Genomic DNA, 106,895 nt, shown 5'->3' with positions numbered 1-106,895 from the left:
ACAACGAGCTCTACACCGACCCGAAGACCGGGATGTTCTTCACCGACGCGAAGCAGGGACTGGCCGAACTCAAGGCGGCCGTCGGCGAGTTCGTCCGCTGACCCGGTGCGCCTCCGCCACTCACGTCGGCAGGCGCGGGGTGCCGACCGGTGGCTGCGCGAGGTGAGTCGCGAACCAGTCGCGGGCCAGGTCCGCGACCGCGGACAGGGTGCCGGGCTCCTCGAAGAGGTGGGTGGCGCCCGGGACGACGGCGATCCGGTGCTCGCAGCGCATCCAGTCGGCGGCCAGCCGGTTCAGGCTCAGGACGCGGGGGTCGAGCGAGCCCACCACGAGGAGGGTGGGCGCCCGCACCACGGCCAGCGCGGCGGGCCGGGCCAGGTCGGGCCGGCCACCGCGGGAGACGACCGCGCGGATGCCGGGGTCCTCGGCGGCGGCCTCCAGGGCGGCGGCCGCGCCGGTGCTCGCCCCGAAGTAGGCCACCGGCAGCCCGCTCTCGCGGCGCAGCCACTGTGCGGCGGTGCGCAGCCGCCGGGCGAGCAGCACGATGTCGAAGACGTTGTGCCGGTCGTGTTCCTCGTCCTCGACGAGCAGGTCCAGCAGCAGCGTGCCCAGTCCCGCCCGGCCCAGGACGTCGGCGACGTACCGGTTGCGGGGACTGTGCCGACTGCTGCCGCTGCCGTGCGCGAACGCCACGACGGCTTGCGCGCCCTCGGGCAGCACGAACCGCGCGGCCAGCCGGACGCGTCCCGCGGGCACCTCGACCTCCCCGTTCGGCGCGGGCGGGGCGGCCCGCACCAGCAGGTCGGTCACCTCCGCGTCGCCGACCTGGTCGAAGCGCAGGTACCAGACGCCGACCGAGCCGAAGACGACCGGGGTCTGCAGACAGACCACCTCGTCGGCCCATCGCCGAAGACGGCGAACGCTCCGCTCCGGACCGACCGGGACGGCGAGCACCACCCGGTCGGCGCCCTGGCCGCGTACGACCCGGCACGCGGCCTCGGCGGTGGCGCCGGTGGCCAGACCGTCGTCGACGACCACGACCGTCCGCCCGGCCACCGCGGCCGGGTCACGGTCGTGCCGATAGCGTCTCGACCGCCGTTCCAGTTCCGCCCGTTCGGCCTGCTCCACCGTCCGCCGCTCGTCCGGCCCCAGCCGGGTCTGCGCGATCACGTCGTCGTTGAGCACGCGCACCCCGCCCTCCCCGACGGCGCCGAAGGCCAGCTCGGGCTGCCGCGGCACGCCCAGCTTGCGCACCACCAGCACGTCCAGGGGAGCACCCAGTTCCCGCGCCACCTCGTGGGCCACGGGGACCCCTCCCCGTGGCAGTCCCAGCACCACCAGGTCCCGGCCGCGCAGGTGCTCCAGCCGCCGGGCCAGCCGACACCCGGCATCCGTACGGTCCTCGAAAATCATGGGCCGCACCTCCTCGTGCGCACTCCGCCCTGCGGCGGCGAACCTGCCGTGTCCCTCCTTCCATCGTGGCCCCGATCCGTCCCTCGCGGAGGTCCGGGACGTCAGCGGCGCAGGCGGTGCTCACCGGCCTCGGGCTGCTCCACGTACCCCGATGCCCCGGCCATGATCGCGTCCAGCAGCGCGTCCTCGTCGTCGAGGGACGTCAGCATCAGCACCGCCCGCTCCGGCATCCGGCTGGGCAGGTCACGGAGACGGAGATGCCGTCGCCGTCCGGCAGACGCACGTCCAGGACGGCCCCGTGGGGGCGCACGGCGGGAGCGCGGACGGGCCCGTCACCGCATGCTTCCGCTGCCGTAGGGGGCGTACAGGTCCAGCAGGCGGGTGCGGGCGGCGCGCAGCCGGTGTGCCACGACCTCGCCCACCCAGTGGGCGACGCTCTCGCCGAACGCCGGGTCCTCCTTGCACATCTCGCGCACGGCCACGGCGTCGAACTCGAACGCCCGTACGGGCGTCGCCGCCTCCGCGCCCAGGTGCCAGGTGTGCGGGGTGAACAGCCAGGACCACCCGACGAGGTCGTTGTGGCGGAGGGACTCGATGACGGCGGCCCGGCGGCCGGGCACCCGCATGTCGAGCTCGACCGTGCCGGTACGGATGATCCAGAAGCGGTCGGCGTGGCCACCCTCGTGGAAGAGACGCGTGCCCTGGGGGAACGACACTTCACGGGCCACCCTCATCAGCCTCTCCCGGTGCTCCGCGGGCAGCGCCCGCGGAGCACCGGTCGTGACAGGAGCGTTCATGGCGGGCCTCCCGAAGCGCGTACGAACTTGCCGGTTCCAGCATGTGCGCCCCGAAGGCCAGGGGCCATGGGCCACCCGGCCCAAGGACGGGACCCTCCGGCTATACGGCGTCGCACCACTTCCGGTAGGCCGCCACGGCCGTCGGCAGCGTGGGGAAGATCAGGTCCTCGCCGACCGAGTCGACCAGCCCGTACGCCACCAGGTCGTCCAGCAGGTCCTGCTTCACCCGGGCGAGGGCGAACACGACGCCCCGCCGGGCCAGTTCGCGGCGCACTTCGTCCACCGCGTCCAGGGCGGTGATGTCGACCTCGACGTTGGCCTCGGTGTTGAGCACGAACCAGCGCACCGGCTCGGTCTGTTCATCGACGGCGGCCAGCGCGCGCCGCCGGAAGTCCTCCGCGTTGGCGAAGAAGAGCGGGGAGTCGTAGCGGTAGACGAGCAGTCCCGGGATGGTGCGGGCGGTCGGGTAGTCGTCGACGTCGTGCATGCCGGCCACCCCGGGCACCAGCCCCTCCACGGCGTCGTGCGGGCGGGCGACCCGGGTGAGCAGCTCGGCCACCGACAGACCGACGGCGACCAGCACCCCGTACAGGATGTCCAGGGCGAGCACCCCGGCCAGGCAGCCGAGCGCGAGGAGGAGTTCGCGGCGCCGGAAGGAGGCCAGGCGGCGGAAGCCGGCCAGGTCGATCATGCGGGTGGCCGCGTACACGACGAGTGCGCCGAGCACCGCCGAGGGCGTGCGGGTGAGCAGAGGGCTCAGGAACAGCAGGACGGCGAGGACCAGCGCCCCGGCCACGAGTGAGTACGCCTGGCTGCGGGCGCCCGCCGAGGTCGCGAGCGCGGTGCGGCTGGCGCTGCTGCTCACCGGGAACCCGTGCACGACGCTCGCGCCCAGGTTGGCCGCGCCCAGGGCGAGGAACTCCTGGTTGGCGTTCAGGTCCGCCCCGGGGCCGCCGCCCGTGAAGGCGCGGGCGGTGAGGATGAAGTCCGTGTAGGCGACGAGCAGAACCCCCAGCGCGGGCAGCACGAGGTGCGGGACGTACGGCAGATCCGGTACGGCGAGGGACGGCATGCCCGCCGGGACCCTGCCGATCACCTTGATGCCGTGCCGGTCGTCGAGGTCCAGGGCGGTCACGGCGACCGTGCCGAGCACCACGACCAGCAGGGGCCCCGGAAACGCCGGGAACCAGCGGGCCACCGCGAACAGCAACGCCAGGGCCGCCGCGGAGAACAGCAGCGTGGGCGAGTGCGCTTGCCCCAAGTTCCTCACGAAGGACCACAGTTGGGCGAAGAAGGTCGATCCGGAGATCGGCACCCCGGTCAGTTTGGTGAGCTGGTCCACCATCATGATCAGGGCCACGCCCGCCAGATAACCGATCAGCACCGGGCGGGAGAGCAGGTCGGCCACGAAGCCCAGGCGCAGCAGCCGGGCCGCCAGGCACAGCAGCCCGACCGTCGCGGCGAGGGTGGCGGCCAGCACGGCGTACCGGTGCGGATCGGATCCGGCGAGGGGCGCCACCACGGTCGCCGTCATGAGCGCGGTCGTCGACTCGGGCCCCACCGACAGCAGCCGTGAGGAGCCGAACAAGGCGTAGAGGGCGAAGGCGGGCAGGATCGCCCAGAGGCCGGCGACCGGCGCCAGCCCGGCGACACCCGCGTACGCCATCACCTGCGGCACCAGATAGGCGGCGACGGTGGCGCCGGCCAACAGGTCGCCGCGCAGCCAGGACCAGCGGTATCCGGACAGCGCGACGACGCCGGGCAGCAGGCGGCGCCACCCGGGAAGGGGCTCGCCCGGACCGTGGACCATGGAACTCCCTCCGCAGGCTGCGATCAGCATCCACCGCATGACCCGCTGGGGGCGAGGATCAGCCGAAGAACACCCCGAACTCGTCGTACAGCGACGGGTCCACCACCTTCGTCTTCGGGCCGGTGCCGATGAGGGGCACCCGGACGATGCGGGTGCCGCGCAGGGCGACCATGGTGCCGTAGTGGCCGTCCCGCACCGCGTCGATGGCGTGCAGGCCGAAGCGGGTGGCCAGCCAGCGGTCGAAGGCGCTCGGGGTGCCGCCGCGCTGGACGTGGCCGAGGACGGTCGTGCGAGCCTCCGTGCCCGTGCGGGTCTCGATCTCCCGGGCCAGCCACTCGCCGATGCCGGACAGCCGCACATGGCCGTACTCGTCCAGTTGCCGGTCCTTGAGGATTAGGTGTCCGTCTTTGGGGACGGCTCCTTCGGCGGCGACGACGATCGGCGCGTACTGGGTCCTGAAGCGGTTGCGCACCCAGCCGCAGACCTGGTCGATGTCGAACGGCTGCTCCGGAATGAGGATCACGTTGGCGCCGCCCGCCACCCCGGCGTGCAGGGCGATCCACCCCGAGTGCCGGCCCATCACCTCCACCACCAGGGTCCGCATGTGCGACTCGGCGGTGGTGTGGAGCCGGTCGATGGCCTCCGTGGCGATGCCGACGGCGGTGTCGAAGCCGAAGGTGTAGTCGGTGCCGGGCACGTCGTTGTCGATGGTCTTGGGCACGCCGACCATGGCGATGCCCTGGCGGCTCAGCTCCCTGGCCGCGCCGAGCGTGTCCTCCCCGCCGATGACGACGAGGGCGTCGACCCGGTGCGCGGCCAGGGTGTCCCGGACCCGGCGGAAACCGTCCTCGTGCTGGAAGGGATTGGTGCGGGAGGAGCCGAGGATGGTTCCGCCGCGGGGGAGGATCCCGCGGACGGTCGAGATGTCCAGCGGAGTCATCCTGCCCTGCAGTGCCCCGAGCCAGCCGTCGCGCACCCCGACGAACTCGATGCCGTACTCCTGGACGCCCTTGCGGACGACGCTGCGGATCACGGCGTTGAGACCGGGGCAGTCGCCGCCGCCGGTCAGTACTCCGACCTTCATGGCTGTCTCCCCTCTGACTCTCCTTCCAGTGTGTGCCGGTCGGGGCCCGGCCGGGTCACAGGCTCGCGGCGTGGTCCGGAACGTAGGTCTGCAGGTCGCGCGGCTGGCGCACATAGCCCGTCGACGCCGGCCGCTCGGGAAGTTCGAGGACCGGGGGCGGCACCTCGCGGTAGGGCACGGAGCCCAGCAGGTGGGCGATCATGTTCAGCCGGGCCCGGCGCTTGTCGTCGCTCTCCACGACGAACCAGGGCGCCTCCGAGATGTCGGTGTGCACCAGCATCTCGTCCTTCGCCCTCGAGTACGCCTCCCAGTGGGTGATCGACTCCAGGTCCATCGGCGAGAGCTTCCAGCGCCGCAGCGGGTCCTCCAGCCGCTTGCGGAACCGCTCCTGCTGCTCGGTGTCGCTCACCGAGAACCAGTACTTGCGCAGCACGATCCCGGCCTCGACCAGCATCCGCTCGAAGATCGGGCACTGGCGCAGGAAGAGCTGGTACTCCTCCTTCGTGCAGAAGCCCATCACGTGCTCGACACCGGCCCGGTTGTACCAGGACCGGTCGAACAGCACGATCTCGCCGGCCGCCGGCAGATGCTCGACGTACCGCTGGAAGTACCACTGGGTGCGCTCGCGCTCGGTCGGTTTCGGCAGCGCCGCGATGCGCGCGACGCGCGGATTGAGGTGCTCGGCGACCCGCTTGATGGTCCCGCCCTTGCCCGCCGCGTCCCGCCCCTCGAAGACGACGACCACCCGGGCGCGCTCCGCACGCACCCACTCCTGGAGCTTCACCAGCTCCGTCTGCAGGCGCAGCAGCTCCTTCTCGTACACCTTGCGCGGCAGAGCCGTCTCCGCCTTCTTGCCGGCCATGCCGCCACTCCCGTCGCCGACGTGCGGACACCAGGGCCGACCGGCCACCTGTCACCGCCGGTCGGTCCATGGGACCCGGTCCCGATCCGCTGGACGCTCGAAGTGTAAGGACACCCGGAACCCGGAGCGGCGCGGCGTGCCCGACGTCGCGCAGGATCTGGCGGGAGGCGAAACGTCGTGACCGGCAAGGTGCTGGTCGCCTGCGGGACGACGAACGGATCCACCGCACAGATCGCCGAGACCGTGGCGAACGTCCTGCGCAAGGACGGCTTCGAGGCGTAGGCGGCCCCGGCCGCGTCGGTCGGCGACGTGTCGGAGGCCGCCTGCTGGAGGGAGCGAAGGGGCACGCGGATACGAGGTACCGGCCGACGGGGTACGGCAGCCCCGCCGCCCCGCGCCGGTGTCTGCGCACCGGCACGGGAGGGTCGGCGAAGCCGCCGTGTGTTCTACGCCGTCGTCGTCAGGAGCGGCGTGCGCGGCGGGCCGTGTAGAGAGCGCCGCCTCCGAGGGCGATGACCAGGGCGGCACCGCCGGCTATGAGTCCGACCGGCGCGTTCGAACCGGTCTCGGCCAGCGGCGGGGTGCTGCCGCTCGGCGAGGGGGCCGGAGTCGCGGGCGGGGTCGACTTCAGCGGAGGGACCTTCGGAGTGGTGGGCGGGGTGGAGGTGGACGGCTTGGGGCTGCTCGGCGGGGTCGTGTGCCCGGAGGGTGGCCGGCCGGCCGGAGGCGTGGCCGGCTTCGACTCCGAGGGCGTGGGGGAGGGGGACTGCGGCTGCTCGGGGGTGCACGCCTTGTCGCCGCCGTTCCACGCGGCGATGAGGTGGTACGGGGTGACGACGTTGCCGGGCTGGTAGGGGGCGGGGCCGTGACCGGCCTCCGACTTGCCGTCGTAGACGATGTCGTCGCCGTACAGGTCGATCTGCCCGTAGCAGTCGGGAGCCTTGACCGACAGCTTCTGCCAGGTCCGCTTGCCGCTGTCGGCGCCGGCCAGGTCGGCGGCCGTGAGGTAGACCGTCGCGTGGTCGACCAGCGTCTGGTGGCCGGAGGTGTACCAGTTGGAGCCCTCGGTGGTGTACTCGGCCAGGGAGACCGGGTACTTGCAGCCGTCGCCGACCGTCTGCCCCGGGGCCAGACGCACCTCGACGGTGCCGGGGGCGGCGTTCCACTGGTGGAAGCCGCCCTGTGAGGTCCAGTCGGCGCCGACCGGGTTCCCGGCGGAGTCGACGATGCGGTACTGCACGGTGGCGGACTGGCAGTCGCCGGTCGTCGTCGCGCTCGCGGCGGTCGCCCCGAGCAGAGGCGCGGCACCCGCGAGGAAAGCGGTTGCGGCAAGGGTGGTCAGCGTTCTGGATGGAGAGCGAGTCAAGACCTGTTCCTGTGGCATGGGGGCGGGAGGTGGCCGACGCGAGCGGCCGGCTGGAGGGGGACAAGGCAGAGTTGTCCCAGGCCAGGCCACTCGCGTCGCATCACTCACTGCTGAAACAGTGAAGTGGAGTGAATTCTTGTCACTCCAAGCAACCCCCGTCAATCCTTCACCACTTGGGCACAAGCTTCACTCGGTGCAAGATCGCCGACCGATGCCGGGCATGTCCTGAACCGGGCGTCTTACCTGCCGGAAACACGGGTGCCGGACGCAGTGGCGGCGGGAGTCCCGCCCAGCGCCGTCAACGCCGCGTTGTAGGCGGGCTTCTTGTTGCCGGCCGCGTCGAACAGCAGCGGGTTCAGTCCGGTGCGCCAGGAGTCGCTGTCCCTGATGCCCCACACGGTGATGCCCTTGCAGCGGGCGACGTTCATGCAGGCTTTGACGGTGTTGGCGTACGCGGTGGCCGACGCCTGCGCGATGTCCAGTTCGGTGATCTGGACGTCCACGCCGAGCGCGGCGAAGTTCGCCAGCGTGGTCGGGAAGCTGGCGGGCGGTCCGCCGGCGCCGAAGTGGGACTGGAAGCCGACGCAGTCGATGGGCACGCCTCGCGCCTTGAAGTCGCGGACCATGGCGTAGACGCCCTGGGTCTTGGCGTCCGACCAGTTCTCGATGCTGTAGTCGTTGTAGCAGAGTTTGGCCGCCGGGTCGGCCGCCCGTGCGGTGCGGAAGGCCTCCTCGATGAAGCCGTTGCCGAGCACGTTCTGGAAGACCGAACCGCGGTGCCGGCCGCTGCCGTCGTCGGCGAAGGCCTCGTTGACCACGTCCCAGGCGTAGATCCTGCCCTTGAAGTGGTTCATCTCGGTGGTGATGTGGTTGTCCATCACCCTGCGCAGGGTGGTCGCGTCGCCGATGGAGCCGACCCAGCCGGGCAGTTGGGAGTGCCAGACGAGGGTGTGGCCGCGCATCCGCTGCCCGTGTGCGGTGGCGTGGTTCACGATCTGGTCGGCGGGCCCGAAGTTGAAGTTGCCGCGGGACGGCTCGGTGGTGTCCCACTTCATCTCGTTCTCCGGGGTGATCATGTTGAACTCCCGGTCCAGGATCCTCGAGTAGGTCGTGTCACCGAGCTTTCCCGCGGCCACCGCCGTGCCGAAGTACCGCCCGGACTGGGCCGCCTGGGCGCCGAGGGTGGAGGCCCTGACGGTCGCGTCGGGTGCCGAGGCCGCCGCGGAGGTGGCCGGCAGCGCGGTGGCGGCCGTCAGACTCAGCACCGCGAGGAGTTGCCGTCGTGTACACCGGGGACGTTTCATGAACCCTCCTTGGATTGTCCTGCGCATGACATTTCGATATGTCGAACATCGCCCGATCCAGCGGACAACTTGGATGATAGGAGGCCCGAAAGATGCGTCAATCCTCCTCGCATGATTCGGGATTCACTTCGAAATCTTTCGAAGAGCCCTGTGAGTGAGCACGCGACGCCCGGGTACCCGGCGGCGCATGGCGGTGGACAGGAGGACCGCGCGGCCGCACCGGGCGCCGGTACGGCCGCGCACGCGCTCGTCGCTGGGGCGGGCGCTGCTGCGCTGGGCGACCACGACCGACCACAAGGTGATCGGCAACCTCTACATCACGACCGCGTTCTCGTTCTTTCTCTTCGGCGGGATCCTCGCCCTGCTGATGCGGGCCGAACTCGCCCGCCCGGGGCTGCAGATCGTCAGCCAGCAGCAGTACAACCAGCTGTTCACCATCCACGGCACGGTGATGATGCTGCTGTTCGCGACCCCGATGTTCGCCGGGTTCGCCAACGCGGTGATGCCGCTGCAGATCGGCGCCCCGGACGTCGCGTTCCCGAGACTCAACGCGCTGTCCTACTGGCTGTACCTGTTCGGCGGGCTGACGGTGGTGTCGGGTTTCCTGGTGCCCGGGGGAGCGGCGGCCTTCGGCTGGTTCGCCTACGCGCCGCTCAACAGCGCCGTGCACAGCCCCGGCGCCGGCGGTGACCTGTGGGTGATGGGGCTGGTGGTGACCGGTGTCAGCACCACGCTCGGCGCGGTCAACTTCATCACCACGATCCTGTGCCTGCGCGCCCCCGGCATGACCATGTTCCGGATGCCGATCTTCACCTGGAACGTGCTGTTCACCTCGATCCTGGTGCTGCCCGCGTTCCCGGTGCTGACCGCCGCTCTGCTCGCGCTCGAGGCCGACCGGAAGTTCGGTGCGCAGGTCTTCGAGGCGGCCAGCGGCGGGGCACTGCTGTGGCAGCATCTGTTCTGGTTCTTCGGCCACCCCGAGGTCTACATCGTCGCGCTGCCGTTCTTCGGGATCGTCTCCGAGATCATCCCCGTGTTCAGCCGCAAACCGATCTTCGGCTATGTGACGCTGGTCGGCGCCACCATCGCCATCACCATGCTGTCCGCGGTGGTGTGGGCCCACCACATGTTCGCCACGGGCGCCGTCCTGCTGCCGTTCTTCTCGTTGATGTCGTTCCTGATCGCGGTACCGACGGGGGTGAAGTTCTTCAACTGGATCGGCACCATGATGAGGGGCTCCTTGTCCTTCGAGACGCCCATGCTGTGGTCGTGCGGCTTCATGGTGACCTTCCTGCTGGGCGGTATGAGCGGGGTCCTGATCGCCTCGCCGCCGCTCGACTTCCACCTCACCGACAGCTACTTCATCGTCGCCCACCTGCACTACGTGCTGTTCGGGACCGTGGTCTTCGCGATGTTCGCGGGCTTCTACTTCTGGTGGCCGAAACTCACCGGCAGGATGCTCGACGAACGCCTCGGGAAGATCCACTTCTGGACCCTGTTCGTCGGCTTCCAGACCACCTTCCTCGTCCAGCACTGGCTCGGCGAGCAGGGCATGCCCCGCCGCTACGCCGACTACCTGCCCGCCGACGGTTTCACCCTGCTCAACACCGTCAGCTCCATCGGAGCGTTCCTGCTGGGCCTGTCCACCCTGCCGTTCCTCTACAACGTGTGGAAGACCGCGAGACACGGCAAGAAGGTCGAGGGCGACGACCCCTGGGGCTACGGGCGGTCCCTCGAGTGGGCCACCTCCTGCCCGCCCCCGCGCCACAACTTCACCGCCCTGCCCAGGATCCGCTCCGAGTCCCCGGCGTTCGACCTGCACCATCCGGAAGCGGCGGCACAGCTGGAGAGCAAACAGGAGAGCTGATGCGCACCGAGTCCCGACTGTTCGCGGGCGTGGCCGTCTTCTTCGCCGTCACCGCCGCCGGCTACTGGTGGCGCTCCCGGGAGCCCGCCGGCACCGCGGCCCTGGGGATCGCCTTCCTGATGGCCGCGCTGGTCGCGTTCTTCCTGCACGTGCAGTACCGCAGGGCGGGGCTGCGCGCCCAGGACCGCCCCGACGCCGAGATCATCGAGACGGCGGGCCCGCTGGAGTTCTTCTCCCCGCACAGTCCCTGGCCCATCGTCATCGCCCTCGGCGCCGTCCTCCTCGCCCTCGGCATCGTCTTCGGACTGTGGCTGGCCCTGCTGGGGCTGGGCGTCCTGGGGCTGGGGGTGGTGGGGATGGTCTTCCAGTACGCCGACCGTCCCGACCCGGCCTCCGAGCCGTCCGGCCCGGGTGCAGGACCGGGTCAGCGCTCCAACTCGCCTTCCGGCTGAGCGAGTTCACTGTTCTCCGGCTCGCGGGACGGGGATTCGCCGTTGCCGGGCTCCTGGACCCGGTCGCCGTAGTACCAGTTGCTCAGGGTGGCCCGCAGCCGGGCCAGCTGGGAGGTGTCCCCGCCCGGTTCCGGAGCCGGCAGCGGCTCGGGCTGCCGGCGGGCGCGGAGCACGTACTGCTTCTGCTCGTCGACCGGCTCGTGACCCTCGGTGTAGCCGCCCGCGATCGTCTGGCGCACCGCGCCCGTCTCCTCGCCCTCGGCGAGCCGTTCCACTTCCGCCTCCTGCAGGGCCAGGCACACGCGCTTGGTGACCATCAGGGCGAGCGGCGGGAGCACCACCACGGCGATCCGGAAGACCCAGGTCAGCGTGTTCAGGGAGATCCTGAACGTGTGCGCGATGATGTCGTTGCCGCCGGCCAGGAGCAGCACGCCGTAGAAGCAGATCCCGGCGACACCGAGCCCCGTGCGGGCGGGGTTGTCACGGGGACGGTCGCACAGGTGGTGCTCCCTGTCGTCCCCGGTGACCCACCGCTCCAGGAACGGGTAGGCGTACAGCACCGCGAACAGGGCGAGCGGCAGTACCACGGCGGGCAGCAGCACGTTCCACATCACCGTGTGTCCCGCCACCGCCGTCTCCCACGGCGGTATCAGCCGCAGCGAGCCCTCGAGGAACCCGACGTACCAGTCCGGCTGTGAGCCCGTCGAGACCATGTCCGGCCGATAGGGGCCGTACACCCACACCGGGTTGATCTGCGCGATCCCGGCGAGCACCGTCAGCAGGCCGAAGACCATGAAGAAGAGCCCGCCCGAACTCGCCGAGAACTGCGGGACCATGGGCTTGCCGACGGCGTTGCGGTTGGTCCGGCCCGGGCCCGCCCACTGGGTGTGCTTCAGGTAGAAGACCAGCATCAGGTGGACGGCGACCAGCGCCAGCAGGACGCCTGGGATCAGCAGGATGTGGACCGAGTACAGCCGCGGGATCAGCTCGTGCCCCGGGAACTCGCCGCCGAAGACGAACATGCTGATGTACGTCCCGACCACCGGGATCGACAGCATGATGCCCTGCGCGATCCTCAGGCCCGTCCCCGACAGCAGGTCGTCCGGCAGCGAGTAGCCTGCGAAGCCCTCCGCCAGCGCCAGCACGAACAGTGTCACGCCGATCAGCCAGTTGACCTCGCGGGGCCGGCGGAAGGCGCCGGTGAAGAAGATCCGCAGCAGGTGCACGCCGATCGCCGCGAGGAACACCAGCGCCGCCCAGTGGTGCAGTTGGCGGATCAACAGCCCGCCGCGGATGTCGAAGCTGATGTGCAGCGTCGACTGGTAGGCCTCCGACATGCGCACCCCGTCGAGCGGCCGGTACGAGCCGTTGTAGACCACCTCGCCCATCGAGGGGTGGAAGAAGAGGGTCAGCCAGACCCCCGTCAGCAACAGGACGACGAAGCTGTACAGGGCGATCTCGCCGAGCAGGAAGGACCAGTGGTCGGGAAAGGCCTTCCGCAGCATCTTGCCGCCGTCGTACACCGGGAGCCGGGCGTCGAGCGCGTCGGCGGCACGCTCCGCCGCGGGCCGGGTCCGGACCGTCGTTCTCCTCCTGCGCAGCACGGCGCACGAGTGCCCGTGCGCCGTGGACGGAAACAGGCCGGTGGCGGGCGTGCCGGGCGGCCTACTTGGACTCGATCCGCCCGAGCGGGTCAGGGGCGGACGCCAGTTCCTGACTCGCCGTCTGCCAGGCGGGGTCCCCGGGGCGGAGCCGGCTGCGGAGGTAGGCCGAGGTGAGCCGCCGCACGACGGCCAGGCGCTCGGGGCTCGCATCCGTGGTCTCGGCCGCGTCGTAGGCGGACACTCCGCCGAGCCCGTGCTCGGCGTCGAACAGGGTGAGCAGCGACTTGGGGCCGGGGGAGAGGAAGTAGGGGTCGGTGTGCCACTCCGGGCCGATCACCGTGAGGTGGGTGGAGGTGTCCTTGTCGCCGGCGACCACGAGCGCGGGCGTCGTCATCCGGGAGAAGTCCGTGGTCAGGAAGAAGGAGTAGTTCTCGGCCGCGAAGGGGGTGATGGCGTCGCCGCCCCTGCCGGGCGCGGCCAGCAGCACGCCGGCCTTGATCCGCGGCTCGTGCAGGTCCACTTCGGTGCCGTCCGCGGGGTCGAGGAGCCGCGCGCCCAGCAGCAGGCTCGCGGTGTGGCCGCCCATGGAGTGCCCGGCCACGGCGACACCGTCCCGGTCCAGGCGTCCACGCAGCTGCGGGACGGCGGCCTCGATCGCGTCGAACCCGTCGAGGATCCGCTTCATGTCCTCGGCCCGGGAACGCCAGTACAGGGGCGCCTCCGGGTGGCCGGGATCCAGATTCAGCAAGCGGGAGCTGAGATGGGTCGGCTGGATCACGACGAACCCGTGCGCCGCCCAGTAGTCGGCCAGCGGGGCGTAGCCGTGCAGGGAGGACAGGTAGTGGGAGGGGCCGTGACCGTGCGACAGCAGGATGACCGGCAGCTCGTCCCCGGTCACGGGCGCGGAGACCCGCACCCGCAGCTCCACGGCTCGGCCGGGGGCCGGCACGACCACGGGACTGACGGAGACGACGGGAGTGGATGAACTCATGACGCATGCCCTTCGAGACGCAACGAAAGCGGAACGACGTTCCGATTAATATACGGAACGCCGTTCCGCTTCGTCAACGACCCGAAGGGAAGGGAACTGCCCCGGTCGTCGCGCGCGGCCAGGGCTCTAGGTGCGGTCGCCCTTCGGCTTGCCCCGCTGGTCCGGCGTGCCGTGCGGCGGTGCGCTGGAGGGCTGGGGCGAGGTCTTCGGCGAGACATGGGAGCCCGAGCGGTGGCCGTGCTGTTCGGGCCGCAGTGCACCGGGGTGGCCCGACGTGGGCTCGGCACCCGACTTCAGCTGGTCCAGGCGAGCCGAGAGCAGCTCGGTCACCGGCAGCCGGTCGCCGTGCGAGCGCTCGTAGGTCAGCAGATCCCCGACCTGCTCGGCGGTCAGCGACCGCACGCGGCTCTCGAGGCCGCCGATCGGCAGGTGGTCGTAGTCCGGCAACGGCAGGATGCTGCGGGCGGAGTCGGTCATGGGGTTTCCCTTCCTCCCTCGTACGGCGTGCGCGGTCCCGGCGTCAGCGTCCGCCCGGTCCGCCGCTGCCGAACGAGCCGCTGCTGCCCTCGCTCCAGCGCGGCCTGCCCTTCGCGGGGGCGGACCGGCTCGGCGAGTTGCCGTGGTTCGGCAGCTCGTGCGGGGTCAGGCGGCGGTCGCTGTGCGGCACCTCGTCGGCCTCGCGCTGCTCCCGCACCTCGCGGACCGGACCCTCGGCCGGCAGGTGGGGCTGCTCGTGCGGACGCGGCGGCGCGGACTCGCGGCGGCGGACCCGGGCGCCCAGGATGAAGGCGCCGATCAGTACCAGCACGATCACCACACCGGCACCGATGAGCCCCAGGGCGGAGGTGCTGCTCGCGGCGGTGTCCATCCATGCGTTGGTCATGGCCCGCGGGTACCCCTCGGCTCCGGTGTGAACCGGCCGACCTGGATCGCGGCTTTCGGCCCGGGTTTGGCCCCAGGGGCAGCGGCTACCCGCACGGTGTGACAACGACGACCCAGCAGGAGCTCTTCCGCTTCCTGGAGGACCGCTTCGCCTGCGCGCAGGCGTGCACCGAGTGCGCACGCGCCTGCGCCCTGCGCGCGAGCCTGGTGGACCCGGACGGGACGGAGCAGCAGGAGCTCGTACGACGTAAAGGCATCATGTGCGCGGAGGTGTGCGACGCGACCTGCCGTGTGCTGTCGGAGCAGAACCGGCTCGACGAGACCGGCATGCGCATCCAGGTGGAGTGGTGCCGCACCGTGTGCCTGGAAGCCGCGCACGTCTTCGACGGGTACCCCGGCGGCGAGGACGGCGCGAAGGCCTGCCGGGAGTGCGCGCAGGCCTGCACGGACTTCCTCGCCACGCTGAACTGACCGACGGCCACCCGGACGGGCCCGCCGTCACCGGCCCCGTCTTCGGCATTCCCAATTTCTGGAACACGTTCTACGGTGTGCGCCGTCAGGACCGGACTGGGAGGCCTGGAGGCGCCGTGCACCTCGAATACACGCCCGAGCAGCAGCGGCTGCGCACCGAACTGCGCTCGTACTTCGCCGGGTTGGTGCCGGACAACGCCTACGCCCGGCACGGCGACCCGGCCGCCCAGAAGCGCTTCTACCGCGAGACCATCCGGCGCCTGGGCGCCGACGGCTGGCTCGGCGTGGGCTGGCCCGAGGAGTACGGCGGCCGCGGCCTCACGGCGATGGAGCAGTTCATCTTCTTCGACGAGGCCGCCCAGGCGGGCGTGCCGCTGCCGCTGATGGCGCTGAACACCGTCGGGCCGACGATCATGCAGTTCGGCACGGACGAGCAGAAGGCGTACTTCCTGCCCAAGGTTCTCTCCGGCGAGATCGACTTCGCCATCGGCTACAGCGAACCCGACGCGGGCACCGACCTCGCCTCGCTCAAGACGCGCGCGGTGCGCGAGGGCGACGAGTACGTGGTCAACGGGCAGAAGATCTGGACGACGAACGGCGACACCGCCGACTGGGTGTGGCTGGCCACCCGTACCGACCCGGACGCCCCGCCGCACAAGGGCATCACCATGCTCCTCGTCCCCACCACCGACCCCGGCTACTCCTGCACGCTCATCACCACCCTCGCCTCGCACGACACCACCGCCAGCTACTACGAGAACGTCCGCGTCCCCGTCTCCCGCCGGGTCGGCGCCGAGAACCAGGGCTGGCGGCTGATCACCAACCAGCTCAACCACGAACGTGTCACCCTCGCCGCCCACGGCACCATGGCCATCCGCGCCCTGCACGACGTGCAGCGCTGGGCGATGGAGACCAAGCTGGCCGACGGCCGTCGCGTCGTCGACCTGCCCTGGGTGCGCCGCCGCCTCGCCCAGACCCACACGAGGCTCGACGCGATGAAGCTCCTCAACTGGCAGATGGTCAACGCGGTCCAGAACGGCACCCTCACCCCGCAGGACGCCTCCGCGGTCAAGGTCTACGGCTCCGAGGCCCGCCGCGACGCCTATGCCTGGCTGATGGAGATCGTCGCAGCGGCCGGCGAACTGAAAGAGGGCTCGGTGGGCGCGGTGCTGCACGGTGAACTCGAGCGCGGCTACCGCTCCGCCGTCATCTTCACCTTCGGCGGCGGCAACAACGAGATCCAGCGCGAGATCATCTCGTGGATCGGTCTGGGGATGCCGCGCGTCCGGCGTTAGCGTCTCTGATCAGCTAAGCGATCCCATGCGAACCCAAGGTTCGGCTTGGGTTCTGCCCACCTGGGCGGGGTAGCGGGTGGGGGTGCTGATCGCGGTCATGCCCTGGTGCCGGTGGGCTGCGCGGGGCAGCCGGGTCCGGTCCGTTGGCGCGTGTCCCTCCGGATGCTTTCAGGCCGGGCCCGAGGGCCGGGCCGGGACCAAGGGCGGTGATCATCGTGCCGTCCGGGTGGAGCCGGGCCGCACCGGCGGACAGCAGGGTGTTCAGTCCCCAGTCCACACCCAACGCCACGGTGTGGCCAAAGCGCTGGGCCTTGGGCACGGGGTGGGTGTAGGCGAGATCGGCTCGCACCTTCCCGCCGACGATGCGCAAGGTCGGCAAGTGCAGGACGGCGCTCGCGGGAACAGTCGGGGGCAGCTTGATCGTGCAGGCGCCCACGACCGGTCCGCGTACTTCTGGGGGCCGGGCCGGGTGGGAGGCTGCATCCGCAGCAGTACCTTCGTCGGCTCGGTCACGGACCGCTCGATCGACGCTTGCTGTCCGTCACAAGCGGAGAGAAGAAGCATCCGCGCCCCGCGGGTTCCAGCTCGAACACGTCCACCGGGAGACGCCCGTTCTTCCGCAGAGACGCAGCGATCTGACGGGTGGGAACGGATCACGCTGGACAGCAGGAACTCACCTCCGGGTATCGCGGCCCGCACCGCTTCCCACTCACCCTCGGTACGCTTCTTCGGATCGACCGGCCAGGTGGCCAGAATTCCGGCGACTACATCGGCGCGCCACTTCACCGACCGCAGAGCGCGTCCGGCCTGTTCCTGAGCGACACGGACGATCCGGTCATTGACCTTCACGCCCTCGGGCGCGGCAGTGGTCCAGCCCAGGCGGCGCAGTGCCGGTGACCGGGCGGGAGACCATGCCCAGGACGGCCTGGGCGAGTACGACCGGACCAACGAGCAGCCAAGCAACCCGGTCCCGCCGTATGACGGCGCCCGAGGCGGCGGGGAGACTGCTTGCCGCTGCAGGAGGCGAGGCGCTCCCCGTGGCCGACTTCGTCACCCACCCTGGTGCGCGGGCCCTGATCCGTTACCTTCCGCAGCCAGGGTCGCCCGCACCCGCTGCTCCTCGCGAGCAGAGCCGACGTCCCGTTCCAGGGGTGTGCGGCTCACGGCTGTCGCGAGGTCTTCCAAGGCCCGTTTTTGCAGTTCCGCCTCGCGCAGCACGACCGGGCTCCCATGGCCGGCGGCGTCCTCCCACGCGTGGAGCGCCTCCTCCACGCGTCCCCAGTCCGGATTCCTGTGCTCGCGCACGGCGACTGCTGCCTTCGCGGTGTCCGTCTCCAGGGCCTCGGCGAACCGCTCCGCCTCGGGGACGAAACGGCCGTCGGCCCGCGGGACGTGGCTCTCCACGAGCATCGCTGCCCGGCCGAACCCCTTGACCGCCTCCTGCGCCTCCTGCGCCTCGCGCGACGTCAGACCCCTGGGGCGGACCGGTTCCCGCCTTGCCTGGTCGTACGCCTCCTGCCAGGCGGCACGTGCCTCCCTGCTTTCCAGCAGTGCCCTGCGCATGTCGGCGTGATGCTCCCGGGTCGGTTCGGCGTAGTCGCGCAGCACCGCGGCCGCGTAGCGGCCGTTGGCGGCGAGCCAGTCGGCGAGCCGGCCCGGCAGCCGGGGAGTCTCCCATGCGGGGAACACCACGTACGCCAGCATCGCCAGGGCTCCGCCGAGCAGGGTGAGCACCACCCGCTCCGGGACCGTCTGCTCCCATGCCTGGCCGCCCATGCCGAGCAGGAAGACGACGTACGCGGCGGTGAAGCACTGGGAGTAGGCGTAGCCGGTACGGTTCAGCATGTACGACAGGCCCGCCGAGACCACCGCCAGCGCGCCGGACACATGAGCGTTCGGGCCCAGGGCCCGCACCACGCCGGTGGCGAGCGCGACCCCCGCCAGGGTCCCGGCGAGACGGGCCACCGCACGCGCGTACGTCCGGTGGAAGTCCGGCCGCATCACCATCACCGAGGCGATGGGCGCCCAGTAGCCGTGGCCCAGGGGTAGCCGGGCGGCGATCAGATAGCCGAGCGTGGCCACCGCCGCCAAGCGGACGGCGTGCCGGAACACGGGTGAGTCCCGCCGGAGCTCGCGTCGGACCGCCCGTACGACGACCGGGACCAGCCGGAGCATTGTCGGGCGCACCAGGAACCGGGCGCCGGCGAGGCCTGGCGGCGTGGGCGTCCTCCCGCGTGCGCAGCCGCACTGGGCGATCTCCAACGCCTCGCCGAGCAGTTCCACGAGCCGCTCGGCGGCTTGCCGCGCGGGGCCCTCCAGCACCTCGTGCTCCTCGTCGACGCTCAGGACGTCCATGCTCTCGGGCCGAACCTCGGCGGGAGTGCCGCGGCGGATCGAACGGGCGGCCGCATCCAGGACGTCGGCGGCCGCGTCGAGCAACTCCCGCGCGCGGTCCCGCTCGGGTCCCTCCGCCGGGGCGCCCACGTCCGGGTCGGCGAGCGCCGCGACCACCGGCCGAATGCGCTCGGCGAGTCCCCGGGGGCCGTGCAGGACGGGGGGACGTGTGCGGGCCTGTGACGGCGTCACGGCAGCCGCGTCCCGGGCCGTCATCAACGGCTCCGGGTCGAACGGGGCGGTCGGGTCGTGCCGCAACCGGCGGGCGTAATCCGCCACGGCGGCCAGGGCGTCGGCGAGCGCGTCACGATGCGCTCCCCAACGCCGGATCGGGAACAGCAAGATCAGCACGGCCTGCGTCACGCCCCCGAGCGCGATGACCCCGGCGTGCTCCAGGGCTCGCCCGACGCTCGTGGGCAAGGTGATGGTCACCAGCATGCTGCCCACGGTCGTCGCTGCGACGATCCCAGCGGTCGATCCGACGGCCCACGCCATTCCCGCGGCAAAGGCCCATACGGCCAGCAGCGGCAGGAACGTCGCGAGTCGCCCCGCCGCCAGGTAGCCCACGAAGGTGCTGAGCGCCAGACCCGCGCCCGCGCCGAGCGCGACCACCTTGCGTGGACGCCAGCTGCGCTGGAAGGTGGCTCCACCCGCGGAGTAGGCACCGAGGGCGGCGGACGCGGCATACGCAGGGGAGACCAGCCACAGCGCCGGCCCGACGACGATCGCCACCCCAGCGGCCGCGCGCAGCGCGAGCAGGGGCTCCAGCCGTGTCTCCTCGATCTTGAGTCCGGATCGCACGACCTCCCCGAACGCCCGCAGCCACGTCACGGGTGTCCGCCTGGCCGGAACGCCCCGCCGCGTCGCGTCGGCCTGGTCGAGGTGCGGCAACCGTCGGGCAAGGAAGCCTCCCACACGACCCGCTGGCCGGCCGGCGGCCGCAGCCGCTGGAGGGAGTGCTGCCACTGCGGACACCGCTGAACGTCCGCCGTCAGTCCTCCGGGCCGGAGCGCGGGCGACCGTTGTTGGTTCAGGTCGGGCCGTAGCGCGCCGACTGCCCCCAGCCCCGTCCGGCGGACGGGCGGATCGCCACCCGCCCCCCGGACCGGTCCAGGAGGAACAGGGGGCACGGCGGCCCCGGGTCTCCTACCGCTTGTGGCCGTTGCCGCGTCCGTTGGGATGCAGGACCACTTTGGTCCAGCCCTCGTCACGGGCGTCGAAGTGCTCGTAGGCGGTGGGGGCCTCGTCCAGGCCGAGTTCGTGGGAGACGACGAAGCTCGGCTTCGCCTTCCCGCCGGCGATCAGGTCCCGCAGTGCCCGGTTGTACTTCTTCACGGGCGCCTGTCCGGTGCCCATGTGCTGGCCCTTGAACCACATCATGCCGAAGTCGATCGGAACCTTGCCCTGTGCCTCCAGTTCCCCCTGGGCCTCCTCGCCGCCGGGGTCCTGGGGCAGGAACACGCCCACCACGCCGATGTCGCCCGTGAACCTGACCGTGTCGATGAGGCCGTTGAGGGTGAGGGCGGCGTCCTCGTGTCCCTGGGGGTCGTGTGCCTGGTAGCCGACGCATTCGCAGCCGTTGTCGGCGCCCAGACCGAGGGTGGCTTCCTTGACGACCTCCGCCGGGTTCTGCTCGGCGGTGTCGATGGGGATGGCCCCGATCTCCTGCGCCTTGCGCAGCCGGTCGGGCTGGTGGTCGGCCACCCAGACGCGGCCGGCGCCCTTGAGGAGGGCGGAGTAGGCCGCCATCAGCCCGACGGGACCGGCTCCGAAGACGATGGTCTGGTCGCCGGGTTTGACGTTGGCCATCTCGGTGGCGTGATAGCCGGTGGGGAAGATGTCGGCGAGCATCACATAGTCGGTCTGCCGCTCGGCGGCGTCCTCGCCCAGGCGCAGCGCGTTGAAGTCGCCGTAGGGCACGCGCAGCAGTTCCGCCTGTCCGCCCTGGTAGGGGCCCATGTCGGCGAATCCGTAGGCGGCTCCCGCGAGGGCCGGTTCCGGCTGCATGGTCAGGCAGTAGTTGGTCAGACCCCGCTCGCACTGCTTGCAGAAGCCGCAGGCGATGTTGAAGGGCAGGACCACGTACTCACCGACCTGGACCTTGCGGACGGCCGAGCCGACCTCCACGACCTGGCCCATGTTCTCGTGTCCCAGCGTGCGGCCGGTCTCGAACGAGGTGCGGCCCTCGTACATGTGCAGGTCCGAACCGCAGATGTTGGTAGCGGTGATCTTGACGATGATGTCGCAGGGATGTTCGATCTTCGCGTCCGGTACGTCCTTCACCGTGACCTTTCGCGGTCCCTCGTATACAGCTGCTTTCATGATGACTTCCCTGAACGTCGCGACATGTGGGTGATGGAGAGGGCGCAAAGAGCCTGACTCTCGGAAGTTCTGTGACGGGGTGCGTGGCTCCGCCCCGCCTCTGCGGGTCGCTCCACCTGGATCAGGTGGACGGGCGTTCCGGGCGGGTCCCCCTCGCCCCCGAGGCAAAACAACCACGCACCGACCGATCAGCGGAGTCTCCGGTCCCGCACGACCGCCAACCGAGTCACATCTGGCGATCGGGCCACACGCTAGTCACCGGGGTCGTCCTGCAGCAGGCTGCGGCGTTCCTGTTCGCGCTTGGAGTAGGCGGCCGCCCGGATCGCCTCGTCGCTCTCCAGGCCCGATCCCAGCGCGCCGCCCACCGTGGCGACCGAAGCGACGAACCAGGCCAGCGTCCAGTACTCCGTGGCGTGCAGCGGGGTCCTTGTCATGGAGGCGAACAACCGGTCGTTGAGGATGAAGAGCGCCCAGACCAGGTTGATGACCGCCAGGCCCGCGTAGCACACGACGACTCCCATACCCACGGTCACGACCGTCGAGGCGTTGTAGAGAACCGCCTTCTTCCTCGCCTCCGGCGACATCTCATCCGTTCGATGCCACAGGTTCGCGTCCACGATCAGCCACCCGATCATCAGCGCGACCGACCCGACCATGGCGATCACCAGGCGTGGCGTGCTCAGGGAGGTGGCAAGGCTCCAGACGGTGGAGTTCACGGTGGCGACCGCTCCCGTGGCGAGTGCGGCCGCCAGGGCCTTCGACAAGCCAGGCACCAAGCGCCAGGGCCGGTTCGCGCGGACCATACCGCCGAGCACCCTCAGGTAACCGCGCAGCCCACTGATGACGTACCGCAGATCGGCGATCTCCTCCTCAGCGACCCGGCCCGGATGGATGGGCGCGAGACGACCGGTGAAGGGTCCCCGCAGCGGCTGACTTCCCGGCGACTCCTCAGCCCCCGTGGTCCATGGGCCCGCCAGGCTGAGCACCGCTTCTTCCACTGCCTGCCGGGCCCTCGTCTGCAGCCGGAAGCCCCCCAGCGTGGGAAGGGACAGCAGCGCCAAGCCGTGTTCGTGACTCATATCCACCACGAGCTTGAGCCCCTGTGAGTGCAGCGGAAGGTCGGTGAGAGCCACGACGATGTCCCAGTTCTCGTCACTTCCGCGGTCCATGATCCGGTGCATCAAGGTGAGCGGGTCCTCGGCCCCTGCGGTGAAGGGCTCGCTGACCACCGCGACGTCGAACCGTCGTCCCTCGTCCGACCTGTCGGCGAGCCGATCAGGAAGCATCCGGGCCATACGCTGCGCGATCTCCGTCGGCGTATCGGGATCCGCCAGAAGAACCACGACCAGAACGTCTTGTGACGACACCCGCATGGCTCCTTCTCGTCGGATGCCCCCGCGAGTGCCCACGGTATGCCCCGAGGTAACGGCAACGCCCCCTGACGTGTGAGCGGGGCCGGTGACGACGCCTGTCGCGCGGTTCGCGGCGCGATCCGGTAATCAGGAATGGTGGACACGGACGCGACCGACCCCTTCGTGGTGTCTGGGGCGCCGGTGAGGACAACCTGCGGAACGTCGACGTCGACGTTCCGAGGGACGCGATGGTCGCCTTCACCGGCGTCTCCGGTTCGGGCAAGTCCTCGCTCGCGTTCGGCACGCTCTACGCGGAGGCCCAGCGGCGCTCCTCCGAGTCCGTGGCGCCGTGCGCCCGAAGGCTGTTGCAACAGGTCGGCGCACCGCACGTGCAGGAGATCACCGGACTGCCACCGGCCGTGGCCCTGCAGCAGCGACGCGGGTCGCCCGGCTCGCGCTCGACGGTCGGCACCCTCACCATGCCGTCCAATCTGCTGCGCATGCCGTACTCCCGCGCCGGCACCTACCCGCCCGGAGCCGCACGGCTGGAAGCCGAGTCGTTCTCACCCAACACCGCGGCCGGCGCCTGCCCCCAGTGCCACGGACTGGGCGTCGTGCACGACGCCGCCGAGGACCTGCTCGTCCCGGACCCCTCGCTGAGCATCCGCGAGGGAGCGATCGCCGCCTGGCCGGGCGCCAACCTGCGCAGTGTCGTGAACTGCCTGGGGATCGACACCGACCCCGGACGTCGAGCACGACCTGGACACCGTAGCCACCGCCGACTGGGTCATCGACCTCGGTCCGGGCGGCGGTGACGCGGGCGGGCGGGTGGTCGCGGCGGGTCCGCCGGCCAAGGTGGGGAGGGCCCGCCGCAGCGCCACGGCGCCCTGTCTCGCGGCCCGCCTCGCGCGGTCCTGACGACAGAATCGCCATCGCGAATTCTCGGGCATCTGCGGCGCGACCCGGTGGCAGGGTGGTCTCGTGCACCAGCGCGGTGCGCGAGTACGCCGACTGCGCGGCAACCGTGGGACCGACCCGCCGCGGCAGTCCCCCAGCCCGGCCGTGAGCGGTCGCGTGTGGCAAGAATGACCCCATGCACATCGTGATCGCTGGTGGACACGGAAAGATCGCGCGCCGGCTGACCCGGCTGCTCTCGGCGCGCGGCGACAACGTCACAGGGCTGATCCGCAACCCGGACCACGCCGACGACCTGCGCGCGGACGGCGCGGAACCGGTGGTGTGCGACCTGGAGCACGCCTCGGTGGACGAGGTGGCCGGCCACCTCGGCGGCGCCGACGCGGCACTGTTCGCCGCGGGCGCCGGACCGGGCAGCGGCGCGGCCCGCAAGCAGACGGTGGACCGGAACGCGGCCATCCTCCTCGCCGACGCGGCCGAGCGCGCCGGGATGCGCCGATTCCTGGTGATCTCTGCGAAGGGCGTGGACAGCCCGCCGCCGCCCGGCACCGACCCGGTGTTCGCCGCCTACCTGAAGGCCAAGGGCGAGGCGGACGCCGACATCGCCTCCCGACCGGGACTGGACTGGACGATTCTGCGCCCGGGGATGCTGACCGACGACCCGGGCAGCGGCCGCGTCACGCTCGCGGAGCACACCGACCGCGGCCAAGTGCCGCGCGATGACGTGGCCGCGGTGCTCGCCGCCCTGCTCCACGAGCCCAGGACCGCCGGGCGCATCCTCGAGCTGATCAGCGGGTCCACACCGGTCGAGGAGGCCGTGCGCGCCGTGGCCGGTGGCTGAGGCCGCACTCACACCTGAGCGCTTTCGATGGCGCTGCGCAGCGAGGCCGACGGGGTGGTCCGCAAGCTTGAGGGACATCGCCGCGCGAGCGGTACACCCTGTTGGAGAAGGGGCACCTCGCGGAGGTCCGGGACAAGCTGGGAGGATGGACGTGAGCCACGAAGGAGGCCCGTCATGAAATCCGGAGCCCCTGATCACAACACCTGGTACTCGCGCACACCCTCGCAGGCCGAGGGCGAACGGGACGAGACGGGCGAGCGTACCGCAACGGAACAGCACCCGGACGTCCCCCGGAGCGAGCCGTCCCAGGCGGAGGGCGAGCGGGGCGACGACGCCTAGCGCCACTGGGCGACCCGTCGCCGGGGGCAGGGTGCGGGTGCGCTTTTCCCGCGCTGTCACCGGTTCCCGGTCCGCCCGCCCTCCAACAGTCCCCACCGGTGCGGACGGAGAGTCTCCAGCACTCCCATGGATGACGAACCTGCGTCTGGCGAGTCAGGAACGCACAGGGGCGGTCGCCCCACGAGTACGAAGGAAGGAATCCACACAGCTCGGGTAGGCCGGCCCGGAGAGGGTACCCCTGTGGCGCGAGGACCGCGGCGACATGCCGTTCGGCTCCTGAAGGCTTCGGGGGACGGAGTGATCCCATGGTGGGCAGTCGGGTGCACAGCCTGTACAACCGCTACTCCGAGCGGAAGGGCAGCCTTTCGCGAGGCAGCGCCGGGCGGCACAGCACCGCCGCGCGCACAGGACCCCGCCTGCCCGCTCGCACCCCGGCCGACCATGCCCTCCACGAACTGGTCGCGCTTTCCCACGCCCTGTTCGACACTCCGGACGAAGGCCAGATCCTGCGCCTGGCCATGGACCACATAGCCGCCGCGGGGCCGTACAGCGCCGAGGCCGGATACCTCAAGGTGGGCGACGGCCTGGTCCCCAGCCCGAGGAACGGGCAGATGCATGCCTTGTCCGTGGGCCGGAGGGTGCGTGAGCTGGCCGGGCAGGACGGCAACGTGACCGTACCCGGCAGGCCCTGGGGGCGGGCCCTGGGGCTACGCGGACCCGAGGGACTCCACGGCTACCTCGTGGTGACGTCCCGCTCCCGGCCCACCAAGGCCGAGCGATCTCTGCTCGCCGCGCTGGTCCGCTACACCGCTGCTGCACTGTCGGTCGCCTTCGCACACCGCCGCAGGCGCGAGGACGCGCTGGAACTGCGCCGGCTGAGGGAGGAACGCACATCCCTCCAGCGGCAACTGATCTCCGTGGTGGCTGAGCTGGGCTACGAGCGAGCCGTTCACGCCCTCATGGCCGACGTTGCTGCCTCGGGTGGCGGCGAGGAGGCCGTCACCCGCGCCCTGCACAGGCTCACCGGGCTTCCCGCGCTGGTCGAGGACCGCTTCGGTCGGCTGAGGTTCTGGATCGGCCCCGGCCGCCCCGATCCCTATCCCGAACCGGACCCCGTCCGCCAGGACGAAATGCTGCGTGCCGTCGGCAAAGAGGCGGGGCCGGTACGGATAAAGGACCGGCTGACCACCCTCGTCCGGCCGCACGGCGAGATCCTGGGCGTGCTGGCGCTGGTCGATACCCGGGCCGAGTCCGACGAGCACACCGTACTCGCGCTCGGACACGCCGCCACGGCGCTCGCCCTGGAGCTGGTGCACCTGCGCGATCTGGCCGAAGTGGAGCTGAGGCTGCACCGTGAGCTGGCCGACGACCTCCTGGCAGGGACGGACGAGGCGAGCGCCTACGCCCGGTCCGAGGCACTCGGACACGACCTGCGCCGAAGCCAGTACATCGTCGTGGTGCAGTGGTCGAACCGGACTGCGGACGACTCCTTCGCGCAGACGGTGGGTCGGGCGGCCTCCGCGGTGGGCATGCGCTCGCTGCTGACCTGCCGCTCCGACCACGTCGTCCTCGTCGCCGGCGACAGGCCGCATGCCCGCGCGTTGTACGAGGCGCTCGCCCGGGAGACCGGAACACGGTCCGGGACGATCGGGGTGAGCGCCCCCTGCGACTCCGTGACCGACATCCCCCACCGCTACCAGGAGGCGCAGCGCGCCCTGGAAGTGCGCCGCCATTCCCGCGAGCGCTACGGCACGTCGTTCTTCGACGAGCTCGGCCTCTATCGCATCCTGGGACCCGGCAGCGGCCACCGGGAACTGGAGACGTTCGTCCAGGAGTGGCTCGGGCAGCTCATCGACTACGACTCCCGGCACCACGCGACCATGGTGGAGACCCTGTCCCGGTACTTCGACTGCGGCGGCAACTACGACGAGACCGCGGAATCCCTCGCGATCCACCGCAGCACGCTGCGCTATCGGCTCCAGCGCATCCGCGACATCAGCGGCAACGACCTCGCGAACGTCGAGGACCGGCTGAACCTCCAGGTGGCGACCCGAGTGTGGAAGATCGTGCTGGGCGGACCCTGACGCCTCGCTGGAACTCATGTGGGAGTGGTGTCAGCAGCGCTGCAGGGGGTGGCCCGGGCGGCGGAGGAGCATCTGGGCCGCGCTCCGGCTGCCGGGACGGCCGGCCCACGATCTTCTTGGCCGCGTCCGTGCTCTGGCTGGCGGAGGGAACGCTGGTGGAGGTCTTCAAGTCCGTGCTCGAGCTCATGTGTTGGCACCTCCTGCCGGGCAGGGTCCTCCCGGCCCAGGTGGGCGAACAGGGGGGAAACCCGGCGGGTGAAGGAGGTGAGTGAACGGCCCCCGCCGGTTACCCGGGTGGCCCCGGATTCCGGATTCCAATGAGATAGGAGGGGCCATGACTCACGCTACGAGCGCCCGGGACGTGGTGGAGGCCATCACGGATGTCGACTTCCCCGCCGGCAAGGACAGGCTGATCGAAGCGGCGAGCCGGTCGGGCGCCGCGCCGGATGTCGTCAAGGCGCTGCGCGGCATCCCGGCCGAGCAGTACGCCAACCGTGAGGAGGTGGCCCGGTCGGTCCGCGTGGACCCCGACTCCGACCTCGGGCTGAGCCCGGCACAGCGAGCCGAGCAGGCCCGGGAGGGCGGCAGGCCGGGACAGTCCCAGCATCTGCGCGAGGTGCCGAAACCGCCACTCGAGGAGGAGCTGGACAGCTGACGTCGGCGCCGAGCGGCCCGGCCGGAGCGAGCTCCTCCTCGTCCAGTCGTCGGGGATGGGGAGTGGCTCAGTACCCGTAACCGCCTGGGCACCCACCTGACGATTCAACAGGCGGCGGCTCCGACGGCCACCTTGTGGGTGCTGATCTTGGTGTCCTGCGTCGCGGATGTTCTGATCGGACCCTCGCCCGGCGCGCGCGGCGGCGTCCCGGGGTCATGATCTGTCGCGGGCGCGGTGAGGACGGGATCCGTCTCCGCCTGTGCGGTCACCGCCCCCCTCGAGACGGCGCACACCGCCACCGCCGATGTCTACCCGCGCACCGCGGGTCCCGGCCGTGGGAGCGGGGCACACCGAGCTGGATTGTTCCGGACGGGTTGTGGGGGAGAGCGAAGCCGCTGATACCGCCGTCGAAAGTGCGGTCTCAGGGCGGCGCCACACGCGACACCCCTGACGAGACCCTGTTCGCGGCCGAGCCCCCACGGACCGCGGCAAGCCGGTTCCATGACTTATGGCCGGAAATGGTTACGCGGCAAGCGCATCGGGGTGCGGATCGCACGCAAAGGCATCGAGTCCGGCGGGCGATTGGGCCGCTGCCGCCGGGTGATCGAACGCAGTCAGCCCAGCACTTCTTCGATCGGGGCGTCGACGTCCACGTAGCGCACGAGCTTGCGGTTCGAGAATTCAACGATGCCCATGTCGCCGAGTTCGCGCCCGTAGCCGGAGCGCTTGATGCCGCCGAAGGGCAGCTCCGGTCGGGACGCGGTCGGGTGGTTGATCCACACCATGCCCGCCTCCAGCCGGTCCGCGACTCCACGAGCACGTTCCGGGTCGGCGGCGAAGACCGCGCCTCCCAGGCCGTAGGGGGAGGAGTTGGCCAGTGCCACGGCCTCGTCCTCGTCGACGACCCGGTAGACCGTGGCGACGGGGCCGAAGAGCTCTTCCCGGTAGGCCCGCATGTCCGGTGTGACGTCGGTGAGAAGGGTCGGCTCGACGAAGGCGCCCGGCAGGTCGGGCCGCCCGCCGCCCAGCACCACCGTGGCTCCCTTGTCCACCGCGTCCCGAACCTGCTCCATCAGGAGTTCGGCCGCGGCCTCGGAGGACAGCGGGCCGAGCGTGGTGGCGGGGTCGGCCGGATCTCCCGGTTGCACCTCGCTCATCCGGTCACGCAGCCCGGTGAGGAAGGCGTCGTAGACGTCGGCAAGGGCGATGAAGCGCTTGGCCGCCACGCAGCACTGCCCGGTGTTGCCCATCCGGCCGAGGAACGCGGCGTGCACGGTGCGCTCGAGGTTGTGATCGTCCAGCACGACGAAGGGATCACTGCCACCCAGCTCGAGGACGGACTTCTTGACATTCCGGCCGGCGATCTCGCCCAAGCTCACGCCCGCCCGCTCGCTTCCCGTCAGTGAGGCTCCCTGCACTCGGGAATCATCGATGATCTTCCCGACGTCCCTGCCCCGCACGAAGAGATTGGTGTAGGCCCCGGTCGGCACACCCGCGTCCGTGAACAGCTGCTCGAGTGCCAGTGCGGACTGGGGGCAGCTACTCGCGTGCTTGAGGAGGATCGTGTTGCCGAGGACGAGGTTCGGACCCGCGAATCGGACGACCTGGTACAGCGGGAAGTTCCACGGCATCACACCGAGAAGGACGCCGAGCGGCTCGTTCACCAGCACGGCCGTGCCCTCGGGCACCGGCAGGGGTCGTTCTTCCAGCAGCTCGGGGCCGTGCTCGCCGTAGTAGGTGAGGATGTCGGACGCGAGGTCGACCTCTGCACGGCTCGAGTTGATCAGCTTGCCGACCTCAAGGGTCAGGAGGTGCGCCAGTTCCTCCTTGCGCTCCCCCATCAGCCGGCCGGCGCGTTGCACGATGGCCCCCCGCTCGGCCGTCGAACGGGCACGCCAGTCTGGAAAGCCACAGTGCGCCGCGTCGATCGCGCGCCCCACGTCCTCCGCGCTCAGCGGCGGGAACTCACGAACCCTTTCACCGGTGTACGGGTTGACCGAGGCGATGGGGCTTCCCTGGGCAGTGACATGGGCGTCCATGACGCCTCCCTGGAGTCGGGGCACCTCGGGTTTCCACGCCCGGACCCGCTCACACGTGCATGCGCAGAGTCGCCGAATCGGCATGACCTCGTCAAAGGGGGTGCTGGCCCGCCCCGCTTCCTCCAGGGCCCTCTGGTGTGTCGCTGGCTTGTTGAGGGGCGGGGCGATGCCGCTCGCCGGGGCGCCCTGACACACTCCCGCTTCCCCGAGTCGGCCATGTCGCCCGGTCAGCGGCTCTCGTTCGAGGCGCTGCAACGCCGCGCAGCTTCCTGCGGAGGGACGGCCGTACGGCTGACCGCGGGATGTCTGTCCACTCCATGCTGCTCTGCCAGGGTAGGAGGGGGTGTTCTTTTTCGGCCTGGGGTGCGGAGGCGCTCAGCAGGCGGGCTCTGCGAATCTCGACCGGTATCAGCCGATGGCGGCGCTGGTGCGAGCGAACGGCGCCGTCCGGTTCCCGGTGAGGAGGCGAGAGGCATGACCGTGATGGGTGTGTCGAAGTTCGAGAGGTTCTTCCGCGCCGCCGCAGGCCTCGACGTGGACAAGAACGACCTGAAGAGGTACGGCGACTTCGTCGATGCCAAGCTCTACGACCTCCTGGTCGTCGGCCAGGCGTCGGCCAAGGCCAACGGCCGGGATACCGTCGAGCCCTGGGACCTACCGATCACCAAGGGCCTCCAGGAGAGCATCCACCGGTTCCGGCGGCTCGACGAGGAGGTGGAGCTGAAGCCGATCCTGGAACAGCTCGCCGCGCACCCTCCCCTCGACAGGACACCCACCCAGGAGACCGAAGAGCGCTACCCCGAGATCATCGGCGGTCTCAGCGTCGCTCTCGCCGAGACGTTCAAAATCATGTACCCGGATGTCAAGAACCCGCAGACCAGCCAATGGGACGGCGTGACCGCGGTGTTCGACCGACTGCTGTAGCAGTCGCGCCCCGGTGCATGTCACCGATCTGAACTGACATGCCGGGCGAGGGCCGGAAAACGGAGACCGGGAGCCGGATGCGGGTGGCGACTCTGGCCATCGACGGCGCCGAGCGCGTGGACGACCAGCCGCACGGTGCGCTGCAGGGCGCAGGGGCGACAACCGAGATCGTCTCGCTCCGTCCCGGCGAGATCCAGGGCCGCCAGTTCGACCTCGACGCGGCAGGAACCTTGCCCGTGGACCGCCTCGTCGCCGACGCCTACCACGCCCTGAGAAGATCCGGCGCGGTACGGCCCGAGGGCGGCGGCCTGCACTGGGCAAGACCGAGGATCTCGCGCTCGTCCGCGCCGTCGAAGGTATGTGGCACAGTGCCTTGCCCGTGAGGGTGCGCCCCGAGCAGGGGTGGGGCCGTGCCGCTGGTCGTCCGCGGGCACGGTGGTGTCCCGGGTGCCGCCCGCCACTTGAGCGTCGAAGCGGGGAGAAGGTCCCTTGCCTCGGAACATCCGTGAATCCCGCTACCTCATGCCGGGCCGAACCGTGAGGTACCCCGCCGCGAAACCCGGATCGTCGTTCCGCCTCCTGTCCTCGCAGACCGACCGCCGGTGCCACATTTCGACCCGCCGGGCGCAGGCGGGTGAATGGACGAACAGCAACCCTGGGGACTGTCGGGACCGTTCGGCGGTCCTCAGGCGAAAGGAGTTGCCATGGCCGAGCAGGCCCGCAGTGTCATTGCCTCGTACGCGACGTACCAGGAAGCCGAACGCGCCGTCGATCACCTCGCCGACCAGGGCTTTCCCGTCCAGAAGGTGGCGATCATCGGGCAGGACGTACGCCTGGTCGAGCAGGTGATCGGTCGCATGGGGTACGGCGGGGCCGCCCTCCACGGTGCGGCCACCGGAGCGCTGCCCGGCGCACTCGTCGGCTGGATCTTCGGGCTGCTGAACTGGCTGAATCCGGTCGTCTCCGGTCTGCTCCTCGCCCTGTACGGGCTGATCTTCGGAGCGGTCGTCGGTGCGCTGTTCGCCCTGCTGCTGCACGCGGCCCAGGGCGGCCGCCGGGACTTCGCCGCGGTCCGCTCGATGGAGCCGAGCCGGTACGACGTCGTGGCGGACGAGGACGTCGCTGATGAGGCCGCCCGTCTGGTCGCCGGACTGGACAGCAGGGCTGGCGCGACCACGGAGAGCGCCTCCCCCAGGGGGCCGCGCCCGCGCAGCAACCCTGCCCCCAGCTGAACGAGTCTCGAAGCCGGGCGGACAGGGCCCGGACGATGAACGGTCGCCGACGGACGTCGACCGCCGCGGAAGGAGTTCCTCATGGCCAAGGCAGTGGGCATCGACCTGGGCACCACCAACTCGGTGATCGCCGTATGGGAGGGCGGCGAGCCGTCCGTCGTACCCAACAGCGAGGGCAACCGCACGACACCGTCCGTGGTGGCCTTCACCGACACAGGCGAGCGCCTGGTGGGCCAGCTGGCCCGCCGTCAGGCGATCCTCAACCCCAAGGGCACCATCTACTCGGCCAAGCGGTTCATCGGCCGGCACTTCGACGAGATCCCCGACGAGGCCAGGGCGGTGGCGTACGACGTCGTCGAGGGTGACGGCGGGGCGGCCCGCTTCAAGGTGCGTGACAAGCTGTACGCGCCTGAGGAGATCAGCGCCCTGGTGCTGCGCAAACTGGCCGACGACGCCTCCAAGCAGCTGGGGGAACGGGTCACGGAGGCGGTCATCACGGTGCCCGCCTACTTCAACGACGCCCAGCGCACCGCGACCCGTGATGCCGGACGGATCGCGGGACTGGAAGTGCTGCGGATCATCAACGAGCCGACGGCGGCCGCCCTCGCGTACGGCATGGACAAGAAGCAGCATGAGACCGTTCTCGTCTTCGACCTGGGCGGCGGCACCTTCGACGTGAGCATCCTCGATGTCGGCGACGGCGTGGTCGAGGTGCGTTCCACCGCGGGTGACAGCCATCTGGGCGGCGACGACTTCGACCGGCGTCTGGTCGACTACCTCGCGGACGACTTCCAGAAGGAGAACGGCATCGACCTGCGCAAGGACCCGCAGGCGCTGCAACGCCTGTTCGAGGCGGCGGAGAAGGCCAAGACCGAGCTCAGTTCCGTCACCCAGACCCAGGTCAGTCTGCCGTTCGTCACCGCCGACGCCTCAGGGCCCAAGCATCTCACCGACTCGATCATGCGGTCCACTTTCGAGCAGATCACCGGCGACCTGGTGGAGCGCTGCCTCGGTCCGGTAAAGCAGGCCATGGCCGACGCCAAGGTCGGCGAGAGCGACATCGACGAGGTCATCCTCGTCGGCGGTTCCACCCGCATCCCCGCCGTCCAGGCCCTGGTGCGTCGGCTGACCGGCGGCAAGGACCCCAACATGAGCGTGAACCCCGATGAGGTCGTGGCCCTGGGTGCCGCGATCCAGGCCGGGGTGCTCAAGGGCGAGGTCAAGGACGTCCTGCTGCTCGACGTCACCCCTCTGTCGCTGGGAGTGGAGACGCGCGGCGGAGTGATGACGAAGATCATCGAGCGGAACACCACCATCCCGGTGCGCCGCAGCGAGACCTTCTCCACCGCCGAGGACAACCAGCCGGCCGTCGACATCGTCGTCCTGCAGGGCGAGCGCGAGCGGGCCGCCGACAACCGGGTGCTCGGTCGCTTCCAGCTCACCGACATCCGGCCGGCGCCGCGGGGCGAACCGCAGATCGAGGTCACCTTCGACATCGACGCCAACGGCATCCTCAACGTCAGCGCACGCGACAAGGACACCGGCAAGGAACAGGGCATCACCATCAGCGAGAGCTCCAACCTGGACCGGAGCGAGGTCGAACGCATGGTCCAGGAGGCCGAAAGCAACCGGGGCCAGGACCAGGCACTCCGCGAGGCCGTCGACGCCCGCAACGAACTCGACGCGATCGCCTACCAGGTCGAAAAGCGTCTGAACGAACTGGCCGACGCCGCGCCCGCGCACGAGAAGGCTCGAGCCGAGATGCTGGTGGCAGAGGCCCGCGACGCGGTCAAGAACGAGGCCGGAGTGGACAAGGTCAGGCCGCTGATCTCCGAACTCCAGCAGGTTCACGCCGGGCTCGCCGCCCACCAGGCCGGAGCCGCGGCGGCGAGCGGTCCGTCGGACACCGCCGGGCCGGACGGCTCCGGGCAGGGCGGTGCCGGCGCCGACGAAGACGTGATCGATGCCGAGTTCGACAAGGGCTGAGGTACCCGTCATGCCGATCCCTCCCCAGGACCCACTGTCCGACCCGCCGCCCGAAGGCGCCGCACAACCGTCGCGGGGCGACCTGCCCGAGCCCGCGCCGCCGACCACGGAGGCCGAACCGGGGCCCGACGCGGCCACCGGTCCGGCCGGGGCCGAGGACGAGTACGCGGCCGCGCTGAAAGAGGTCGAGGACCGCTGGCGGCGTGCTCTCGCCGATCTGGACAACCTGCGCAAGCGACACGCCAGGGAACTGGACCGGGAGCGCGCGGTCGAACGCGCACGCACGGCGGCGGCCTTCCTTCCCGTCATCGACAACCTCGAACTGGCCCTGAACCACGCGGGCTCCGACCCCGGCGCGATCGTCGAGGGGGTTCGCGCCGTGCGCGACCAGGCCGTGTCCATCCTTGAACGCCTTGGCTACGAGCGTCACGCCGAGACCGGCGTCCCGTTCGACCCCTCCCGGCACGAGGTCGTCGGCGTGGTCCAGGACCCCGACGCCGAACCGAACACCGTGGCGCAGGTGCTGCGCCCCGGCTACGGCGAGGCCGGGCGGCAGCTGAGGCCGGCCGCCGTGACCGTCGCCAAGCGGGAGTGAGCGGCCATGGCGCGCGACTTCTACGAGGTTCTCGGGGTCCCGCGAGACGCCGACAAGGACGAGATCCAGCGGGCGTTTCGCAAGCTGGCCCGCAGGTACCACCCGGACGTCAACAAGGACCCCGAGGCGGAGGAGCGGTTCAAGGAGATCAACGAGGCCTTCAGTGTCCTGTCCGACCCCGGCCAGCGGGCCCGTTACGACCGCTTCGGCGAGGACTTCCGGAAGGTTCCCGAGGACTGGGAGGAGCGGGTCGGTGCCGGCGCGGGACCGGGCGGCTTCCGCTGGTCCACCGGGGACGGCCCCCGGGTCCGGTACGCCACCAGCGGCTTCGGCGCGGAAGGCGTCGACGTCGACGACCTGTTCGGCTCGTTCTTCGGGGGCGCCGGACGGGTGCGTGTCCCCGGAGCCGACCAGGAGGCCGAACTGCCGCTCACCGTCGAGGAGGCCTACCGGGGCGGCCGTCGCACCGTCACGCTCGCCGGCCCCACGGGGCAGCCGCGGCGGTACGAGGTCGACGTGCCACCGGGCGTCACCGACGGGCAGCGTATCCGGCTGGCGGGTGAGGGCGGCCGGGGCAACGGCGACGCCCCCGCGGGGGACCTGTACCTGCGCGTGCGGATCCAGCCGCACCCCCAGTTCCGCCTCGACGGCCGGGACGTGTACGTGGAGCTTCCGGTCACACCATGGGAGGCCGCGCTGGGCGCGACGGTTCCGGTGCCCACGCCGAGCGGGGCGACGGCGAAGGTGAGCGTGCCCGCGGGCTCGTCCAGCGGGCGGCGGCTGCGGTTGCGCGGTGAGGGCATGCCGAATCCGCGCGGGACGAACGGCAACCTCTACGCCGAGCTCCGGATCATGGTGCCGTCCAGGCTCGGCGACCGGGAGCGCGCACTCTTCGAGGAGCTCGCCGCCGTCTCCTCGTTCGACCCCAGGAGGACACGATGAGTGACCCACGCGCCGGGGCGCGCCAGGCGTCTCGGCTGACAGCTCCCGCGCCGGCCCGCGTCCGGTACGCGATCGTGCCGGTGCCCAGGCTCTCTCTGCAGACCGTGGCCCGCCGCTCCGGCGTCCATCCCGACCTCATCCGCCGGTTCGTCGCTCTGGGCCTGGTCGAGGCCGAGCGCGACGCCTCCGGAGAGCTGGTGTTCGAACCCACGGCACCGGCCGCCCTCGCCCGCGTCCAGCGGCTGCGCACCGGACTCTGCCTCAACTACGCATCCATCGGCCTGGTGCTCGACCTGCTGGACCGTATCAGCCTGCTCGAAGCCGCCCTGCGCCGCGCCGGTACGAGGAGTGAAACACCCCCATGGACATGAACCGTCTCACCCAGAAGTCCCAGGAAGCCCTCCAGGAGGCCCAGAGCGCGGCCGTCGGCATGGGGCAGACCGAGGTCGACGGGGAGCACCTGCTGCTCGCGCTTCTCGATCAGGAGGACGGGCTGATCCCGCGGTTGCTGCAACAGGCCGGCGCCGAGCCGGAGGAGCTGCGCGCGGCCGTACGCGAGGAACTCTCCCGCCGCCCGAAGGTCACCGGTCCCGGCGCGGCACCCGGCCAGGTCTTCGTCACCCAGCGCCTGTCCCGCCTGCTCGACGCCGCCGAGCGGGAGGCCAAACGCCTCAAGGACGAGTACGTGTCCGTGGAGCACCTCCTGCTCGCCCTGGCCGAGGAGGGCTCGGCGACCGCCGCCGGACGCCTGCTCAAGGAGCACGGCGTGACCCGGGACTCGTTCCTGGGCGCGCTCACCCAGGTCCGCGGCAACCAGCGCGTCACCTCCGCCAACCCCGAAGTGGCCTATGAGGCCCTGGAGAAGTACGGCCGCGATCTCGTCCTCGAGGCCCGCTCCGGGCGGCTGGACCCGGTCATCGGCCGTGATGCGGAGATCCGCCGCGTCACCCAGATCCTCAGCCGCAAGACCAAGAACAACCCCGTCCTCATCGGCGATCCCGGCGTCGGCAAGACCGCCATCGTCGAGGGGCTGGCCCAGCGCATCGTCCGCGGCGACGTCCCCGAGGGCCTGCGCGACAAGACGGTGTTCGCTCTCGACATGGGCTCCCTGGTCGCCGGCGCCAAGTACCGCGGCGAGTTCGAGGAACGACTCAAGGCCGTCCTCGCCGAGGTGAAGGCCGCCCAGGGACGCATCCTGCTCTTCGTCGACGAACTCCACACCGTCGTCGGCGCGGGCGCCGCCGAAGGGGCCATGGACGCCGGCAACATGCTCAAGCCGATGCTCGCCCGCGGCGAACTCCACATGATCGGCGCCACCACCCTCGACGAGTACCGCAAGCACATCGAGAAGGACGCCGCCCTCGAACGCCGCTTCCAGCAGGTCCTGGTCGACGAGCCGAGCGTGGAGGACACCATCTCCATCCTGCGCGGACTGCGCGAACGCCTGGAGGTCTTCCACGGCGTGAAGATCCAGGACACCGCACTGGTCTCCGCGGCCACCCTCAGCCACCGCTACATCACCGACCGGTTCCTGCCCGACAAGGCCATCGACCTCGTCGACGAGGCGTGCGCCCGGCTGCGTACCGAGATCGACTCGATGCCCGCCGAACTCGACGAGATCACCCGCCGGGTGACCCGCCTGGAGATCGAGGAGGCGGCCCTGTCCAAGGAGACCGACGCCGCCAGCAAGGCCCGCCTGGAGGAACTGCGCAGGGAACTGGCCGACCTGCGCGGCGAGGCCGACGCCAAACACGCTCAGTGGGAGGCGGAACGGCAGGCCATCCGCCGCGTGCAGGAGCTGCGCCAGGAACTGGAGCAGGTACGCCACGAGGCGGAGGAGGCCGAACGCGCCTACGACCTCAACCGCGCCGCCGAACTCCGCTACGGCCGCCTCCAGGACCTGGAGCGCCGGCTGAAGGCCGAGGAGGAGCAACTGGCCGCCAAACAAGGGCAGAACCGGCTGTTGCGCGAGGTCGTCACCGAGGAGGAGATCGCCGAGATCGTCGCCGCGTGGACCGGCATCCCCGTCGCCCGCCTCCAGGAGGGCGAACGCGAGAAGCTGCTGCGCCTCGACGAGATCCTGCGCGAGCGCGTCATCGGCCAGGACGAGGCCGTCGAACTCGTCGCCGACGCCATCATCCGCGCCCGCTCCGGCATCCGCGACCCGCGCCGCCCCATCGGCTCGTTCATCTTCCTCGGCCCCACCGGCGTCGGGAAGACCGAACTGGCCAAGACCCTCGCGGCGGCCCTGTTCGACTCCGAGGAGAACATGGTCCGCCTCGACATGAGTGAGTACCAGGAGCGGCACACCGTCAGCCGGCTCATGGGCGCACCGCCCGGATACGTCGGCTACGAGGAAGGCGGCCAGCTCACCGAGGCCGTACGCCGCAAGCCCTACTCGGTCGTGCTGTTCGACGAGATCGAGAAGGCGCACACCGATGTCTTCAACACCCTGCTGCAGGTCCTCGACGACGGCCGCATCACCGACTCCCAGGGCCGCACCGTCGACTTCCGCAACACCGTGATCATCATGACGTCCAACATCGGCTCCGAGCACCTCCTCGACGGCGTCACCGCCGAGGGCGAGATCAAGCCGGACGCCCGCGCCCTGGTGACGGGCGAGCTGCGCGGGCACTTCCGCCCGGAGTTCCTCAACCGCGTCGACGACATCGTGCTGTTCAAGCCCCTCGGTGAGCGGCAGATCGAGCGGATCGTGGAGCTGCAGTTCGACGAGCTGCGCCGCCGCCTCGCCGAACGTCGCATCGCCGTCGAACTCACCGATGCGGCACGTGAGTTGATCGCCCACCAAGGCTACGACCCGGTGTACGGGGCCCGCCCGCTGCGGCGTTACATCTCCCACGAGGTCGAGACGATGGTGGGGCGCGCCCTGCTGCGCGGTGACGTCCAGGACGGCGCGACGGTCCGCGTCGACGCCGAACACGGAGAGCTGGTGGTCACCTACGACCAGCCCGAGGACGTGAAGGGAGCGCGGGCGGCATGAGTACGATGCAGGCGACGACCGTCAGTTGTCCCCACTGCGGGCGCACCAACCGGGTGCCCGTGGCCGCGGAGGGCCGCCCCAAGTGCGGCCACTGCAAGCAGCCCCTGCCGTGGATGGTGGACGCGGGCGACGACGACTTCACCGAGGTCGCCGAGCGGGCCGACGTCCCCGTCGTGGTCGACCTGTGGGCCACCTGGTGCGGCCCCTGCCGCATGGTCAGCCCCGCACTGGAGAAGGTCGCCACCGATCTCGCCGGCCGGATCAAACTCGTCAAGGTCGACGTCGACAAGAATCCGCGACTGTCGCAGCGCTTCGAGGTTCAGGCCGTACCGACACTGCTGATCCTCGACCGGGGCGAGACGGTCGCCCGGCAGGCGGGGGCGGCGCCCGCCCCCGCTCTGCGCCAGTGGGTGGAACAGTCGATCACCGCTCGGGAAGGGTGATCCGGATGACCCTGCACGCAGACCCCCACCTCGCGTTTGTCCGGCCGGTCCAGCCGCTGACCCCAGAAGGGTGTCAGGAGTGTCTGAAGATCGGCTCTCCGTGGGTCCACCTGAGGCTCTGCCTGACCTGCGGGCACGTCGGCTGCTGCGACTCCTCGCCGAACAAGCACGCACGCAAGCACGCGGCTGCCGTCGCCCATCCGATCGTGCAATCGTTCCAGCCCGGCGAGGACTGGCGCTGGTGCTTCGTCCACGAGGCGTTCGTCTGATGTCCGGCGACCAGACGCTGCCGGGCGAAGAACCGGTGCCGAAGAAAGCGGACGAGGCCGCCTTCTGGGAGACCCCCGACATCCATGGCGCGTATCCGCGCCTCACGGAGGAGCAGACAGCACGTCTGGCGGAGCACGGGCAACGCCGGACCATGGCTCCGAACGACGTGCTGATCCGGGAGGGGGAGCGCTGCGAGACGTTCTTCGTCGTCCTCAGCGGTACCGTCGCCGTCGTCGAGGACTACGGCACTCCCGAGGAGAACGTGCTGCGCGTGCACGGCCCCGGTCGCTTCATCGGCGAACTCGGCCTGCTGCACGGACAAGTGGCCTTCTACACCGCTGTCGCCAGGGGGCCCGGCGAGGTCCTCGTCGTCTCCCTGGATCAGCTGCGCCGTCTGGTGTCCCAGGACTCCACCATCGGGGACACCGTGCTGCGCGCCTGTCTGTGCCGTCGCGCGCTGCTCGTCGGACAGGGCGCCGGCTTCCGCATCATCGGCTCCCGCTACTCGCCCGACACCAGACGGTTGCGCGAGTTCGCCGTCCGCAACCGGCTGCCGCACCGCTGGATCGACCTGGAGACCGATGAGGAGGCCGAGGAGCTGCTGCGCCGCTTCGGCGTCGGTCCGGCGGACACACCACTCGTCATCTGGCGGGACACCACCCTGTTGCGCAACCCCAGCAACGCGGAACTGGCCCGGCTCATCGGCCTGCCGTCACTACCCGCCGGAAACCGTCACGGCGACGTCCTCATCGTGGGCTCCGGACCCGCCGGCCTCGCTGCCGCGGTGTACGCCGCCTCCGAGGGCCTGAGCACCACGGTGGTGGAGGCGATGGCCACCGGCGGCCAGGCCGGCACGTCGTCCCGCATCGAGAATCTGCTCGGCTTCCCCTCCGGTATCTCCGGCGCCGAACTCACCGAACGCGCCGTGTTCCAGGCCGACAAGTTCGGCGCCAAGATCAGCCTTCCGCTGGAGGCGAGCGGCCTGCATGCCAAGGACGAGGACCACTACGTGGTGGCGTTCGCCGACGGCAGCGAGATCGCCGCCCGCGCCGTCGTCCTGGCCATGGGCGCCCGCTACCGCCGGCTCCAGGTGCCCGGCATCGAACGCCTGGAGGGAACGAGCGTGCACTACTCCGCGACCGTCTACGAGGCCCAGCAGTGCCGCACCGACCCGGTGGCCGTCGTCGGCGGAGGCAACTCGGCGGGCCAGGCGGTGCTGTTCCTCGCCGGGTACGCGCCGAAGGTTCACCTGCTGGTCCGAGGAGCCGACCTCGGGGCCAACATGTCCCGCTACCTGGTCGACCAGGTAGAGCGTCATCCGCGGGTGGAGGTCATGCTGCACACCGAGGTCACCGAGGTCGTCGGCCAGGAAGTGCTGGAGGAGCTCGACGTGGTCGACAACCGCACGGGCGTGCACCGCCGGCTCGCGGCACGGAGCCTGTTCGTCTTCACCGGCGCCGAACCTCACACCGAGTGGCTCGCCGGCACCGTCGCTCTCGACTCCCGCGGCTTCGTCCTCACCGGGCCGGAGGCCCAGGAAGCCTGTGCCCACCCTGAGATGTGGCACGGCCGTGGGCGACCGTGCATGACCCTGGAGGCCGGCCTGCCCGGGGTCTTCGCGGTAGGGGACGTCCGCAGCGGCTCGGTGAAGCGGGTGGCCTCCGCGGCCGGCGAGGGCGCGATGGCCATCCACTTCGTGCACCGGCATCTGGGGCACTCGGCCGTACCCGGCACCACGGGCACGTCAGCTGTCGCGGGCCACTCGGATGGCTCCCCACGCGTACGTCACAAGGAGTCCGCATGGCTCGCATGACGAATGGCGCCCGTCCGGCGCCACGGCGGTGGCGGCCACGGGCGCGAGAGGCCGCCGGACCCCACGGGAGGACATCCAACACGGAGGCTCGCGCGTCGGCGATGCTCCCTGGCTGGCCTGCAACCGCGTGGCCTTCCGTAACCCCTGGTTCGCCCCTGTCAAGACCATGATCGTCGAGCCAGGAGTCGGAGCGTGCCGCCCTCGTCGCAGCGGAGGGGGTTGTTGGATGGGATGCCCAAGTGCGGCGGCACCCCTGGTGACCTGCGCTGTACCAAAGTGTCAGCCATTCCGCTGATTGTGCAGCTCCGGCCGCTGAAGCTACTTGGCATCAGCGCAGGTCGTGGACGTGGCCTGGTGCCAACTAGCGAGCCGGGTCACACTGCGGTCATGGGTGACCCCGGGCTGTTCACGCCGAACTCCGTGACCTGGCAGATGCACGGCGACCCGATGATGTGGGTCGCCGGCATCCGCGCGCTCTACCTCCAGGCTCTGCACCCACGCGCGGTGCGCGGCGTCATGCAGAACTCCGACTTCCGCAAGGACGCCTGGGGCCGACTGATGCGCACGGCCGACTTCGTCGGAACGACGACGTACGGCACCACCGAGGCGGCCGAACGCGCGGGCGCCCGCGTCCGCAAGATCCACAGCATGCTGTCGGTCACCGATCCCGACACGGGGGAGCGCTACGGGATCGACGAACCCGCACTGCTGCAGTGGGTGCACTGCGCCGAGATCGACTCCTACCTGCAGGTCCTGCGCCGCTCCGGGTTCCGCCTCACCGACGCCGAGGCCGACCGCTACATCGGCGAACACCGCGTCAGCGCCCGCCTGGTGGGCCTCGACCCCGACGCCGTACCCGCGAACCAGCAGGAGATGAACGCCTACTTCGAGAAGGTCCGTCCCGAACTCTCCGTCGGACCCGAGGCGCGCGAAGTGGACGACTTCCTGCTCCGCCCGCCGACGCACCCCCTCCTCGTCCCGGCGCGCGAGGTGCTGTGGCGGCGCGTGGCCGACCTGGCGTACGCCGCCCTGCCACCGTACGCCCACGAGTTGTACGGCAGACCGGCCCCGGAACCCGCCACCGTCACCCGCCGACTGCGTGCCACGGGCACCCTCCTGCGCCGCGTTCCCGCAGGTGTGCGCTGGCAACTCCCGCCCAAACACATCCTGCGCGCGATGGCCCGCCTCGGTCCGGACTCCCGCCCGGCGGCGTACAAACTCGGACGATAGGTCGCCATACTGGACGAGCCAGGGGAGGGCGGGACGAAGAGTACGGGGGGCGGTCGCGGGAGATGGGGGACAGCAGGCTGATCCAGGGCCGGTACCGGCTGCTCGACCTGATCGGGCGCGGCGGTATGGGCGAGGTGTGGCGGGCCCGGGACGAGTCGCTGGGCCGGCACGTCGCCGTGAAGTGCCTCAAGCCGCTGGGCCCCCATCACGACCAGGCCTTCACCCGCGTCCTGCGCGAGCGCTTCCGGCGTGAGGCCCGGGTCGCCGCCGCGCTGCAGCACCGCGGGGTGACGGTCGTGCACGACTTCGGCGAGGACGACGGCGTCCTCTACCTCGTCATGGAGCTGCTGGAGGGCCGCAACCTCAGCCAGCTCCTGGAGGACAACAAGCACCACCCGTTGCCGGTGGCCGACGTCGTGGACGTCGCCGACCAGGTCTCCGCCGCCCTCGCCTACACCCATCGGCAGGGCATCGTGCACCGCGATCTGAAGCCCGCCAACATCATGCGGCTCACCGACGGCACGGTGAAGATCTGCGACTTCGGCATCGCCCGCCTCGGCCACGACGTCGGCTTCACCTCCCGGCTCACCGGGACCGGCATCGCGATGGGCACCCCGCACTACATGTCCCCGGAGCAGATCGGCGGTTCGGAGGTCGACCAGCGCAGCGACCTGTACTCGCTGGGCTGCGTGCTGTACGAGATCGCCACCGGCGCCCCGCCCTTCGACCTCGACGACGCCTGGGCGATCCTCGTCGGCCACCGCGACACCCCGCCCCGGCCGCCCCGCACCCAGCGCCCCGAGCTGCCCGAGTACCTCGACCAGGTCATTCTCGACCTGCTGGCCAAACGGCCCGAGCAACGCCCATACGACGCACGCGAGTTGGGCCGCCGCATCAGCCTGGGACGGACCACACCGACGTACGTGCCCACCGTGGTGACCCCGCAGCCGGTGCTTCGGTCGCCCGCGTCCCCTGTCGCCCGCGAGGCACGGCTGCCGTCCTGGACCCGCGGCATGACCACCGGCCACAAGGCCACCGGCGCGGGCCTCGGCAGTACCCCGCCGGACGCCGGGGCCGGACTGACCGGCGAGTGGATCCCGCGACCCGCCCCCGACCGGGCGCGGGAGCCGGCGCCCGGCCTGCCGCCACCTCCCTCCCCGCAGGAACGCGCCGCCCTGGCCGGACGCCACAACGCCGGACTGAGCCTCGGGCGGCTCGGCCGCTGGGCGGAGGCCGGCGAGGTGCATCGCGCGGTCGCCGCCGAACGCGCCCGTCTGCTCGGCCCCGACCACCCCGACACCCTCGCCAGCCGCTACGAGGTCGCCTTCACCCTCAGCCGCACCGGCCGCGCCGCCGAGGCGCTGCAGGAGTACAAGCACGTGGCCGCCGCGAGAACCCGGGCGCTGGGCGCCGACCACCCCGACACCCTCGCCGCCCGCCAGGAAATGGCGTACGTCCTGGGCCAGTTGGGCCGTCACTTCGACGCCCATGAGGTGTACCGGTCGGTCCTGGCCGCCCGGGAGCGCGAGATGGGCGCCGAGCACCCGGACACCCTGCGCTGCCGTCACAACCTCGCCTTCAACCTGAGCAGACTCGGGCGCCCGGCGGACTCGTACCGCATGGCCTGCGAGGTGGCGGCCGCCCGCGCCCGGGTGCTCGGCGCCGACCATCCGGACACCCTGGTCACCCGGTACGAGGTCGCCTACGCACTGGGCCAGTTGGGCCGCTGGCCGGAAGCCCTGCAGACCTACCGCGAGGTCGCCGAGGCACGCGCCCGGGCCCTCGGCCCCGACCACGCCGACACCCTCGCCGCCCGCTACGAGGTCGGCATCAGCCTCGGCCGCCTCGCCCGCAGCGCGGAGGCGCTCACCCTGTACCGCGAACTGATCGACGACCGCACCCGCGTCCAGGGCCCCACCCACCCCGAGACCCTGCGCGCCCGCCACGGCCTCGGCGTCAACCTCGGCCGCCTGGGCCGCTGGGAGGAGGCCCTCGCCGAGTCCCGCGACGTCTGCGCGATCCGCGAGCGCGTCCTCGGTCCCGAGCACCCGGACACCCTGGTCAGCCGCCGCGAGGTCGCCGTCGGCCTGGGCTGGCTGGGCCGCTGGGCCGACGCCCTCGCCGAGTACCGGCGCGTGGCGGCCGCCCGCGAGCGCGTCCTGGGTGCCGGCCACCCCGACACCCTCGCCAGCCGCAACGACGAGGCCCACTGCCTGGAACAGCTCGGCCGCGGCGCCGAGGCCGTCGAGCTGTACCGCAGGGTCGCGGTACTGCGCCAGCAACGCGCACCCGGCGGACGATGACGTCCCCGAGCGCGGGAGGCCCCTCCGCCCCGTCACCGCAGAATCGTTCTCTCGCCAAGGTGGATCACCCCGTGTTACGAAGAACCATGCCTGCACACGAGGGACCCGCGACGCACCGCACCTACGACGCCGTGATCGTCGGCGGCGGCCACAACGGCCTGGTCGCCGCCGCCTACCTGGCCCGGGCCGGACGGTCCGTACTGGTCCTGGAGCGGCTGGACCACACCGGGGGAGCCGCGGTGTCCACCCGCCCGTTCACCGGGGTCGACGCCCGCCTCTCGCGCTACTCGTACCTGGTCAGCCTGCTGCCGAAGAAGATCGTGCGGGACCTGGGCCTGGACTTCCGCGTCCGCGCCCGGACGATCTCCTCGTACACGCCGGTCGAGCGGGACGGCCGGCCCACCGGTCTCCTGATCGGCGGCGGTGAGCGGCGCACCCGTGAGGCCTTCGCCAAGCTGACCGGATCCGAGCGCGAGTACGAGGCCTGGCAGCGCTTCTACGGCATGACCGGCCGCGTCGCCGAGCGCGTCTTCCCGACCCTCACCGAGCCGCTGCCCGGCCGGGACGAACTGCGCCGCCGGATCGACGACGACGAGGCCTGGCGCACCCTGTTCGAGGAGCCGATCGGCGTCGCGATCGAGGACCGCTTCGCGGACGACCTGGTGCGGGGCGTGGTCCTCACCGACGCCCTGATCGGCACCTTCGCCGACGCCCACGACCCGTCGCTGCGGCAGAACCGCTGCTTCCTGTACCACGTGATCGGCGGCGGCACCGGCGCGTGGGACGTCCCGGTCGGCGGCATGGGCGCGTTCACCGACACCCTCGCCGCCGCCGCCCGTGACGCGGGCGCCGTCCTCGCCACCGGGCACGAGGCGGTACGGATCGACACGGACGGCCGCACCGCCGAGATCACCTACCGCACCGCCGGGCAGGAGGGCACCGTCGCCGCCCGGCACGTCCTGGTGGGCGCCTCCCCGCAGGCGCTGGCCGAGCTGACCGGCGCCGCGCCGCCCGCCCCCGCCGAGGGCGCCCAGCTCAAGGTGAACATGCTGCTCAAGCGGCTGCCGAAGCTGCGCGACACGTCGGTCGACCCGCGCGAGGCGTTCGCCGGGACCTTCCACATCGCCGAGGGCTACCAGGAGCTCGCCACCGCCCACGCCCAGGCCGATTCCGGCCGACTGCCCGACGCGCCGCCCTCGGAGATCTACTGCCACTCCCTCACCGACCCGACGATCCTCCACCCCGACCTCGTCGAGCGGGGCTACCAGACCCTCACCCTCTTCGGACTGCACACCCCCGCCCGCCTCTTCGACCGGGACAACGACGCCGCGCGCGAGGAACTCCTCAAGTCGACTCTCGACCAGCTCGACGCCCACCTCGCCGAACCGCTCGCCGACTGCCTCGCCACCGACGCCGAAGGCCGCCCGTGCATCGAGGCCCGGACCCCGCTCGACCTGGAGCGCGACCTGCGGCTGCCCGGCGGCAACATCTTCCACCGCGAACTCGCCTGGCCCTACTCCGGTGAGGAGACCGGCCGTTGGGGCGTGGAGACAGCCCACGCCAACGTGCTGCTGTGCGGGGCGGGCGCGGTACGCGGAGGAGGCGTGAGCGGGGTGCCGGGACACAACGCGGCGATGGCGGTACTGGAGGCGACCGGGCGGTAAGCGGTCCGTCCTCGCAGGGCCGGTGCCGCCCAACAAATCTGACGGTCTATCAGAAAAGCTCTTCCGTCGTCCGGAGGACTGCGGCATCCTGCGCCCATGCAGACGGAGCTGAGCAAGAAACTGGGAGTCGAGCACGCCATCTTCGGCTTCACGCCGTTCCCCGCCGTCGCAGCGGCCATCAGCCGGGCCGGCGGCTTCGGCGTGCTCGGCGCGGTCCGCTACACCGCCCCCGACGACCTCAAACGCGACCTCGACTGGGTGGAGACCCACGTCGACGGGAAGCCGTACGGGCTCGACGTCGTGATGCCCGCCAAGAAGGTGGAGGGCGTCACCGAGGCCGACGTCGAGGCGATGATCCCCGAGGCGCACCGCACGTTCGTCAACGAGACCCTCGCCAAGTACGGAGTGCCGGAACTGGCCGAGGGGGAGGCGTCCGGGTGGCGCATCACCGGCTGGATGGAGCAGGTCGCCCGCAACCAGCTCGACGTCGCCTTCGACTATCCGATACGGCTGCTCGCCAACGCCCTCGGTTCGCCGCCGCCCGATGTCGTGGCCCGCGCCCACGAGCACAACGTCCTCGTCGCCGCCCTCGCCGGCAGCTCCCGGCACGCCCTCAAGCACAAGGAAGGGGGCATCGACATCGTCGTCGCTCAGGGCTACGAGGCCGGCGGGCACACCGGGGAGATCGCCTCCATGGTGCTCACCCCGGAGGTCGTCGACGCCGTCGACCCGCTGCCCGTCCTGGCCGCCGGCGGCATCGGCAGCGGCCGGCAGGTGGCCGCCGCGCTCGCCCTCGGCGCCCAGGGCGTGTGGCTCGGCTCCCTCTGGCTGACCTGCACCGAGGCCGACATGTCCTCGCCCGCGGTGACCCGCAAACTGCTCGCCGCCGGCTCCGGCGACACCGTCCGCTCCCGCGCCCTGACCGGGAAGCCCGCCCGGCAGCTGCGTACCGAGTGGACGGACGCCTGGGACGATCCGAGCGGCCCCGGCACCCTGCCCATGCCCCTGCAGGGCCTCCTCGTCGCCGACGCCCTCACCCGGATCCAGAAGTACGAGGTCGAGCCCCTGCTCGGCACGCCCGTCGGCCAGATCGTCGGCCGGATGACCAGTGAACGCAGCGTCCAGGCCGTCTTCGACGACCTCACCCGCGGCTTCGAGGAAGCCGTGGACCGCGTCAACCGCATCGCCGGAAGGAGCGTCCAGTGACCAGCACGCCCCCCGCCGGATTCTGGGCCCAGGCCGCCGCCGACCCCGACCGCGCGGTCCTGATCGCACCCGACGGCGAGGAGTGGAGCGCCGGGCGCCTGCACTCCGCCACGAACCGGCTCGTCCACGGCCTGCGCGCCGCCGGCCTCGAACGCGGGGACGCCTTCGCGGTCGTCCTGCCGAACGGCCCCGAGTTCTTCACCGCGTACCTGGCCGCCAGCCAGGCGGGCTTCTACCTCGTCCCGATCAACCACCACTTCGTCGGCCCGGAGATCGGCTGGATCGTCGCCGACTCCGGCGCCAAGGTGCTCATCTCCCACGAGCGCTTCGCCGAGGCCGCCCGCCACGCCGCCGACGAGGCTCACCTCCCGGCGACCCACCGCTACGCCGTCGGCACCGTCCAGGGCTTCCGCCCCTACGCCGAACTCCTCGACGGACAGCCGGAGTCGGCGCCCGCGGACCGCGAGCTCGGCTGGGTCATGAACTACACCTCGGGCACCACCGGCCGCCCCCGCGGAATCCGCCGCCCGCTGCCCGGAAAACGCCCCGAGGAGGCCTACCTCGGCGGTTTCCTCGGCATCTTCGGCATCAAACCGTTCGACGACAACGTCCACCTCGTCTGCTCGCCGCTCTACCACACGGCCGTCCTGCAGTTCGCGGGCGCGTCCCTGCACATCGGCCACCGGCTGGTGCTGATGGACAAGTGGACGCCCGAGGAGATGCTCCGCCTGATCGACACCCACCGGTGCACGCACACGCACATGGTCCCGACCCAGTTCCACCGCCTGCTCGCCCTGCCGGAGCCCGTCCGGCGCTCGTACGACGTCTCCTCCATGCGGCACGCCATCCACGGCGCAGCGCCCTGCCCCGACCACGTCAAGCGGGCGATGATCGACTGGTGGGGCGACAGCGTGGAGGAGTACTACGCGGCCAGTGAGGGCGGGGGCGCCTTCGCGACCGCCGAGGACTGGCTGAAGAAGCCCGGCACCGTCGGCAAGGCCTGGCCGATCAGCGAGCTCGCCGTCTTCGACGACGACGGCAACCGGCTGCCGCCCGGCGAACTCGGCACGGTCTACATGAAGATGAACACCGGCGGCTTCGCCTATCACAAGGACGAGGCCAAGACGAGGAAGAACCGCATCGGCGACTTCTTCACCGTCGGCGACCTCGGATACCTCGACGAGGACGGGTACCTCTTCCTCCGCGACCGCAAGATCGACATGATCATCTCGGGCGGGGTCAACATCTACCCCGCCGAGATCGAGTCCGCCCTGCTGGCCCACCCGGCCGTCGCCGACGCCGCCGTCTTCGGCATCCCGCACGACGACTGGGGCGAGGAGGTCAAGGCGGTCGTCGAACCGGCCCCGGGCCATGAACCCGGGCCGGACCTCGCCGCCGGCCTCCTCGCCCACTGCGCCGGACAACTCGCCGGCTACAAGCGGCCGAAGAGCGTCGATTTCATCGCCGAGATGCCCCGCGACCCCAACGGCAAGCTGTACAAACGGCGGTTGCGCGACCCGTACTGGGAGGGCCGCACCCGGCCGGTGTGAGGACCCGTCAGGAGTGGACCCGGACCACCCTCAGCGCCGGCGACGCCAGGATGTCCTTCTCGCAGAAGCGGGCCGTCACCCACTTCTCCTGGGAGAACAGGCGGGTCTGGTCGCTGTAGTGGGGTGAGTCCGGGTTCTCCGACTGGGAGTACGTCAGGAGCGTGCGGGCCACCGGGCAGTGGCTGCCGTTCCAGCCGACGGCCTGGATGTGACTGGAGCCCGTGCTCACCTCCGTGTAGCCGCCGCTCGCCGCGTCCCAGGTCGGCTGGACCACGTTCCACACACCGAGCCGGCTCGCGCCTCCCGGGATCGGGATGCGCTCGCCGCCACGGACGACGTACTGATGGTCGCCGAGCCGGGCGTCCAGCGCGACGCCGGCGCCGCGGAGTTCCGCCACCGTGTCCGCGAGGGCCGTCGCGAAGGCGGGGTCGCCGGCGTTGACGGTGTTCGGTGTGTGCACGGGGTCGGACGCCGAGAACGGCACCTTCCACAGCCGGTTCGTGGGGAGCCTGTGCCAGAGCCGGTCGAAGAGCAGCGCGCCACGGCTGCCGGGGTTCGCGGTGCGGTCCCACCGGGCGAGCACACCGCACGCCTGGCTGACGTCGACGGCCTTCCCGTCACTGCCCGTCGCCTTGCCGCCGGGCAGAGCGGCGCACGCCTTCGCCAGGTCGGCGGCGGCCAGGTCGCCCGTGGGCACCCGGTCGGCGAACTGCTGCTTCTGCAGGTCCCGCACGGTCAGCCCGCCCCGCTTCGCCATGGCCGACACGTCCTCGATGGCACCCCGGGTCCGCGGCGACCGCTCCGTGCCGATGTCCCCGAAGATCCGCTCGTATCCGGTCAGCGGCCGGTCGGCGTCGGTCAGCCAGGCACTGTCGTTGGAGTTCTCCGCATACGGGGCGTCCAGAAGCGTGGGCATGCGCGCGGGCCCGAAGGTGCCGGGCTGGACCGCGTCGGGGTCGTTGCCCGGGGCGCAGTCGGCGCGGGAGCCGTCGAGGACGGCGAGGCCGGCCTGCGGATAGGTGACCCGGCCCAGGTCCGTCGAGCAGCGCGCGGCGAGGTCGTCGGTGATCCGGGGGAGCACCTGGGACTGGGTGTAGAGGGAGTGGCCGGCGGAGTCGGCGGCGATGGTGTTCACCCAGGGCAGCCCCTGGTGCCGGCCGAGGGAGGCCAGGATGTCCGCGGTGCCGCGCGCCTTGCCGAAGTCGAGCGAGGTGTCGGCGAAGCGCATGTTCGCGGCGTTGGGGTCGCTCAGCGCGTACGCCGTCGTGGCGGTCCACGGCAGGGGCGGGTTGCCCTGGGCGTCGGACACGACCGGACCGTACCGGGTCCACCACTGGGTGCGGGTCACCGAAGAGCCACCCTTGACCGTGACGTTCACGGTCCGCTTCGTCATCCGCTCCCGCTTGCCGTCCACCAGGTAGACGGTGGGGTCGGCGGGATCCAGGGTCAGCCGGACGATGTCGAAGGGGACGCCCGTCGACACGGTGTGGCTCCACGCCACGCGTGAGTTGTAGCCGATGGAGACGGTGGGCGAGCCGAGCAGCGCGGCGCCGGCGACGTCGAGCTCACCCGGGATCGTCTGCTGGACCTGCCAGAACCGGCGTCCGCCGTGCCACGGGTAGTGCGGATTGCCCAGCAGCAGACCACGGCCGTTCGCGGTCGTCGCCCCGCTGAAGGCGACCGCGTTCGAGCCCATGTCGGCATCGGCGGACCGGTCGCGCACCGCCCGGATCAGGGCCTGGGCGCTCGGGGCCGGGGCCTTCGCCGTGGCACCGGTGGGCGGCTGGGCGCCGGTGATCTCGTCCGTCGCCCTGCCCTGGCCGCCGAGTACGGCGATGGCGTAGAAGCGCGCGGCCACGTCCACGGGAGTCACCGGGCGCACCCACGGGGCGCCCTCGCAGGCCGGGTCGGTGATCCGGTTCTGCCGCAGCCAGGCGTTGTAGCCCGCCGCGAAACCCGACATCAGGTCCTTGACCCGGCGGCTCGGGCCGAGCGGCGCCGGTTCGGCGAGCAGTTTCTGCACCGTGCCCGCCTGCCGGACGCCCCGGAAGTACAGGTCGCTGGAGAGGTTGTCGGAGGCCGAGGACAGCGACCCGTCGGTCGCCGCGTCAGGCCCGAAGAACCGCGAGCGCTCCCCGCGCACCGTCACGAACCCGTCGGCCAGGGTGCACACCTGGTCGGCGGCCTGCGCCCATCCGGTGCCGAAGCCCAGGTCGGGATAGTTCCTGGCGACGATGTGCGGAATGCCGTACTCGGTGTAGCGGATGACGGCGGACAGGCCGCCGTGCGAGGGCTGTTGCGGTCGGTGCTGCTCGGCCGCGGCGGCCGGCAGCGCGGTCGCGGCGGTGAGTAACGCGACCGTCCCGATGACCAGTCGTCTCATGCGGGTGCGCAAGGTGTCTCCCAACATCGTTGACGGACAAAGCAGTTGAGCATGCCTGCGTGCTGGTGTGCGTGTGTCGTCCGGCCGGGTGCTTGACCTCCTCCGGCGACGGACCGAGGATCATGAGTCATGACGCAGGGACACGGCAGCACGGTTGACGGGGTGCTGCGACGCAGCGCCCGGCGCACCCCGGCGCGGGTCGCGGTGGAGTACGGCGACCGCTCATGGACGTACGGCGAACTCGACGAGGCCGTCTCCCGCGCGGCGAGCGTCCTGCTCGGCGAGGGCCTGCGGCCCGGCGACCGGGTCGGCGCCTACGGTCACAACTCCGACGCCTACCTGATCGGCTTCCTCGCCTGCGCCCGGGCCGGCCTCGTCCACGTCCCGGTCAACCAGAACCTCACCGGCGACGACCTCGCCTACATCGTCGGCCAGTCCGGCAGCTCCCTCGTCCTCACCGACCCCGACCTCGCCGGCCGGCTCGCCGACGACGTCCCGGCGTTGCCCCTGCGCGACGCCGACGACTCGCTGCTGGCCCGCCTCGCGACGGCTCCCGCGTACGACGGCCCGGAACCACGCACCGAGGACCTGGTGCAACTGCTGTACACCTCCGGTACGACCGCCCTGCCCAAGGGCGCGATGATGACGCACCGCGCCCTGGTGCACGAGTACCTCAGCGCGATCACCGCCCTCGACCTCTCGGCGGGCGACCTCCCCGTGCACTCCCTGCCGCTGTACCACTCCGCGCAGATGCACGTGTTCCTGCTGCCCTACCTCGCGGTCGGCGCGACCAACCTGATCCTCGACGCACCCGACGGCGACCGGCTCTTCGACCTGATCGAAGCGGGCCGCGCGGACAGCCTGTTCGCGCCGCCGACGGTCTGGATCGCCCTGGCCAACCGCCCCGACTTCGCCACCCGGGACCTCGGCGGCCTGCGCAAGGCGTACTACGGCGCCTCGATCATGCCGGTGCCCGTCCTGGAACGCCTGCGTGAGCGGCTGCCGAAACTGGCCTTCTACAACTGCTTCGGGCAGAGCGAGATCGGCCCCCTGGCCACCGTCCTCGCCCCCGACGAGCACAAGGGCCGCATGGACTCCTGCGGCCGGACCGTCCTCTTCGTCGACGCCCGCGTGGTCGACGAGGACGGCAAGGACGTGCCCGACGGCACTCCCGGCGAAATCGTCTACCGCTCACCGCAGTTGTGCGAGGGCTACTGGGACAAGCCCGAGGAGACCGCCGAGGCCTTCCGGGACGGCTGGTTCCACTCCGGCGACCTCGCGGTACGGGACGCGAACGGCTACTACACGATCGTCGACCGGGTGAAGGACGTCATCAACTCCGGCGGCGTACTGGTCGCTTCACGCCAGGTCGAGGACGCCCTCTACACCCACGAGGCCGTCGCCGAGGTCGCCGTGATCGGCCTGCCCGACGAGCGGTGGGTGGAGGCCGTCACGGCGGTCGTCGTCCCGCGCGGCGAGGTCACCGAGGAGGCGCTCATCGCCCACACCCGCGAGCGGTTGTCCCCGTTCAAGGCGCCGAAACGGGTGGTGTTCGTGGACGAACTGCCGCGCAACGCCAGCGGAAAGATCCTCAAGCGGGAACTGCGTGACCGCTTCGGCGCGTGACGCGATGCACAGGAAAGACCCGTTTCCTCCCCGCCACGGCCGCCGGTAGCATGGCTCCTGTTCACGGCAGGAGGGCACGAACCAGGCATGCGTTGCTGCTTCCCCGCTCCTCTCGCCGCCCTCGCCGGAGTCCCCGGCCCCTGTGAGGTGCTGCGATCCGGAGCCCTCCTCGCCCCCGCCCTGCTGCGGGCCCTGGCCGCGGCCCGGACCCGCCTCCCGCACCACCACGCCGTCGCGGCCGTCCACCTCGAACTGGTCACCCTGACCGAGGACCGCGCCGTCATCACCTGGTACACCGGCCATCCCGGCACCGACGACGGCCTCGGCCACATGCTGCCCGCCGTCACCGAGGGCGAGGTCGTCTACGGCACCCATCCCGGACACCTCGACCGCACCGCCGGCGAGAACCGCCTCACGGCCCACCACCACGTGGAACTCACCGGCCTGGAACCGGGACAGACGTACTACTACCAGGCCCGCTCCCGGGGCGTGGCCGCCCGGCCCACCGCGCTGCACCTCGTGCGCGGCAACGCCGCCGGCACCTCCCTGCACGGACTCGGTTCGCACGGGGGTCCCTACTCCTTCACCACGCCCCAGCCTCCGCCCGGCCGCCACCTGATCTCCCTCGCCCTCTGCAACGACCTGCACCTCGGCGAGACCACCGCGGGTCTCGTCGGCGGCATCCCGTTCCTGCGCGGGATCTCACAGCAGCCGGGCCTGGCACCGTACCCCGAGCTGATGACCCGGGCCCTGGTCGAGGAGGCCCGCCGGCGCGGCGCGGACGTGCTGCTGGCCGCCGGCGACATATCGGACGGCGGCGCGCCCGCCGACCTGGCCCGGGCGAGAGGGATCCTGGACGGTTTCGGCGTCCACGGCCGGGACTACTTCGTCGTCAGGGGCAATCACGACCGGCCCGGAGCGGACGACGAGGCGGGCGGCGACAGCTTCCGGCTCGGATTCGGCCGGGCGGACGAGCCCGGGTACTTCGAACGGGACCTCGGCGGGCTGCGCCTCATCGGGCTCGACACCTATGAGAAGCGTGGCAACGGCGCCGACGCGGGCGGGCTCGGAGCCGAGCAACTGGCCTGGTTCCGCGGCCGGTTGCGCGAGCAGCGGGAACAGCCCACCCTGGTCTTCGGACACCATCCGCTGACCGTGCGGGACTCCCTCTTCCCGGTGAGCGCCGGCCAGCGCCTGGGCCGCCGCCAGGCCCGTGCCATCCTCGAGGCCTATGCCGCCACCCCGGGTGTCTTCCTCCACCACGCCGGCCACACCCACCGCAACAAGCGCACCGTGCTGCCGCTCGCCCCGCACGTGGCCCTGCAGGAGGTCAGCGCCGCGAAGGAGTACCCGGGCGGCTTCACGCTGCTGCGCATCCACTCCGGCGGCTACGCCCTCAACTTCTTCAAGGCGCGCGCCACCGAGGCGCTGGAATGGGGCGAGCGCAGCCGCCGCATGGCCGGCGGACTGTGGCCGCACCACGCCCTCGGCCGTTCGGTCGCCGACCGCAACAGCATGGTCTGCCGCGACCTGTCCGGGATCACCCGACCGGCCCCCGCGACCCTGGCGGCAGCCGGCCCGACGGCGTGACGGCAGCCGCGCACGGCCCCGCGACCGTCAGGTGCGCGGCCGCAGATCCACGATCCGCCGGATCTTGCCCACCGACCGTTCCAGCGACTCCGGTTCGACGATCTCGACGCCGACCGAGACACCGATGCCGTCCTTGACGGCCGCCGCGATGGACCGGGCGGCGGTGTCCCGCAGTTCGGGACCGGCGTCCGGGCGGGCCTCGGCCCGTACCGTGAGCGCGTCCAGGCGCCCCTCCCGGGTGAGCCGCAACTGGAAGTGCGGTGCCACCCCGGGTGTGCGCAGCACGATCTCCTCGATCTGGGTGGGGAAGAGGTTCACCCCGCGCAGGATCACCATGTCGTCACTGCGCCCGGTGATCTTCTCCATCCGCCGGAACACCCGTGCCGTCCCAGGCAGCAGCCGCGTCAGGTCACGCGTCCGGTAGCGGACGACCGGCATCGCCTCCTTGGTCAGCGAGGTGAACACCAGCTCGCCCTCCTCGCCGCCGGGCAGCACCTCACCGGTGATCGGATCGACGACCTCCGGGTAGAAGTGGTCCTCCCAGATGTGCAGCCCGTCCTTGGTCTCGACGCACTCCTGCGCGACGCCCGGGCCGATCACCTCCGACAGGCCGTATATGTCCACGGCGTCGACCGCGAACCGCTCCTCGATCTCCCGCCGCATCTGCTCCGTCCACGGCTCGGCACCGAAGATACCGACGCGCAGTGAGGTGGACCGCGGATCGACGCCCTGCCGTTCGAACTCGTCGAGGAGCGTGAGCATGTACGACGGCGTCACCATGATGATCCGTGGTGCGAGGTCCTGGATCAGCTGCACCTGACGGGCCGTCATGCCGCCGGACGCGGGGATGACCGTACAGCCGAGCCGCTCGGCGCCGTAGTGCGCGCCGAGACCGCCGGTGAACAGCCCGTACCCGTACGCCACATGGACCGTGTCGCCGGGCCGGCCGCCCGCCGCGCGGATCGAGCGGGCAACCACGTCGGCCCACAGGGAGAGGTCGTTGTCGGTGTAGCCGACGACCGTGGGCCGTCCGGTGGTGCCGCTGGAGGCGTGGATGCGGCGGATGCGGTCCTGGGGCACGGCGAACATCCCGTACGGGTAGTTCTCGCGCAGGTCCGCCTTCGTGGTGAAGGGAAACCGGGCCAGGTCGGCCAGGGACCGGCAGTCGTCCGGGTGGACGCCCGCCTTCTCGAAGGACTCCCGGTAGAAGGGCACGTGGTCGTAGGCGTGCCGCAGCGAGGCCCGCAGCCGCTCCAGCTGCAGCGCCCGCAGTGCACCGGCGTCCAGCCGTTCCCCCGCGTCCAGCAGCTCCGTCGCATCCGCCATGGGGACTTCTCCCTAACAAACCGCGTCAACCCGGACTACCGATCATTCGGTCGATGTGCTGGGGATCAGTAATCCAGGACACCGCGGCGCAGGCAAGAGTTCTGCCCGCACTTTCTCGCCGCTGTCGACGAGAACTCCGTTGCGGCCCATCCCGCCGCCCGCGAAGATCAGCGCATGCCGACCTTCACCGCCCCCGACGGGACCGAACTCGCCTACCACCTGCGCGGTGCTGGCACCCCGCTCGTCGTCCTTCCCGGCGGCCCGATGCAGGCCTCGTCCTACCTGGGCGACCTGGGCGGCCTCTGCGAGCACCGACGGCTCGTCCTGCTCGACCTGCGCGGCACCGGCGACTCCGCCACGCCGGCGGATCCGGCCTCGTACCGCTGCGACCGGCTCGTGGACGACGTGGAGGCGCTGCGCGCCCACCTGGGGCTCGACCGCGTGGATCTGCTCGCCCATTCGGCGGGCGGCAGCCTGGCCCTGCTGTACGCGGCCCGGTACCCCGAGCGGCTGGCGAGCCTCGTGCTGGTCACGGCCATCCCGTGGGCGCTGGGCCGGCCCGCGACCTCCGGGCAACGGCTGGCGGCGGCACGGCTGAGAAGCGGCGAACCCTGGTTCGCGGAGGCGTTCCCGGTCTTCGAACGGTGGCTGGCCGACGGGTCGGACTACGACCCGTCGATCGCGCCCTTCTTCTACGGCCGCTGGGACGAGGCGGCCCGCCGGCACGAGGCGCGCGGCGACGAGGAGTTCAACGACGCCGCCGCCGAGGTGTACGGCTCCGACGGCGCCTACGACCCGCCCGCGACCCGTGCCGCGCTCGCCCGCGTCACCGCCCCCGTGTTCGTCCTCGCCGGCGCGCTCGACGGCGGACCGTGCCCCGAGCTGGCTCGCGTCGCCGCCGAGCCGTTCCCGAACGCCGAGTTCGCCGTCCAGCCCGGCGCCGGGCACTATCCGTGGCTGGACGACCCCGAGTGGTTCGCCGGGCGCGTCGCCGCGTTCCTGGACGGGTGGGGGACGCCTCTGCCGTCAGCAGAGTAGGCACCGCGTCCCGGGCCGGCAGGGTTGACTCGGTCCTCATGGACACCGCACCGCTGCACACCGTCAAGGCCGACGGCATCACCCTCGCGTACCGCGCCTGGGGCCCCGAGACCGCACCCCCGGTCCTCCTGCTGCACTGCCGTGGCGCCGACGGCGCGGACTGGACGCACGTCGCCGAGCGGCTGGCGTCCGGCGCCCACCCGCGCCGGGTGTACGCCCCGGATCTGCGGGGCCACGGGCGCAGCGACTGGCCGGGCACGTACACCTACGAGGCGATGCGCGACGACGTCCGCGCCTTCCTCGCCGTCCTCGGCATCGGCCGCACCGACGTCGTGGGTCATTCCCTGGGCGGTGCCGTGGCCTACCTCCTCGCCCAGCAGGTCCCGCAGACCGTACGCCGACTGGTCCTGGAGGACGTCCCCGCCCCGATCCCCCTCGACCCGCCCCGGCCGCCCGCCGACCGCCCCGACGGGGACCTCCCGTTCGACTGGGCGATGATCCGGGCGACCGACGACCAGCGCAACGCGCCGAGCCCCGGGTGGTGGCACCACATGTCCCGCATCACCGCCCGGACCCTGCTGATCGCCGGCGGCCCCACCAGCCCCATCCCGCAGGACCAGGTGTCGACGCTCGCCGCCCTGATCCCCGACGCCCGGCTGGTGACCGTCGACGCCGGGCATCTGGTGCACGAGACGCGGCCAGAGGAGTTCCTGGCGGTGGTGGAGGAGTTCCTCGCGGACGGAAGTGCCGCCCGCGAGGAGGACGTCACTTCCCGAACGCCTGCATGAAGCGGTTACGGAACTGGTCCATCGCCCACTCCGGTGCGTTGTCCGCGGGCTTGATGCCCTCCGTCCAGCCCCAGTTGGAGACGCGGTCCAGCACCTTCGGGTCGCGGGCGACGATCGTGACGGGGACGTCATGGTTGGCGCTGCCCCCGGTGACCGTCGGGACGGGCTGGTGGTCGCCGAGGAACACCAGCACGGTCTTGTCGTCGCCGTAGCGCTGCATCCACTCGGTCAGGCTGTCCAGGGAGTACTGGATCGCCTTGCGGTACTCGGTCCGCACGCGCTTGGCGCTCTTCCAGACCTCGGTGGGGTTCGTGCCCTCCTTCTTGATCTGGTAGAAGATCTTGCCGTCCCCGAGGTCCTTCCAGTCGATCATGTGGGCGATGGGGGACCAGGGGTTGTGGCTGGAGGCCAGGATGATCTCGGCCATGATCGGGTCACGGTTCTTCTTCCCGTGCTCCAGCTTCTGGAAGGCCTCCAGGCTGAACTGGTCCGGCACCGGCGTCCAGCTGAAGTACGGCCCCTGGTAGCCGAGGTGCGTGGAGTCGTAGATGTGGTCGAGGCCGAAGTACTTGCCCTCGGGCCAGGACTTGCGCACGCCGGGGACGATGCCGACGGTCCGCCACGCGCCGGTCTTCTGGAAGTAGCGGGTGAGCGTCGAGCGGTCGCTGGTGGTCAGGGTCCGGTACCGCTGCTGGTTCTTGATCCACAGCCCGGACAGGAACGTCGAGTGCGCGAGCCAGCTGCCGGCGCCCGTCACGGGCGACCTGAGCCAGCCGCTGCGGGCCGCGAAGCCGGCCGCCTTGAGCCGTGCGTCGCCCGCCTTGAGCGTCGCGTCGACCTCCGGCCCCATCGTCGGATCGTCGATCGCCACCCGGCCGTAGCTCTCGATGAAGGTGAACATGACGTCCTTGCCGCGCAGTCCGTTCAGCAGCTGGTCGGGCGGGGTCTTGGCGTACTTGTCGACGTGGATCTGCTTGTCGAAGACCTTGGCGTCGCCGAGGCCGGCGCGGACGTACTGCACACGGTTGGCGAGGAACTGGCTGTAGCCCTTCGTGGCGATCGGGACACCGCCGAGCTGCACGCTGAGCATGAAGCAGGTGACCCACACGGTGCCCACGACCAGCGTGGTGCGTATCGCCGCCGGGCGGTGCCGGCCCATCACGTTCGCCAGCCGCAGCACGGCGAGCGCGCTCACGGCCAGGACGAGGAGGAGCAGGACGATCGCCCCGATCACCGCGAGCACCTCGCCCGAGCGCCCGAACGAGTCCTTCACCCAGTCCGCGCCGTCGGTCAGCAGCGTCCAGTCGAAGACCAGGTCGAACGGCCGGGCCAGGGTCTGGTAAAAGCCCATGTCGAGGAACTTCAGGACGGTGGACAGTCCCAGGAGCGCCCCGGCGACGACGGCCACGATCCGGCGTGGCTTCGAGGGCAGCGCGAGCAGCACGATCGCGAGGAAGATCGGCTCGACGGGAACGCGCAGGAACGACGGGAGGTCGATCCACTCGAGGCGGTCCGGCATGAGGATCGCCCCGAGCAGGAACACCCCCGCCAGCACGGTCACCCCGACCCCCACGGCTCGCGCGGCGCGGGGGAAGCGACGCCGCCAGCCGAACCAGCCGGCCCGACCGGTGGAGGCGGCGGCGTCGGTCGGCGTGACGGCCTCGGGTTCGTCCTTTTCAGCCGTGGCGGGCTGGCCGGTCGCTTCAGCGGCGGGTTCGTCGGTCGTGACCAGGATGCGTCCGGCGGTCGACCCGGCGGCGGGCCCGTCGTCCGTCTCCGCGTCGGGCTCGTCGGCTCTGACGACGTCGTCGGGTCCACCGCCGACCGAGGACGCGCGAGGGACGCCGGCCTCGCCGGTCGCCTTCTCGTCCGCCGGGGGTGGTGGTGTGTCCGATACGGTGACCGGCTCGGTTGCGGTGTCCGTCGGGGCGGTCGAGGCCTCCTCGGCCGGGTCCGTCGCCGCGGGATCGGCAGTCGGCAGCTGGCGAGGGGGCGTGAGGTGCGACACCCGTGGGTCCTTCCGTGCGAAGCGCGGTGCTGGTACGGCGGACCCGACGTGCAGATCAGGGCCACCAACCTCGCGTACGGCCCCGCGTAACCCCGCGTTCAAAACCCCCGGGTCAACCCCGCGCAAAGAGTACGCCCGCCCATCACGGCCGCTCGCCCCGCCCCGGCCGCTACGCGCCCGCCGCCGCCACTTCCCTGGCCCAGCGGTAGTCGGCCTTTCCGCTCGGTGAGCGCCGTATCGTCTCCGTGATCACCAGCTGTCGGGGGATCTTGTACCCGGCGAGACGGGTGCGGCAGTGGGACTGGATGTCCTCCAGGGACGGCCGTGGCGCGCCGTCGCGCAACTGCACCACCGCGGCCACGTGGTTGCCCCACGTCGGGTCCGGCACCCCGGCCACCAGGGCGTCGTACACGTCGGGATGTGACTTCAGCGCCTGCTCGACCTCCTCCGGGTACACCTTCTCGCCCCCGGTGTTGATGCACTGCGAGCCCCGGCCGAGGACCGTGACCACGCCCGTCTCGTCCACCGTGGCCATGTCGCCGAGCAGCACCCACCGCTCGCCGTCCTTCTCGAAGAAGGTCTCGGCGGTTTTCTTCGGATCGTTGTAGTAGCCGAGCGGGACGTGACCGCACTGCGCCACCCGGCCCACCTCGCCCACGGCGACCGGCTCGTGCGTCGCCGGATCGACGACCTGGGTCCGGGAGTTGACCCGGATGCGGAAGCTCTGGCCGGCCCCGGAGTCGGCCGTCGCCGTGCCGTTGAAGCCGGACTCGGAGGAGCCGTAGTTGTTGAGCAGCATCGCGTTCGGCAACAGCTCCTGGAACTCCCGGCGCACGGTCTCCGACATGATCGCACCGGACGAGGACACACTGAACACCGACGAGCAGTCCGTGCCCTTCATCGGCCCCCGCAGCGCGTCGATCAGCGGCCGCAGCATCGCGTCCCCGACCAGGGACATGCTCGTGACCTTCTCCCGCTCGACGGTCCGCAGCACCTCCTCGGGCACGAACTTGCGGTGGATCACGACCCGTTGGCCGAAGTTGAAGCCGATGAAGGAGGTGAGGGTGGAGGTGCCGTGCATCAGTGGGGGAGTGGGGAAGAACGTGATCCCGCTGCCGCCCGCCGCCACCCGCTCGGCCAGTTCCTCCGGTTTCCGGACCGGCTCGCCGGTCGGCGCGCCGCCGCCGAGCCCGGAGAAGAACAGGTCCTCCTGGCGCCACATCACCCCCTTGGGCATGCCCGTGGTGCCGCCCGTGTAGATGATGAACTGGTCGTCCCCCGACCGTGCCGGGAACCCGCGCTCGGGCGAACCCGCAGCCTCCGCCTCGCCGAAGGCCACCGCCGAGGGCGCCTCGGCCGCCTCACCCACCCGGATCAGGTGCCGCAGCCCGGGGCACTGCGGAAGCGCGGCCGCCACCCGGTCGCCGAACTCGGCGTCGAAGACGAGGGCCACGAGGTCGGCGTCCCGGTAGAGGTACACCAGCTCCTCTTCGACGTAACGGTAGTTGACGTTGACCGGAACAACCCGCGCCTTCAGGCAGCCGAGCACGGTCTGCAGGTACTCGACCCCGTTGTAGAGGTGCAGGCCGAGATGCTCGCCGGGCCGGATCCCCGCGTCGATCAGATGGTGCCCGATACGGTTCGCCGCCGCGTCGAGTTCCGCGTACGTCAGCCGGCGCTCGGCGCCCGTGCCGGGGTGGTCGACGTACACCAGGGCCTCGCGGTCCGGCACCGCGTCGACGACCGACTCGAACAGGTCCGCAAGGTTGTACTCCACCGCTCCTCCTGGCCGTCTTGATCGCTCGTTCGGGCGTACCCGGCAGCTGTCGGTTCGCCGGTCATCAGAGCAAAGGGCGCGGCAACTGGGAAGGGTTCGCGCGAAGAAATCTGACTGACTGTCAGAAAACTCTTGAAGTGCCTCCCCGGCTACTGCAACCTGTTCTCGTTCCAGCAGAAGGGGAGATGGCCATGGGTGGGACGGAACACCTCACCGTGCAGCGCGAAGGCGCCACACTGGTGCTCACGCTCAACAGGCCCGAAGCCAAGAACGCGCTCTCGCTGCCGATGCTCGTCGGCCTGTACGACGGCTGGGTCGAGGCCGACGAGGACGACAGGGTCCGCTCGGTCGTGCTCACCGGCGCGGGCGGTTCGTTCTGCGCCGGCATGGACCTCAAGGCGCTCGCGGGCAGGGGCACGGACGGCGAGCACTACCGGGACCGCCTCAAGGCCGACCCGGACCTGCACTGGAAGGCGCTGCTGCGCCACCACCGCCCGCGCAAGCCGGTGATCGCCGCCGTCGAGGGCCACTGCGTGGCGGGCGGCACCGAGATCCTCCAGGGCACCGACATCCGGGTGGCGGGCGAGTCGGCGACGTTCGGGCTGTACGAGGTCAGGCGCGGGCTGTTCCCGATCGGCGGCTCCACGGTGCGGCTGCAGCGCCAGATCCCGCGGACGCACGCGCTGGAGATGCTGCTCACGGGGCGCCCCTACACCGCCCGGGAGGCCGCCGGCATCGGCCTGATCGGGCATGTCGTGCCGGACGGCGATGCCCTCGACAAGGCCCTGGAGATCGCCGAACTGATCAACTCCTGCGGGCCGTTGGCGGTGGAGGCCATCAAGGCGTCCGTGTACGAGACCGCCGAGATGACGGAGACGGACGGTCTGTCCTCCGAGCTCAAACGGGGATGGCCGATCTTCGACACGGCCGACGCGAAGGAAGGGGCCCGTGCCTTCGCGGAGAAGCGGGCGCCTGTCTACAAGCGGGCGTAACGCTGAGCCCCTTTCGGGGCGGTCCTCATCGTCGCTTTTTCAAGGAGGTAGCCCCGGTGCCCGAAGTCCTCAAAGCTCCCCTCGCCGTCGAATTCCCCTTCACCCGGTCCCTCGGGCCCGTCCAGAGCGCCTTCCTCACCGGCCTGCGCGAGCGGGTCGTCCTCGGTGTGAAGACGGTCGACGGCCGCACCCTCGTCCCGCCCGTCGAGTACGACCCCGCCACCGCCGAGGAGATCCGGGAACTCGTCGAGGTGGCACCGACCGGAACGGTCACCACCTGGGCCTGGAACCACGAACCCCGTCGCGGCCAGCCCCTGGACACCCCCTTCGCCTGGGTACTGGTCCGCCTCGACGGCGCCGACACCGCCCTGCTGCACGCCCTCGACGCGCCCGGCCCAGGCGCCGTCCGCACCGGCATGCGCGTCCGCGTCCGCTGGGCCGAGGACCGCGTCGGCGCCATCACCGACATCGCCTGTTTCGAGCCGTACGACGGCGAACCGGCCCGACCGGCCGGGCACGACGGCGAGTTCGCGGACGCGATCACCGGCATCGTCGCCCCGGCCCGCCTCGACTACACCTACTCGCCCGGCCGCGCCCAGTCCGACTACATCCACGCCCTCTCCGAACGGCGCATCGTCGGCGAACGCTGCCCCTCCTGCCGGAAGGTGTACGTCCCGCCGAGGGGCGCGTGCCCGACCTGCGGTGTCGCCACCGCGGAACACGTCGAAGTGGGCCCCCGCGGCACGGTCACCACCTTCTGCATCGTCAACATCAAGGCGAAGAACCTCGACATCGAGGTGCCGTACGTCTACGCCCACATCGCCCTCGACGGCGCCGACCTCGCGCTGCACGGCCGGATCGGCGGCATCCCCTACGACCAGGTGCGCATGGGCCTGCGGGTGGAGGCGGTGTGGACGCCGGGCGGCCGCTATCCCGACCACTACCGGCCCACCGGCGAGCCCGACGCGGACTACGACACCTACAAGGAGCTGCTGTGACGCGGGACATCGCGGTCGTCGCCTTCGCCCAGACCGACCACCGGCGCACCACCGACGAGTACTCCGAGGTGGAGATGCTGATGCCGGTGCTGCACGACGTCCTGGACCGGACCGGCCTCAAGACCGCCGACATCGGCTTCACCTGCTCCGGCTCCAGCGACTACCTGGCAGGCCGGGCCTTCTCCTTCACCCTCGCCCTGGACGGGGTGGGCGCCTGGCCGCCGATCTCCGAGTCGCACGTCGAGATGGACGGCGCGTGGGCCCTGTACGAGGCCTGGACCAAACTGCTCACCGGGGACGCCGACACGGCCCTCGTGTACTCCTACGGCAAGTCCTCGCCGGGCTCCGTGCGCGACGTCCTGACCCGGCAACTGGACCCGTACTACGTGGCGCCGCTGTGGCCGGACTCCGTCGCCCTGGCCGCCCTCCAGGCGCAGGCCCTGATCGACGCCGGTGACACCGACGAGCCGGCGCTTGCCGCCGTCGCCGCCCGCAGCCGCCAGGACGCCACCGCTAACTCCCACGCCCAACTGCGCGGCCCGGTGCCGCAGGGCGACTACCTGGTACGACCGCTGCGCATCGGCGACTGTCCGCCCATCGGCGACGGGGCCGCCGCCGTGATCCTCGCGGCGGGTGAACGCGCCAGGGACCTGTGCGAGCGGCCGGCGTGGATCCGGGGCATCGACCACCGCATCGAGGCGCACAGCCTGGGGGTGCGCGACCTGACCGACTCGCCCTCGACCCGCCTGGCCGCGGAGCGGGCCGGCGCCTTCGAGCGGCCCGTCGACACCGCCGAGCTGCACGCGCCGTACACCTCCCAGGAGGTCGTGCTGCGCAAGGCGCTGCGGCTCGAGGACAGCGTGCGGGTCAACCCGTCCGGGGGCGCCCTCGCCGCCAACCCGATCATGGCCGCCGGGCTCCTCCGTATCGGTGAGGCCGCCGCCGGCATCCACCGGGGCGAGTCCGACCGGGCCCTCGCCCATGCCACCTCCGGGCCCTGTCTGCAACAGAACCTGGTCGCCGTACTCGAAGGGGATCCGCGATGAGCAAGGAGCCCGTGGCCGTCGTAGGGATCGGCCAGACCAAGCACGTGGCGGCACGCCGGGACGTGTCGATCGCCGGACTGGTCCGCGAGGCCGCCGGGCGCGCGCTCGACGACGCCGAGCTGACCTGGGCGGACGTCGACGCCGTCGTGATCGGCAAGGCGCCCGACTTCTTCGAGGGCGTCATGATGCCCGAGCTGTACCTGGCCGACGCGCTGGGCGCGGTCGGCAAGCCGATGCTGCGGGTGCACACGGCGGGCAGTGTCGGCGGGTCGACGGCCCTGGTCGCGGCCAACCTCGTCGCCGCCCGCGTCCACCCCACCGTGCTGACCGTGGCCTTCGAGAAGCAGTCCGAGTCCAACGCCATGTGGGGCCTGTCCCTGCCGATCCCCTTCCAGCAGCCGCTGCTCGCCGGCGCGGGCGGGTTCTTCGCCCCGCACGTGCGCGCGTACATGCGACGCACCGGCGCGCCCGACACGGTCGGTTCCCTGGTGGCGTACAAGGACCGGCGCAACGCGCTGAAGAACCCGTACGCGCACCTCCACGAGCACGACATCACCCTGGAGAAGGTCCAGGCCTCGCCGATGCTGTGGGACCCGATCCGGTACTCGGAGACCTGTCCGTCCTCCGACGGCGCCTGCGCGATGGTGCTGACGGACCGGGCGGGCGCCGCCCGGGCCCCCCGGCCGCCCGCCTGGATGCTCGGCGGCGCCATGCGCAGCGAGCCGACGCTCTTCGCCGGCAAGGACTTCGTCTCCCCGCAGGCGGGCAAGGACTGCGCGGCCGACGTCTACCGGCAGGCGGGCATCGCCGATCCGCGCCGGGACATCGACGCCGTCGAGATGTACGTGCCGTTCTCCTGGTACGAGCCCATGTGGCTGGAGAACCTGGGCTTCGCCGAGGAGGGCGAGGGGTGGAAGCTCACCGAGTCCGGGGTGACCGAACTGGACGGCGATCTTCCCGTCAACATGTCGGGCGGTGTCCTGTCGACCAATCCGATCGGCGCCTCCGGGATGATCCGGTTCGCCGAGGCGGCGCTGCAGGCGCGGGGCCAGGCCGGAGAACACCAGGTGGACGGGGCCCGGCGGGTGCTCGGGCACGCCTACGGAGGCGGATCGCAGTTCTTCTCGATGTGGCTGGTGGGCTCAGAACCGCCGCAGTCCTGAAAGGTTCCCGAAAGGTCCACCTCACGTGGCCTGTTGGCGGTCGTGACCGATCGCTAGGCTGACCGCGGACGACGCAATCGGGAGGAGCACGGACGTGGCCGAGAGCACCATCCAGCAGCACCCGCTCGCGGGCTGGGACAAACCGGAGCTGGACCTCAGCAACGCCGAGTGGCACTCGAGCAGCCGTGGCCTGGGGGATGTCCAGATCGCCTTTGTCGAGGGATTCATCGCGATGCGCAACAGCGGCCGCCCGCAGAGCCCTTCCTTGATCTTCACGCCGGCCGAGTGGGGGGCATTCGTGTCGGGCGCGAGGGAGGGCGAATTCGACCTCACCTGAACCGCGGGGGCCGCCCCGTGTGAACCGTCGGAGGTGTGTTCCGCCGGTTTTTCCGGACACGTGACCGTGCGCGGACCCCCGGGGCCGAGGCCTGGGTCAGGCTGACCTCCGGGGGCGGTCGTACTCCGGAGGTGAGGAACCCATGAGCACCCTGCCGGTCATCGCGGCGGTCGACGGTTCGGACGACAGCCTGCGCGCCCTGGACTGGGCCCTCGACAGCGCCCGCAGCCGCGGGGCCCCGGTGCGGGTGGTCCACGTGCGGCAGTACGCCGCCTGGGCGCAGCCCGACGTCCTGGTCGCCGGGCCGCCGCCGGACCCGCGGAGCGATCCGGTGCTCGACCAGGTGCGTGCCCGCCTCGAGGGCGTGGCCGACCTGCCGGACGTCGAGTACGTCGGACTGGAGGGCGCGCCGGCCGCCCTGCTGCCCGAACTGGGCTCCACCGCCCAGCTGTTGGTGCTCGGCTCCCGGGGCCGGGGCGGCTTCGCCAGCCTGCTGCTGGGCTCCAACGGCATGGCCGCCGCACGCGACGCCGAGTGCCCCGTGGTCGTCATTCCCCGGCCCGGGCGTGAGGTCCAGGGCGACGCGCCGCCCGAGCCCGGCCCCCGCGTGGTCGTCGGTCTCCAGGTCGACGGCCCCGACGAGGCCACCCTGGACTTCGCCTTCACCGAGGCCGCGCTGCGCGGAGCCCGCCTGCAGGTGATCGCCGCCTACGCCTGGCCGGTGCAGGGCTGGGGCGCCCCCGCCGAACTCATGCCGCTGATGATCGACCAGGACGCCGTGGCGCACGAGACGTCGACCCTCGCGGAGGGCTTCCTCGCCCCGCACCGCGCGAACCACCCCGACGTCCGCGCCGACGCGCACGCACTGCCGGGCGACGCGGCAGGCCTCCTGGTCGAGGCTTCCCGGGACGCCGACCTGGTCGTGGTCGGCCGCCACCGACGACGCCTGCTGGCCCCGGCCCGCCTGCTGGGCTCGGTCACCCACGCGGTGCTCCTGCACGCGGCGAGCCCGGTCGCGGTGGTGCCGCCGGCACCGGGGGAGGGCTGAGGGCCTGCTGGTCCGCACTCGGGTGCTCAGACGGGATACGCGTGTGTCTGTGTCGCCTTCACCGTGGCCCAGACCTCCGCGCCCTGGTGCAGGCCGAGCTCCGCGGCGGCGACCGTCGTGAGGTCGGCGGCGAGGGGGAGCTCGCCGGTGAGGTCGGCGCGGATCTGGTCGCCGTGGGTCTCCAGCCCGGCGACCTCGCAGCGCCAGAGGTTGCGGGCGCTGGAACCTATGGGGCGCTCGCCGTAGAGCGTCACCGCGCTCGGCGGGAACGCCACGAAGACCGGGCCGGTGAGCACCTCCGTCGTGGTGATGGCGGGACCGCTGTCGAGCCGGACGGTGTGGCCCTCTGCCGTACCCCGGTAGAGGTTGAGGCCGACCAGCCGCGCGATGTAGTCCGTACGGGGGTGCCGCGCGATCTCCGACGGGATGCCCGCCTGGACGACCGTGCCGTGCTCGACGACGACCAGCCGGTCGGCCAGCACCATCGCGTCGAGCGGGTCGTGCGTGACCAGGACGGCCACCGCCTCGAACTCGGCGAGGTGCCGGCGGAGCTGGGCCCGTACGTCGAGGCGGGTGCGGGCGTCCAGGGCGGCGAGGGGTTCGTCGAGCAGCAGCAGGCGCGGGTTGGTGGCCAGCGCGCGGGCCAGCGCGACGCGCTGCGCCTGGCCACCGGACAGCCGGCGCGGCTTGACGCCGCTGTGCTCCGCGAGACCCATCCGCTCGAGCCATCCGGCGGCCCGCGCCCGTGCCTGGGCCCGGGTCGCGCCCTGGCAGCGCGGGCCGAAGGCCACGTTGTCCAGCGCGGTGAGGTGGGGAAACAGCAGGTAGTCCTGGAAGACGACGCCGACCGGCCGGGACTCCGGCGGGGTACGGTCCAACTCCTCGCCGTCCAGGCGCAGATGGCCCCCCGCCAGCGGCGTGAGTCCGGCGAGCGCGCGCAGGGCGGTGGTCTTCCCCGCCCCGTTCGGACCGAGCAGGGCGACCACCTCGCCGGGCGCCACGGTGAGCGCCACGTCCAGCCGGAAGGCGCCACGGTCGACCACCAGACGGGCGTCCAGCCCGTCCAGGGCGGTGTCGGCGGGGACGTCGTACATCTCGGTCATCCGGCGGTCATCCAGCGGTCGCGCAGGCCGGCCAGCACCGCGATGGACACCGCCAGCAGCACCAGGCTGAGGGTGACGGCCACCTCGGGATCGTTCTGGAGGGCCAGATAGACGGCCAGCGGCATGGTCTGGGTGCGGCCGGGGAAGTTGCCCGCGAACGTGATGGTCGCGCCGAACTCGCCGAGCGCGCGGGCCCAGGCGAGGACCGCGCCGGCCGCGACCCCCGGCGCGATCAGCGGCAGCGTGACCCGGCGGAACGCGGTGAAGCGGGAGGCACCCAGGGTGGTGGCGGCCTCCTCGTACCGCGGATCGGCCGCCCTCAGCGTGCCCTCCACGCTGATGACGAGGAACGGCATCGCGACGAACGTCTCGGCCACCACCACACCCGCCGTCGTGAACGGCAGCGTGAGGCCGAACCAGGAGTCCAGCCACCGCCCCACGACACCGTTGCGCCCCAGCGCCATCAGCAGCGCCACACCGCCGACCACCGGCGGCAGCACCAGCGGCAGAGTGACGAGGGCCCGGACCAGGCCTCGGCCGGGGAAGTCGACGCGGGCCAGCAGCCAGGCCAGCGGGACACCGAGCACCAGACTCACCGCGGTGGCGGCCGTGGCGCACAGCAGGGACAGCTTGAGCGCCTGCCACACCGCGGGGCTGCTCAACCGGCCGGGGAGGTCGTGCCAGTCGGTCCGCACGACCAGGGCGATCAAGGGCACGAGCAGGAACGCCAGCCCGATCAGCGCGGGCACGAGAAGGGGGAGCGGCGCACCCCGGCTCCCCTTGGCCACGCGCCGCCGCCGCGGCCCGGCCACCAGGGTGACGGGCGCGGCGCCGGACGTGTCTGTCCTGGTCACGGCTTGAGGAACCCTGCCCCGGTCAGCACCTGCTGCCCTTCGGCGGACTGCACGAGCGCGATGAAGGCCTTGGCCGCTTCGGCGTTCGGGGCGTTCTTGACCAGGCTGATCGGATAGGCGTTGATGGCGCTCGCGGACTCCGGGAAGTCCACGCCCTGCACCTTGCCGCCGGCCGCCTTGACGTCCGTCCGGTAGACGACGGCCGCGTCGGCCTCCTTGAGGACGACCTTGTTGAGCGCGGACTTCACGTCCTGCTCGTAGGAGGCCGGGGAGAGCTTGAGCCTGGCCGCCGTCAGGGCCTTCTGGGCGGCGGCGCCGCAGGGGACGGTCCTGTCGCAGAGCACGACCTTCAGCGAGGACTTGGTGAGGTCCTTGAGGGAGGCGATCTTGTCCGGGTTGCCCGGCAGGGTGGCGATCTCCAACTGGTTGCGGACGAAGGTGGCGGGCGTGCCGACGCCGTCCCCCTTGTCCGTCACGATCTTCATCGTCTTCGGGCTGGCCGCGGCGAACACGTCGGCCGGGGCGCCGCCGGTGATCTGCGCCGCGAGCGAGTCACTGCCGCCGAAGCTGAAGGTGACCTTCGTGCCGGGGTGCTGCTTCTCGAACTCCTTGCCCAGGGTCGTGAAGCTCTCCTGGAGCGAGGCGGCCGCGAAGACGGTCACCGTGCCGGACAGCTTCGTCGAGGCGGCGGAGGCGGACGCCGAGGAGCCCGACTTCGCCGACGAGGAGTTCGCGTCGGACGACGAGCAGGCACTCAGGGCCAGCAGCGCGGCGGTGCTCACGCCGGCCACCTGCAGGGTCCGGCGGCTCCGGCGCGCGGTACGGGTCATCACGGGTGCACTCCCTCTTGTCCTCACCGACGCGACATCACTCTGGTCGCGTACTCAAAGGATATTGCCGCAGATGCCAGGGGAAAATCTCCTGTCACATCGCATGAGCCGCATCTGTGATCTGTGAGGTTCGCATGTGCGTTTGTACGGCCGCCCCACCTCACCGGCGCCGGCTATCCGGCACATCAGCGGCATCACCGCGATCAGGGGGGACGGCGGCTACCCCTCCCGGGCGTGACACCCACGGCGACCTGCCGGATCTCCGTTGCCGCGAGCGACACCCGGTGGTTACGTTCGGCCCATGGCGGATGACGAAACCGAACGCGCGGCCAGGCTGCTGGACGCCCAGGCCAAGGCCGAGCGGCTCTTCGCGGAGATCGAGGAGCGCGGGCTGGTGGCGCCCGGCAAGGGGGAGCGCGAGGTCAGCGACCGCGTCCGGGACCTGGCGAACGAACTGTTCGGCACGACCCGGCACTGGCACAAGCGCGTCGTCCGCTCCGGACCGAACACCCTGAAGCCCTACCGCGAGAACCCGCCCGACCGGGTCATCGGCGCCGACGACATCGTCTTCGCCGACTTCGGGCCGATCTTCGAGGAGTACGAGGCCGACTTCGGCCGTACCTTCGTCCTCGGCGACGACCCCGCCAAGCACCGGCTGCGCGACGACCTCCCGAGGATCTTCGCGGCCGGTCGGCGCTTCTTCGAGGCCGACGGCGACATCACCGGCGCGCGCCTGTACGCCGAGATCGAGCGGCTCGCCAGGGAGGCGGGGTGGGAGCTGGGCGGCTGGCACGCCGGGCACCTCGTCGGCGAGTTCCCGCACGAGGCGATCGACGGGGCGCACACGGAGTCGTACATCACCCCCGCCAACGACACCCCGCTGCGGCGCACCGACAAGGCCGGGCACCGCTGCCACTGGATCCTCGAGATTCATCTCATCGACCGGGAACGGGAGTTCGGCGGGTTCCACGAGGAACTGCTCACCCTCTGAGCCCGCGCAAGGGGCCCGCCCGGCAGGCCGGTCGGAAGTCGTCACCAGTAACGGTCAGAGCGAGGCACGGCCCGCCCGCTCGGCGTACTCTGAGCAGCCTGTAGGCCACGCTGCGCATCCGCTCCCCGCGCGGATGCACCACCGTGGCGGGGGGTGGACCATGGTGCAGCGCATCGCACGGAGCAAGCGCGCCCTCTTCGAGCGCGAGAGCGAACTCGCCGCGGTCGAAGAGGCGTTGGACGAGCTCACCGGGCTGCGCACGGACGGGGCGGAACCGTCCGACCGCCCCGGCGGTGCCCTGCTCGCCGTGGCCGGACGCGCCGGCATCGGCAAGACCACCCTCCTCGCCGAGATCCGCCGGCGCGCCACCGCGCGCGGCTGCACCGTGCTGTCCGCACGCGGCGGCGACCAGGAACAGCGCGTCGCCTTCCACGTCGCCCGCCAACTGCTCCAGCCCCAGTTCGCCGGCTCCGCGGAGACCGATCTGCGCGCCTCGCTGGGCAGTTGGTACGACATCGTGGGCCCCGCACTCGGCCTGTCCGCGCCGACGGCGGCCGCCCCGCCCGACCAACAGGGCCTGCGCGACGGCCTCGACTGGGTCCTCACCCATCTCGCCGTGCTGCGTGCCCCGATGGTGCTCGTCCTGGACGACGCCCACTGGGGCGACCCCGAGTCCCTGCGCTGGCTGGCCGGGTTCGCCCCGCGCGCCGAACAGCTCCCGCTGCTGGTCGTCGTGGCCTACCGGCCGGACGAACTCCCCGACCATGCGGAGTCGTTGCGGGGCCTGCCCGGACGCGCCGGCGGACGCCCCCTCGACCTGGAACCGCTCAGCGCTCCCGCGGTCGCCCACCTGGTGCGGGACACGCTCGGCTCGCACGCCGACGACGCGTTCTGCCGCGAGTGCTGGGCCGTCACCGCCGGAAACCCCTTCGAGACGGTCGAGCTGATCGCCAAGGTGCGCGACCGGGGCCTGACCCCGACCGAGAACAGCGCCCACCTCCTGCGTGACCTGGCCGCCGCCGTCAAGGGCAGCGGCCTGGTGGCCCGCCTGGAACGCCTCGGCTCCTCCACCGTCCGCTTCGCCTGGGCCTGCGCCGTCCTCGGCACCGAGATCCACCCCCTGCTCGCCTCCGCCGTCGCCGGCCTCGGTCACGAGGAGGCCGCCGACGCCGCGGACGCCCTGCGCGGCGCCCGCATCCTCACCGGCGCCGAGCCCCTCGAGTTCGTCCACCCGCTGATCGCCACCGCCGTCTACCGCGCGATCCCGCCCGGCGTCCGCGTCGCCCTGCACGGCCAGGCCGCCTGGTGCGTGATCAACGCGGGCCAGGGCCCCGCTGCCGCCGCCCGCCACCTCCTGGAGACCCACCCCGACGGCGACACCTGGGTCGTCCAGCAACTGCGGGCCGCCGCCGAGCAGACCCTGCGCGCCGGCGCCCCCGACGCCGCCTGCCGCTACCTCGCCCGCGCCCTGCGCGAACCCCCACCCGCCGATGAGCGTGCCGCCGTCCTGTACGAACTGGGCTCCGCCTCCCTGCTCACCGAACCCGCCACCACCGTCAACCACCTGCGCGCAGCCCTCGAGGAGCCCATCGCCGACGCCGGTCTGCGCCATCGCATCGTCTACCGGCTCTCGCAGGTCCTCGCCCACAGCGACCACCTCGCCGAGGCCTCCGACACCCTGGCCCGCGAGATCCGGGTGACCGAGGACGCCCGGGTCAAGCTGCGGATGGTGTCCGAGCAGTTCATGTGGGACGCCTTCCGCGCCGACGAACCCGACCACCCCTCCCGCTCCCGCCGCCTGACCAAACTCGCCGACCGCCTCAAGGGCCGCGACCTCACCGAGCGGTACATCATCGGCCTGCGCGTCTGGGACGCCACCCTGCGCGGCGAGCCCGCCCCCGTCGCCCTCCACCACGCCGAACGCGCCCTCGAAGGCGGCCTCGGCTGGGCGGAGCCCGACCGGGGCTTCGAGGTGCCCGTCCTGGTCGCCCTCGCCTTCATGTACGCCGACCGGCCGGGCCGTACGGAGGAACTCTTCGCGGCCGGCATCGCCGACTTCGAACGCCAGGGCTGGCGCGGCGCCCACCTCTCCTTCGCCTACACCCTCCTCGCCTACGTCCGCTACCGGCGCGGCCGGCTCGCGGAGGCCGAGGACTTCGTCCGCGCCGGACTCCGCCTCGCGGAACGCGTCGGTCCCGGCACTCCCGCCCACTGGTACGCCCTCGGCATCCTCATCGAGGTCCTCGTCGCCCGCGGCCGGATCACGGAGGCGGCGCAGGTCGGCGAGGACTACTCGTTCCGCGCCCCCTTCCCGGCCGCCGTCGTCTTCCCCGACGCACAGACGGTCCACGGCGAACTCCTGCTCGCCCGCGGCCTGACCAAGGAGGCGGCCGAGGAACTGGCCGCGGCGGGCCGCCGGCTGGATCCGCGCGGCATCCGCAACCCCGCCTGGTGCCCCTGGCAGCTCCACCTCGCCCGCGCCGAGGCCCACGAAACCCCGGAACGCGCCGTCGCCACCGCCCTCGAAGCACTCACCCGAGCACGCCAGTACGGCGCCCCGTCCGCCGTGGGCCAGGCCCTGCGCACGGCGGCGGAGGTCTCCTCGGGATCGGCCCGCGTCAAGTACCTGGAGGAGTCCGTCACCCACCTGGAGCGCTCCCCGGCCGCCTACGAGCTCGCCTGCTCCCTCGTCGCCCTCGGCACCGAACTCCGCCGCACCGGCCGCCCCCGCGAGGCCGCCGAACACCTCTACCGCGGCCTCGACGCGGCGGTCCAGTGCGGCGCCGACGGCCTGGTCGAGTCGGCCCGCGCGGAACTCACCGCCGCCGGACTGCGCCCCCGCCGCCTGCACAGCACCGAGACGGACACGCTGACGTCCCGCGAACGCGCCGCCGCACAGCTGGCGGCCGAGGGCCGCACGGAGGTGGAGATCGCGAGGGAGATGCAGATCGACGCGTCCGTCGCGGTCCGCCTGCTGTCGGCGGCCTGCCGCAAGATGGGCACGGAGATCACCGGACTGCCGGCCGCGCTGAAACCGACCTGAGAGGGGTGTGCCCGCCCTCTCACCCGAACCGCGACACAGCCCGGCGTCCCATTACCATGGGCCCATGTCGTTCCTCCGCCGCCGCAACGCCACCCCCGCCGGCCCCGACTTCGACGTCCTGGCCATGGACCCGGGCGACTGGCCCGGCAACCTCGGCGCCGGTCTGCTGCCCGCTCCCGACGGCACCTGCCAGGGCGTCTTCCTGCGCTACGACCTCTTCGGCGGCCGCGGCCCCGCGATGATCATCGGCAACCTCCCCGAGGGCTCCCCGGCCCGCGAGGTCGGCGAGGGCGAGATCCCCTTCGAGGTCGCCCAGCTGCTGCTCGCTCTGGAGAACGAGGAGGAGGTGACGGTCGTGGGAGTGGAGGACATGCCGGTGATGCAGGGCGACAACCTGCTGATCGTGCGCCGCCTCAAGCTCTCCGAGAGCCGGATCTCCTGCGTCCAGTTCGACCGCAGCGACAACGTCCTGGTGACCATCGCCGCCTGGGACCGTCCCATCACGGACGACCTGTACGCCCTGCTGAAGCCGCTCCCGGCGGAGCTTTTCCAGCAGGGCTGACGCGGCCGGGCTACTGGCCCGCGGGCAGCACGCGCACGTCCGCGGCGCGCACGAACTCCACCCGGTGGCCGTACTGGATCTCGTAGTACAGGTCCTTGCCCCGGACGACCCGGTGTGAGTCGGTTGTGAAGGTGACCGAGTAGTAGTACTCGCCCGGCACCACGTCACCGACCACGTACTTCTGCCCCTTCGGCAGGGTGTACGGCAGCGGTGACACCGTCTGCACCGGCACTCCCGTCGGGAACGCCGAGGCCTCCGGGTAGGCGCGTCCGTAGACCGGGACGCTGTCCGGGCCGGCCCTCGGCGTCACGACGAGGCCCGTCGCCGACACGGCCGTCGGGTGCTTCTTCGGGTTCTTGAACCAGGCCTTCTGGCCCAGGTACCAGATCGCCGTCCAGTCCCCGTAGTGCCCGGCCACCGCGTACTGCTGGCCGGTGGAGACCCGTGAGCCCACGTCGTTGACGTCGATCGTGGAGTCCGCTCCCTTGTGCAGACCCACGTCCTTGATCAGCGGGGAGTTCTCGTCGTGGTCGGAGTACAGCCGCACCTCGCTCGAACCGTGTGAAGGGCACGGTTGGCCCGAGGTGACACAGCCCGTGTACACGGGCCGGTTGGTGGCGTAGTCGGGCAGGATCGTCACCAGCCCGCCGCTCTTGCCGGCGGTCCGCTTGAAGGGGTGGCCCAGCAGTTCGAAGTAGTGCCGCCAGTCCCAGTAGGGCCCGGGGTCGGTGTGCATGCCGGGGATGGTCGACGTCGTGGGGCCGGGGACGTTCTCGTGGCCCAGGATGTGCTGCCGGTCCAGCGGGATGCGGTACGTCGCGGCGAGATAGCGCACCAGCCGTGCCGAGGAGCGGTACATCGCCTCCGTGTACCAGGCGTCCGGAGCGGCCAGGAAGCCCTCGTGCTCGATGCCGATCGACTTCGCGTTGATGTACCAGTTGCCCGCGTGCCAGGCCACGTCCTTCGCCTTCACATGCTGGGCGATGAGACCGTCCGTGGAGCGGATGGTGTAGTTCCACGACACATAGGTCGGGTCCTGCACCAGATGGAGTACGCCGTTCCAGGCACCCTCGGTGTCATGGACGACGATGTACTTGATGCTCTGCGACGCCGGACGGTCGGCCAGGTCGTGGTTGCCGTAGTCGTTGGTGCCGAACTGCTGGTACGGCGCCGGGATCCACTCGCACGACACCGACTTCGGGCACTCGGTGCCCTCGTCCGGGACCGTCCGCAGACCCGTCCGCCCGAGCTGCGCCGTGTCGGGCGCGAGGCCGGGTTCGGCGCCCAGCGAGACCCGCTGGCCGGCGTCCGTGACACGCTGCTCGCCGGTGCGGAGCACGTCGTAGACATCGTTGGCATAGGCGGCCGCGGTCGCGGTGTCGTCCGCGCCGGAGAATCGGGCCACCGCCCCGTACCAGGCCGCCGGGTCGTCGCTCAGCGGCTCGCCCAGGTCCTTCTGGGCGGCGGCGAGCAGCGCCGCACCACCGGCCACGTTGGCACTCTCGTCGCTGCGGAGCCGGTCGGCCGGGATCCCGGTCAGCGCGGCGGCCTTCGGCAGGGTCTTGAGGCGGTCCGGGAGCCGGGCATCCCGCGGTACTCGCGCGGTGGGATGCAGGGCGGGGCGGGCGCCGTCGCCGCGGGCGTCCTCCGTGCCCTCGCTGTGGTGCGAGGTCGCGGCGAGTGCGGTGCGCGCGTCGGTGAGGTGCATCGGGCCGTAGCCGCCGCTCACGCTCGGCACGCCGCCGTGCTCGTCCCAGCGGGACTGCAGGTAGGAGACGCCGAGCAGCACGCTCTGCGGGACGTGGTACCGGGCGGACGCGGCGGCGAAGGCCCGCTGCAGTGAGTCCGCGGGGGAGTCGGGGTTGCCGGCGGCGGGGGCGGCGCCGAGCAGCGGCAGCAGCACCGCCGCCGAGGCGAGGGCACCCGCGGCGGCCCGGGCGCGTCTGTGGCCGGGTGCGGACGTGGGGTCGGTGACGGATCCTCTCAACGCAGCCTCCTGGGACGAACGAGCGTGACGGGGCGTGCAGGGCCGAGCGGTGGGTCAGTGGTACCCGCTGGCCGACGATCCGTCAATCATGCCCAGAGGCGGGCGATTTCCCATGTCAACACGAGGGTGACGGGGTTTCGGGGCGGTGGCCCGCGGGCCTGCGGGGCGTCAGTGGCTCACACCAATGGCCGCATCCGTACGGGCCCGGAACACACGAGGATCCGCGGTGCGCCGCCGGTGGCGCACCGCGGATCCTCGTCCCCGTCAGCGAGTGCCGACCGCCGCACGCACGGCCTTGCGGGCCAGCTGGCAGTCGTCGTGCAGCCGCCGCAGCAGCAGCCGTTGTTCCTCGCCGGACGGCGCAGCACCCGGGTGGGCCGCTCCCGGTGCCGCCGGGGTCGTGTCGTGCATCGAACGCTGCACGGCCGTCTCGTAGGTACGGATCTCACGGGTCAGCACGAGCATCAGGTTCACCAGGAACGCGTCCCGCGAGGCGGGGCCCGCCGACTGGGCGATCTGGCTGATCTGACGGCGCGCCACCGGGGCGTCGCCCAGCACCGACCACAAGGTGGCCAGGTCGTAGCCCGGCAGATACCAGCCCGCGTGCTCCCAGTCCACCAGCACTGGACCGGCCGGTGAGAGCAGGATGTTCGAGAGCAGTGCGTCGCCGTGGCAGAACTGGCCCATGCCGTGCCGGCCCGCGGTCGCCGCGATGCCGTGCACCAGCTTCTGCAGGTCGCCCATGTCCCGGTCGGTCAGCAGCCCCAGCTCGTGGTAGCGGGAGATGCGGGCCGCGTAGTCCAGCGGGGCGTCGAAGGTGCCCGCCGGGGGACGCCAGGCGTTCAGCCGGCAGATCGCGCCGAGCGCCGCCCTGATGTCCGCCCGGGGCGGGGCCTCGGCCGGGTGCCGCTGCAGCGCCGCCACCCGTCCCGGCATCCGCTCGATGACCAGGGTGCAGTTGTCCGGGTCCGCCGCGATCAGTCTCGGCACCCGCACCGGGGGGCGGTGCCGGACGAACGAGCGGTAGGCCGCTATCTCGTGCCGGATCCGCTCGGACCACACCGGTGAGTGGTCCAGTAAACACTTGGCGACGGCCGTGCTGCGCCCGGTCGTACCGACCAGGAGCACGGAGCGTCCACTGCGGCGCAGCACCTGCACCGGAGCGAACTCCGGGCAGATCCGGTGCACCGACGCGATCGCCGTACGCAGCTGGGCGCCCTGGGGGCCGGACAAGTCGAGTCTCCCGCTGAGCGGTTGGGTGCCGAGCCCCGCCGGGCGTCGCGTCCGGCCCGCACCGAGCACGGGGGCCGCCGCCGAGCGGGCGGGGTCGAGGTAGGGGCCGCTGCCCGCCGGGCGGGGGTACAGCGACCGGGGCGGGGCGGACACGGAGGACGATGCTGCGTACATGGGCGAAACAGATCCCTTCGTGTGCCTGCTGTGCCTGTCTGCTCAAGTGCGCTGCCCGGCCCGGCCCTCGGTGCACCCTGGGGAATGCCCCTCGGCAACCGGGTCGGGGTGGCGCGTTCCTACCTGACACCCGTCGGCCAGTGGCACACCATCTGGCGCACCCTGGCGAACCCTGGCGAATAGTCGCCCGGCAACTCTCCCCGGGCTACTGTCAACTCAGCCGAGAACCTGGGGGCTTGACGTGAGCGGACAACCCAACACCCGCCTTGCGGACCTGTTCGGCCTGGCCGGCTGGTCCAAGGGTGAACTCGCGAGGCTGGTCAACCGGCAGGCGGCGGCCATGGGCCACCCCCAACTGTCGACCGACACCTCCCGGGTGCGGCGTTGGATCGACACGGGAGAGATCCCGCGCGATCCGGTCCCGCGGGTGCTGGCTGCCCTGTTCACCGAGCGTCTCGGCCGTGTCGTGACCATCGAGGACCTCGGTCTGGTCCGGCACGGGCGTGCGGGGAAACGGCAGGACGGCGGGAGTGTGGAACATCCCGACGGTGTGCCGTGGGCGCCCGAGCGGACGGCTGCGGTCCTCACCGAATTCACGGGAATGGACCTCATGCTCAACCGACGCGGCTTGGTGGGTGCGGGTGTCGCGCTCACCGCGGGATCCGCCCTCAGCAGCGCCATGTACGACTGGCTGCACACCGACCCCACCCTCTCCGCCGACGCCCCCCAGTTCGAGGACCCCCTGCACGCCGACCCCGCTGGGTTCGACCGTTATGAGGCCGCCCCCATCGGGTCGCAGGAGATCGAGGAACTGGAGCGCTCGGTCGAGGTGTTCCGGGCCTGGGACGCCGCCCGCGGCGGCGGGCTGCAGCGCAAGGCGGTCGTGGGCCAGCTCAACGAGGTGGGCGGCATGCTCGCCTACCGTCATCCCGACCATCTCCAGCGGCGCCTGTGGGGCGTCGCCGCCAACCTCGCCGTCCTCGCGGGCTGGATGTCGCACGACGTCGGCCTGGAACCCACCGCCCAGAAGTACTTCGTCATCGCCGCCCACGCGGCCCGGGAGGGCGGCGACCGGCCCCGTGCCGGGGAGGCGCTCTCCCGGGCGGCCCGCCAGATGGTGCACCTCGGCCGGCCCGACGACGCACTCGACCTGATGAAGCTCGCCCGGTCCGGCTCCGGCGACGAGGTGCTGCCGCGCACCCGGGCCATGCTCTACACCATCGAGGCCTGGGCGCAGGCTTCCATGGGCAAGGGCCAGGCCATGCGCCGCACCCTCGGCCAGGCGGAGGACCTCTTCGTCTCCGACAAGGGCGACGTGCCGCCGCCCAGCTGGATGCAGATGTTCAAGGAGGAGGACCTGTACGGCATGCAGGCCCTGGCCTACCGCACGCTGGCCGAGCACGAGCCGGGTGCGGCCGTGCACGCCCAGCACTACGCGGAGAAGGCCCTGGCCCTGCGGGTCGACGGACGTCAGCGGTCGAAGATCTTCGACTTCCTGTCGATGGCGTCGGCCTGCTTCATCGCCGACGACCCCGAACAGGCCGACCGGTACGCGCGGTTGGCTCTGATGTCGATGGGGTCCAACTCCTCCCACCGCACCTGGGACCGGCTGCGTCAGATGTACCGGCTCACCGCCGAGTACGCCGGCTACCCGAAGATCAACGAACTGCGGGAGGAGATCAAGCTAGCGCTGCCGAAGCCGGCGAGGGGCGGGAACAGCGCACGGGTATAGGGGGACCGTGCCGCCCCAGCCTCCCCCTGCGCAGATCGAAGAACCACCCCACGCCTCAGACGACCCGGGCGACGAGCACGCACGCGTCGTCCTCACGCTCGGCCTCACCACCGAACTCCGCCACGACCGTCCGCACGCAGTCCTGTGCGGTGCGCGCCCCGGCGAAGCGCGGGGCCAGGCCGAGGAGCCGCTGCACGGCCTCGTCACGGCCGGTGCCGGGCACCAACCGGTCCGTGTGCAGCAGTAACAGATCGCCCGCCTCGAGGGCCAACTCGGCCTGCTCGTAGGAGGCACGGGAGGTCGCGCCGAGCAGGACACCGTCCGGTGCCCGCAGTCCGCACCCCGTCCCGTCGCGGAACAGCAGCGGGGCGGGGTGTCCGGCCTGCGCCCAGGTCAGGGTGCGGCTCTCGGGCCGGTAGCGGCAGCAGACGGCGCTGCCGAGGGCCGGTTGCACGGTGGCGTCGAGTAACTGGTTGAGCAGGGACAGCAGTCGGCCCGGCTCGGTGCCGGCCATCGCCATGCCCCGCAGGGCGCCGAGCAGCATCGCCATGCCCGACGTGACGGTGACGCCATGGCCGGTGAGGTCGCCCACGCTCAACAGGGTCTGCCCGTCGGGCAGTTCCAGTGCGTCGTACCAGTCGCCGCCGATGCGGGCACTGCGTGACGACGGCAGGTAGTGGGCCGCCAGGTCCAGGGTTCCGGGGCCCTGCTGGGGCAGGCGCGGGGAGCCTGACCGCGGCGGCAGTACGGCCTCCTGCAGCTCCACCGCGAGCCGGTGCTCGGTCTGCGCGCGGTGCTGGTGGCGCCGCAACGAGTCACGGGTCTCGCTCACCGCCCGCTGACTGCGGCGCAGTTCGCTGACGTCCCGAAGGACGGCCCACATGGAGGCGGTGCTGCCGTCGGCGTCGAGCACGGGCTCGCCCATCATGTGCACGGTGCGCACCTCGCCGTCCGGGCGCACGACGCGGAACTCGCCGTCGATGGGCTTGGCGTCCACCAGACAGTCCGTGACCATGGCCGTCAGCTTCGCCCGGTCCTCGTCCAGGACCAGGGAGGGCAGTTCGTCGAGGGTGAGCGGGGGAGCGGCGGGGTCGCGGCCGAGGATCTGGTAGAGCTCGCCGGACCAGCTCGCCTCGTCCGTCAGCAGGTTCCACTCGGCGCTGCCGACCCTGCTGAGCAGCGAGCCGCGCCGGGGAGCGGTCGGCACGGCCGGGGCGGACGCCGTCTCCGGGACCGGGTCCAGCGGTTCCGGGCCGTCCCGCAGCTGCGCCAAGTGAGCGTCAACGTCGTTGAGTTGATGCAGCGCCAGATCGCAGAGCGCGCGCTGCCACCGCTCCTGCGGGTCGGAGTCGTCGCCGTGCGCGTCCCGACGTACGGCGACCACGTCACCCTTCAGTCGCCGCGTCTGCGATATCAGCGCGTCGACCGAGCCGCGCCCCGGCGGCTGGGCGGCTGGGGGATCCGCAGAGAGGTGGGACGGCATGACGCGCTCCGATGCGGGGACGGTTCGACCAAGGCGGACGGAGGGACCGTTACGACTGTTGCACAGCCCGCGACGCCCTGTAAGGGATTTGGCAACACACGATACGGTGGTGCTTCTGGCATATGCCAGCGTCTTCAGGAGCCGTCCCGCCTACGCGCATCGCCTACTTCACGGGACAGGTCAAGTCTTAGGTGACGTACGCGACTTGGGGCATCGCGGCGGAGGAGGGCCGGGTGTTCATCAGCGTGTTCGACGGGTGTTTGTTCTAGTGCCCGTGGCATGCGTGCCGTATTCCCCGAGAGTGACGCAGGTCACACAAACTGGAAAGCGCTTCCGCGTAATGCGAACGGCGTCTGCGGGGTCGTAACAACAGACCGGCAACCCGGCCGACCTCCGACCGCAGGGGAGACCGACCATGGACATCACCCTCGAGCAGCCCGCCCGCGGCCGCCTGATCACCTCGGACGAGCAGGAGCTGCCCGTGCCGACGACCTTGCGTTACGTCTCCACGGACCCGCTGGCCGTGCACCTGGACTTCCCGCCGGAGTCCTCCCTCGACGGCACCGATGTCACCTGGACCTTCGGGCGTGCCCTGCTCGCGGAGGGACTGCGCGGCCCGGCCGGCGATGGTGACGTGCACATCTGGCCGTGCGGCCGGGCCCGTACGGTCCTCGAACTGCACTCGCCCTACGGGCTGGCGCTGCTGCAGTTCGACGCCGCCGCCCTGCACCGGTTCCTGCTGCGCACGTACGCCGTGGTGGCGGCCGGCGAGGAGGACCTGGACGAGGCGGTCGAGCGCGGCCTGAGCAGCCTGTTCGGGAACGTCTGAACGTCTGCGGGGCGAGGCGGACGGCGTCGTACCTCAGTACCGCAGCACGCCGGCGATGCCGTGCGCGTCGCCGAGCATGCCGTCCGGTACGAAGCGGACCTCCGCGCCGGTCTCCAGGCACTGTTCGACGATCTCGTCCACGATGTCCTCGCGGGCGTCGAGGTCGCCGCCCTCGGCCGGCACCAGGTGGTCGCCGAGGACGTCGCTCACCGTGACGCGGTAGTTCTCCTCGACGGCGAGCAGCCGTACCCGGCCCTCGCGCGCGCTGTGCCAGACCTCGTCCACGCCGGCCGCGAAGGCCTTGCGGCCTCGGGCCGTCTCCAGCTCCCGGGCGACGGCTTCGGTGCTGCGGCGGGCCTCGGCGGCGACCGTCGGTCTCACCGCCTGCCACACCGCTTCGGGCGTGCCGTGCGCGAGGCCGCCGTGCGGGATGTGCACGGCCTCCTTCGTGACCCCGCCGACCTCGTCCAGCAGGGACAGGGCGGCCTGTTCACCCGTGACGTACAGCGGCCGGGGCTCGTCGCGCAGCACCATGCCGAGCGTCGCGTCGGCCTCCCGCAGGAAGTGCCGGGTGCCCTCGTCGCGGAAGGTGCTCGGCAGGTCGCCGATCCGCTCCTGGCGCTCGGCGTCGAAGTTCTCGAGCGTCCTGGTCATCGGGAAGCCGCCGGAGTGGTCCTCCACGACCCGGTCGACGCCGCCGTTCCACAGGGTGACCCGGTCGGCGGAGACCGACAGCACCCAGAACGGCCGTTCCGCGGCGTGCGCGGAGACGAGGTTACGGGTGAGGAAGGTGTCCGAGAGCACCACCCGCTCCGGCACCGCACGGGCCAGCGACCACACCTGGTGCTCACCTGGAGCGGCGAAGATCACCAGACCGTCCTCGGCATGCGCCAGATCCACCTCGGCGAGGGCCTGGTCGAGCTGGCGGACGACATCGGAGCGCCGTTCGCGGGTGACCGCGGGGTCGGACTCCAGCTGTTTCCTGGCCTCGGCCACCACATTGCGCAGCCGGACCGGATCCTGGGCGTTGTCGGGCTCCCGACGATGGGTCGGTGTCAGCACGGACACGGCCGGATAGGGCCGCGGGCGCCGGAGCTCGGACAGGGTTGCGGGACTCAGGTCGTGCTCCATAACAGCACCATAGGACCGTTTCGCCCATCGGGCATCAGGGGGCGAAGGCGCCCGGCGACGGACCAGAGGTGGGTCCGGTGCCGCGGCGCTACTGGTCTTCTTCGTACGGGCCGCAGGAGCTCCCGGTCGGGGGCAGGGTGCCGTACAGGAGGAAGTCGTCGACCTTCTGGTGGACGCACTTGGAGGAGGCGTAACCGGTGTGGCCCTCACCCCGGTTGTCGAGGACGACCGCCGAGGGGCCGAGGCGCTGCGCCGTCTCCACGGTCCAGCGGTAGGGCGTGGCCGGGTCGCCGCGGGTGCCGACGAGGAGCATCTTCGCCGAGTGGACGTCGCGCACCTTGTCGCGGATGAAGTCGGTGCCCTTGGGGCGGCCGTAGCACATGAGCAGTTCGGTGAGCCGGTAGTGGCCGAAGACCGGGGACGCCTGGTCGTACTCGGCGCGCAGCCGCGCCAGGTCCTCGGTGATGCGGTCGGCGCCCGGGCGGTCGGGATCGTCCGCGCAGTTGATCGCCGTCAGCGCCGCCGGAAGGTTGTCGGGCGGGACCTCGTCCTCGTCGACCAGGCCGCCGCCGCTCTCACCCCGGACGGGAGGAGCGGCGCCGCCGGTCGCGAAGCCCATCACTCCACGGGTGTCGCCGTCCTCGACGAGTTGGGCGAGCGCACGCTCCAGCGAGGGCCACAAGGCCTGGCTGTACAGGGCCTGGGCGATGGCGCCGACGAGATCCTGGCCGGTGAACTCCTGCCCCAGGTCGGTCGGCACCGGGTCCGTGTCGAGGGAGTGCACGAGCTGGACGACTCGCTCGCCGGCTTCCCGCGCGTCCTGTCCGAACGGGCAGGCGATGTCCTTGACGCACCAGTCCACGAAGTCGTCCAGCGCCTTCTGCTGTCCCGCGGCGCCCGCGATGCCCTGCTCGGACATCGGTTCGGTGAGGGTGTCGACGCCGTCCAGCACCAACCGGCCGACCTTCTGGGGGAACTGGGCCGCGTACACGGCGCCCAGCCGTGTTCCGTAGGAGAAACCCAGGTAGTTGAGCTTCTTGTCGCCGAGGGCCTGGCGGATCACGTCCAGGTCGCGGGCGGCGTTCACGGTGCCTATGTGGGCCAGCACGGGACCGGAATGCCGGACGCACTGGTCGGCGGCCTTCTTCAACTGCCGCAACACCGCCTGCGGATGGGACAGGTCCGCGTCCTCGTCCGTGGCCGTCGAGGCGCCCCCGGAGTCGTCGCCGCAGCTGACCGGTGAGGACCGGCCGACGCCGCGCGGGTCGAAGGTCACCACGTCGTAGCCGTTCGTGAGATCCATGAAGTCCTTCGCGTCGGCCGCGAGTTCACTGACCCCGGCACCGCCCGGCCCCCCGAAGTTCAGCAGCACCGAGCCCCGCCTGGCGCCGGTCGCCTCGTAGCGGGCGAGCGCCAGGTCGAGCGTCCCGGCCCGTGGCCGGGCGTAGTCGAGGGGCACGGTGACCTTGCCGCACTGCAGATCCACGGGCACGTCCGCGCCCTTGCACTTCGTCCAGGCGATTTTCTGCCGGTAGAAGCGCGACAGATCCGGCCTGCCGGCGTCGGCGGTGGCCGTCGGCAGCCCGGCGGCCAGCAGGGTCGCGGCGGCGGTCGCGGTCACCGCGCAGCGCCGCACCGCGGGCCGCGTGGACAGCTTGGCCAGCATCAATGCCTCCAAGGACGCCCGTCGCGGAACGGGAGAACGGCGCCCTCGATCACGATAAGCGGCCCCCGGAACCCCCGCCTCCGGACGAGCGGGACCGTCCGGTGCGCCCTACTGTGTGCCTCCGTCGGGCGTGTGCGGGTGTTTTACGGCTAGTTCGACAACCGTGCCGCTCGATGGAGTGAAAGGCCGACAAGCCATAACCCGGATGGTTCGCACGCGTTTTAAGCGGTGCGGGCATCAGCCCGTCTCTCTGGTGCGGGCCGCGGCCCGCGACCACGTCTGGAAGGCAGGGAACCTATGAGAAGGGTCACCCGAAACGGTGTGATCGCCGTGGCCGCCGCGTCCGGCGCGATGGCGCTGACGGCTCCCGCCCATGCCGGTTCCTCGGCGGACGGTGCCACCGCCGGCTCACCCGGGCTGATCTCCGGCAACACCGTCCAGCTCCCGGTGCACGTCCCCGTCGAGGTCTGCGGGAACACCGTGAACGTGGCGGGGCTCCTCAACCCCGCGGCCGGCAACGGCTGCGCCACAGGGGGCGGGGACCGGGCGCCGGACGCGCCCGCGTCCGACGGTAGCCAAGCGCACGCCCGAGGAAAGGATTCGTCAGGGCTCCTCTCCGGCAACGGCGTCCAGCTCCCCGTCCACCTCCCGGTGAACATCAGCGGCAACACCGCGACCGTGATCGGCGCCGGGAACACCTCCGTGGGCAACACCTCGGGCGCCCTGACCCCGCAGCCGTCCACGCCACCCCGCAAACCGTCCGCTTCTCTCAGGACGCACCCGCATCCCGCCACTGAGCACGCCGGCGCCACCCTCGCCCACACCGGCACCGACGCGACCCTCCCCGCCGCCGCGACGAGCGCGGCGCTGCTCCTCGCCGGAACGGCCGTGTACCGCCGCTCCCGACCTCGCGCCGGACGCTGACGTCGGCCGCACGGGGATCTTCGCTGACGTCGAGCGCGCCGCGTCGTACAGCATGATCGCCGGCGCGATGAACGTCGCCACGGCCAGCGGCACCAGCCGGTGTGGAGCGGGCAGCAGGGACTGCCGTGCTGGAGGCTCCCGTAGGCGATGTCGAAGCCGAGGCGGGTTGTCGTGCCGACGACCAGCAGCTGCACGGACCGGCTGTGCCAGTCGACGGGACTCGGGGTGAGCAGGCGCGCGAGCAGGGCCACGACGAGCACGTCGCCGAGGGGATGCGCGATGCCGATGGCGCGCTGGTGCCAGGTACGGTCGGGCCCCTCGGGGAGCGGCTGTCCGGCACGTTGTCGTACGTGTCCCCGGCGATGAAGGTGAGCAGCCCGCCTGCGAGCGGCCGCCAGGGCCGGCGGTGGGCCGGGCGGTGCACCTGGCTGCCGGTACGCAAACGCCCCCCGAGGAGGCCCCTGCATCTCGAGGCGCCGATCGGTGCCGGCGTCCCGCCGACCGTAATGCGGTTGCCGGGGCCGCCCGCTGATGCTGGAGTGATCGCATGGATCACGCAGCGGTGCTCGCCCTGTTCGACCGTGACATGCGCGAGGGCGCCCAGCCGGACGGCCCCGACGCGCGCGTCGAACGGGTCGGTGACGTGGTCCGCCAGGTGTCCTCCGCGCGTGGCTGGAACGGCGTGGTGTGGTCCGACCTGACCGAGGCGACCGCGGACGCGGTGATCGCCGAACAGATCGCCCACTTCTCCGGTCTCGGCCGGGAGTTCGAGTGGAAGCTGTACGGGCACGACCGCCCGCTCGATCTGGGGGTGCGGCTGCGGGCCGCCGGGTTCACCGCCGAGCCCGAGGAGACGCTGATGATCGCCGAGGTCGCCGCCCTCGACCTCGACGCCGGGCCGCCCGAGGGCATCAGGCTGCTGCCGGTCACCGACGAGGCGGGCGTGGACCTCGTCGCGGACGTGCACGAGAAGGCGTTCGGCACGGACGGCTCCCGGATGCGCCACCAGCTGCTGGCCCGGCTCACCGACGAGCCGGACACCGTCGTCGCGGTCGTCGCCCTCGCCGGGGAGGAACCGGTCAGCGCGGCCCGTATGGAGCTGGTGCCGGGCACGCGCTTCGCCGGGCTGTGGGGCGGCGGCACCCTCGAGGGCTGGCGAGGTCGCGGTCTCTACCGGGCCCTGGTCGCCCATCGCGCCCGCGCGGCCCAGGAACGCGGCTACCGCTACCTCCAGGTCGACGCCTCCAGCCAGAGCCGTCCCATCCTGGAACGGCTCGGCTTCGCCCCGCTGACCACGACGACGCCGTACACACGACCGGATGTCACATCCGCGGCGACCCGGTCCGTCGCATCGGCATGACGACGAACCAGAAGAGCCAGAGCATCCTCCTCGCGGGCGCCAGTGGCGTCCTCGGCGGTCACATCGTCCGCGCCCTGACCGAGGCGGGCCACCAGGTCACCGGACTCGGCCGGGGCCCGGCGAACGGCGTGTCGGCCGACCTCACGGACCGCGACGCGCTGCTGCGCGCCGTAGACGGGCGGCACTTCGACACCGTCATCCACGCCGCGACCGCCCTGCGCAAGGCCCCCACGCGCCATCGCGACATGTACGCCACCGACGCCCTGCGCGTCGAGGGCTCGAGGCACCTCATCGAGGCCGCACGGGCCACGGGCGCCCAGCGGCTCATCGCCGAGTCGATGGTCTTCGGCTACGGCTACGGGGACTTCGGCGACCATGTGATCACCGAGGACGACCCGTTCGGGCCGCACGGCACCACGCCGGAGCTGGAACGGCACGTCGAGGCCATGCGGATCAAGGAGCAACTCACCTTCGAGGCACCCGGGCTGGCGGGCATCTCGCTGCGCTTCGGCCTGTTCTACGGCCTCGGTGGCACCGACGCGGTCCTGCCCCTGCTGCGCAAGCGCCAGTTGCCCGTCCCGGCGGACGGGGGCCGGGTCCTGCCGTGGGTCGACCTCACCGACGCGGCCCGCGCGGTGGCCGCCGCCGTCGAGCACGGCCGCGCCGGACAGGCGTACAACGTCACCGACCGCACCCCGTTCGGCTTCCGCGCCCATGTCCTGTGCGTGGCCGAGGAGTTCGGGCTGCCGAAGCCGATGACCGTACCGCGCTGGCTCACCAGGCCGATGTCGTACGCCCACACGATGTTCGCGACGAGCATGCGGGTGTCGTCGGCGAAGGCGGAGCGAGAGCTGGGCTGGACGCCCGTGCACCCGTCCTGCCGCGAGGGGCTGGCGGCGCTGGCGGCACACCGTTGACAGCCCGGCCGGGATGCAGCACGGGGTGAGCCGGAGGGCGACGGGCATACTCGCTCACGTCGCCCTCCGGCGCGTTCGCACCAACCAGCCCCGAACGTCAGGAGATTCACGCTCATGAGACGCAGACCGAGAACCGCCAGGGCACTTCTCGCCGGCGGCCTGCTCACCGTCGCCGCGTCGGTGCTGGGCATCGGCCAGGCGCAGGCGGCGACACCGCTCGGCACGCTGCCCGTGGCCACGGTCAGCCAGTTCAGCCTCGATCCCGGGACCTCGTTCAGCGACTTCGGCGCGGCCGTCGGCGGGTGATCCGGGACTCGGAACATCGCGTTCGCGCGGGTCACCTCCGGGGGACGTCGGTGCAGTGGACGTCCTTCGCGGGCAGGCGGCCGGTGGACAGGTAACCGACGGTTGCCTTGTCGGCGCAGGCGGAGCCCGCGTCGTAGACGTAGTGTCCGCCGTTGTCGACGCCGACGAGAACGGAGCCGGCGCCGAGGGCCTTGTGCAGTCCGACTCCGCTTTCCCACGGGGTGGCGTTGTCCCGGCGGTTCTGCAGGATCAGGGTGTTGCGCGGGCCGCCGGGCACGACGGTGACAGTCGGCTCAACCGGCTTGTCCCAGAAGGCGCATGCCCAGATGTCGGCGGGCATGCCCGCGGTCAGCGGCCACTTCAGGCGGTCGGCGGTGGTGCGGGTGGCGTAGCCGCCGACGTCGTGCGGCCATGCGGCGTCGCCGCACGTCAGCGCCATGAACAGGGTGGCCTGGTTGTCCGCGGGAACGCCCGGGGACGTCGGTGTGTCGGCGAACACCTCCTTGAGAACCGCGGTGTCGGCGGCCGTGGTGCCGTCGTGGGACAGGTCCTCGGCCGCCTTCCAGAACCCGGCGAGTACGGGAAGCGTCTCGTTGTGCAGAAGCAGGGCGTAGGTCGTGTTCCGCAGCAGCGCCCCGTCCAGCGACACCGATGCGCCGGGTACGGCCGCGGGCGTGCGGTCGAGCCGGTCGGCGAGGGCGAGGTAGGTGCGGGTCACCTGGGCGACGCTCGTGCCCAGGTGGAGGGTGCTGTCCTGCGCGGCGGCGACGCGGGCGGCGTCGGGGAACCGGTCGGCCATGCCCTTGCCCCAGGTGTCGGACACCTGGTGGGCCCATACCTTGGTGGGGTCGACGTTGCCTTCGAGGATCATCCGGTCGGTGCGGTTGTGGAAGAGAGACCGGTAGACGGCGCCGAGGTAGGTCCCGTAGGACTGCCCCCAGTAGGAGATCTTCTTCTCACCCAGCGCCTGGCGGATGCGGTCCATGTCCCGGGCGGTGTTGGCGGTGTTGTAGTACCGCAGGTCCTTGCCCACCGTGTCGGCGCACTGTCGGGCGTCGGCCTTGGCGAGGGCCACGTTCTTCGTGATCGAGCCGTCCGCGGCGGGATAGGGGAAGAGCCCGGACACACTCGGGTCCTTCAGACCGCAACTCTGCGGGGTGCTGTGTTCGACGCCGCGCGGGTCGAAGCCGATCAGGTCGTAGCGGTCCAGGACGGACTTCGGCAGGGTGGGGGCCATGGTTCCGGGCATGTCGAGACCGCCCAGGGCCGGCCCGCCGGGGTTCAGGAGCAGGACGCCACGCCGCTTCCCGGGTGTGGCGGTGGCCAGTCGGGAGACCGCCACGTCGATCTTCGTGCCGCCCGGGTGCCGGTAGTCCAGGGGGACCTCCAGCGTTCCGCAGGCCAGCCGGGGGTCACGGGTCTGCCCCTTGGCCAGTGCCGGGCATCCGCCCCAGGTGATCTCGGCGGCGCCCGTGGCATCGGCGGCGCTCCCACCTGAGGCCCTGGCCGGCTGCGCGCCCTGCGCGCCGGCACCGCACGCGACGAGTGCGGTTCCGGCCAGCGTGGAGACCAGCAGGGCCGCGGCGACTCGGCGGCCTCCGGGAAAGCGGCGCTTCAGGGAACTACGTGTCGTGGTCATGGAGTTGGTTGTCCTCGGCTGCTCGACTGGTCGGCCTGCCTGGCGCGGCCGTTGTGGTGATGCTTCGAGTCAACAGGTGAGCACCGGTGGCGCGCGTCACCGTGCAGAGGACACCTCGGGTAGCTCGCTCGGGGGACACGGGCCGGATTTCCGCGGCTGTCAGGCTCGGTCGTGGCCTCCCGCCAGCCCGGCCCGGTACGCCAGGACCACCGCCTGGACGCGGTCGCGGAGGTCCAGTTTGGTGAGGATGCGGGAGACGTAGGTCTTCACGGTCTCGTGGCTGATGACCAGTTCGGCGGCGATCTCGGCGTTCGACAGGCCCTCGCTGATGAGGAGGAGGACCTCGTGCTCGCGGGGCGTGAGGACCCGCAGGCGTTCGCGCTCCGGCGAGACGCGTGCGACGGAGGGACGTACGCGTTCGGCGAAGCGGCCGATCAGGGTGCGGGTGACGGCGGGGGCCAGGAGGGACTCGCCCCGGGCCACGACGCGTACGGCGTTGATCAGTTCGGGCGGTGGGGCGTCCTTCAGCAGGAAGCCGCTGGCGCCGGCGCGCAGGGCCTCGTACACGTACTCGTCGACGTTGAACGTCGTCACGACGAGGATCCTGGCGGGGCCGGCGGAGTCGGGCCCCGCCAGGCGGCGGGTGGCCTCGATTCCGTCGAGCAGGGGCATGCGGATGTCCATGATGACGACGTCCGGCTTCAGCTCGCGCGCGCTGCGGATCGCCGCTTGGCCGTCGGCGGCCTCGCCCACGACCTCCATGTCGGGCTGGGCGGAGAGGATCGTGACGAAGCCGGCGCGCACCAGGGCCTGGTCCTCGCAGACCAGCACCCTGATCGTCGGGAGCGGAACGCTCACGAGGCACCTCCCCAGGGAATGCGTGCGTGCACCCGGAACCCGCCCGCCGGGCCGGGCCCCGCCGCGAACTCGCCGCCCAGCATCTCCACCCGTTCCCGCAGCCCGGCCAGGCCCCGGCCTCCCGACCCGTGCGGGCCGCCGGCGGGCGCGGGGGTGCCGTCGGCGGTTCTGGCGGTGGTCACCTCGACGTCCGTCCAGCCGGGGGTGTGCGAGAGCCGTACCAGCGTCCGCGCGCCCGCGGCGTGCTTCACCGCGTTCGTCAGGGACTCCTGCACGACGCGGTACGCCGTGAGCTGGGCGCTCGTGGCCATGACCGGCTGCTCTCCGTCCTCGACCAGCTCGATCGGCTGGCCGCCCGCTCGTGTCTGCTCCACCAGATCAGGCACCCGCCCCGGCAGCGGTGTCCGCTCCCTGGGCGCCGTGTCAGCGGTCGCCTCCAACACGCCGAGCAGGAACCGGAGTTCGGCCAGGGCACGGCGGCCGGTGCCGTTGATGGCGTCGAGGGACTCGTGGAGGCGGTCCGGCGACTCGGTCAGGTAGTGCGCGGCGCCCGCCTGCACCACCATCGCGGTCACATGGTGGGTCACCACGTCGTGCAACTCCCGGGCCAGGCGGCCGCGTTCCGCCGCGATGGCCATCTGCACGGACAGGCGCCGGCGCTCGGCCTCCTGCGCGCGCCGCCCGCGGACCTGGACGCCCAGACCCCACACCACCGCCAGGACCAGGTAGTAGAGCAGGAAGTCGGTCAGGCCCTCGGACGAGCCCAGTACGTGGAGGACGACGCCGAAGGCCACGTACGCGCCTGTCGCGGCCAGTGGCACCACCCACCGGAAACGGTCCTGGTGGGCACCCACGGAGTACAGCGCGACGTACAGTGCCAGGCTGCCGAAGGTGGGCTGGTAGGCCAGGCACTCGTGCACCGCGAACGAGGTCCCGGCCACCGCGAGGCAGGCGGCCGGCCACCGGGTGCGCACCGTGAGCGGTAGGGTCTGCCCCAGCGTCAGCAGCACACTCGCGACGGAGGGACCGTGGGCGGGAAGGCCGCCGAACTGCGCCCCGATCCGCGACAGGGGCGCCACGAACGACAGGACCGTGAAGGCGAGCGCGACTGCACTGTCCCTGGTGGCGGCAGGACGTGATCCCCACCACCGGGACAGCGCACGGAGCCGGTCGGCTGCGGTGGGGTTCCTGTCGCGCGCCCTCGCCGTCGGCGCAGGAGACACCGAGCCCGGTGGCTCCCGCGTTGCCTGGTCTTCCGTCATCATCCACGATCCCGTAGGTGCCGCACCGAGCGGCACGGGGACCGGGCCGTGGCCCGCGATACCGCGGGCCACACAGTCTCGCACGGTGACCCTGGCATCCCGTGGTGAGGGGTGGGCGACCGGCCCGGGCGGGTGCCGCGACTTCCCGCCCCGTACCCGGAACGCTCGTCGTACCTGTGGCGTGCCCCCGTCAGCGGTGCGCCTTCGCCCGGTCCAGCGCGGCCACGATGCCGATGACGATCACCTTCCCCTGCCCGCGGAAGGCGGAGCCGGTCCGCCCCGGTTATTGCCGGGACTTTCTGTTCACCACCCGGTCATGCCATGTACCTTTCAAGCGTTCAACGCGTGTAGAAGTCTGAACTCCCCATCTACGCGCGCAGATCAGCGCCCGCACCGCCTCTACCCCATCCCCTCACGGAGGTTCGACGGATGCTCGGATCCAGAAGATCCCGCCACCGGCTGACCACGGCCCTGGCCGGACTAGGACTGCTCGTCACCGGAGCGGCTTTCCAGGTCGCCGGCCCTGCCACGCCCGCACGCGCGGCCACCACGCACCGCGTCCTGTTCGACGACGGCCACGCCGAGGAGGCCGGCAACGCCGACTGGATCATCTCGACCGGCAAGCCCGACCCGCTCGGCGAGAACCCCTCCCCGTCCGTCGAGACCGACTGGACGGGCGCGCTGTCGTCGTGGGGCGTCGCCCTGCAGAAGACCGGCAACTACAGCCTGAAGACCGCCACCAGCGCCCTCACCTACGGCGGAACGTCCGCGACCGACCTGTCGAACTTCGACACCCTGGTCCTGCCGGAGCCGAACACGCTGTTCACGTCCGCCGAGAAGACGGCGATCATGACCTTCGTGAAGAACGGCGGCGGTCTGTTCATGATCTCCGACCACACCGGAGCCGACCGCAACAACGACGGCTACGACGCCGTGCAGATCCTCAACGACCTGATGTCCAACAACAGCGTCGACTCCTCGGACCCGTTCGGCTTCTCGATCGACTCGCTGAACATCGCCTCGGGCTACCCGGCCGCCATCAACGACAGCACCGACCCGGTCCTGCACGGCTCCTTCGGCACCGTCACCAAGAGCCTCATCGCCAACGGCACCACCGCCACCCTCAAGCCCGCCGACAACTCCTCCGTCAAGGGCCTGGTCTACCGGTCCGGTTACTCGGGCAACACCGGCGCGTTCTTCCTCACCAGCACCTTCGGCAGCGGCCGCGTCGCCTTCTGGGGCGACAGCTCCCCGATCGACGACGGCACCGGCCAGCCCGGCAACACCCTCTACGACGGCTGGAACGACTCCGGCGCCACCAACGCCGCCCTCGCCCTGAACGCCACCGCCTGGCTGGCCGGAGCGGGCTCGAGCAGCGGAGGCGGAAGCGGCGGCGGAGGCGGCGGTGGCTCCAGCTCGTGCACCGCCGCCCAGTTGCTCGGCAACAACGGCTTCGAGTCCGGCAACACCACGTGGAGCGCCTCCAGCGGTGTGATCACCAACTCCAGCGGTGAGTCGGCCCGTTCGGGCTCGTACTACGCCTGGCTGGACGGCTATGGCAAGGCCACCACCGACACGCTCTCCCAGACCGTGACCATCCCGTCGGCCTGCACCTCCGCCGCGCTCAGCTTCTATCTGCACGTCGACACGGCGGAGACCAGCACCAGCACGGCGTACGACACGCTCAAGGTGCAGGTGCTCAACAGCTCGGGGACCGTCCTGGGCACCCTGGCGACCTACTCCAACCTGAACGCCGCCGACGGCTACACCCAGCGCAGCTTCAACCTCGCGAGCTACGCCGGTCAGACCGTGACCCTCAAGTTCACCGGGACCGAGGGCGCCACCCTGCAGACGTCGTTCGTGATCGACGACACCGCGCTCAACGTCAGCTGAACCGTCCGTGGGGCCCGGCCGGCGCCGGGCCCCACGGGCTCGTCAGGACACCGCCGACCGGCGCTCGAACACCACGTCCCGCGCCGTGCCGAGCGCCGTGGCCACCGCGCCCAGCAGCACCGCGTCCTCGCCGAGCCGGCTGGGGGCGATCCTGGGCCGCAGCGGTGTGAGCGCCCGCAGGTGCTCCCGTACGGGCTTGAGCAGCAGGTCCACGCTGTGGCCCACCCCGCCGCCGAGCACCACGAGATCCGGGTCGAGCACGGCGGCGGCGGCCGCCACGGTGTGCGCGATCCGCTCGCCCTCGAGCCGTACGGCCCTGACCGCGGCGTCGTCCCCGCGCCGGGCCGCGTCGAACACGGCCTTCGCGGTGAGCTGCCCACTCATCCCGAACCGCCGCGCCGCCTCCACCACGGCCACCCCCGACACCGCGTCCTCCAGCCGCTCCGGCTTCTGCTGCCCCGGCCACGGCAGGAACCCGATCTCACCGGCCAGCCCGTGTGCCCCCGTGAAGAGCCGCCCGTCGCTGACCACGCCCATGCCGAGACCGGTACCGATCAGGATGTACGCGAACAGCCTGCTGCCCGCGCCCACGCCGTAGGTGTACTCACCCAATGCGGCCAGGTTGGCGTCGTTGTGCACCTCCAGCGGTACGCCCAGCTCCTCCCGCATCCGGTCGAAGAGTCCCGCGCGCCCCCAGCCGGGCAGGTGCATCGCGTAGCGCACCCGGCGCTGCTTCTCGTCGTAGACCCCGGGTGTGCCCACGACGGCGTGCACCACCCCGCCCGGCGCCACACCCGAACCTGCGACCACCTGGCGGGCCGTCGCCACCACCAGGTCGGTCATCGCCCGCGAGCTGCGGGCCCGGTTGCGCGCCTCGGAGCGGGCGACCACGGAGCCGTCCAGGTCGGCGACCGCGACCCGCAGCCAACTGCGGCCGACGTCGATGCCGAGGACGTAGCCCGCCGCCGGATCGGGGGCGTACAGGACCGCGACGCGGCCGCGCTCCGGCGCCCGGGTACCCACCTCGTGCACGAGGCCCGCCGCTTCGAGGGAGGCGAGGGCGCTGGACACGGTCGGCTTGGACAGTCCCGTCTCCCGGGCGAGCTGGGCACGGGAGGCCGCTCCACCGGTCCGCAGCCGGTCCAGGAGCAGGCGCTCGTTGGCACTGCGCAGCCGCCGGCGGTTCCAGGGCTGTTCCTGCTGGTCTACGGCGTCACTGGCGGGCATCGCACCATTCTCACCGATGAGTCGGTCCCCTTGACGCATCAAGTAAGGCTCCTTAACTTTATCGGCCAGACAGCCTCGCCGGGCCGGCCTTCGGGACAGACCGGCGCCCGGTCCTTCGGGAGTCCCCATGTCCGGTAGTCCGCCGCCCGAGGGTGGCTTCGTCCGTCGCGTAGGCCTGTTCCAGGCCACCGCCATCAACATGAGCCAGATGTGCGGCATCGGTCCGTTCGTCACGATCCCGCTGATGGTCGCCGCCTTCGGTGGACCGCAGGCGGTGATCGGCTTCATCGCCGGCGCGGTCCTCGCGCTCGCCGACGGCCTGGTGTGGGCCGAGCTCGGCGCCGCGATGCCCGGCTCCGGCGGTAGCTACGTCTATCTGCGCCAGGCCTTCCAGTACCGCACCGGCCGGCTGATGCCGTTCCTGTTCGTGTGGACGGCCATGCTCTTCATCCCGCTGATCATGTCCACCGGTGTGGTCGGCTTCGTCCAGTACCTCGGCTACCTGGCCCCTGACCTGACGAAGACCCAGGGCGACCTCATCGGCCTCGGCGTCATCGCCCTCGTGGTCGTCCTGCTGTGGCGGGGCATCGAGAACATCGCCCGGATCACCGCCGTGATGTGGGCCGTCATGATCGCCTCGGTGGTGCTGGTCATCCTGGCCGCCGCGACCGACTTCAGCGCGCACCTCGCCTTCACCTACCCGGCCCACGCCTTCGACCTGGGCAGCAACCACTTCTGGATCGGCTTCGCGGCCGGCCTGACCATCGGCATCTACGACTACCTGGGCTACAACACCACGGCCTACATGGGCGCCGAGATCAAGGATCCCGGCCGCATCCTGCCCCGCTCGATCATCTACGCCATCGTCGGCATCATGGCGATCTACCTGCTGCTGCAGATCGGCACTCTGGGCGTGATCGACTGGCACCGGATGACCGACGCCAAGGACATCGCCTCCACGTCGGTGGCCTCGGCGGTGCTGGAGAAGACCTGGGGCAAGGGCGCCGCCGACACTGTCACCGTCCTGATCCTGATCACGGCCTTCGCCTCCGTCTTCACCGGCCTGCTCGGCGGTTCGCGCGTCCCGTACGACGCGGCCCGCGAGCGGGTCTTCTTCCGTCCCTACGCCAAGCTGCACCCCCGGCACCGCTTCCCGATGCTGGGCCTGGCCACCATGGGCGTGATCACGGCGATCGGCTTCCTGATCGGCCGCCACACCGACCTCGCGACCCTGATCCAGCTCCTGACCACGGTGATGGTGATCGTCCAGGCGCTGGCGCAGATCATCGCGCTGACGGTGCTCCGCGGGCGCCAGCCCGCACTGAACCGGCCGTACCGCATGTGGCTGTACCCGGTGCCGAGCATCGTCGCCTTCGTCGGCTGGTGCGTGATCTACGGGTACGCCGACAAGAACTCGCCGGGCCGCCACCCCATCGAGTGGTCGCTGGCCTGGCTGGCCCTCGGTTGCCTCGCGTACGTGCTGTGGGCGCGTTTCGAGAAGGTGTGGCCGTTCGGTCCGAAGGAGATCTCCGGGGAGTACCTCGCTCCCCGGGACGCGGAGCCTGCGGACGCCTGAAAAGGAGCGCTGCCCGTACCGGTCCTGCGCTAGAGTCTCGTCATTCGTGAAGCCTCCCCGGCGGACCAACGTCCGCCGGGGAGGCTTTTGCCGTGCCCGAGAACCGATCGCTTTCCGCGGGAGATCCCTCATGCCCGATGTGTTCCTCCGCCCCGCCACCCCTGAGGACCGCCCCACGGTCGAGCGGTTATGGCTGATGTTCCGTCACGACCTGTCGGGATTCATGGGCGTCCTGCCCAACCCCGACGGGACGTTCCGCAGTGAACGGGTCGACGCCGCTTTCACCGAGGAGGGCTGGGCACCCTATCTGCTTCTCCGTGCCGAACGGCCCGTGGGGTTCGCGTTCGTCCGTGGACTGAACGGGCCCACACGTGTGTTGAACAGCTTCTTCGTGGTGCGCGGCGCTCGCCGCGCGGGCATCGGGACACGGGCGGTCCGCGAGGTCGTGGAGCGCCACCCCGGGCAGTGGGAGATCGCCTTCCAGTACGACAACGAGCCCGCCGTCCGCTTCTGGCGCCACGTCGCCGCCGAACTCGCCCCGGGCGCCTGGACGGAGGAGCCCCGCCCGGTCCCGGACCGCCCCGACCTGCCGCCGGACGTGTGGATCTCCTTCCACCGCGGTCCTCGCACCACGGGAGTATGAACCCGCCGCCCCGGCCGGCACCCAGAGGGAGTGCTCAGTCGCGGTCGCGGCCCCGCCGGAAGCGGGCGAGGCCCGCGGAGAGCTCGACGATGGGGTCCGGGTAATCCTCGGTCGCGGCGCGGTCGGGACCTTTGAGTTTCCACGGCTGGTGCACCGAGGGGCCTTCGACAGCGGCGAGTTCGGGGACCCAGCGGCGGACGTACACCCCGTCGGGGTCGTAACGGCTGGCCTGGGTGACGGGGTTGAGGACCCGGTTCGGGCGGCTGTCGGTACCGGTGCCCGCCATCCATTGCCAGTTGAGCTGGTTGCTGGCCACGTCACCGTCGACCAGGAGCTCGAGGAAGTACCGGGCGCCCACCCGCCAGTCGACGTAGAGCGTCTTGGTCAGGAAGCTCGCGGCCAGCAGACGTCCCCGGTTGTGAATCCAGCCCTCGTGACGCAGCTGGCGCATCGCCGCGTCGATCACCGGGTAGCCCGTGCGGCCCTCCTTCCAGGCCCGGACGTCCTCGTGCGCGGTGCGCTCGGTGCGCCAGCGGTCCCGTTTGGTGCGGTAGTCGGCGGTGGCGGCGGCGGGCCGGGCGGCAAGCACCTGCCGGTGGAAGTCCCGCCAGGCGAGCTGTCGCAGGAACGCCTCGGCACCGGGGCCGCCCGCCCCGCGCGCCCGATGGACGAGTTCGACGGGGGAGAGGGTGCCGAAGTGCAGATGCGGTGAGAGACGCGACGTGCCGTCGCCCGCCAGGTCGTCGTGCCGGTCCTCGTACGAGGTGATCCCGGTGCGCAGCCAGCGGGCCAGACGCTCGCGGCCCGCCGTCTCCCCGCCCTCGGCGAGGCCCTCCGAGACGCCCTGGAGGCCCGTGCGCGCGGGAAGCTGCTCGGAGCCGACGCCGTCCAGGACCCGGATCTCGCGCGGAGCGGCCGGCGCCGCTCGCAGGCGCACACCCGACCACTGCCGGTAGTACGGGGTGAAGACGGCGAAGTGGTCCGAGGCGGCCGGGGTCACCGCACCGGGGGCCACGGCGGTGGTCACCGTGTCGTGGACGTGCAGCCGTCGCCCCTCCGCCTCCAGGGCCCGGCGCAGCCGCTGCTCGCGCAGCTGCGCGTAGGCGCTGACGTCCCCGGCCATGTGCACCTCGCGGGCGTCCGTCTCGGTGGCCACCTTGCACACCTCCTCGACGACGTCGCCGGAGCGCACGATCAGCCGGCCGCCGCGCTCGCGCAGCCCGCTGTCGAGGTCCCGCAGGCAGTCGGCCAGGAAAGCGAGCCGGTTGGGCGCGGCGAACCCGGCGGAGGCGACGCCCGTGTCCCGGACGAAGAGGGGGATGACCTCGCCGGCCTTGAGCGCGGCGCGCAGGGGCGGGTGGTCGTGCAGGCGAAGATCGGCGGTGAACAGGACGATCGAGACGTTCATGGCGGTGCTCCCGGGGCGGTTGTACGGCTGCCGGCGAGATGCCTCCGACGCGGCGGACACAGAGCGTGCACCAGGTAGTGGGCCACGGTGACACCGCGCATCGCGGCGGCGATGAAGCCGGCGTCCGTGACGTCGCCCCGCACCACCTCCACCCGGCTGGCCCGGGGGTGGTCGCGACGCTCGGGCACCAGGCTGCCGCCGATGTACCCCGTCGCCCCCGTGACCAGGCAGCTGAAACCCGGCCCGTACTCGTCAGCGTTCATCGGCTCCCGTCCCTTCGCGGAGGCGTCCGACCCGAGATCGGTTTCCAGTGTCCCCGTCGCGGTGGATGCGGTGCCTCCGCAGCCCCCGCGCTCACCCCCTCGACAGGTGCCACCGTTTCCGATGGACATGTCCGCGCCGATACGGGGCACGCGAACAGTGCGCAGCCGTTGTCGGAAGTCGAGGTCGAAACTGGAGGTGCTGCCGCTATGGGCGCGAAGGTGTTGGAGCGGTTTCCTGCGGGTGCTCCGCGCGGGTCGTGGCCGGCGGAGGAGTACGCGGCGAGGCGCCGCGCCGAGGGCGAACCGGCGACGGTCGTGATGGACCTGAAGTCAGACGCGTTCCTCGTGGTGATCCCGTCCGGCGACGAGGACTGACCGGTACTCCTGCGGCTCCGGTCACCCGCTGGGGGTGAGGTTCGCGGGTGTCGGGACGGTCGATTCTGCCTGGGTAGGGCCGACCGGGGCATGACGCCTCCCGCCGGAAGGAGTGCCCATGACCACCGGCAGCGACACCCACTGGGCGGTGGACCGGCTGCGGGCGCTCCCCGGGGTAAGAACGCTGTCGGGCTACCAGCGTCCGTGGCTGGCCAAGGACATGGTGGCCGGGGCCGCCCTGACGACGCTGCTGGTGCCCCAGGGCATGGCGTACGCCGAACTCGCCGGTCTGCCGCCCATCACCGGTCTGTACACGACCATCCTGTGCCTGCTCGGCTACGCGGTGTGCGGCCCGTCCCGGATCCTGGTACTGGGACCCGACTCCTCACTCGGGCCGATGATCGCCGCCGCTGTCCTGCCCCTCCTCGCGGCGGGCGGCGATCCGGACCGGGCCGTCGCCCTGGCGTCGATGCTCGCCGTCATGGTGGCCGGCATCATGATCCTCGCCTCCACGGCGAAGCTCGGTTTCATCGCCGACCTGATCTCCAAACCGACGATGATCGGCTACATGAACGGTCTGGCCCTGACCATCCTCATCGGCCAGCTGCCGAAACTCCTGGGCTTCAAGGTCGAGGCGGACAACCTCATCGGGGAGTGCGCCGGCCTCGTCCGCAAGATCGCCGACGGGGCGACGGTGCCGGCGGCGGCCGCCGTGGGAATCTGCGGACTCGCCCTGATCCTGGTACTGCAGCGGTTCCTCCCGAAGGTCCCGGCCGTCCTCGTGATGGTCGCGCTGTCGATCCTCGCGGCCTCGGTGTTCCATCTCGGCGAGCACGGCGTCGGACTTGTGGGCCCGTTGCCGGAGGGCTTCCCGCCGTTCACGGTTCCCCACGTGCGGATCGACGACCTCGCGCCGTTGTTCGCCGGTGCGCTGGGCATCGCCGTGGTGTCGCTGGCGGACACCATCTCCAACTCCTCGGCGTTCGCCGCCCGCACCGGTCAGGAGGTACGCGGCAACCAGGAGATGGCGGCGGTGGGGGTCGCGAACCTCGCCGCGGGGCTCTTCCAGGGGTTTCCCGTCAGCGCGAGCGGCTCCCGCACGGCGGTCGCGGAGCGCGCGGGGGCCAGGAGCCAGGTCACCGGGGTCGTCGGAGCGGTCCTGATCGTGCTCATGCTGGTCCTGGTACCGGGTCTCTTCCGTAACCTCCCCCAACCCGCCCTCGCCGCCGTGGTCATCGCCGCGTCGCTCTCCCTGGCCGACCTTGCCGGGACCGTACGGCTGTGGCGGCAGCGGCACACGGAGTTCCTGCTGTCGATCTCGGCCTTCCTCGGTGTCGCCCTGCTCGGCGTGCTGCCGGGGATCGCGATCGCCGTCACGCTCTCCGTCCTCAACGTCTTCCGGCGTGCCTGGTGGCCGTACGAGACCGTGCTGGGCAGGGTCCCGGGCCTGGAGGGCTACCACGACGTCCGGTCGTATCCCGAGGCCGAGCGGCTGCCCGGTCTGGTGATCTACCGGTTCGACGCGCCGCTCTTCTTCGCCAACGCCAAGACCTTCCGCGACGAGGTGCGCCGGCTGAGCGCGGCCAGCCCGCAGCCGCGCTGGATCGTGGTCGCGGCGGAACCCATGACCGACGTCGACACCACCGCCGCCGACGTACTCAACGATCTCGACGTGGCGCTCAACGCCCGGCACGTCCACCTGGTCTTCGCCGAGCTCAAGGACCCGGTGCGGCGGAAGATCGAGCGCTACGGACTCACCCGCACCATTGATCCGGGCCACTTCTATCCCACCGTGGAGACCGCCGTGGCCGCCTTCCGCCGGCACACCGGAGCCGAGTGGGCTGCCGGGAGCTCCACCCAAGCACTCGGTGAGAGGTGAGCGCGATGAGCGTTCCCGACAGCCCGAACCCCCGTGAGCCGTCGTCCGACGGCCCCCTCGTGCATGCCACCCGGCTGGCGCTGGGCCTGACCGACCTGGCCGTACGCACCGCCGCGACCGCCGGAAGCACCCGGGCCCGCGAACGGCACCCGACCGCCGCGGCCGCATCCGACGCGGCCCTCGGCCTCGCCCTGGAAGCCCAGCACCGCTTCTCCGCGGTCCTGATGGGTGCCGCCGGGCGTACCGCGCCCCGCACCAGGGCGGCCGTGCGCGGTCTCGTGCCGGGCGGCGCCACCGACGCCGTCGTCCGCAGGCTGGCCCAGTGGAGTGCGCGCGGCGCGGCGGAACGCCTGCGGGCGCGCGACGAGGCGTTGTCGCGCGCCCGGACGCTCGTACGGACGCTGGCGGCGGCCGTCCTGGACGAGATCGACCTCGACGCCGTGGCCGACCGGCTCGACGTCGACCGCGTCGCCTCCCGGCTCGACATCGACGCGGTCCTCGCCCGCGTCGACCTCGTGACCTACACCGAACTGGTCCTGGAGGAACTCGACATCGGACGGGTGGTCCGGGACACCGGCGGGAGCATCACGGCGGAGACGCTGGACGCGTTCCGGGAACAGAACGCGCGCGCCGACCGGCTCGTGCAACGCGTCGCGGACCGGCTCCTGCGCAGAGCGGCAACGGATTCCACGGACCGGCCCACCGCCGGGCCCGTTCGCCCGGTGGAGGGGCTGTGACACCGTCGACGCGCACGCGTGGCCTGCCGGTCGCCCAGGGGCTGCCGGCCGGGGTCGTGTCGCGCACGGTGGCCGCCGTGGTGGACGCCCTCGTCCTGCTCGCGATCCTGCTCTGCCTGCAGTTCGGCTGGGCCGCGGCACGCCTTCTGGTGACGGGACCTCCGTTCTCGTCCCCCGACCCCGATCCTGTTCTCACCTCCGTCCTCGGTTGCGTGCTGCTCGTCGCCTATCTGGCCGGCAGTTGGTCCCTCGGCGGGCGTACCGTCGGGGACCAGATGATGGGCCTGCGGGTGACCGGCCGTTCGGGGCGACGGCTGTCCCCGGGCACGGCCGTGGTGCGCGCCGTGCTGTGCGCGCTCGTGCCCCTGGGGCTGCTGTGGATTCCGCTCAGCCGACGCGGTGCGTCGTTGCAGGACCTCGTCCTCGGCAGCACCGTCGTCCACGACTGGTACGGCAGGACCGGCAGCCGTCTCGGCGGCAACCCCCGTCGACGAGCCGGCCACAGCGCAGGAGGGCTTCCTGGTGGCCCGAGGACAGGCCCCTGACCCGACTTCCCGTACCGTCTCGGCTCTCGGCCCGGGTGGACGCCGACCGGCGAACCCACCTGGGCCGAGCCGGCTCAGGTCGCGGGCACGCCCCACCGGCGGTGCGGGGCGAGGCGGCCCAGCCCGAGCCTTGCCAAGCGCGGCCAGTCCACCGGACCGCCGGACGCCCCTGTGCCGGGGCGATGGCGGGGCACGACGACCCGCAACGCCGCGGGCGCGGACCGGCACACCACCGGTGCCGGCAGCATGACGTACTCTCCGTCGATGCCGACCGCCACGGCGTCCGAGTCCGCTTCGACCACGACTTGCTCGGCACTCAGCCGTATGACCGACCCCGACCGCGGACCGCGCACCAGACGGGCCGCCTGAGCGGTGTTGCCGACGCGGACCCCCAGCACACCGAGCCGCCCGGAGTCCAGCCGTTCCCGGCGCCCCGGATGGGTCGAGTCGACGGCGCGCCGGTACGGGTTGTTGCTGACGAGCAGTGCCTGGAGGCCCCCGGCCCCGGAGCGCCCGGCCCGCATGCGCAGGGCGGGCGCGTCTTTGCCGGTGAGGAGCTCCGGCAGGGTCTGCAGAGCGGTACGGGCTTTCGCGTCCCGGTAGGCCGGGTCGGCCACCACGGACGCGTAGGTCCCGAAGGACGCGTTGTTGACGAACACCCGGTCCGCGGCGAACCCGAGGTCGACGCGGAGCTCCTCACCGTCGGTGAGGGCCTCCAGGCTCGCCGCGGGATCCTCCCGGTCCAGGCCGAGATCGAGAGCGAAGTGGTTGCGGGTTCCGGCGGGGATCACGGCGAACGGCACGTCGTGATCCGCGGCCACCTCGGCCACCAGCGCCTGGGTGCCGTCGCCGCCGGCCACGGCCAGCAGATCGGCTCCCTCGGCCACGGCCGCGCGCGCGAGGTCCACGACGTCCTGCCCGGCGTCGAGCAGCACCACCCGGGCGCCCGCGGCCCGGGCCTTGTCGGCGAGATGGAACCGGTCCACCTTGCCTCCGCCCGACCGCGGGTTCATCAGGATCCAGGGACGGCGCGGGGCCTCGACGGCCTTCGGCGGCCGGGTCCCGTGCGAGGGGGCGAGCGCGCTGTGCGCCGACGCGACGGCCAACGCCCACAGCGCCAGCGACAGACAGGCCGGCCCGAGCATGCCGGACGACGCGAACAGAGCGAGCACGGTCAGCGGCGCGGCCACCGACAGCACCACCCCGACGGCGCGCAGCACACCGGTGTGGGCCAGCGTCCACCACACCCCGACCGCGGCGAGCGCCAGACCGGCCAGGCCGACCAGCACCCACAGCACACTGCGCAGACCGGCGACCACCAGCGGCACGAGCACGCTCCCCAGCAGGGCGAGCAAGGCGACCCGTGCCCTCACGACGCTGCCGGAGGGCGCTCCCGCCGCAGGCTTCGCGCTCGTGCGCGAGCCGCGGTGGCGCCCCATGTCCCCTCCTCTCCGCGGCGCGGACGGGCCCTTGTCCGTCACGGCCCGTAGAAGTCCTCGCGCCCGACGCACAGGGCCCAGATGATGAACCCGGACGCGGCGATCACCACGACCGACCACACCGGGTAGTACGGCAGGGAGAGGAAGTTGGCGATGATGACGAGTCCCGCGATGCCCACGCCGGCGACGCGTGCCCACGTGGACATCCGGAACAGTCCCATGCCGACGATCACGGCGACCACGCCCAGGGCGAGGTGGACCCAGCCCCAGCCGGTGAGGTCGAACTGGAAGACGTAGTTGCGGGTGTTGACGAAGACGTCGTCCTGGGCGATGGCCATGATCCCCCGGAAGATGGCGAGGAGTCCGGTGATCGTCAGCATGACGGCGGCGAAGGCCGTCAGGCCGGCGGCCCAGTGTTGCTTCGTCGAGGGCGCGTGGGCGGTGTGGGTGGCGGTCATCCTGAGTACCTCGTTCCACTGAGCACCAGGTTCTTCACCCTGGCGCACTCCTGGTCGGTGATGTCGCCGCGGGCGCGGATCTGCGGCAGCCTGGCCCGGGGGCCTGCCTCTGCGTTTCTCAGCGTGTCCAAGGCAAGGACGGGCGGCCTCACCCGGCGCGGGTGAGAAGGAGGCCTCGGGTCGCCGTCCAGGCCCGCGCCGCGCATGGGCCCGACCTGCGCAGAGCCGCTCGCCGGGCGAGGGCGGGCACGAGTTCCGCCAGGCCCAGCAGGACGAGCCACACGCCCGGCAGCCGGGCCGGCGTGCGGGCCGACTCGGTCGGCGGGGCGAGGACCACGACCCTCTCGAGGATGCCGATCTGTCCGCCTGCCCGGCACGGCCCCGCCGTTCCGGCGACCCGGTGGCCATCGCCGCGCACCTCGGGGGAGTGACCGCTTCGACCCGGGGATCGCCGAGTTCGCCCGGTCCTCCGGCCGGATCAGCACGACGGACCGGTGAGCCCACGTCGCTTTCGCGGGCGTCTGCCGCATCTCCAGGACGCGCGGGCCCAGGGACTCGCTTGGTGCGCGGTATCTCCCCGCCCTCGCCGAGCATTCCATTTTCCTTGCACCTGCGCCTGGCACAGTCGATCCGATGACCTCATGACAGGGTCGAACGGCCCGCCGAAATACCGTGGGCCCCACGGCGTCGGCGTTCGGGTAACGCCACGGGCCCTGGTCCGCGATGCGAGATCGGCCGGGCTTTCCTTGACGCTTCTCGCCACCGGCTGCGACCATCGACGCCATGAAGATGCGACTGGACCTCACGCGGCGACGCCATGTCGACCTCGCGCGCGTCTCCAGCGCCTCCTGTTGCCCCGCGGCCTGATCAACTCTCCGAGATCCGCCGCCCTTTCCCCGTTTCCACGCCTGAAATCACGGTGCCTCGCACCGCGCCTCGAGTTTCTCCGAGCCCCAAGTGAATTCGGCGTGCCAAAAAACATTCGGCAACAGGAGTTCCGCATGCCCGCGCCCGTGAAATTCGCCTACTGGGTCCCCAACGTCAGCGGGGGACTGGTCACCAGCAAGATCGAGCAGCGCACCGACTGGGGGTACGAGTACAACCGCGAACTCGCCGTCCTCGCCGAGAACAACGGCTTCGAGTACGCGCTCAGCCAGGTCCGCTACATGGCCAGCTACGGCGCCGAGTTCCAGCACGAGTCGACCAGCTTCAGCCTCGCCCTGCTCCTCGCGACCCAGCGCCTGAAGGTCATCGCAGCCGTCCACCCCGGGCTGTGGCACCCCGGCGTCCTCGCCAAACTCGGCGCCACCGCCGACCACCTCTCGGGCGGCCGCTTCGCCGTCAACGTCGTGTCGGGCTGGTTCAAGGGCGAGTTCACCGCGCTCGGTGAGCCCTGGCTGGAGCACGACGAGCGCTACCGCCGCTCCGAGGAGTTCATCACCGCCCTGCGCCGCATCTGGACCGAGGACCACGCCGAACTCGCCGGTGACTTCTACCGGTTGCGCGACTTCTCGCTCAAGCCCAAGCCCCTCAACACCCCCGAGCGCCCGCACCCGGAGATCTTCCAGGGCGGCAACTCCGCCGCCGCCCGCGCGATGGCCGGCCGGGTCTCCGACTGGTACTTCTCCAACGGCAAGGACTTCGACGGCGTCATCGAACAGATCGAGGACGTTCGCAAGTCCGCCGCCGAAGTCGGCCGCACGGCACCGAAGTTCGGCCTCAACGGCTTCCTCATCGCCCGGGACACCGAGGCCGAGGCCCGCGAGACGCTCCGCGAGATCGTCGCCAAGGCCGACACTGAGGCCGTCGAGGGCTTCGGCGCGGCGGTGAAGCAGGCGGGCCAGTCCACCGCCGACAAGAAGGGCATGTGGCAGGACTCCGGCTTCGAGGACCTGGTCCAGTACAACGACGGCTTCCGCACCGGGCTCATCGGCACTCCGGAGCAGATCGCCGAACGCATCGTCGCGTACCGCAGGCTGGGCGTCGACCTCCTGCTGCTCGGCTTCCTGCACTACCACGAGGAGGTCGAGTACTTCGGCAGGCGTGTGCTGCCGCTCGTGCGTGAACTGGAGGCTCAACTCCCCGACGTGGAGCGCGAGTCCGTCCCCGTCCACGCCTGATCCCTCCCCCCACCCCAAAAGAGGTCACGAGCATGAGCACCGTCACGCCCACCGACTGGACCACCCGCCCCGCCCCGCACACCGCCCAGGACTGGATCGCCCGCGCCGCCGAGGTCGCCGCCGTCCTCGCCACCGACGCCGCCGAACGCGACCGCGCCGGTGCCACCCCGTACGCCGAGGTCCAGCTCAGCTGTGGGCGGTCGAGGCCCTCGCCGACGCCGTCGCCTCCGAGGGCCAGAAACTGCACGACGACCCGGACGCCGTCACCCCCGAGGCGCGCGGCGCCTTCGAGGTCCGGGTCGCCATCGTCAAGGCCCGCGCCACCGACGTGGCCCTGGAGATCACCAGCCGTGTCTTCGAGGTGACCGGCGCCCGCTCCACCGCGACCTCCGAGGGCCTGGACCGCTTCTGGCGCAACGTGCGCACCCACACCCTGCACGACCCGGTCGCCTACAAGCGGCGGGAGGTCGGCCGCTGGGTCCTGGAGGGCGACCTGCCCGAACCCACCTGGTACTCCTGACCGCTTCCCCAGGGGCGCCCGTGACGCGCGGGCGCCCCGCCTCCTCGCAAGAGGACGCACCCCGCATCCCTGAAAGAGGACCCATGGCCACCGTCCTGTCCGTCTCCGGCAGCCCCTCCGCCTCCTCCCGCACCAACCGCCTGTTGCGTCACCTGGACCAGCGGCTGACCGTCCAGGGGCACGAGGTGATCCCGCTCGACGTGCGCACGGTCCCGGCCGAGGCGCTGCTCGGCGCGGACTTCCGGCACCCCGCCGTCGTCGAGGCGACCGAGCTGTTCGAGCGGGCCGACGGCGTCGTCGTCGGCACCCCCGTCTACAAGGCGTCCTACTCCGGGGTCCTCAAGGCGCTGCTCGACCTGCTCCCGCAGTACGCGCTGGCCGGAAAGACCGTGCTGCCGCTGGCCACCGGCGGCTCCACCGCCCACGTCCTGGCCATCGACTACGCGCTCCGGCCGGTCCTGTCCTCCATGGGAGCCGCCCACATCGTGCAGGGCTGGTTCACCCTCGACA

At 71.6% G+C, this 106,895-nt stretch carries 87 protein-coding genes and 7 pseudogenes (1 of these 94 running past the window's edge); 57 read left to right on the top strand and 37 right to left on the bottom strand.

From position 1 onward, the window contains the following. Positions 1-120: 120 nt before the first annotated feature. The 6 genes and pseudogenes from ACIRVK_RS17945 to ppk2 all read right to left on the bottom strand — a co-directional run bounded on the left by ACIRVK_RS17945 (position 121) and on the right by ppk2 (position 5,966). Positions 121-1,413 (bottom strand): phosphoribosyltransferase family protein, encoded by a 1,293-nt coding sequence (locus ACIRVK_RS17945; protein ID WP_404247986.1) that lies wholly within the window; start codon positions 1,411-1,413, stop codon positions 121-123. A gap of 140 nt (positions 1,414-1,553) precedes the next feature. After that, positions 1,554-1,738, bottom strand: a pseudogene (locus ACIRVK_RS17940) (response regulator); the annotation flags it as partial. A 7-nt stretch (positions 1,739-1,745) separates the two neighbouring features. Then, complete coding sequence (locus ACIRVK_RS17935) at positions 1,746-2,210, bottom strand: cyclic nucleotide-binding domain-containing protein (RefSeq protein ID WP_404247984.1); 465 nt, start codon at positions 2,208-2,210, stop codon at positions 1,746-1,748. A gap of 100 nt (positions 2,211-2,310) precedes the next feature. Further along, a complete protein-coding gene (sulP, locus tag ACIRVK_RS17930) occupies positions 2,311-4,020 on the bottom strand; it encodes a sulfate permease (RefSeq protein WP_404247982.1) in 1,710 nt (569 codons plus the stop codon). Between the two features lie 58 nt (positions 4,021-4,078). Then, positions 4,079-5,104, bottom strand: coding sequence for a 6-phosphofructokinase (locus ACIRVK_RS17925; protein WP_404247980.1), 1,026 nt, complete (start codon positions 5,102-5,104; stop codon positions 4,079-4,081). 55 nt (positions 5,105-5,159) lie between these two features. Then, positions 5,160-5,966, bottom strand: a complete 807-nt coding sequence (gene ppk2 / locus ACIRVK_RS17920) for a polyphosphate kinase 2 (protein WP_404247978.1) — start codon at positions 5,964-5,966, stop codon at positions 5,160-5,162. A gap of 177 nt (positions 5,967-6,143) precedes the next feature. On the opposite strand from ppk2, the pseudogene ACIRVK_RS17915 reads away from it, so the two are divergent. Then, positions 6,144-6,245: pseudogene (locus ACIRVK_RS17915) on the top strand (flavodoxin); the annotation flags it as partial. A gap of 181 nt (positions 6,246-6,426) precedes the next feature. On the opposite strand, the gene ACIRVK_RS17910 reads toward ACIRVK_RS17915, so the two are convergent. Next, positions 6,427-7,332, bottom strand: coding sequence for a hypothetical protein (locus tag ACIRVK_RS17910; protein ID WP_404247976.1), 906 nt, complete (start codon positions 7,330-7,332; stop codon positions 6,427-6,429). A 263-nt stretch (positions 7,333-7,595) separates the two neighbouring features. After that, a pseudogene (locus ACIRVK_RS17905) lies at positions 7,596-8,636 on the bottom strand (endo-1,4-beta-xylanase); the annotation flags it as partial. A 187-nt stretch (positions 8,637-8,823) separates the two neighbouring features. Between ACIRVK_RS17905 and ctaD the strand changes: the two are divergent. After that, on the top strand, positions 8,824-10,503 hold the full coding sequence (ctaD, locus tag ACIRVK_RS17900) for a cytochrome c oxidase subunit I (protein WP_404247974.1): 1,680 nt from the start codon (positions 8,824-8,826) through the stop codon (positions 10,501-10,503). Then, positions 10,503-10,955: a cytochrome c oxidase subunit 4 gene (locus ACIRVK_RS17895; protein ID WP_404247972.1), complete on the top strand. Its 453-nt coding sequence runs from the start codon at positions 10,503-10,505 to the stop codon at positions 10,953-10,955. The genes ctaD and ACIRVK_RS17895 overlap by 1 nt, the downstream gene beginning before the upstream one ends. Here ACIRVK_RS17895 and ACIRVK_RS17890 read toward each other — a convergent pair. The 4 genes from ACIRVK_RS17890 to ACIRVK_RS17875 form a co-directional block, all read right to left on the bottom strand. Further along, positions 10,928-12,460 carry a cytochrome bc complex cytochrome b subunit gene (locus tag ACIRVK_RS17890; protein WP_404247997.1) on the bottom strand — a complete coding sequence of 511 codons (1,533 nt, stop codon included), beginning with the start codon at positions 12,458-12,460 and terminating at the stop codon, positions 10,928-10,930. The two genes, ACIRVK_RS17895 and ACIRVK_RS17890, sit on opposite strands and share 28 nt — an antisense overlap. A 160-nt stretch (positions 12,461-12,620) precedes the next feature. Further along, entirely contained in the window at positions 12,621-13,550 is a 930-nt protein-coding gene (locus tag ACIRVK_RS17885) for an alpha/beta hydrolase family protein (protein ID WP_404247970.1), read from the bottom strand. 126 nt (positions 13,551-13,676) lie between these two features. Further along, positions 13,677-14,027 (bottom strand): hypothetical protein, encoded by a 351-nt coding sequence (locus tag ACIRVK_RS17880; RefSeq protein WP_404247968.1) that lies wholly within the window; start codon positions 14,025-14,027, stop codon positions 13,677-13,679. A gap of 43 nt (positions 14,028-14,070) precedes the next feature. Continuing rightward, the gene (locus ACIRVK_RS17875; protein ID WP_404247966.1) at positions 14,071-14,433 is read right to left on the bottom strand and encodes a DUF6479 family protein; all 363 of its coding nucleotides are present in this window, start codon (positions 14,431-14,433) and stop codon (positions 14,071-14,073) included. Positions 14,434-14,531: 98 nt separating this feature from the next. Here ACIRVK_RS17875 and ACIRVK_RS17870 point away from each other — a divergent pair, with 98 nt between their 5' ends. Then, the gene (locus ACIRVK_RS17870) at positions 14,532-14,903 is read left to right on the top strand and encodes a ferredoxin (RefSeq protein ID WP_404247964.1); all 372 of its coding nucleotides are present in this window, start codon (positions 14,532-14,534) and stop codon (positions 14,901-14,903) included. A gap of 116 nt (positions 14,904-15,019) precedes the next feature. Beyond that, entirely contained in the window at positions 15,020-16,198 is a 1,179-nt protein-coding gene (locus tag ACIRVK_RS17865; RefSeq protein WP_404247962.1) for an acyl-CoA dehydrogenase family protein, read from the top strand. Positions 16,199-17,248: 1,050 nt separating this feature from the next. Here the strand turns inward: ACIRVK_RS17865 and ACIRVK_RS17860 are convergent. The 3 genes from ACIRVK_RS17860 to ACIRVK_RS17850 all read right to left on the bottom strand — a co-directional run bounded on the left by ACIRVK_RS17860 (position 17,249) and on the right by ACIRVK_RS17850 (position 22,287). Then, entirely contained in the window at positions 17,249-19,423 is a 2,175-nt protein-coding gene (locus tag ACIRVK_RS17860) for an FUSC family protein (RefSeq protein ID WP_404247960.1), read from the bottom strand. A gap of 315 nt (positions 19,424-19,738) precedes the next feature. Then, positions 19,739-20,914 (bottom strand): glutathione-independent formaldehyde dehydrogenase, encoded by a 1,176-nt coding sequence (locus ACIRVK_RS17855; protein ID WP_404247958.1) that lies wholly within the window; start codon positions 20,912-20,914, stop codon positions 19,739-19,741. A 251-nt stretch (positions 20,915-21,165) separates the two neighbouring features. After that, positions 21,166-22,287, bottom strand: a complete 1,122-nt coding sequence (locus ACIRVK_RS17850) for a hypothetical protein (RefSeq protein ID WP_404247956.1) — start codon at positions 22,285-22,287, stop codon at positions 21,166-21,168. A gap of 135 nt (positions 22,288-22,422) precedes the next feature. On the opposite strand from ACIRVK_RS17850, the pseudogene ACIRVK_RS17845 reads away from it, so the two are divergent. The 6 genes and pseudogenes from ACIRVK_RS17845 to ACIRVK_RS17820 all read left to right on the top strand — a co-directional run. Beyond that, positions 22,423-23,036, top strand: a pseudogene (locus tag ACIRVK_RS17845) (ABC transporter); the annotation flags it as partial. Between the two features lie 323 nt (positions 23,037-23,359). After that, positions 23,360-24,022 carry an SDR family oxidoreductase gene (locus ACIRVK_RS17840; protein ID WP_404247954.1) on the top strand — a complete coding sequence of 221 codons (663 nt, stop codon included), beginning with the start codon at positions 23,360-23,362 and terminating at the stop codon, positions 24,020-24,022. 174 nt (positions 24,023-24,196) lie between these two features. Next, complete coding sequence (locus tag ACIRVK_RS17835; protein WP_404247952.1) at positions 24,197-24,361, top strand: hypothetical protein; 165 nt, start codon at positions 24,197-24,199, stop codon at positions 24,359-24,361. 305 nt (positions 24,362-24,666) lie between these two features. Further along, positions 24,667-26,445, top strand: coding sequence for a PucR family transcriptional regulator (locus tag ACIRVK_RS17830; protein ID WP_404247950.1), 1,779 nt, complete (start codon positions 24,667-24,669; stop codon positions 26,443-26,445). A gap of 334 nt (positions 26,446-26,779) precedes the next feature. Next, entirely contained in the window at positions 26,780-27,100 is a 321-nt protein-coding gene (locus tag ACIRVK_RS17825; RefSeq protein ID WP_404247948.1) for a DUF2795 domain-containing protein, read from the top strand. A gap of 359 nt (positions 27,101-27,459) precedes the next feature. Beyond that, positions 27,460-27,570 (top strand): annotated as a pseudogene (locus ACIRVK_RS17820) (IS5/IS1182 family transposase); the annotation flags it as partial. Positions 27,571-27,714: 144 nt separating this feature from the next. Here the strand turns inward: ACIRVK_RS17820 and ACIRVK_RS17815 are convergent. Continuing rightward, complete coding sequence (locus ACIRVK_RS17815; RefSeq protein ID WP_404247946.1) at positions 27,715-29,139, bottom strand: NAD-dependent succinate-semialdehyde dehydrogenase; 1,425 nt, start codon at positions 29,137-29,139, stop codon at positions 27,715-27,717. Positions 29,140-29,613: 474 nt separating this feature from the next. Here ACIRVK_RS17815 and ACIRVK_RS17810 point away from each other — a divergent pair, with 474 nt between their 5' ends. The 16 genes from ACIRVK_RS17810 to ACIRVK_RS17735 all read left to right on the top strand — a co-directional run bounded on the left by ACIRVK_RS17810 (position 29,614) and on the right by ACIRVK_RS17735 (position 48,298). Then, a complete protein-coding gene (locus ACIRVK_RS17810) occupies positions 29,614-30,063 on the top strand; it encodes a DUF1931 family protein (RefSeq protein ID WP_404247944.1) in 450 nt (149 codons plus the stop codon). An 83-nt stretch (positions 30,064-30,146) separates the two neighbouring features. Beyond that, positions 30,147-30,446 (top strand): hypothetical protein, encoded by a 300-nt coding sequence (locus tag ACIRVK_RS17805; RefSeq protein ID WP_404247942.1) that lies wholly within the window; start codon positions 30,147-30,149, stop codon positions 30,444-30,446. A gap of 321 nt (positions 30,447-30,767) precedes the next feature. Further along, a complete protein-coding gene (locus tag ACIRVK_RS17800) occupies positions 30,768-31,295 on the top strand; it encodes a general stress protein (RefSeq protein ID WP_404247940.1) in 528 nt (175 codons plus the stop codon). Between the two features lie 81 nt (positions 31,296-31,376). Next, on the top strand, positions 31,377-33,281 hold the full coding sequence (dnaK, locus tag ACIRVK_RS17795; RefSeq protein WP_404247938.1) for a molecular chaperone DnaK: 1,905 nt from the start codon (positions 31,377-31,379) through the stop codon (positions 33,279-33,281). A gap of 10 nt (positions 33,282-33,291) precedes the next feature. Next, a complete protein-coding gene (gene grpE / locus ACIRVK_RS17790; protein WP_404247936.1) occupies positions 33,292-33,876 on the top strand; it encodes a nucleotide exchange factor GrpE in 585 nt (194 codons plus the stop codon). A 6-nt stretch (positions 33,877-33,882) separates the two neighbouring features. Beyond that, positions 33,883-34,818 (top strand): DnaJ C-terminal domain-containing protein, encoded by a 936-nt coding sequence (locus ACIRVK_RS17785; RefSeq protein WP_404247934.1) that lies wholly within the window; start codon positions 33,883-33,885, stop codon positions 34,816-34,818. Further along, on the top strand, positions 34,815-35,189 hold the full coding sequence (locus tag ACIRVK_RS17780) for a chaperone modulator CbpM (protein WP_404247932.1): 375 nt from the start codon (positions 34,815-34,817) through the stop codon (positions 35,187-35,189). Before ACIRVK_RS17785 ends, ACIRVK_RS17780 begins: the two co-directional genes overlap by 4 nt. Continuing rightward, complete coding sequence (clpB, locus tag ACIRVK_RS17775; protein WP_404247930.1) at positions 35,180-37,819, top strand: ATP-dependent chaperone ClpB; 2,640 nt, start codon at positions 35,180-35,182, stop codon at positions 37,817-37,819. The genes ACIRVK_RS17780 and clpB overlap by 10 nt, the downstream gene beginning before the upstream one ends. Next, a complete protein-coding gene (gene trxA / locus ACIRVK_RS17770; protein ID WP_404247928.1) occupies positions 37,816-38,262 on the top strand; it encodes a thioredoxin in 447 nt (148 codons plus the stop codon). The genes clpB and trxA overlap by 4 nt, the downstream gene beginning before the upstream one ends. A gap of 5 nt (positions 38,263-38,267) precedes the next feature. Further along, positions 38,268-38,531, top strand: a complete 264-nt coding sequence (locus ACIRVK_RS17765) for a UBP-type zinc finger domain-containing protein (protein WP_404247926.1) — start codon at positions 38,268-38,270, stop codon at positions 38,529-38,531. Beyond that, entirely contained in the window at positions 38,531-40,345 is a 1,815-nt protein-coding gene (locus tag ACIRVK_RS17760; RefSeq protein WP_404247924.1) for an FAD-dependent oxidoreductase, read from the top strand. Before ACIRVK_RS17765 ends, ACIRVK_RS17760 begins: the two co-directional genes overlap by 1 nt. 387 nt (positions 40,346-40,732) lie before the next feature. Further along, the gene (locus ACIRVK_RS17755; RefSeq protein WP_404247922.1) at positions 40,733-41,575 is read left to right on the top strand and encodes an oxygenase MpaB family protein; all 843 of its coding nucleotides are present in this window, start codon (positions 40,733-40,735) and stop codon (positions 41,573-41,575) included. A gap of 62 nt (positions 41,576-41,637) precedes the next feature. Next, positions 41,638-43,878 (top strand): tetratricopeptide repeat protein, encoded by a 2,241-nt coding sequence (locus ACIRVK_RS17750; protein ID WP_404247920.1) that lies wholly within the window; start codon positions 41,638-41,640, stop codon positions 43,876-43,878. Positions 43,879-43,964: 86 nt separating this feature from the next. Continuing rightward, the gene (locus ACIRVK_RS17745) at positions 43,965-45,542 is read left to right on the top strand and encodes a phytoene desaturase family protein (RefSeq protein ID WP_404247918.1); all 1,578 of its coding nucleotides are present in this window, start codon (positions 43,965-43,967) and stop codon (positions 45,540-45,542) included. Positions 45,543-45,638: 96 nt separating this feature from the next. Further along, positions 45,639-46,748, top strand: coding sequence for a nitronate monooxygenase (locus ACIRVK_RS17740; RefSeq protein ID WP_404247916.1), 1,110 nt, complete (start codon positions 45,639-45,641; stop codon positions 46,746-46,748). Next, positions 46,745-48,298 carry an acyl-CoA synthetase gene (locus ACIRVK_RS17735; protein ID WP_404247914.1) on the top strand — a complete coding sequence of 518 codons (1,554 nt, stop codon included), beginning with the start codon at positions 46,745-46,747 and terminating at the stop codon, positions 48,296-48,298. Before ACIRVK_RS17740 ends, ACIRVK_RS17735 begins: the two co-directional genes overlap by 4 nt. Positions 48,299-48,305: 7 nt before the next feature. Here the strand turns inward: ACIRVK_RS17735 and ACIRVK_RS17730 are convergent, their stop codons facing one another. Continuing rightward, on the bottom strand, positions 48,306-50,693 hold the full coding sequence (locus ACIRVK_RS17730) for a penicillin acylase family protein (protein ID WP_404247912.1): 2,388 nt from the start codon (positions 50,691-50,693) through the stop codon (positions 48,306-48,308). A gap of 117 nt (positions 50,694-50,810) precedes the next feature. On the opposite strand from ACIRVK_RS17730, the gene ACIRVK_RS17725 reads away from it, so the two are divergent. Continuing rightward, a complete protein-coding gene (locus tag ACIRVK_RS17725) occupies positions 50,811-52,307 on the top strand; it encodes an acyl-CoA synthetase (RefSeq protein ID WP_404247910.1) in 1,497 nt (498 codons plus the stop codon). 87 nt (positions 52,308-52,394) lie between these two features. After that, positions 52,395-53,897 (top strand): metallophosphoesterase, encoded by a 1,503-nt coding sequence (locus ACIRVK_RS17720; protein ID WP_404247908.1) that lies wholly within the window; start codon positions 52,395-52,397, stop codon positions 53,895-53,897. A gap of 27 nt (positions 53,898-53,924) precedes the next feature. Here ACIRVK_RS17720 and paaK read toward each other — a convergent pair whose 3' ends face one another. Further along, complete coding sequence (gene paaK, locus ACIRVK_RS17715; protein WP_404247906.1) at positions 53,925-55,223, bottom strand: phenylacetate--CoA ligase PaaK; 1,299 nt, start codon at positions 55,221-55,223, stop codon at positions 53,925-53,927. A gap of 174 nt (positions 55,224-55,397) precedes the next feature. Between paaK and ACIRVK_RS17710 the strand changes: the two genes are divergently transcribed. Beyond that, complete coding sequence (locus ACIRVK_RS17710) at positions 55,398-56,261, top strand: alpha/beta fold hydrolase (protein ID WP_404247904.1); 864 nt, start codon at positions 55,398-55,400, stop codon at positions 56,259-56,261. 38 nt (positions 56,262-56,299) lie between these two features. Then, complete coding sequence (locus tag ACIRVK_RS17705; RefSeq protein WP_404247902.1) at positions 56,300-57,049, top strand: alpha/beta fold hydrolase; 750 nt, start codon at positions 56,300-56,302, stop codon at positions 57,047-57,049. On the opposite strand, the gene ACIRVK_RS17700 is transcribed toward ACIRVK_RS17705, so the two are convergent. Both ACIRVK_RS17700 and ACIRVK_RS17695 read right to left on the bottom strand, forming a co-directional pair. Further along, entirely contained in the window at positions 57,027-59,057 is a 2,031-nt protein-coding gene (locus tag ACIRVK_RS17700) for a sulfatase (protein ID WP_404247900.1), read from the bottom strand. The two genes, ACIRVK_RS17705 and ACIRVK_RS17700, sit on opposite strands and share 23 nt — an antisense overlap. Positions 59,058-59,226: 169 nt before the next feature. After that, on the bottom strand, positions 59,227-60,834 hold the full coding sequence (locus tag ACIRVK_RS17695) for an acyl-CoA synthetase (RefSeq protein ID WP_404247898.1): 1,608 nt from the start codon (positions 60,832-60,834) through the stop codon (positions 59,227-59,229). A gap of 191 nt (positions 60,835-61,025) precedes the next feature. Here ACIRVK_RS17695 and ACIRVK_RS17690 point away from each other — a divergent pair, with 191 nt between their 5' ends. From ACIRVK_RS17690 to ACIRVK_RS17665, 6 genes are all read left to right on the top strand, one after another. Then, entirely contained in the window at positions 61,026-61,826 is an 801-nt protein-coding gene (locus ACIRVK_RS17690; RefSeq protein WP_404247896.1) for a crotonase/enoyl-CoA hydratase family protein, read from the top strand. Positions 61,827-61,882: 56 nt separating this feature from the next. After that, positions 61,883-62,824 (top strand): Zn-ribbon domain-containing OB-fold protein, encoded by a 942-nt coding sequence (locus ACIRVK_RS17685; RefSeq protein WP_404247894.1) that lies wholly within the window; start codon positions 61,883-61,885, stop codon positions 62,822-62,824. Continuing rightward, positions 62,821-63,870 carry a thiolase domain-containing protein gene (locus tag ACIRVK_RS17680; RefSeq protein WP_404247892.1) on the top strand — a complete coding sequence of 350 codons (1,050 nt, stop codon included), beginning with the start codon at positions 62,821-62,823 and terminating at the stop codon, positions 63,868-63,870. The genes ACIRVK_RS17685 and ACIRVK_RS17680 overlap by 4 nt, the downstream gene beginning before the upstream one ends. After that, entirely contained in the window at positions 63,867-65,033 is a 1,167-nt protein-coding gene (locus tag ACIRVK_RS17675; protein ID WP_404247890.1) for a thiolase domain-containing protein, read from the top strand. Before ACIRVK_RS17680 ends, ACIRVK_RS17675 begins: the two co-directional genes overlap by 4 nt. 94 nt (positions 65,034-65,127) lie before the next feature. Next, a complete protein-coding gene (locus ACIRVK_RS17670) occupies positions 65,128-65,370 on the top strand; it encodes a DUF397 domain-containing protein (RefSeq protein WP_404247888.1) in 243 nt (80 codons plus the stop codon). Positions 65,371-65,512: 142 nt separating this feature from the next. Continuing rightward, a complete protein-coding gene (locus ACIRVK_RS17665; protein ID WP_404247886.1) occupies positions 65,513-66,418 on the top strand; it encodes a universal stress protein in 906 nt (301 codons plus the stop codon). Positions 66,419-66,444: 26 nt separating this feature from the next. Here ACIRVK_RS17665 and ACIRVK_RS17660 read toward each other — a convergent pair whose 3' ends face one another. Genes ACIRVK_RS17660 through modA form a run of 3 tightly spaced genes read right to left on the bottom strand, consistent with a single transcriptional unit; the run spans position 66,445 to position 69,205 of the window. Further along, a complete protein-coding gene (locus ACIRVK_RS17660; RefSeq protein WP_404247884.1) occupies positions 66,445-67,521 on the bottom strand; it encodes an ABC transporter ATP-binding protein in 1,077 nt (358 codons plus the stop codon). Continuing rightward, positions 67,518-68,375, bottom strand: a complete 858-nt coding sequence (gene modB / locus ACIRVK_RS17655) for a molybdate ABC transporter permease subunit (RefSeq protein WP_404247883.1) — start codon at positions 68,373-68,375, stop codon at positions 67,518-67,520. The genes ACIRVK_RS17660 and modB overlap by 4 nt, the downstream gene beginning before the upstream one ends. After that, a complete protein-coding gene (gene modA / locus ACIRVK_RS17650) occupies positions 68,372-69,205 on the bottom strand; it encodes a molybdate ABC transporter substrate-binding protein (protein ID WP_404247881.1) in 834 nt (277 codons plus the stop codon). The genes modB and modA overlap by 4 nt, the downstream gene beginning before the upstream one ends. Before the next feature lie 301 nt (positions 69,206-69,506). Here modA and ACIRVK_RS17645 point away from each other — a divergent pair, with 301 nt between their 5' ends. The 3 genes from ACIRVK_RS17645 to ACIRVK_RS17635 all read left to right on the top strand — a co-directional run bounded on the left by ACIRVK_RS17645 (position 69,507) and on the right by ACIRVK_RS17635 (position 73,801). Next, positions 69,507-70,196, top strand: coding sequence for a M24 family metallopeptidase (locus tag ACIRVK_RS17645; RefSeq protein WP_404247879.1), 690 nt, complete (start codon positions 69,507-69,509; stop codon positions 70,194-70,196). A 160-nt stretch (positions 70,197-70,356) separates the two neighbouring features. Then, positions 70,357-73,239, top strand: coding sequence for an ATP-binding protein (locus tag ACIRVK_RS17640; protein WP_404247877.1), 2,883 nt, complete (start codon positions 70,357-70,359; stop codon positions 73,237-73,239). Between the two features lie 64 nt (positions 73,240-73,303). Next, complete coding sequence (locus ACIRVK_RS17635) at positions 73,304-73,801, top strand: hypothetical protein (protein ID WP_208781660.1); 498 nt, start codon at positions 73,304-73,306, stop codon at positions 73,799-73,801. Positions 73,802-73,811: 10 nt separating this feature from the next. Here the strand turns inward: ACIRVK_RS17635 and ACIRVK_RS17630 are convergent, their stop codons facing one another. Both ACIRVK_RS17630 and ACIRVK_RS17625 read right to left on the bottom strand, forming a co-directional pair. Next, positions 73,812-75,788: an N-acetylmuramoyl-L-alanine amidase gene (locus tag ACIRVK_RS17630; RefSeq protein ID WP_404247875.1), complete on the bottom strand. Its 1,977-nt coding sequence runs from the start codon at positions 75,786-75,788 to the stop codon at positions 73,812-73,814. A gap of 264 nt (positions 75,789-76,052) precedes the next feature. Continuing rightward, entirely contained in the window at positions 76,053-77,195 is a 1,143-nt protein-coding gene (locus ACIRVK_RS17625) for an aminoglycoside phosphotransferase family protein (protein WP_404247873.1), read from the bottom strand. A 241-nt stretch (positions 77,196-77,436) separates the two neighbouring features. On the opposite strand from ACIRVK_RS17625, the gene ACIRVK_RS17620 reads away from it, so the two are divergent. Further along, positions 77,437-78,927 carry a hypothetical protein gene (locus ACIRVK_RS17620; RefSeq protein WP_404247871.1) on the top strand — a complete coding sequence of 497 codons (1,491 nt, stop codon included), beginning with the start codon at positions 77,437-77,439 and terminating at the stop codon, positions 78,925-78,927. Between the two features lie 55 nt (positions 78,928-78,982). Here ACIRVK_RS17620 and ACIRVK_RS17615 read toward each other — a convergent pair whose 3' ends face one another. Next, a complete protein-coding gene (locus tag ACIRVK_RS17615; RefSeq protein WP_404247869.1) occupies positions 78,983-80,410 on the bottom strand; it encodes a PP2C family protein-serine/threonine phosphatase in 1,428 nt (475 codons plus the stop codon). Positions 80,411-80,825: 415 nt separating this feature from the next. Here ACIRVK_RS17615 and ACIRVK_RS17610 point away from each other — a divergent pair, with 415 nt between their 5' ends. Beyond that, positions 80,826-81,239 carry an SsgA family sporulation/cell division regulator gene (locus tag ACIRVK_RS17610; RefSeq protein WP_404247867.1) on the top strand — a complete coding sequence of 138 codons (414 nt, stop codon included), beginning with the start codon at positions 80,826-80,828 and terminating at the stop codon, positions 81,237-81,239. A 33-nt stretch (positions 81,240-81,272) separates the two neighbouring features. Here the strand turns inward: ACIRVK_RS17610 and ACIRVK_RS17605 are convergent, their stop codons facing one another. Continuing rightward, positions 81,273-82,370 (bottom strand): chemotaxis protein, encoded by a 1,098-nt coding sequence (locus tag ACIRVK_RS17605; RefSeq protein WP_404247865.1) that lies wholly within the window; start codon positions 82,368-82,370, stop codon positions 81,273-81,275. Between the two features lie 88 nt (positions 82,371-82,458). Then, positions 82,459-84,036 carry an alpha/beta hydrolase gene (locus ACIRVK_RS17600; protein ID WP_404247863.1) on the bottom strand — a complete coding sequence of 526 codons (1,578 nt, stop codon included), beginning with the start codon at positions 84,034-84,036 and terminating at the stop codon, positions 82,459-82,461. A 297-nt stretch (positions 84,037-84,333) separates the two neighbouring features. Here ACIRVK_RS17600 and ACIRVK_RS17595 point away from each other — a divergent pair, with 297 nt between their 5' ends. The 4 genes from ACIRVK_RS17595 (at position 84,334) to ACIRVK_RS17580 (ending at position 87,543) form a co-directional block, all read left to right on the top strand. Further along, positions 84,334-84,960 (top strand): chaplin, encoded by a 627-nt coding sequence (locus ACIRVK_RS17595; RefSeq protein ID WP_404247861.1) that lies wholly within the window; start codon positions 84,334-84,336, stop codon positions 84,958-84,960. A gap of 547 nt (positions 84,961-85,507) precedes the next feature. Beyond that, positions 85,508-86,320, top strand: coding sequence for a GNAT family N-acetyltransferase (locus ACIRVK_RS17590; protein ID WP_404247859.1), 813 nt, complete (start codon positions 85,508-85,510; stop codon positions 86,318-86,320). Continuing rightward, positions 86,317-87,237: an NAD-dependent epimerase/dehydratase family protein gene (locus tag ACIRVK_RS17585; protein ID WP_404247857.1), complete on the top strand. Its 921-nt coding sequence runs from the start codon at positions 86,317-86,319 to the stop codon at positions 87,235-87,237. The genes ACIRVK_RS17590 and ACIRVK_RS17585 overlap by 4 nt, the downstream gene beginning before the upstream one ends. 114 nt (positions 87,238-87,351) lie before the next feature. Next, a complete protein-coding gene (locus tag ACIRVK_RS17580; protein ID WP_404247855.1) occupies positions 87,352-87,543 on the top strand; it encodes a hypothetical protein in 192 nt (63 codons plus the stop codon). A 31-nt stretch (positions 87,544-87,574) separates the two neighbouring features. On the opposite strand, the gene ACIRVK_RS17575 is transcribed toward ACIRVK_RS17580, so the two are convergent. The 3 genes from ACIRVK_RS17575 to ACIRVK_RS17565 all read right to left on the bottom strand — a co-directional run bounded on the left by ACIRVK_RS17575 (position 87,575) and on the right by ACIRVK_RS17565 (position 91,119). After that, complete coding sequence (locus ACIRVK_RS17575) at positions 87,575-89,182, bottom strand: alpha/beta hydrolase (protein WP_404247853.1); 1,608 nt, start codon at positions 89,180-89,182, stop codon at positions 87,575-87,577. Positions 89,183-89,341: 159 nt separating this feature from the next. Beyond that, a complete protein-coding gene (locus ACIRVK_RS17570) occupies positions 89,342-90,040 on the bottom strand; it encodes a response regulator (protein WP_404247851.1) in 699 nt (232 codons plus the stop codon). Beyond that, positions 90,037-91,119, bottom strand: a complete 1,083-nt coding sequence (locus tag ACIRVK_RS17565; protein WP_404247849.1) for a sensor histidine kinase — start codon at positions 91,117-91,119, stop codon at positions 90,037-90,039. The genes ACIRVK_RS17570 and ACIRVK_RS17565 overlap by 4 nt, the downstream gene beginning before the upstream one ends. A 612-nt stretch (positions 91,120-91,731) precedes the next feature. Between ACIRVK_RS17565 and ACIRVK_RS17560 the strand changes: the two genes are divergently transcribed. Next, a complete protein-coding gene (locus ACIRVK_RS17560) occupies positions 91,732-93,195 on the top strand; it encodes a hydrolase (RefSeq protein WP_404247847.1) in 1,464 nt (487 codons plus the stop codon). A gap of 42 nt (positions 93,196-93,237) precedes the next feature. On the opposite strand, the gene ACIRVK_RS17555 is transcribed toward ACIRVK_RS17560, so the two are convergent. Further along, on the bottom strand, positions 93,238-94,422 hold the full coding sequence (locus tag ACIRVK_RS17555) for an ROK family protein (RefSeq protein ID WP_404247845.1): 1,185 nt from the start codon (positions 94,420-94,422) through the stop codon (positions 93,238-93,240). A gap of 127 nt (positions 94,423-94,549) precedes the next feature. Here ACIRVK_RS17555 and ACIRVK_RS17550 point away from each other — a divergent pair, with 127 nt between their 5' ends. Then, the gene (locus ACIRVK_RS17550) at positions 94,550-95,998 is read left to right on the top strand and encodes an APC family permease (protein ID WP_404247843.1); all 1,449 of its coding nucleotides are present in this window, start codon (positions 94,550-94,552) and stop codon (positions 95,996-95,998) included. A 130-nt stretch (positions 95,999-96,128) separates the two neighbouring features. Beyond that, a complete protein-coding gene (locus tag ACIRVK_RS17545) occupies positions 96,129-96,641 on the top strand; it encodes a GNAT family N-acetyltransferase (protein WP_404247841.1) in 513 nt (170 codons plus the stop codon). 34 nt (positions 96,642-96,675) lie between these two features. On the opposite strand, the gene ACIRVK_RS17540 is transcribed toward ACIRVK_RS17545, so the two are convergent. Together ACIRVK_RS17540 and ACIRVK_RS17535 are read right to left on the bottom strand one after the other, a co-directional pair. Further along, positions 96,676-98,049: a cryptochrome/photolyase family protein gene (locus tag ACIRVK_RS17540; protein ID WP_404247839.1), complete on the bottom strand. Its 1,374-nt coding sequence runs from the start codon at positions 98,047-98,049 to the stop codon at positions 96,676-96,678. 59 nt (positions 98,050-98,108) lie between these two features. Then, positions 98,109-98,312: pseudogene (locus ACIRVK_RS17535) on the bottom strand (DUF2867 domain-containing protein); the annotation flags it as partial. Between the two features lie 207 nt (positions 98,313-98,519). Between ACIRVK_RS17535 and ACIRVK_RS17530 the strand changes: the two are divergent. The 4 genes from ACIRVK_RS17530 (at position 98,520) to ACIRVK_RS17515 (ending at position 101,848) form a co-directional block, all read left to right on the top strand. Continuing rightward, positions 98,520-98,687, top strand: a complete 168-nt coding sequence (locus ACIRVK_RS17530) for a hypothetical protein (RefSeq protein ID WP_165955108.1) — start codon at positions 98,520-98,522, stop codon at positions 98,685-98,687. Between the two features lie 118 nt (positions 98,688-98,805). Then, positions 98,806-100,566 (top strand): SulP family inorganic anion transporter, encoded by a 1,761-nt coding sequence (locus tag ACIRVK_RS17525; RefSeq protein WP_404247837.1) that lies wholly within the window; start codon positions 98,806-98,808, stop codon positions 100,564-100,566. A gap of 5 nt (positions 100,567-100,571) precedes the next feature. Further along, positions 100,572-101,303, top strand: coding sequence for a hypothetical protein (locus ACIRVK_RS17520; protein ID WP_404247835.1), 732 nt, complete (start codon positions 100,572-100,574; stop codon positions 101,301-101,303). Further along, the gene (locus ACIRVK_RS17515) at positions 101,300-101,848 is read left to right on the top strand and encodes an RDD family protein (protein WP_404247833.1); all 549 of its coding nucleotides are present in this window, start codon (positions 101,300-101,302) and stop codon (positions 101,846-101,848) included. Before ACIRVK_RS17520 ends, ACIRVK_RS17515 begins: the two co-directional genes overlap by 4 nt. Before the next feature lie 74 nt (positions 101,849-101,922). On the opposite strand, the gene ACIRVK_RS17510 is transcribed toward ACIRVK_RS17515, so the two are convergent. The 3 genes from ACIRVK_RS17510 to ACIRVK_RS17500 form a co-directional block, all read right to left on the bottom strand. Beyond that, complete coding sequence (locus ACIRVK_RS17510; RefSeq protein WP_404247831.1) at positions 101,923-103,287, bottom strand: diacylglycerol/lipid kinase family protein; 1,365 nt, start codon at positions 103,285-103,287, stop codon at positions 101,923-101,925. A gap of 38 nt (positions 103,288-103,325) precedes the next feature. Beyond that, complete coding sequence (locus ACIRVK_RS17505) at positions 103,326-103,745, bottom strand: hypothetical protein (RefSeq protein ID WP_404247829.1); 420 nt, start codon at positions 103,743-103,745, stop codon at positions 103,326-103,328. A gap of 148 nt (positions 103,746-103,893) precedes the next feature. Continuing rightward, complete coding sequence (locus ACIRVK_RS17500; RefSeq protein ID WP_404247827.1) at positions 103,894-104,163, bottom strand: hypothetical protein; 270 nt, start codon at positions 104,161-104,163, stop codon at positions 103,894-103,896. 365 nt (positions 104,164-104,528) lie between these two features. On the opposite strand from ACIRVK_RS17500, the gene ACIRVK_RS17495 reads away from it, so the two are divergent. The 4 genes and pseudogenes from ACIRVK_RS17495 to ssuE form a co-directional block, all read left to right on the top strand. Beyond that, a complete protein-coding gene (locus tag ACIRVK_RS17495) occupies positions 104,529-104,612 on the top strand; it encodes a putative leader peptide (RefSeq protein WP_356352894.1) in 84 nt (27 codons plus the stop codon). A gap of 134 nt (positions 104,613-104,746) precedes the next feature. Beyond that, positions 104,747-105,865: a dimethylsulfone monooxygenase SfnG gene (sfnG, locus tag ACIRVK_RS17490; RefSeq protein WP_404247825.1), complete on the top strand. Its 1,119-nt coding sequence runs from the start codon at positions 104,747-104,749 to the stop codon at positions 105,863-105,865. 184 nt (positions 105,866-106,049) lie between these two features. Then, positions 106,050-106,385 (top strand): annotated as a pseudogene (locus tag ACIRVK_RS17485) (acyl-CoA dehydrogenase family protein); the annotation flags it as partial. Between the two features lie 83 nt (positions 106,386-106,468). Then, on the top strand, positions 106,469-106,895 hold the 5' portion of the coding sequence (gene ssuE, locus ACIRVK_RS17480; protein ID WP_404247823.1) for an NADPH-dependent FMN reductase. The gene runs 128 nt beyond the window's last position; the window shows 427 of its 555 coding nt (coding positions 1-427); it begins with the start codon at positions 106,469-106,471; the stop codon falls past the right edge of the window.

Source organism: Streptomyces sp. NPDC101152 (assembly GCF_044768275.1).
Lineage (GTDB): Bacteria > Actinomycetota > Actinomycetes > Streptomycetales > Streptomycetaceae > Streptomyces.
The sequence above is the reverse complement of the archived record's forward strand: the minus strand, read 5'-3'. Positions and strand labels throughout refer to the sequence as shown.

Excerpts from the sequence above, each read along its gene's own strand:
- ACIRVK_RS17945 (WP_404247986.1), bottom strand. The coding sequence starts at position 1,413 with ATGATTTTCGAGGACCGTACGGATGCCGGGTGTCGGCTGGCCCGGCGG.
- ACIRVK_RS17935 (WP_404247984.1), bottom strand. The coding sequence starts at position 2,210 with ATGAACGCTCCTGTCACGACCGGTGCTCCGCGGGCGCTGCCCGCGGAG.
- sulP (WP_404247982.1), bottom strand. The coding sequence starts at position 4,020 with ATGGTCCACGGTCCGGGCGAGCCCCTTCCCGGGTGGCGCCGCCTGCTG.
- ACIRVK_RS17925 (WP_404247980.1), bottom strand. The coding sequence starts at position 5,104 with ATGAAGGTCGGAGTACTGACCGGCGGCGGCGACTGCCCCGGTCTCAAC.
- ppk2 (WP_404247978.1), bottom strand. The coding sequence starts at position 5,966 with ATGGCCGGCAAGAAGGCGGAGACGGCTCTGCCGCGCAAGGTGTACGAG.
- ctaD (WP_404247974.1), top strand. The coding sequence starts at position 8,824 with ATGGCGGTGGACAGGAGGACCGCGCGGCCGCACCGGGCGCCGGTACGG.
- ACIRVK_RS17895 (WP_404247972.1), top strand. The coding sequence starts at position 10,503 with ATGCGCACCGAGTCCCGACTGTTCGCGGGCGTGGCCGTCTTCTTCGCC.
- ACIRVK_RS17890 (WP_404247997.1), bottom strand. The coding sequence starts at position 12,460 with ATGCTGCGGAAGGCCTTTCCCGACCACTGGTCCTTCCTGCTCGGCGAG.
- ACIRVK_RS17885 (WP_404247970.1), bottom strand. The coding sequence starts at position 13,550 with ATGAGTTCATCCACTCCCGTCGTCTCCGTCAGTCCCGTGGTCGTGCCG.
- ACIRVK_RS17880 (WP_404247968.1), bottom strand. The coding sequence starts at position 14,027 with ATGACCGACTCCGCCCGCAGCATCCTGCCGTTGCCGGACTACGACCAC.
- ACIRVK_RS17875 (WP_404247966.1), bottom strand. The coding sequence starts at position 14,433 with ATGACCAACGCATGGATGGACACCGCCGCGAGCAGCACCTCCGCCCTG.
- ACIRVK_RS17855 (WP_404247958.1), bottom strand. The coding sequence starts at position 20,914 with ATGAAAGCAGCTGTATACGAGGGACCGCGAAAGGTCACGGTGAAGGAC.
- ACIRVK_RS17850 (WP_404247956.1), bottom strand. The coding sequence starts at position 22,287 with ATGCGGGTGTCGTCACAAGACGTTCTGGTCGTGGTTCTTCTGGCGGAT.
- ACIRVK_RS17840 (WP_404247954.1), top strand. The coding sequence starts at position 23,360 with ATGCACATCGTGATCGCTGGTGGACACGGAAAGATCGCGCGCCGGCTG.
- ACIRVK_RS17835 (WP_404247952.1), top strand. The coding sequence starts at position 24,197 with ATGAAATCCGGAGCCCCTGATCACAACACCTGGTACTCGCGCACACCC.
- ACIRVK_RS17830 (WP_404247950.1), top strand. The coding sequence starts at position 24,667 with ATGGTGGGCAGTCGGGTGCACAGCCTGTACAACCGCTACTCCGAGCGG.
- ACIRVK_RS17825 (WP_404247948.1), top strand. The coding sequence starts at position 26,780 with ATGACTCACGCTACGAGCGCCCGGGACGTGGTGGAGGCCATCACGGAT.
- ACIRVK_RS17815 (WP_404247946.1), bottom strand. The coding sequence starts at position 29,139 with ATGGACGCCCATGTCACTGCCCAGGGAAGCCCCATCGCCTCGGTCAAC.
- ACIRVK_RS17810 (WP_404247944.1), top strand. The coding sequence starts at position 29,614 with ATGACCGTGATGGGTGTGTCGAAGTTCGAGAGGTTCTTCCGCGCCGCC.
- ACIRVK_RS17800 (WP_404247940.1), top strand. The coding sequence starts at position 30,768 with ATGGCCGAGCAGGCCCGCAGTGTCATTGCCTCGTACGCGACGTACCAG.
- dnaK (WP_404247938.1), top strand. The coding sequence starts at position 31,377 with ATGGCCAAGGCAGTGGGCATCGACCTGGGCACCACCAACTCGGTGATC.
- grpE (WP_404247936.1), top strand. The coding sequence starts at position 33,292 with ATGCCGATCCCTCCCCAGGACCCACTGTCCGACCCGCCGCCCGAAGGC.
- ACIRVK_RS17785 (WP_404247934.1), top strand. The coding sequence starts at position 33,883 with ATGGCGCGCGACTTCTACGAGGTTCTCGGGGTCCCGCGAGACGCCGAC.
- ACIRVK_RS17780 (WP_404247932.1), top strand. The coding sequence starts at position 34,815 with ATGAGTGACCCACGCGCCGGGGCGCGCCAGGCGTCTCGGCTGACAGCT.
- clpB (WP_404247930.1), top strand. The coding sequence starts at position 35,180 with ATGGACATGAACCGTCTCACCCAGAAGTCCCAGGAAGCCCTCCAGGAG.
- trxA (WP_404247928.1), top strand. The coding sequence starts at position 37,816 with ATGAGTACGATGCAGGCGACGACCGTCAGTTGTCCCCACTGCGGGCGC.
- ACIRVK_RS17765 (WP_404247926.1), top strand. The coding sequence starts at position 38,268 with ATGACCCTGCACGCAGACCCCCACCTCGCGTTTGTCCGGCCGGTCCAG.
- ACIRVK_RS17760 (WP_404247924.1), top strand. The coding sequence starts at position 38,531 with ATGTCCGGCGACCAGACGCTGCCGGGCGAAGAACCGGTGCCGAAGAAA.
- ACIRVK_RS17755 (WP_404247922.1), top strand. The coding sequence starts at position 40,733 with ATGGGTGACCCCGGGCTGTTCACGCCGAACTCCGTGACCTGGCAGATG.
- ACIRVK_RS17750 (WP_404247920.1), top strand. The coding sequence starts at position 41,638 with ATGGGGGACAGCAGGCTGATCCAGGGCCGGTACCGGCTGCTCGACCTG.
- ACIRVK_RS17745 (WP_404247918.1), top strand. The coding sequence starts at position 43,965 with ATGCCTGCACACGAGGGACCCGCGACGCACCGCACCTACGACGCCGTG.
- ACIRVK_RS17740 (WP_404247916.1), top strand. The coding sequence starts at position 45,639 with ATGCAGACGGAGCTGAGCAAGAAACTGGGAGTCGAGCACGCCATCTTC.
- ACIRVK_RS17725 (WP_404247910.1), top strand. The coding sequence starts at position 50,811 with ATGACGCAGGGACACGGCAGCACGGTTGACGGGGTGCTGCGACGCAGC.
- ACIRVK_RS17720 (WP_404247908.1), top strand. The coding sequence starts at position 52,395 with ATGCGTTGCTGCTTCCCCGCTCCTCTCGCCGCCCTCGCCGGAGTCCCC.
- paaK (WP_404247906.1), bottom strand. The coding sequence starts at position 55,223 with ATGGCGGATGCGACGGAGCTGCTGGACGCGGGGGAACGGCTGGACGCC.
- ACIRVK_RS17710 (WP_404247904.1), top strand. The coding sequence starts at position 55,398 with ATGCCGACCTTCACCGCCCCCGACGGGACCGAACTCGCCTACCACCTG.
- ACIRVK_RS17705 (WP_404247902.1), top strand. The coding sequence starts at position 56,300 with ATGGACACCGCACCGCTGCACACCGTCAAGGCCGACGGCATCACCCTC.
- ACIRVK_RS17690 (WP_404247896.1), top strand. The coding sequence starts at position 61,026 with ATGGGTGGGACGGAACACCTCACCGTGCAGCGCGAAGGCGCCACACTG.
- ACIRVK_RS17675 (WP_404247890.1), top strand. The coding sequence starts at position 63,867 with ATGAGCAAGGAGCCCGTGGCCGTCGTAGGGATCGGCCAGACCAAGCAC.
- ACIRVK_RS17665 (WP_404247886.1), top strand. The coding sequence starts at position 65,513 with ATGAGCACCCTGCCGGTCATCGCGGCGGTCGACGGTTCGGACGACAGC.
- ACIRVK_RS17660 (WP_404247884.1), bottom strand. The coding sequence starts at position 67,521 with ATGACCGAGATGTACGACGTCCCCGCCGACACCGCCCTGGACGGGCTG.
- modA (WP_404247881.1), bottom strand. The coding sequence starts at position 69,205 with ATGACCCGTACCGCGCGCCGGAGCCGCCGGACCCTGCAGGTGGCCGGC.
- ACIRVK_RS17645 (WP_404247879.1), top strand. The coding sequence starts at position 69,507 with ATGGCGGATGACGAAACCGAACGCGCGGCCAGGCTGCTGGACGCCCAG.
- ACIRVK_RS17640 (WP_404247877.1), top strand. The coding sequence starts at position 70,357 with ATGGTGCAGCGCATCGCACGGAGCAAGCGCGCCCTCTTCGAGCGCGAG.
- ACIRVK_RS17635 (WP_208781660.1), top strand. The coding sequence starts at position 73,304 with ATGTCGTTCCTCCGCCGCCGCAACGCCACCCCCGCCGGCCCCGACTTC.
- ACIRVK_RS17625 (WP_404247873.1), bottom strand. The coding sequence starts at position 77,195 with ATGTACGCAGCATCGTCCTCCGTGTCCGCCCCGCCCCGGTCGCTGTAC.
- ACIRVK_RS17615 (WP_404247869.1), bottom strand. The coding sequence starts at position 80,410 with ATGCCGTCCCACCTCTCTGCGGATCCCCCAGCCGCCCAGCCGCCGGGG.
- ACIRVK_RS17610 (WP_404247867.1), top strand. The coding sequence starts at position 80,826 with ATGGACATCACCCTCGAGCAGCCCGCCCGCGGCCGCCTGATCACCTCG.
- ACIRVK_RS17605 (WP_404247865.1), bottom strand. The coding sequence starts at position 82,370 with ATGGAGCACGACCTGAGTCCCGCAACCCTGTCCGAGCTCCGGCGCCCG.
- ACIRVK_RS17600 (WP_404247863.1), bottom strand. The coding sequence starts at position 84,036 with ATGCTGGCCAAGCTGTCCACGCGGCCCGCGGTGCGGCGCTGCGCGGTG.
- ACIRVK_RS17595 (WP_404247861.1), top strand. The coding sequence starts at position 84,334 with ATGAGAAGGGTCACCCGAAACGGTGTGATCGCCGTGGCCGCCGCGTCC.
- ACIRVK_RS17590 (WP_404247859.1), top strand. The coding sequence starts at position 85,508 with ATGGATCACGCAGCGGTGCTCGCCCTGTTCGACCGTGACATGCGCGAG.
- ACIRVK_RS17585 (WP_404247857.1), top strand. The coding sequence starts at position 86,317 with ATGACGACGAACCAGAAGAGCCAGAGCATCCTCCTCGCGGGCGCCAGT.
- ACIRVK_RS17580 (WP_404247855.1), top strand. The coding sequence starts at position 87,352 with ATGAGACGCAGACCGAGAACCGCCAGGGCACTTCTCGCCGGCGGCCTG.
- ACIRVK_RS17575 (WP_404247853.1), bottom strand. The coding sequence starts at position 89,182 with ATGACCACGACACGTAGTTCCCTGAAGCGCCGCTTTCCCGGAGGCCGC.
- ACIRVK_RS17560 (WP_404247847.1), top strand. The coding sequence starts at position 91,732 with ATGCTCGGATCCAGAAGATCCCGCCACCGGCTGACCACGGCCCTGGCC.
- ACIRVK_RS17555 (WP_404247845.1), bottom strand. The coding sequence starts at position 94,422 with ATGCCCGCCAGTGACGCCGTAGACCAGCAGGAACAGCCCTGGAACCGC.
- ACIRVK_RS17550 (WP_404247843.1), top strand. The coding sequence starts at position 94,550 with ATGTCCGGTAGTCCGCCGCCCGAGGGTGGCTTCGTCCGTCGCGTAGGC.
- ACIRVK_RS17545 (WP_404247841.1), top strand. The coding sequence starts at position 96,129 with ATGCCCGATGTGTTCCTCCGCCCCGCCACCCCTGAGGACCGCCCCACG.
- ACIRVK_RS17540 (WP_404247839.1), bottom strand. The coding sequence starts at position 98,049 with ATGAACGTCTCGATCGTCCTGTTCACCGCCGATCTTCGCCTGCACGAC.
- ACIRVK_RS17530 (WP_165955108.1), top strand. The coding sequence starts at position 98,520 with ATGGGCGCGAAGGTGTTGGAGCGGTTTCCTGCGGGTGCTCCGCGCGGG.
- ACIRVK_RS17525 (WP_404247837.1), top strand. The coding sequence starts at position 98,806 with ATGACCACCGGCAGCGACACCCACTGGGCGGTGGACCGGCTGCGGGCG.
- ACIRVK_RS17520 (WP_404247835.1), top strand. The coding sequence starts at position 100,572 with ATGAGCGTTCCCGACAGCCCGAACCCCCGTGAGCCGTCGTCCGACGGC.
- ACIRVK_RS17510 (WP_404247831.1), bottom strand. The coding sequence starts at position 103,287 with ATGGGGCGCCACCGCGGCTCGCGCACGAGCGCGAAGCCTGCGGCGGGA.
- ACIRVK_RS17505 (WP_404247829.1), bottom strand. The coding sequence starts at position 103,745 with ATGACCGCCACCCACACCGCCCACGCGCCCTCGACGAAGCAACACTGG.
- ACIRVK_RS17495 (WP_356352894.1), top strand. The coding sequence starts at position 104,529 with ATGAAGATGCGACTGGACCTCACGCGGCGACGCCATGTCGACCTCGCG.
- sfnG (WP_404247825.1), top strand. The coding sequence starts at position 104,747 with ATGCCCGCGCCCGTGAAATTCGCCTACTGGGTCCCCAACGTCAGCGGG.